Annotated in this window: 102 protein-coding genes and 1 tRNA gene (1 of these 103 running past the window's edge); 57 read left to right on the top strand and 46 right to left on the bottom strand. The window is 68.6% G+C overall.

What is annotated here, in order from left to right:
• The 9 genes from rplU to KEG57_RS05430 form a co-directional block, all read right to left on the bottom strand.
• Window positions 1-89, bottom strand: the beginning of a protein-coding gene (gene rplU, locus KEG57_RS05470; protein ID WP_272416970.1) for a 50S ribosomal protein L21. Its footprint begins 220 nt before the window's first position; the window shows 89 of its 309 coding nt (coding positions 1-89); its start codon is at window positions 87-89; its stop codon lies off the left edge, out of view.
• Window positions 90-347: 258 nt separating this feature from the next.
• Entirely contained in the window at window positions 348-644 is a 297-nt protein-coding gene (hxsA4, locus tag KEG57_RS05465) for a His-Xaa-Ser repeat protein HxsA4 (RefSeq protein ID WP_136933506.1), read from the bottom strand.
• 53 nt (window positions 645-697) lie between these two features.
• Window positions 698-2212 (bottom strand): His-Xaa-Ser system radical SAM maturase HxsB, encoded by a 1515-nt coding sequence (gene hxsB, locus KEG57_RS05460; RefSeq protein WP_272416969.1) that lies wholly within the window; start codon window positions 2210-2212, stop codon window positions 698-700.
• On the bottom strand, window positions 2209-2451 hold the full coding sequence (locus tag KEG57_RS05455) for an HxsD-like protein (protein ID WP_272416968.1): 243 nt from the start codon (window positions 2449-2451) through the stop codon (window positions 2209-2211). Before KEG57_RS05455 ends, hxsB begins: the two co-directional genes overlap by 4 nt.
• Window positions 2448-2939, bottom strand: a complete 492-nt coding sequence (gene hxsD, locus KEG57_RS05450; protein WP_272458233.1) for a His-Xaa-Ser system protein HxsD — start codon at window positions 2937-2939, stop codon at window positions 2448-2450. The genes KEG57_RS05455 and hxsD overlap by 4 nt, the downstream gene beginning before the upstream one ends.
• A gap of 48 nt (window positions 2940-2987) precedes the next feature.
• Window positions 2988-5027, bottom strand: coding sequence for a MopE-related protein (locus KEG57_RS05445; RefSeq protein WP_272458232.1), 2040 nt, complete (start codon window positions 5025-5027; stop codon window positions 2988-2990).
• 6 nt (window positions 5028-5033) lie between these two features.
• Entirely contained in the window at window positions 5034-5882 is an 849-nt protein-coding gene (locus KEG57_RS05440; protein ID WP_272458231.1) for a radical SAM protein, read from the bottom strand.
• 4 nt (window positions 5883-5886) lie between these two features.
• Window positions 5887-6432, bottom strand: a complete 546-nt coding sequence (locus tag KEG57_RS05435) for a hypothetical protein (protein WP_272416964.1) — start codon at window positions 6430-6432, stop codon at window positions 5887-5889.
• Window positions 6433-6567: 135 nt separating this feature from the next.
• Window positions 6568-9201, bottom strand: coding sequence for an ATP-dependent Clp protease ATP-binding subunit (locus KEG57_RS05430; protein ID WP_272458230.1), 2634 nt, complete (start codon window positions 9199-9201; stop codon window positions 6568-6570).
• A 515-nt stretch (window positions 9202-9716) separates the two neighbouring features.
• Here KEG57_RS05430 and grxC point away from each other — a divergent pair.
• The 6 genes from grxC (at window position 9717) to KEG57_RS05400 (ending at window position 17815) form a co-directional block, all read left to right on the top strand.
• Window positions 9717-10019, top strand: a complete 303-nt coding sequence (gene grxC / locus KEG57_RS05425; protein ID WP_272416962.1) for a glutaredoxin 3 — start codon at window positions 9717-9719, stop codon at window positions 10017-10019.
• Window positions 10020-10195: 176 nt separating this feature from the next.
• Window positions 10196-11677, top strand: a complete 1482-nt coding sequence (locus KEG57_RS05420) for a serine/threonine-protein kinase (protein ID WP_272458229.1) — start codon at window positions 10196-10198, stop codon at window positions 11675-11677.
• A complete protein-coding gene (locus KEG57_RS05415) occupies window positions 11674-13038 on the top strand; it encodes a hypothetical protein (RefSeq protein ID WP_272458228.1) in 1365 nt (454 codons plus the stop codon). Before KEG57_RS05420 ends, KEG57_RS05415 begins: the two co-directional genes overlap by 4 nt.
• Window positions 13039-13086: 48 nt before the next feature.
• Window positions 13087-15054, top strand: a complete 1968-nt coding sequence (gene acs / locus KEG57_RS05410; RefSeq protein WP_272416959.1) for an acetate--CoA ligase — start codon at window positions 13087-13089, stop codon at window positions 15052-15054.
• Window positions 15055-15174: 120 nt separating this feature from the next.
• Window positions 15175-16266 (top strand): hypothetical protein, encoded by a 1092-nt coding sequence (locus tag KEG57_RS05405; protein WP_272416958.1) that lies wholly within the window; start codon window positions 15175-15177, stop codon window positions 16264-16266.
• Window positions 16267-16288: 22 nt separating this feature from the next.
• Window positions 16289-17815: a serine/threonine protein kinase gene (locus tag KEG57_RS05400; protein WP_272458227.1), complete on the top strand. Its 1527-nt coding sequence runs from the start codon at window positions 16289-16291 to the stop codon at window positions 17813-17815.
• 80 nt (window positions 17816-17895) lie between these two features.
• Here the strand turns inward: KEG57_RS05400 and KEG57_RS05395 are convergent, their stop codons facing one another.
• Window positions 17896-18669 (bottom strand): Stp1/IreP family PP2C-type Ser/Thr phosphatase, encoded by a 774-nt coding sequence (locus tag KEG57_RS05395; RefSeq protein ID WP_136933489.1) that lies wholly within the window; start codon window positions 18667-18669, stop codon window positions 17896-17898.
• Between the two features lie 162 nt (window positions 18670-18831).
• Window positions 18832-20151, bottom strand: coding sequence for a S1C family serine protease (locus tag KEG57_RS05390; protein ID WP_272416956.1), 1320 nt, complete (start codon window positions 20149-20151; stop codon window positions 18832-18834).
• 254 nt (window positions 20152-20405) lie between these two features.
• Between KEG57_RS05390 and KEG57_RS05385 the strand changes: the two genes are divergently transcribed.
• From KEG57_RS05385 to KEG57_RS05370, 4 genes are all read left to right on the top strand, one after another.
• On the top strand, window positions 20406-20990 hold the full coding sequence (locus KEG57_RS05385; protein ID WP_272416955.1) for an RNA polymerase sigma factor: 585 nt from the start codon (window positions 20406-20408) through the stop codon (window positions 20988-20990).
• A gap of 4 nt (window positions 20991-20994) precedes the next feature.
• Window positions 20995-25512, top strand: a complete 4518-nt coding sequence (locus tag KEG57_RS05380; protein ID WP_272416954.1) for a VIT domain-containing protein — start codon at window positions 20995-20997, stop codon at window positions 25510-25512.
• A gap of 82 nt (window positions 25513-25594) precedes the next feature.
• A complete protein-coding gene (locus tag KEG57_RS05375) occupies window positions 25595-26065 on the top strand; it encodes a hypothetical protein (protein WP_272416953.1) in 471 nt (156 codons plus the stop codon).
• Window positions 26062-26967, top strand: coding sequence for a 3-hydroxyacyl-CoA dehydrogenase family protein (locus tag KEG57_RS05370; protein WP_272416952.1), 906 nt, complete (start codon window positions 26062-26064; stop codon window positions 26965-26967). The genes KEG57_RS05375 and KEG57_RS05370 overlap by 4 nt, the downstream gene beginning before the upstream one ends.
• 75 nt (window positions 26968-27042) lie before the next feature.
• On the opposite strand, the gene KEG57_RS05365 is transcribed toward KEG57_RS05370, so the two are convergent.
• From KEG57_RS05365 to KEG57_RS05350, 4 genes are read right to left on the bottom strand one after another with little or no spacing between them, the layout of a single operon-like run.
• Window positions 27043-27732: a tetratricopeptide repeat protein gene (locus KEG57_RS05365; RefSeq protein WP_272416951.1), complete on the bottom strand. Its 690-nt coding sequence runs from the start codon at window positions 27730-27732 to the stop codon at window positions 27043-27045.
• A gap of 57 nt (window positions 27733-27789) precedes the next feature.
• Window positions 27790-28428 carry a hypothetical protein gene (locus KEG57_RS05360; RefSeq protein ID WP_272416950.1) on the bottom strand — a complete coding sequence of 213 codons (639 nt, stop codon included), beginning with the start codon at window positions 28426-28428 and terminating at the stop codon, window positions 27790-27792.
• The gene (locus tag KEG57_RS55455) at window positions 28425-31226 is read right to left on the bottom strand and encodes a PEP/pyruvate-binding domain-containing protein (protein ID WP_272416949.1); all 2802 of its coding nucleotides are present in this window, start codon (window positions 31224-31226) and stop codon (window positions 28425-28427) included. Before KEG57_RS55455 ends, KEG57_RS05360 begins: the two co-directional genes overlap by 4 nt.
• A 35-nt stretch (window positions 31227-31261) precedes the next feature.
• Entirely contained in the window at window positions 31262-32146 is an 885-nt protein-coding gene (locus KEG57_RS05350; RefSeq protein ID WP_272416948.1) for an alpha/beta hydrolase, read from the bottom strand.
• Between the two features lie 285 nt (window positions 32147-32431).
• Between KEG57_RS05350 and KEG57_RS05345 the strand changes: the two genes are divergently transcribed.
• Both KEG57_RS05345 and KEG57_RS05340 read left to right on the top strand, forming a co-directional pair.
• Window positions 32432-33865, top strand: coding sequence for a sensor histidine kinase (locus KEG57_RS05345; RefSeq protein ID WP_272416947.1), 1434 nt, complete (start codon window positions 32432-32434; stop codon window positions 33863-33865).
• Window positions 33862-35910 carry an ATP-binding protein gene (locus KEG57_RS05340; protein ID WP_272416946.1) on the top strand — a complete coding sequence of 683 codons (2049 nt, stop codon included), beginning with the start codon at window positions 33862-33864 and terminating at the stop codon, window positions 35908-35910. Before KEG57_RS05345 ends, KEG57_RS05340 begins: the two co-directional genes overlap by 4 nt.
• A 4-nt stretch (window positions 35911-35914) precedes the next feature.
• On the opposite strand, the gene KEG57_RS05335 is transcribed toward KEG57_RS05340, so the two are convergent.
• From KEG57_RS05335 to ftsE, 3 genes are read right to left on the bottom strand one after another with little or no spacing between them, the layout of a single operon-like run.
• Window positions 35915-36883: a murein hydrolase activator EnvC family protein gene (locus KEG57_RS05335; protein ID WP_272416945.1), complete on the bottom strand. Its 969-nt coding sequence runs from the start codon at window positions 36881-36883 to the stop codon at window positions 35915-35917.
• A 1-nt stretch (window position 36884) separates the two neighbouring features.
• Entirely contained in the window at window positions 36885-37775 is an 891-nt protein-coding gene (locus KEG57_RS05330) for a cell division protein FtsX (protein ID WP_272416944.1), read from the bottom strand.
• 15 nt (window positions 37776-37790) lie between these two features.
• Window positions 37791-38579, bottom strand: coding sequence for a cell division ATP-binding protein FtsE (gene ftsE, locus KEG57_RS05325; RefSeq protein ID WP_272416943.1), 789 nt, complete (start codon window positions 38577-38579; stop codon window positions 37791-37793).
• 62 nt (window positions 38580-38641) lie between these two features.
• Here ftsE and KEG57_RS05320 point away from each other — a divergent pair, with 62 nt between their 5' ends.
• Genes KEG57_RS05320 through KEG57_RS05305 form a run of 4 tightly spaced genes read left to right on the top strand, consistent with a single transcriptional unit; the run spans window position 38642 to window position 44407 of the window.
• Window positions 38642-39535 (top strand): methionyl-tRNA formyltransferase, encoded by an 894-nt coding sequence (locus KEG57_RS05320; RefSeq protein WP_272416942.1) that lies wholly within the window; start codon window positions 38642-38644, stop codon window positions 39533-39535.
• Window positions 39536-39576: 41 nt separating this feature from the next.
• Entirely contained in the window at window positions 39577-40884 is a 1308-nt protein-coding gene (locus KEG57_RS05315) for a hypothetical protein (protein WP_272416941.1), read from the top strand.
• The gene (locus KEG57_RS05310; RefSeq protein ID WP_272416940.1) at window positions 40881-43895 is read left to right on the top strand and encodes a BamA/TamA family outer membrane protein; all 3015 of its coding nucleotides are present in this window, start codon (window positions 40881-40883) and stop codon (window positions 43893-43895) included. The genes KEG57_RS05315 and KEG57_RS05310 overlap by 4 nt, the downstream gene beginning before the upstream one ends.
• Before the next feature lie 53 nt (window positions 43896-43948).
• Complete coding sequence (locus KEG57_RS05305; RefSeq protein WP_272416939.1) at window positions 43949-44407, top strand: hypothetical protein; 459 nt, start codon at window positions 43949-43951, stop codon at window positions 44405-44407.
• 53 nt (window positions 44408-44460) lie between these two features.
• Here the strand turns inward: KEG57_RS05305 and KEG57_RS05300 are convergent, their stop codons facing one another.
• Complete coding sequence (locus KEG57_RS05300; RefSeq protein WP_272416938.1) at window positions 44461-44628, bottom strand: hypothetical protein; 168 nt, start codon at window positions 44626-44628, stop codon at window positions 44461-44463.
• Between the two features lie 149 nt (window positions 44629-44777).
• Window positions 44778-45032 (bottom strand): hypothetical protein, encoded by a 255-nt coding sequence (locus KEG57_RS05295; protein WP_136933470.1) that lies wholly within the window; start codon window positions 45030-45032, stop codon window positions 44778-44780.
• A 286-nt stretch (window positions 45033-45318) separates the two neighbouring features.
• Between KEG57_RS05295 and KEG57_RS05290 the strand changes: the two genes are divergently transcribed.
• Window positions 45319-45900 carry a thymidine kinase gene (locus KEG57_RS05290; protein WP_308215611.1) on the top strand — a complete coding sequence of 194 codons (582 nt, stop codon included), beginning with the start codon at window positions 45319-45321 and terminating at the stop codon, window positions 45898-45900.
• 42 nt (window positions 45901-45942) lie between these two features.
• Here the strand turns inward: KEG57_RS05290 and KEG57_RS05285 are convergent, their stop codons facing one another.
• On the bottom strand, window positions 45943-47223 hold the full coding sequence (locus KEG57_RS05285; protein WP_272416937.1) for a penicillin-binding transpeptidase domain-containing protein: 1281 nt from the start codon (window positions 47221-47223) through the stop codon (window positions 45943-45945).
• 64 nt (window positions 47224-47287) lie between these two features.
• Window positions 47288-49165 carry a porin gene (locus KEG57_RS05280; RefSeq protein ID WP_272458226.1) on the bottom strand — a complete coding sequence of 626 codons (1878 nt, stop codon included), beginning with the start codon at window positions 49163-49165 and terminating at the stop codon, window positions 47288-47290.
• 113 nt (window positions 49166-49278) lie between these two features.
• Here KEG57_RS05280 and KEG57_RS05275 point away from each other — a divergent pair, with 113 nt between their 5' ends.
• Together KEG57_RS05275 and KEG57_RS05270 are read left to right on the top strand one after the other, a co-directional pair.
• A complete protein-coding gene (locus tag KEG57_RS05275; RefSeq protein ID WP_272458225.1) occupies window positions 49279-50388 on the top strand; it encodes a PhoH family protein in 1110 nt (369 codons plus the stop codon).
• Entirely contained in the window at window positions 50385-52412 is a 2028-nt protein-coding gene (locus KEG57_RS05270; RefSeq protein ID WP_272458224.1) for an HD family phosphohydrolase, read from the top strand. The genes KEG57_RS05275 and KEG57_RS05270 overlap by 4 nt, the downstream gene beginning before the upstream one ends.
• Before the next feature lie 13 nt (window positions 52413-52425).
• Here KEG57_RS05270 and KEG57_RS05265 read toward each other — a convergent pair whose 3' ends face one another.
• Window positions 52426-53013, bottom strand: coding sequence for a hypothetical protein (locus tag KEG57_RS05265; RefSeq protein WP_272458223.1), 588 nt, complete (start codon window positions 53011-53013; stop codon window positions 52426-52428).
• 64 nt (window positions 53014-53077) lie between these two features.
• The gene (locus tag KEG57_RS05260) at window positions 53078-54025 is read right to left on the bottom strand and encodes a Bax inhibitor-1/YccA family protein (protein WP_272416932.1); all 948 of its coding nucleotides are present in this window, start codon (window positions 54023-54025) and stop codon (window positions 53078-53080) included.
• Between KEG57_RS05260 and KEG57_RS05255 the strand changes: the two genes are divergently transcribed.
• The 3 genes from KEG57_RS05255 (at window position 54024) to KEG57_RS05245 (ending at window position 57222) form a co-directional block, all read left to right on the top strand.
• Window positions 54024-55394, top strand: a complete 1371-nt coding sequence (locus KEG57_RS05255) for a PQQ-dependent sugar dehydrogenase (RefSeq protein ID WP_272416931.1) — start codon at window positions 54024-54026, stop codon at window positions 55392-55394. The two genes, KEG57_RS05260 and KEG57_RS05255, sit on opposite strands and share 2 nt — an antisense overlap.
• Window positions 55395-56281: 887 nt before the next feature.
• On the top strand, window positions 56282-56920 hold the full coding sequence (locus KEG57_RS05250) for a hypothetical protein (RefSeq protein ID WP_272416930.1): 639 nt from the start codon (window positions 56282-56284) through the stop codon (window positions 56918-56920).
• A 125-nt stretch (window positions 56921-57045) separates the two neighbouring features.
• The gene (locus KEG57_RS05245) at window positions 57046-57222 is read left to right on the top strand and encodes a hypothetical protein (RefSeq protein WP_272416929.1); all 177 of its coding nucleotides are present in this window, start codon (window positions 57046-57048) and stop codon (window positions 57220-57222) included.
• A 417-nt stretch (window positions 57223-57639) separates the two neighbouring features.
• Here KEG57_RS05245 and KEG57_RS05240 read toward each other — a convergent pair whose 3' ends face one another.
• The 5 genes from KEG57_RS05240 to KEG57_RS05220 form a co-directional block, all read right to left on the bottom strand.
• A complete protein-coding gene (locus KEG57_RS05240; RefSeq protein ID WP_272416928.1) occupies window positions 57640-59097 on the bottom strand; it encodes a sialidase family protein in 1458 nt (485 codons plus the stop codon).
• A 1-nt stretch (window position 59098) separates the two neighbouring features.
• Complete coding sequence (locus KEG57_RS05235; protein ID WP_272458222.1) at window positions 59099-59959, bottom strand: SUMF1/EgtB/PvdO family nonheme iron enzyme; 861 nt, start codon at window positions 59957-59959, stop codon at window positions 59099-59101.
• Between the two features lie 406 nt (window positions 59960-60365).
• Entirely contained in the window at window positions 60366-62441 is a 2076-nt protein-coding gene (locus tag KEG57_RS05230; protein ID WP_272458221.1) for a choice-of-anchor L domain-containing protein, read from the bottom strand.
• Between the two features lie 127 nt (window positions 62442-62568).
• Window positions 62569-64122 carry a choice-of-anchor L domain-containing protein gene (locus KEG57_RS05225; RefSeq protein ID WP_272458220.1) on the bottom strand — a complete coding sequence of 518 codons (1554 nt, stop codon included), beginning with the start codon at window positions 64120-64122 and terminating at the stop codon, window positions 62569-62571.
• A gap of 343 nt (window positions 64123-64465) precedes the next feature.
• The gene (locus KEG57_RS05220) at window positions 64466-65206 is read right to left on the bottom strand and encodes a hypothetical protein (RefSeq protein WP_272416924.1); all 741 of its coding nucleotides are present in this window, start codon (window positions 65204-65206) and stop codon (window positions 64466-64468) included.
• A 510-nt stretch (window positions 65207-65716) separates the two neighbouring features.
• Between KEG57_RS05220 and rplV the strand changes: the two genes are divergently transcribed.
• The 24 genes from rplV (at window position 65717) to rplQ (ending at window position 77898) form a co-directional block, all read left to right on the top strand.
• Window positions 65717-66055 carry a 50S ribosomal protein L22 gene (gene rplV / locus KEG57_RS05215; RefSeq protein ID WP_153821371.1) on the top strand — a complete coding sequence of 113 codons (339 nt, stop codon included), beginning with the start codon at window positions 65717-65719 and terminating at the stop codon, window positions 66053-66055.
• Between the two features lie 15 nt (window positions 66056-66070).
• Window positions 66071-66763 carry a 30S ribosomal protein S3 gene (gene rpsC / locus KEG57_RS05210; protein ID WP_136935251.1) on the top strand — a complete coding sequence of 231 codons (693 nt, stop codon included), beginning with the start codon at window positions 66071-66073 and terminating at the stop codon, window positions 66761-66763.
• A gap of 9 nt (window positions 66764-66772) precedes the next feature.
• Complete coding sequence (rplP, locus tag KEG57_RS05205) at window positions 66773-67186, top strand: 50S ribosomal protein L16 (RefSeq protein WP_272416923.1); 414 nt, start codon at window positions 66773-66775, stop codon at window positions 67184-67186.
• A gap of 10 nt (window positions 67187-67196) precedes the next feature.
• Window positions 67197-67415, top strand: coding sequence for a 50S ribosomal protein L29 (gene rpmC, locus KEG57_RS05200; protein WP_272416922.1), 219 nt, complete (start codon window positions 67197-67199; stop codon window positions 67413-67415).
• Window positions 67416-67419: 4 nt separating this feature from the next.
• The gene (rpsQ, locus tag KEG57_RS05195) at window positions 67420-67740 is read left to right on the top strand and encodes a 30S ribosomal protein S17 (protein WP_271930142.1); all 321 of its coding nucleotides are present in this window, start codon (window positions 67420-67422) and stop codon (window positions 67738-67740) included.
• Window positions 67741-67742: 2 nt separating this feature from the next.
• Entirely contained in the window at window positions 67743-68111 is a 369-nt protein-coding gene (gene rplN / locus KEG57_RS05190) for a 50S ribosomal protein L14 (RefSeq protein ID WP_136935255.1), read from the top strand.
• Window positions 68111-68425 (top strand): 50S ribosomal protein L24, encoded by a 315-nt coding sequence (gene rplX / locus KEG57_RS05185; RefSeq protein ID WP_136935256.1) that lies wholly within the window; start codon window positions 68111-68113, stop codon window positions 68423-68425. Before rplN ends, rplX begins: the two co-directional genes overlap by 1 nt.
• Window positions 68426-68428: 3 nt before the next feature.
• Window positions 68429-69163 (top strand): 50S ribosomal protein L5, encoded by a 735-nt coding sequence (gene rplE, locus KEG57_RS05180; RefSeq protein WP_504968466.1) that lies wholly within the window; start codon window positions 68429-68431, stop codon window positions 69161-69163.
• A 10-nt stretch (window positions 69164-69173) separates the two neighbouring features.
• The gene (locus KEG57_RS05175) at window positions 69174-69359 is read left to right on the top strand and encodes a type Z 30S ribosomal protein S14 (protein ID WP_136935257.1); all 186 of its coding nucleotides are present in this window, start codon (window positions 69174-69176) and stop codon (window positions 69357-69359) included.
• Between the two features lie 4 nt (window positions 69360-69363).
• The gene (rpsH, locus tag KEG57_RS05170; protein WP_272416921.1) at window positions 69364-69756 is read left to right on the top strand and encodes a 30S ribosomal protein S8; all 393 of its coding nucleotides are present in this window, start codon (window positions 69364-69366) and stop codon (window positions 69754-69756) included.
• The gene (gene rplF / locus KEG57_RS05165; RefSeq protein WP_272416920.1) at window positions 69756-70355 is read left to right on the top strand and encodes a 50S ribosomal protein L6; all 600 of its coding nucleotides are present in this window, start codon (window positions 69756-69758) and stop codon (window positions 70353-70355) included. Before rpsH ends, rplF begins: the two co-directional genes overlap by 1 nt.
• Before the next feature lie 48 nt (window positions 70356-70403).
• A complete protein-coding gene (gene rplR, locus KEG57_RS05160; RefSeq protein WP_136935260.1) occupies window positions 70404-70763 on the top strand; it encodes a 50S ribosomal protein L18 in 360 nt (119 codons plus the stop codon).
• A gap of 86 nt (window positions 70764-70849) precedes the next feature.
• Entirely contained in the window at window positions 70850-71452 is a 603-nt protein-coding gene (rpsE, locus tag KEG57_RS05155; protein WP_272416919.1) for a 30S ribosomal protein S5, read from the top strand.
• Window positions 71449-71658, top strand: a complete 210-nt coding sequence (rpmD, locus tag KEG57_RS05150) for a 50S ribosomal protein L30 (RefSeq protein ID WP_372518152.1) — start codon at window positions 71449-71451, stop codon at window positions 71656-71658. Before rpsE ends, rpmD begins: the two co-directional genes overlap by 4 nt.
• A gap of 14 nt (window positions 71659-71672) precedes the next feature.
• The gene (gene rplO, locus KEG57_RS05145) at window positions 71673-72146 is read left to right on the top strand and encodes a 50S ribosomal protein L15 (RefSeq protein WP_271930126.1); all 474 of its coding nucleotides are present in this window, start codon (window positions 71673-71675) and stop codon (window positions 72144-72146) included.
• 45 nt (window positions 72147-72191) lie between these two features.
• Window positions 72192-73520 (top strand): preprotein translocase subunit SecY, encoded by a 1329-nt coding sequence (gene secY, locus KEG57_RS05140; RefSeq protein WP_272416918.1) that lies wholly within the window; start codon window positions 72192-72194, stop codon window positions 73518-73520.
• 16 nt (window positions 73521-73536) lie between these two features.
• The gene (locus KEG57_RS05135; protein ID WP_272416917.1) at window positions 73537-74175 is read left to right on the top strand and encodes an adenylate kinase; all 639 of its coding nucleotides are present in this window, start codon (window positions 73537-73539) and stop codon (window positions 74173-74175) included.
• A complete protein-coding gene (gene infA, locus KEG57_RS05130) occupies window positions 74172-74426 on the top strand; it encodes a translation initiation factor IF-1 (protein ID WP_136921418.1) in 255 nt (84 codons plus the stop codon). The genes KEG57_RS05135 and infA overlap by 4 nt, the downstream gene beginning before the upstream one ends.
• A 48-nt stretch (window positions 74427-74474) precedes the next feature.
• A complete protein-coding gene (rpmJ, locus tag KEG57_RS05125) occupies window positions 74475-74588 on the top strand; it encodes a 50S ribosomal protein L36 (protein WP_136935266.1) in 114 nt (37 codons plus the stop codon).
• A gap of 12 nt (window positions 74589-74600) precedes the next feature.
• A complete protein-coding gene (gene rpsM / locus KEG57_RS05120) occupies window positions 74601-74981 on the top strand; it encodes a 30S ribosomal protein S13 (protein ID WP_272416916.1) in 381 nt (126 codons plus the stop codon).
• 23 nt (window positions 74982-75004) lie between these two features.
• The gene (gene rpsK / locus KEG57_RS05115; protein ID WP_136935268.1) at window positions 75005-75409 is read left to right on the top strand and encodes a 30S ribosomal protein S11; all 405 of its coding nucleotides are present in this window, start codon (window positions 75005-75007) and stop codon (window positions 75407-75409) included.
• Between the two features lie 36 nt (window positions 75410-75445).
• A complete protein-coding gene (rpsD, locus tag KEG57_RS05110) occupies window positions 75446-76075 on the top strand; it encodes a 30S ribosomal protein S4 (RefSeq protein WP_272458219.1) in 630 nt (209 codons plus the stop codon).
• Window positions 76076-76283: 208 nt separating this feature from the next.
• Window positions 76284-77321, top strand: a complete 1038-nt coding sequence (locus tag KEG57_RS05105; protein WP_372518158.1) for a DNA-directed RNA polymerase subunit alpha — start codon at window positions 76284-76286, stop codon at window positions 77319-77321.
• A gap of 10 nt (window positions 77322-77331) precedes the next feature.
• A complete protein-coding gene (gene rplQ / locus KEG57_RS05100) occupies window positions 77332-77898 on the top strand; it encodes a 50S ribosomal protein L17 (RefSeq protein ID WP_272416914.1) in 567 nt (188 codons plus the stop codon).
• Window positions 77899-78039: 141 nt separating this feature from the next.
• On the opposite strand, the gene KEG57_RS05095 is transcribed toward rplQ, so the two are convergent.
• Both KEG57_RS05095 and KEG57_RS05090 read right to left on the bottom strand, forming a co-directional pair.
• Window positions 78040-79767, bottom strand: coding sequence for a tetratricopeptide repeat protein (locus tag KEG57_RS05095; RefSeq protein WP_272458218.1), 1728 nt, complete (start codon window positions 79765-79767; stop codon window positions 78040-78042).
• 47 nt (window positions 79768-79814) lie between these two features.
• On the bottom strand, window positions 79815-80093 hold the full coding sequence (locus tag KEG57_RS05090) for an acylphosphatase (protein WP_272458217.1): 279 nt from the start codon (window positions 80091-80093) through the stop codon (window positions 79815-79817).
• 350 nt (window positions 80094-80443) lie between these two features.
• Here KEG57_RS05090 and rho point away from each other — a divergent pair, with 350 nt between their 5' ends.
• The 4 genes from rho (at window position 80444) to KEG57_RS05070 (ending at window position 86709) form a co-directional block, all read left to right on the top strand.
• Window positions 80444-81691 (top strand): transcription termination factor Rho, encoded by a 1248-nt coding sequence (gene rho, locus KEG57_RS05085; protein ID WP_272416911.1) that lies wholly within the window; start codon window positions 80444-80446, stop codon window positions 81689-81691.
• A gap of 168 nt (window positions 81692-81859) precedes the next feature.
• Window positions 81860-83986: a GAF domain-containing protein gene (locus KEG57_RS05080; protein WP_272458216.1), complete on the top strand. Its 2127-nt coding sequence runs from the start codon at window positions 81860-81862 to the stop codon at window positions 83984-83986.
• Between the two features lie 57 nt (window positions 83987-84043).
• Window positions 84044-85135 (top strand): (Fe-S)-binding protein, encoded by a 1092-nt coding sequence (locus KEG57_RS05075; protein ID WP_272458215.1) that lies wholly within the window; start codon window positions 84044-84046, stop codon window positions 85133-85135.
• 11 nt (window positions 85136-85146) lie between these two features.
• Complete coding sequence (locus KEG57_RS05070) at window positions 85147-86709, top strand: sensor histidine kinase (protein WP_272416908.1); 1563 nt, start codon at window positions 85147-85149, stop codon at window positions 86707-86709.
• A gap of 10 nt (window positions 86710-86719) precedes the next feature.
• On the opposite strand, the gene KEG57_RS05065 is transcribed toward KEG57_RS05070, so the two are convergent.
• From KEG57_RS05065 to clpB, 6 genes are all read right to left on the bottom strand, one after another.
• Window positions 86720-87196 carry a hypothetical protein gene (locus tag KEG57_RS05065; RefSeq protein WP_272458214.1) on the bottom strand — a complete coding sequence of 159 codons (477 nt, stop codon included), beginning with the start codon at window positions 87194-87196 and terminating at the stop codon, window positions 86720-86722.
• Complete coding sequence (locus KEG57_RS05060) at window positions 87193-87819, bottom strand: sigma-70 family RNA polymerase sigma factor (RefSeq protein ID WP_272416906.1); 627 nt, start codon at window positions 87817-87819, stop codon at window positions 87193-87195. Before KEG57_RS05060 ends, KEG57_RS05065 begins: the two co-directional genes overlap by 4 nt.
• Before the next feature lie 52 nt (window positions 87820-87871).
• Window positions 87872-87945, bottom strand: a tRNA-Gln gene (locus KEG57_RS05055).
• 214 nt (window positions 87946-88159) lie between these two features.
• Complete coding sequence (locus KEG57_RS05050) at window positions 88160-89032, bottom strand: DUF4339 domain-containing protein (RefSeq protein WP_272458213.1); 873 nt, start codon at window positions 89030-89032, stop codon at window positions 88160-88162.
• A 303-nt stretch (window positions 89033-89335) separates the two neighbouring features.
• Complete coding sequence (serS, locus tag KEG57_RS05045; RefSeq protein ID WP_272416904.1) at window positions 89336-90634, bottom strand: serine--tRNA ligase; 1299 nt, start codon at window positions 90632-90634, stop codon at window positions 89336-89338.
• Between the two features lie 37 nt (window positions 90635-90671).
• The gene (clpB, locus tag KEG57_RS05040) at window positions 90672-93266 is read right to left on the bottom strand and encodes an ATP-dependent chaperone ClpB (RefSeq protein WP_276605094.1); all 2595 of its coding nucleotides are present in this window, start codon (window positions 93264-93266) and stop codon (window positions 90672-90674) included.
• Window positions 93267-93418: 152 nt separating this feature from the next.
• Here clpB and KEG57_RS05035 point away from each other — a divergent pair, with 152 nt between their 5' ends.
• Entirely contained in the window at window positions 93419-95800 is a 2382-nt protein-coding gene (locus KEG57_RS05035; RefSeq protein ID WP_272458211.1) for an FG-GAP repeat domain-containing protein, read from the top strand.
• Between the two features lie 48 nt (window positions 95801-95848).
• Window positions 95849-96394, top strand: a complete 546-nt coding sequence (locus KEG57_RS05030; RefSeq protein WP_272458210.1) for a hypothetical protein — start codon at window positions 95849-95851, stop codon at window positions 96392-96394.
• A gap of 70 nt (window positions 96395-96464) precedes the next feature.
• On the opposite strand, the gene gyrB is transcribed toward KEG57_RS05030, so the two are convergent.
• The 3 genes from gyrB to dnaN form a co-directional block, all read right to left on the bottom strand.
• Window positions 96465-99002 (bottom strand): DNA topoisomerase (ATP-hydrolyzing) subunit B, encoded by a 2538-nt coding sequence (gene gyrB, locus KEG57_RS05025; RefSeq protein ID WP_272458209.1) that lies wholly within the window; start codon window positions 99000-99002, stop codon window positions 96465-96467.
• A gap of 257 nt (window positions 99003-99259) precedes the next feature.
• Window positions 99260-100390 (bottom strand): DNA replication/repair protein RecF, encoded by a 1131-nt coding sequence (recF, locus tag KEG57_RS05020; RefSeq protein ID WP_272458208.1) that lies wholly within the window; start codon window positions 100388-100390, stop codon window positions 99260-99262.
• A gap of 103 nt (window positions 100391-100493) precedes the next feature.
• Window positions 100494-101618 (bottom strand): DNA polymerase III subunit beta, encoded by a 1125-nt coding sequence (gene dnaN / locus KEG57_RS05015; protein WP_272416899.1) that lies wholly within the window; start codon window positions 101616-101618, stop codon window positions 100494-100496.
• 531 nt (window positions 101619-102149) lie between these two features.
• Between dnaN and KEG57_RS05010 the strand changes: the two genes are divergently transcribed.
• From KEG57_RS05010 to KEG57_RS04995, 4 genes are all read left to right on the top strand, one after another.
• A complete protein-coding gene (locus tag KEG57_RS05010) occupies window positions 102150-103910 on the top strand; it encodes a serine/threonine-protein kinase (RefSeq protein ID WP_272416898.1) in 1761 nt (586 codons plus the stop codon).
• Window positions 103911-103920: 10 nt separating this feature from the next.
• On the top strand, window positions 103921-104580 hold the full coding sequence (locus KEG57_RS05005; RefSeq protein WP_272416897.1) for an ATP-binding cassette domain-containing protein: 660 nt from the start codon (window positions 103921-103923) through the stop codon (window positions 104578-104580).
• A gap of 166 nt (window positions 104581-104746) precedes the next feature.
• On the top strand, window positions 104747-106468 hold the full coding sequence (locus KEG57_RS05000) for a hypothetical protein (protein WP_272458207.1): 1722 nt from the start codon (window positions 104747-104749) through the stop codon (window positions 106466-106468).
• Window positions 106462-107634 carry a hypothetical protein gene (locus KEG57_RS04995; protein ID WP_272458206.1) on the top strand — a complete coding sequence of 391 codons (1173 nt, stop codon included), beginning with the start codon at window positions 106462-106464 and terminating at the stop codon, window positions 107632-107634. Before KEG57_RS05000 ends, KEG57_RS04995 begins: the two co-directional genes overlap by 7 nt.
• Here KEG57_RS04995 and bioD read toward each other — a convergent pair.
• From bioD to zapA, 3 genes are read right to left on the bottom strand one after another with little or no spacing between them, the layout of a single operon-like run.
• The gene (gene bioD, locus KEG57_RS04990) at window positions 107622-108323 is read right to left on the bottom strand and encodes an ATP-dependent dethiobiotin synthetase BioD (RefSeq protein ID WP_272416894.1); all 702 of its coding nucleotides are present in this window, start codon (window positions 108321-108323) and stop codon (window positions 107622-107624) included. The two genes, KEG57_RS04995 and bioD, sit on opposite strands and share 13 nt — an antisense overlap.
• On the bottom strand, window positions 108320-109441 hold the full coding sequence (locus tag KEG57_RS04985) for an aminotransferase class I/II-fold pyridoxal phosphate-dependent enzyme (protein ID WP_272416893.1): 1122 nt from the start codon (window positions 109439-109441) through the stop codon (window positions 108320-108322). The genes bioD and KEG57_RS04985 overlap by 4 nt, the downstream gene beginning before the upstream one ends.
• Entirely contained in the window at window positions 109438-109761 is a 324-nt protein-coding gene (zapA, locus tag KEG57_RS04980; RefSeq protein ID WP_272416892.1) for a cell division protein ZapA, read from the bottom strand. The genes KEG57_RS04985 and zapA overlap by 4 nt, the downstream gene beginning before the upstream one ends.
• A 406-nt stretch (window positions 109762-110167) precedes the next feature.
• On the opposite strand from zapA, the gene KEG57_RS04975 reads away from it, so the two are divergent.
• Window positions 110168-110755, top strand: coding sequence for a hypothetical protein (locus tag KEG57_RS04975; protein ID WP_272458205.1), 588 nt, complete (start codon window positions 110168-110170; stop codon window positions 110753-110755).
• 48 nt (window positions 110756-110803) lie between these two features.
• Here KEG57_RS04975 and KEG57_RS04970 read toward each other — a convergent pair whose 3' ends face one another.
• The 3 genes from KEG57_RS04970 to KEG57_RS04960 all read right to left on the bottom strand — a co-directional run bounded on the left by KEG57_RS04970 (window position 110804) and on the right by KEG57_RS04960 (window position 115080).
• Window positions 110804-111547: a hypothetical protein gene (locus KEG57_RS04970; RefSeq protein ID WP_272458204.1), complete on the bottom strand. Its 744-nt coding sequence runs from the start codon at window positions 111545-111547 to the stop codon at window positions 110804-110806.
• 81 nt (window positions 111548-111628) lie between these two features.
• Window positions 111629-113200, bottom strand: coding sequence for a 3-dehydroquinate synthase (aroB, locus tag KEG57_RS04965; RefSeq protein WP_272416889.1), 1572 nt, complete (start codon window positions 113198-113200; stop codon window positions 111629-111631).
• 581 nt (window positions 113201-113781) lie between these two features.
• The gene (locus KEG57_RS04960) at window positions 113782-115080 is read right to left on the bottom strand and encodes a hypothetical protein (RefSeq protein WP_272416888.1); all 1299 of its coding nucleotides are present in this window, start codon (window positions 115078-115080) and stop codon (window positions 113782-113784) included.
• Window positions 115081-115343 lie beyond the last annotated feature (263 nt).

Genomic DNA, 115343 nt, shown 5'->3' with positions numbered 1-115343 from the left:
CCGGCGTTGCCGCTCAGCTTCTCGACGCGCAGCACCTGGCCTTCGCTGACCCTGTACTGCTTGCCGCCCGTCTTGATGACCGCGTACATGTTCGTGCCCTCGAGCCCTACGACAGTTGCTTCACCGACGCACTCCGCCGGGAAACAAGGGAGCGGAAGTATACGGACGCGCGTCCGTTCCGCAAGCTGATCAAATGCGCCTCCGTCCCTTTGGATCCAGAGCCTCCGCAAGAGGTCGGTCCGGGCAGGCTGGAAACAGGGGCGGACAGGGGATCAAGGCGGACGAACGGGGCCGTTTCGCCCGCCAGGCGAGAGGTATCCGAGACTGTGGGCGCGCCGGGGGACGGTCTACCAGCTGCCGTGCGAGCCGTGCGAGCCGTGCGAGCCGTGCGACCCGTGGCTGCCGTGCGAGCCGTGCGAGCCGTGCGACCCGTGGCTGCCGTGCGAGCCATGCGAGCCGTGCGAGCCGTGCGACCCGTGCGAGCAATGCTGCGCCGGGATCACGCCACCCGCGTCGTCGCCGATCACGCCGGCGCGATCCGCCTCTTCGCTCGCCTTCGCGCCGACCTCGCTCTCCGTCTTGGAAAGCATGCCACCCGGCTTGCGGGAGAAGCTCGGCAGCCCACCTGTTCCGTTGTTCGCCATCGTGGCCTCCCTGATCCCAAGTCCCGTTGCGCCCCGCGTCGATTCGTTTGCCCTCAAGATGCCGACGACGCGTGGATGAAGTGCGTTCGCGCCCGGACCGTGGTCCAGCGCCGGAGGATCTCGACCGTCTTTGGGTCGTTCTCGCGCAGTTTGTCGAAGAGAAAATCCTGGATGCCCTTGTGGACGGCGCACAAGGTGCTCTCACGCATCCTACCGAAGATCGTGCCCTGCGTCCGGTAGCTGTGCTCGGGCTGCACCCCACAGTACGGCGTGTACGTGCAGTTCACGCAGTCGGGCTGCGCCTCGCGGATCGACGCAAGCACGAGCGCGCGCACCGTCTCGTGTTTCATGAGCGAGCGATACGTCGAGGTGAACACGTCGCCGATCTGGAACGCGGGATCGCCGGTCTCGTACATCATCCGGCCTTCGTCGCTCGAGAAGATCTTCCCGTCGTAGTTGTAGGCGAGGGCGCCGATCCCCGAGCCACTCGGCGAGCGGATGTCGAGGAAGTTCGGGTCGTCGTCGCCGAGGATCTTCGTGAGGAAGATCGAGCCGTACCGCTCGAGGACCTGCTCGCCGCGCCGGTTGAGGTCGAGGATGTGCTCGACCGCGGTGCGGTAGAAGTTGTGGTACGCGGCGCGGTCGTACTCGACGATCTGCGCGGTCTTGCCCGCGAAGCCGAAGGGATCGACGGGGCGGAGGAAGATCGCGCGACACCCGAGGCCGACGTACGTGTCGACGATCTCCTTCGGGTACTTGAGCGCCTCGCGCGTCGTCGTGAGCAGCGCTTCGACGTGGTAGAGCGTCGGGTCGAGGCCGATGTCGATGTAGGCCTTGTTGATGCGCTCGATCCACTTCACGGCCTCGCGATGCGCGTTGCCGCCGGCGAGGATGCGCTGCTTCGTGTGCAGGTGCTCCGGGCCGTCGATGCTCGTGCAGATCTGAACCTTGCGATCGACGAGGAAGGCGAGCTTCTCCTCGTCCATCATGGCCAGGTTCGAGACCATCGTGAACTCGAGCCCCTTGCCGTAGGCGCGGTTCCTCGCAAGGGCGTACTCGATGACGTGCTTCATCACCGGGAAGTTCGCGAGCGGCTCGCCGCCCTGGAACTCCAGCGTCACCGAGGGCGAGGTTGACTGGAGCATCAGGTCCACGACCTTCTCGCCGATCTCCGGCGTCATGTCGGTATGGACCGCGTCCATGTTCGCGCGGCTCGCGTGGCAGTAGACGCACGTCTCGTTGCAGCGGAGCGTGACGACCGCGATGTGCAGGTTCGGCCCCCAGTTGAGGAACCGCTTCTTGTACGCGATGCGCTCGGCTGCCTTCGCCTGATCGAGGCCGTCGCGAAGGAAGTTTCTCGACGCGAGTTTGTCGTGGAGCGGCGAAGCGGGATCGAGCTCGCCGCGCGCGAGCGAGCGGAACTCGTCGTTCGTGACGAAGAGCCAGTCGCCGAGAAAGTTGGTGAGCAAAATATCTCCGCCCACCTCGCGGAACCGGAACGGCACGAGGCCCGAGGGAGACTTCGCCGCGGGGCCGAGCTCGGTGAAGAGCGTCGAGAGGCTCGTCACGCCGCACCTCCCGATCGCGCCTTCTCGATCGTCAAACCGAGCGCGTAGTTCGCGAGCTCCGCGGAGAGCACGCGCTCGTCGATGCCTTCGCTCGTGGCCTCGGGCTTCGCCGTCACCTTCACGACGTACGCGCCGCCATCGCGCGAGAGCTCGGCCGTCGCGTACGGAGCGTACGTCTTCACGGCCTCGTCGATCGCGAAGCCGTCGTAGAGCTCCTCGTGAAACCTGAGCTCGATCACGACGCCTTCTCGCCCCCCGACACGTTCTCGGCCGCGCCTTCGGCCTCGGCCTTCGTGCCCTCGGCCTTGCCCTTCTTCTTGTACTTCTCCTCCCAGCTCATCGCGATGCCGAGCGGATCTTCGAAGGCCGTCTCCTCGCCGATGTCCATCGCGAGCAACTCATCGAGCCCGGGCGGACCCGCCGCGCCGCCGAACGCGCGCGCCGTGATCGACTCGACGAGCTTCTTGTTCTCCTCGACGATCCGGAGGCGCCACGCCTGGCCGAGCAGCTCGTTCTGGAACTCACCCGCGAACGTCTGCGTGTCAGCGCCCGGCTTCTTCGCCTTGAGCGTCACCTGGATGCGCCGATCTCCCGCACGATCGAGGTGCACCCAGCAGCGATCGATGAAGACGTACGCCGCTCCGTAGATCGCATCCTTGGGGTACAGGCCCTCGTCGAACTCGATCCGAACCGAGCCCTCACCCAAGTGAAACGACATGTCGCTCATTCGCCCTTCGCTCCCGATGACGTACCGTAAGGTGCGTCCCGCCGCTCCTCACGGGTTCGTGGCGGTCACGGTATACTGATCGCACGTCGGCGGCGTACCGTTCTTGCGATACACGCGAACCTTGACAGACACGACCTTCGGGTTGTTGTCCGACCAGGGGCCCGTGGGACTGCCGTTCATGTTGTACTGATAATTCAGCTCCCAAACGGTGGCCCCCGCTCCCGTGCCGCCGTCGTTGCAGGTCGCGACGGTGTTGCAGTCGTGGAGCACGTCCATCCCGTACTGACCACCCGCGTCGTTCACGAGCTGGACCTTCGGCGTGTACGGCTGGCCGAGCGCCGCGGGCGCGACGAAGTTGAACGTGAGCCAGTCGCTGCCCACCGAGGTCTCGACCTTGCCGATCATGTTCACCGTGCCGCCCTTCGGCACGCTGACCGCGCCCGAGCTGACGCACTGGTTCGCGTACTGATCGGTCGCGCACTCGCAGCCGTTGCCCGGCGCGCCGTCGATGTTCGCGTAGCCGACGTTGCACTGCACGATCTGGCACTGGCCGCCGGTGCACGACCAGCTCGAGACGAACTGCGCGTTCGGGTTTTGCGAGGTGCACGCCGGGTTCGGCTGCATCTCGTCGACGGTGCCGTTGCAGTTGTTGTCCTTGCTGTCGCAGATCTCGGTCTGCGATCCGGGCGAGACCTGCGGGTTGCACGAGGAGCTTCCGCCCACGCAGACCGTGGTGCCCGTCGCGCACACGCCGGGGAACGCCGTGCTGCAGGGCAAACCGTTCACGAGAGCCGGATCGTCGATCGTGCCGTTGCAGTCGTCGTCCTTGCCGTTGCACGTCTCCTGGACCGTGCCGGGCAGAGGCGCGTTGCAGAGGAGCTGCGGCGCGCCGGCGGGGCACTCGAAGGTGCCGAACTGGCAGACGCCGAGCTGACCGGGCTTCGTGCACGCCATGCCGACCTGCGGGATGGCGTCGTCGACCATGCCGTCGCAGTCGTCGTCGAGGTTGTTGCACGCCTCGGAGAGCTGGCCGGGGACGACGTTCGGCATGCACTTCACGCCGTTCGCGCCATCGCACTTGGTCAAACCCGTGCTGCACAGGCCCATGAAGCCCGTCGTGCACTGCATGCCGCCGCCGGGGTTGCCCTCGTCGGTGTTGCCGTCGCAGTTGTTGTCGAGGCCGTCGCAAGCCTCGGGCTGCACGGGCGCGGGCGAGCACTTCACCGCGCCGTTGATGCAGTTCAGCGTGCCCTTCTTGCACTCGCCGAGGCCCGGCGCGACGCACGCGCCGCCGCCGCCCGGGTTGTCCTCGTCGATCGTGCCGTCGCAACTGTCGTCGAGGCCGTTGCACAGCTCGGGCTGCGGCGTGGTGTCACCCAGGCACGGGCCCCACTGGCCGTTCGCGTCGCAGGCTTGCGTGCCGGGCTTGCAGAGGCCGACGTTCTCCGAGCCCATCGGGCCCGTGTAGCAGCCCTTCGTCTCGCCCGTGATGCACGTACACCCTTCGTCGACCTCGCCGTCGCAGTCGTCGTCGAAGCCGTTGCAAGCCTCGGCCGGAGCCGGGACGACCTCCCCTTCGCACAGGCCCCACTTCCCGGACGCGTCGCAGGTCCTCTCGCCTTCCTTGCACGCGCCGACGCCCTTCGTGCCGTCGGGGCCCGTGTAACAGGCCTCCTTCACGCCGGTCACGCAATCGCAGCCCTCGTCGACCACGTTGTCGCAGTTGTTGTCGACGCCGTCGCAGACCTCGGTCTGCGGCACGCACATCTGGCCGCCACCCGCGCCGCCGGCTCCACCCGCGCCGCCCCCGCCGCCGGCTCCACCCATGCCACCGGTACCACCCGTGCCGCCGATGCCACCAACGCCGCCCGTGCCGCCCGTGCCGCCGCCCGCGCCACCTTCGCCGCCTTCGCCGCCCCTGCCGCCAGAGCTCGAGCCGGTGCTGTTGCCACCCGTGGACGTGACGCTCCCGCCCTCGGCGCAGGACGAACCCGCCGCCGCGCCGATCACGGTCAGAAGCGCCGCGATGGCGATCCGTCGCACCTGCTTGCCCCGCTGCTCGTCACTGGCTTTGACGTTGCTCGCCATTGTCACTCACCGCTCCCAAGCAATGCTCCGGTTGACGCTCGGTGGTTTCGCTCGGACGAGCCGAGACGTTTCCACGAAGTTCTTGTCGGAGGCCGCGATCTCGACGCCGGTCGTCCGCGACGAACCCAGCCCCCCCGCCTCCGCGATCTCCACCTCGCCGAGGCCCGCGAAGAGCTCGCGCACCTCCGCGTGGCTCGCCTTCTCGCCCGCGAGCCAGCCCATTCCGAGCCGCGCCGCCTCCGCGAGCGCGCGCGTGAGCTGCGGCCGCACGAGATCTTCCGGCGCGACGATCCGATCCGCCGCGCGCGCCGCGCGGCCAAACCGTGAAGCCCTCGCGAGGTGCGCCGCGCGCGCCCCGAGCGCACGCGAAAGCTGCACGATCTCCGCGAGGTGACGATAGTTCGACCGCGTGATCACCGTGGTCGTCCCGACCTCGATGCCCTCGGCCCGCGCATGCCGTACGCCGAGCGCGGTCTGCTTGAAGCTGCCCGGCGTCTGCGTGTGGTAGTCGTGCATCGGCTCGGTCGAGCCGTGCAGCGAGACGTCGAGCGAGAGCTTGCTCGACGCCTCGCGAAGCGCGCGCGTATAGGCGCGGTACGCGAGCCGCCGGCCGTTCGTCTGCACCACGATGCGGCGCGCGCCGCGCTCGTCGAGTGCGCGGACAACCGCCGGTAGATCCTCGGCGAGCGTCGGCTCGCCACCCTGCACGAACACGACGTCGCCCGGCTCGATGCGCAGGCCCCTCGCGAGATCGAGCCCTTCGGCGTCTCGCTCGCGGGTGGCGGACCTCTCCCCTTGCGCGCAGAAGACGCACGCATTGTTGCAAGTCAAACCAAGGGAGAGGACCGCCGCCATGCCGTCAGCCCGGTCCCTCCGCCGGAACCAGGAGCGCGTCGCCGTGCTTGTGGATGCGCTCGGCGTGCGTGAGCAGATCGGACAGGCGCACCTCGCGCTCGTTCTTCGCGACGATCTGCGCGAGCGTCATGGCCGCGAGCCCCTGCTCCTCCTGCGTGGGCGCCCAGCCATTGCCGCCGTTCACCACGAAGATCGCGTGCCGTTCCGTCTCTGCGGGCGGCCGCTGCGCGAGCGCGGTGCGGTCGCGCGCGAGCAATTCCAGGTCGAACGTGTGCCCATCGTCCGTCCGAACCTTGATGCTCACACACCCGTTCACGACGGGATCGATCTGGACGATCGTCCATCGCGCGAGGCGCGCGCCCGCGGCGAGCGGGGCGAGCAGCTTGGCGACGTTCTCACGCGTCGGCGCATCGAGCGGTTTTTCGCTGTGCGCCGCGTCTTTTGCAGCGGGCGTGGTCTCCGGGCGCGCGGAGGCGATCACCGGTGCGGCAAGCACACCGCCCCCCACCACTCCCACGAACAACCGCCGCGATACGTTCCTGCCAGGCATGCCGGAGCCTCCTACACTCGCAGGATCTACGGTCGTCACGGCGGCGTCAATGTTTGCGCGGAGTCCCGATCCGCCGTCCTCGCAGCGAGCAAGGACGGGAACCGGCAACGCGACGCGTCAGCCGACGCGCCGCGCTCAGGCCTTCGTGAACGTGAACGAGCCGTCGGCCGCGCGGACGTGCACGATCTGTCCGGGGCCGTAGCCGCCCGCGAGGATCGCTTCGGCGAGCGGGTTTTGCAGCTCTTTCAGGATGGCGCGCTTGAGCGGCCGCGCGCCGAGCGAGGGCTCGTAGCCGATGTCGACGAGCAGGTCCTTCGCGGCGTCGTCGAGCTGCACCTTGATCTCGCGATCCGCGAGCAGCCGCTCGAGGCGCCGGAGCTGGATGTCCACGACCCCGCGCAGGTCCTGCTTGCTGAGGGCCTTGAACACGACGATGTCGTCGATCCGGTTCAAGAACTCCGGCCGGAAGAAGGCCTTGAGCTCCTCGAAGAGCACGTCGCGGATCGCGTCGCGCCCATCCTCGGTGCCGAAAAGCTTCACGTCCGTCTCCAGGATCCGCTTCGAACCGATGTTCGAGGTCATGATCACGACCGTGTTGGAAAAGTCCGCGGTCCTGCCGCGACCGTCGGTGAGGCGGCCGTCGTCGAGGATCTGGAGGAGCAGGTTGAACACGTCCGCGTGCGCCTTCTCGACCTCGTCGAAAAGCAGGACGCTGTAGGGCCTGCGGCGCGCGGCCTCGGTCAAGAAGCCACCTTGCTCGCTGTCAGCGTAGCCGGGCGGCGCGCCGATGAGGCGCTGCGCCATGTGCCGCTCCATGAACTCGCTCATGTCGAGCCGCGTGAGCGCCTGCTCGTCGTCGAACAAGAACTCGGCGAGGGCCTTGGCGAGCTCGGTCTTGCCGACGCCGCTCGGGCCGAGGAAGAGGAACGAGCCGATGGGCTTGCCCGGATCACGCAGGCCCACGCGGCCGCGGCGCACGGCGCGGGCGATCGCGCGCACGGCCTCGTCCTGGCCGACCACGCGGCGCGCGAGGCGCTCTTCCATCTTGAGGAGCTTCTCCGACTCGCCTTCGAGCATCTTCGCGACCGGGATGCCCGTCCACTCGGCGAGCGTGCCGGCCACGTCGTTCTCCGTGACCATGTTCGAGCCGGCCTCGGCGCCCTCGCGCTTCGCGGCCTGCTCGGCCGTCTCCAGACGGCGGCGGATCTCGGGCAAGGTCACGTGCTCGAGCTCGCCGATCCGCGCGTAGTTCTTCTCGCGTTGCGCCGTCGCGAACGCCTCGTTCGCCGCCGCGAGCTCCTTGCGGATCGACTGCACCGCCGCGACGACACCGCGGCGCGCCGCGATGGCCGTGCGCAGCTCCTTCGCGCGCGGCTCGACCTCGGCGAGCTCCTTCTCCAGTCGTTGCCGCGCTTGCACGCTCAGCCGATCGTCGTCGTCCGCGAGCGCCGCGATCTGCGCCTTGAGCGCATCCACGCGGCGGCTCAACGCGTCGACCTCCGCGGGCACGCCATCGACCTCGACGCGCTTGCGCGCGCTCGTCTCGTCGAGGAGATCGACCGCGGTATCCGGCAACGCGCGATCGGAGAGGTACCGCTTGGCGAGGCTCACGGCCGAGAGGATCGCGCTCTCGCCGATGCGCACGCGGTGGTGCGCCTCGTACTTCGTGGCGACGCCACGCAGGATCTCGGTCGCCTGATCGATCGACGGCGGATCCATGTTCACCACGGCGAAGCGCCGCAGGATCGAAGCATCCCGCTCGTTCAGCTTGCGAATGCCCTCGGGCGTGGTCGTCGCGAGGATGCGGATCTCGCTCCGCGCGAGCAGCGGCTTCAGGAGGTCACCGACGCCCGAGCCCTGCACGCCCTGGCCGAAGAGCGCGTCGATGTCCTCGACGACGAGGATCGTCTCGGCGTCCTGAACGCTGCGGAGCTTGTCGACGAGGGCCTTGAGGCGCTGCTCGATCTCGCCGCGGAGTTTTGCGCCCGCGACGAGCGCGCCCGTGTCGAGCTCGTAGAGGCGCGCGCCGGCGAGGTTACTCGGCACGTCACCGCGCGCGATGCGATCGGCGAGCCCGCGGATCAGCGCGGACTTGCCGACGCCCGGCTCGCCTACGACGAGCGGATGGTTCTTGAACCGGCGCTCGAGGATCTGCAGGAGCCGCCGCGCCTCGCCGTCGCGGCCGATCACCGGATCGAACAGGTCTTTGCGCGCATCCGCCACGAGGTCCCGCGTGTAGCCGTTCGCGTCGGCACTCCCCGCCGCGCTCGTCACGATCGCCGCGGCCGAATCCCGCTGTGCCGGCGCCTTCGCTTCCCCCTCCGCGAGCGCGCCGAGGTGCGGACGGAACGCGCCCGGACCGATGCTGAACGACGAGAGGATCTCCCCCGCCGGCCCACGAATCTCCTGCGCGAGCGCGTGCAGGAGGTGCTCGATGCCGACGTTCGGAGACTTGTCCCGCGTCGCCTCACGCTCGGCTCGCCCGAGCAGATCGAGCAGCCGGGCGTCCACGTACGCGACGCCGCCCGTCGACTTCGGCTGACGCCTGAGGGCCGCCTCCGCGAGGTTCATCGTCTCGTTCGGGTCGGCGCCGGCGCGCCGGAAGACCTCGAGGACGCCGCGATCCCGTTCGAGCAAGCGCACGAGCAGGTGCAAAGGCGAGACCTCGGCATGCTTCCGGTCGTCGGCGAGCGCTTGCGCGCCCGCGACGATCTGCCGGGCGTCGTTCGTGAAGCGTTCGAGGTGGATTGTGCCCTCGGTGTCGGCCATGGCTCCTTTTTCTCACTAGGTGAGCAGCGCACGCAAGGGACGGCGCGTCGTGCTTCTAGGTCGGGTCACGGAAGGACGCCATCGGCTGCGGTACTCCGCAGCATGCGCTCGGCGCATCGCCAAGCAACATCGGGAGCCCCTCGCTCCTCCTTGGGCGCCGCGCCAAGCGCACCCGGGAGCCCGAGGGCTCTTCCTTGGCGCCGCGCCAAGCGCACCCCGGAGCGCTCGGACGCCTCCTTGGCGCTGCGCCAAGCACCGTTCGACCTGTTCCGACCTCTCCTTGGCGCTTCGCCATCCCGGCTACCGGCCCTCCCGACCTCTGCTTGGCGCGTCGCCAATCACCACCCCGGCGCGAGAGGGCCGTCCGTGGCGCTTCGCCGAGCACCCGCTCGGCTCTGCTCCCCTGTGCTTGGCGCTCCGCCTCGCGCCACCTCACCTCGTCCGACCCTCCCTTGGCGCTTCGCCGAGCTCTCGCGCACATCCCCGCCCTTGCGCCTTTCGCTCCGAGGACCGAAATGTCCAGCATCATGCCCGCCGACGTCGCCATCTACACGACCCCCTGGTGCCCCTACTGCCACCGCGCGAAAGCCTTGCTTTCCGGGAAGAAAGTGCGCTTCGAGGAGATCGACGTCGACACGCGGCCCGACCTCCGCCGCTGGCTCTCGGAGACCACGCGCCAGCGAACCGTGCCGCAGGTGTTCATCAACAACCGCCCCGTGGGCGGATTCACGGACATCGCGGCCCTCGATCAAGACGGCGAGCTCGACGCGCTGCTCGGCGAGGCCCCCCCGCCGGACCTGCCGCCGCTGCCGCGTTGATCGACGATGGGGCTCCGCTCGGACGAGCCGAGCTCTGCCCCATACCCTCGCGTCGTTTCTTCGAGATCGTGCACGCCACCGGGGAGCGGTGATAAGCTCGGTTCGATCGGCCGAAGGTTTTCTCTCGTTCGCTCGTCCATGGGGGAACGAGGTCGACCCGGCCTCGATGATCCCGCATGCCCGCTGCCGACGCTCCGCTGCCCGACGCCCCGACGAGCGACGGCTCGCTCGTCGGCCGTGACGTGGGCAAATACAAGGTCTCCCGCCTCATCGCCCGAGGCGGCATGGGCGCGGTGTACGAGGCGCTGAACACGAGCATCGGCAAGCGCGTCGCGATGAAGTTCGTCGACCCCGAGCTCGCCCGAAACGCTGACGCCGTGGCCCGCTTCCAGCGCGAGGCCGCGGCCGCGAGCGCGGTCGAGAGCGCGCACATCGTCACGATCTTCGACTCGGGCGTCACCGACGACGGGCAGCCCTTCATCGTGATGGAGCTGCTTCGCGGCGAGGACCTAGGCCACCGGATCAAGCGCCTCGGGCGACTCGACCTCGACGTCACGCTCGACGTGATCGCGCAGCTCCTCCGCGGCCTCTGCCGCGCCCACGAGGCCGGCATCGTTCATCGTGATCTCAAGCCCGACAACGTCTTCCTCGCCGAACGCGACGACCAGACCGACTTCGTCAAGATCCTCGACTTCGGCATCTCCAAGGTGCGACGCACGGGCGGCGTCCCCGAGAAGACGATCACGCGCCAAGGCACGGTGCTCGGCACGCCGTTTTACATGTCGCCCGAGCAATCGCAGGCGCTGCCCGACATCGACGAGCGCACCGATCTCTGGTCGGTGGGCGCGATCCTCTACGAGTGCCTCACGGGCAGGCCCCCGCACGAGGGGCAATCGTACGAGCAGGTCATCGTGAACATCTGCACGAAGGCCGTGCCCGACGTGCGCACGTGGAACCCCGAAGTGCCCGAAGCCGTGGCGCGTTTCCTCGTGAAGGCACTCAAGCGCAACCGGGACAAACGTTTTCCGAATGCGCGCGAGATGCTCGACGCGCTCGGCGCCGCCTCGGGTGGCCTGCTCCCGGCGCGCGCGCTCCGCGTCGGCGATACGGGCTCGCGTTCGTCGCCGGATCTTGCGCGAAACACGCCGCGCGCGGCCCAGACGAACGAGTCGGCGACGCGGCCCGCCGAGGAGGTCGGCACGGGTGGACCGTCACGCGTGGGCTGGTCGACGAACAGCGGCGCGAGCGGCGGCAAGGAGCGATCACGCGCGCTCTGGCTCGGTCTGGGCGCGTTCGCCGCTGCGCTGGCGATCGGCGTGGGTGTCATGTACAGCCGCAGCACGCCGACGTCCGCCACGCCTGCGTCACCCGTTCCCCCGACAACCCCAGCGAGCGAAGCGCGCGTCGAGCCGGCACCCGAGCCCGTGCAGACAAACGAAACGAACCCCGCAGAAGCGCCCGCGCCGGAGGCGGCCGAGACGAAGCTGCCCGCGCCTGAGCCTTCCGAGGCGCCTCGAACGACGTCGACCTCGACGAGGAAGACCACGAAGACCGCGAACGCCAAGCCGGAGATCACGCCGCCGCAAGCGAGCGCCAAGCCGACGGCGACGATGAAGATCCAGGGCGTCGCCCCGCAGCTCAAGCTGAAGGTGGAATGAGCTCGCTCCTCGGTCGATTCAGGCCCCGCGCGGCCCTCGCCCTCACGCTCGCGTTCGCCACGGTCGCGAACGGCGCCCTCGCGGCCGGCGACCCAAAGGCCGAGAGCGCGCCCCTTCCCGACTCGTACAAGCAGCACATGGCGAACGGCGTGAAGCTCTACGGAGACGGCAACTTCGCCGCCGCCATCGTGGAGTTTCAGGCCGCCTACGCCGTGCGCCCGCGCGCGAGCCCCCTCGTCAACATCGCGCTCGCCCACAAGAGCCTCTTCCAGTACCCGCAGGCCATCGCCGCCCTCGAGCTCGCGCTCCGCAAGCACGCGGACACGATGGAGCCCGAGGACAAGGCCGCCGCCGAGAGCGCGATCGCCGAGATGCGCGCGCTCATCGGATACGTGAAGGTCGAGGTCTCGCCCTCGCACGCCGTGCTGCTCGTCGACGACGAGCCGCAGCCCCCCGGCACCGCGGACAAACCCCTGCCGCTCGGACCGGGGCGGCACCGGATCGGCGCGCGCGCCGAAGGCTACGAGGACGCCGAGGAGATCGTCACGGTCACGAGCAAGGACCAGGACAAGGTCGTCAAGCTCGCGCTCGTGCCGAACAAGGGCTGGGTCGTCGTGAAGACGGACGACCCCGAGATGGCCATCGCGATCGATCAGGTGCCGCTCGCGCTCGGCCAGTGGGCCGGGCTCGTCGAGCCGGGGACGCACCTCGTGCAGATGTACAAGCAAGGCGGCCCCGAGTACGCGTTCCAGGTGCTCGTCGTGGCCGGCAAAGCGCAGGAGGTTCGTCCCGACGTCGGCGGCGTACCCATCGCCGTGCCGCGCTCGCTCCCGGCCCCGCCGCCTCCTCCGCCCAAGATCGCAAAACCGCCGGATCCGCCCCTCCGCGGCGCGTATGCGAACGCGACGGGCGGCGTCTTCCTGATGCTCGGCGAGGAGGGCGCGGGCGGCATGGTCGGCGCGCGGCTCGGCTATCGGATCTCCACGCCGATCGGGCTCGAGTTTTTGTTCGACTACGCGAACAATCCCATCGCCACGAAGAGCGGCGACAGCACGGTCCGGCTGAACTCCGTGCGGTTCGGCGGGGGCGTGCGGCTCATGAGCCCCGGCAGGAAGGCGCGGTTCGTCGCCACGATCGGCGGCGGCCTCGCGTACAACTGGCTCGGCAGCGGCGAAAGCCCCGGGGGCGTCGCCTTCATCAACCTCGACACGGGCGTCGAGCTCGACTGGAGCGGCGTCCTGGTCGGTCTCGCCGCGCAGCAGACGCTCCTGCTCGGCGGGACCGACACCGCCGACGTCGAGCTCGCCGACCCCCGCGTGACCCTGGGCCTCGGAGCGCGCGTCGGTCTCGGCGGCTGGTGACGATGTTCTTCCGGAGCGGTATCCTCCGCGTCCGCCTTGGGAGGGCCCATGTCGAAGGAAGCCATCGAAAGCCTGCTGAAGGAGACGCGTAGGTTCGATCCGCCGGCCGAGTTTGCCGCGCGCGCGCGCATCAAATCGCGCGAGGCCTACGACGCGCTCTACCGCGAGAGCCTCGACGATCCGGACACGTTCTGGCGTCGCGAGGCGAAGGACCTCGTGTTCCGCACGCCGTGGACGCAGACGGTCGAGTGGAACCTCCCGCACGCGAAGTGGTTCGAGGGCGCGACGCTCAACGTCTCGGAGAGCTGCCTCGATCGGCACATGTCGACGCCGACGCGGAACAAGGCGGCGATCATCTGGGAAGGCGAGTACGGCGAGACGCGCACGCTGACGTACGCGCAGCTCTACCGCGACACCGTGCTCTTCGCCGACGCGCTCGCGAAGCTCGGCGTGGAGAAGGGCGACCGCGTGGCGATCTACATGGGCATGGTGCCCGAGGTCGTGGTGGCGATGCTCGCGTGTGCGCGGCTCGGCGCGGTGCACACCGTGATCTTCGGCGGCTTCGCGGCGGACGCGATCCGCGACCGCGTGCACGACAGCCAGGCGAAGGTCGTCATCACGCAGGACGGCGGCTACCGGCGCGGCAACGTGCTCGAGCTGAAGTCGACCGTCGACAAGGCGCTCGCGCAGCCGCAATCGGCGAGCGTGCAGAAGACCGTCGTGCTGCGTCACCTCGGCAGCGAGAAGTGTCCCGTGCAGATGACCGAGGGACGCGACGTGTGGTGGCACGAGATCGTCGATCCGAACGGCCACGCGCGTCGCGAGGCCACGATCGTCGACGCCGAGCACCCGCTGTTCATCCTCTACACCTCGGGCTCCACGGGCAAACCCAAGGGCGTGCTGCACACGACCGCGGGTTATCTCGTCGGCGCGCACGTCACCACGAAGTACGTCTTCGACCTGCGTGACGACGACGTCTACTGGTGCACGGCCGACGTCGGTTGGGTGACCGGGCACAGCTACATCGTCTACGGCCCGCTCTCGAACGGCGCGACGTGCCTGCTCTACGAAGGCGCGCCGAACTTCCCCGACTGGGGCCGCTTCTGGCGCCTCATCGAGCGGCACGGCGTGACCATCCTCTACACCGCGCCGACCGCGATCCGCGCCTTCATGCGCCAGGGCGACGACTGGCCGAAGAAGAGTGATCTTTCGAGCCTGCGCCTGCTCGGCTCCGTCGGCGAGCCGATCAATCCCGAGGCGTGGATCTGGTACCACAAGAACATCGGCGGCGAGCGTTGCCCCATCGTCGACACGTGGTGGCAAACGGAGACGGGCTCGATCCTCATGACGACCTTGCCCGGCGCCGCGTCGGCGAAGCCCGGATCGACGGGTTTGCCCATGTTCGGCGTGGTGCCGGACGTCGTGACCAAGGACGGCACGAGCGTCGGGGCGAACGAGGGCGGCATGCTCGTCCTCCGGCGCCCGTGGCCCTCGATCTTGCGCACCGTGTGGGGCGACGACGAGCGCTTCCGCAAGCAGTACTTCAGCGATGTCGAGGGCTGTTACTTCACGGGCGATGGCGCGCGCCGCGACGCGGACGGCTACTACTGGGTCGTCGGCCGCATCGACGATGTCCTGAACGTTGCGGGTCATCGCATCGGCACCGCGGAGATCGAGAGCACGCTCGTCTCGCACCCAGCCGTCGCCGAGGCGGCCGCGGTCGGTCGGCCGGACGACCTCAAGGGCCAAGCGCTCGTGGTCTTCGTGTCGCTTCGCCCCGGATTTACGGCGAGTCCCGAGCTCGCGACGAAGCTCGCGAACCACGTCGGCCAAGAGATCGGCAAGTTCGCCCGACCCGATCAGGTCCGCTTCGCCGACGCGCTGCCGAAGACGAGAAGCGGCAAGATCATGCGGCGCCTCTTGAAGGATGTGGCCACGGGGCGCGAGACCACCGGCGACACCTCGACCCTCGAAGACCTCAGCGTGCTCGCCAAGCTCCGCTCCAACGAGGAGTAAGACGCCCCCCTCGAACCGCGTCGTTCGACGCTCGGGGCTCTCGCTCCGCGAGCGGAGCTACGCCCCGAACCCCTGCGGTTCTCTTTCCGATCCAGCACGACCCGCGGTACCCTTTGGGGCATGCGGTCCGCGCTGACGCGTACGTTCTCCGCGATCACGGCTCTCGCCATGCTCGCCGCTGCGTGCCCGGCCCTCGCGCAGGGCAAAGGCGCCGGCAAGAAGCCCCCGGCCGAGCCCGCAGCGCCCGAGGATCCGAAGCTCGTCGAAGCGAAGAAGCACATGGAGGCGGGCGCGGCCTTCTACAACGATCCCTCCGGGCACAAGTGCGAGGAGGCGTATCGCGAGTTCAAGAAGGCCTACGAGCTCTCGGGCTCGATGAACGCGGTCAAGGGCATGGGCCTCTGCGCGATGGAGCTCGAGCGCGACGGCGAGGCGATCTCTCTGCTCGACAAATTCCTCGAAGCGAAGGGCGATCAGCTCGACCCCGCGGACAAGCAGCAGATGGAGACGGACCTCAAGGCGCTGCGGTCCGTGGTCGCGTGGGTGACGCTGAAGTCCGATCGTCCGGGCGTGACGATCACGGACGTGCGCACGCCGGCGCGCGGCTTTCCGATCACGAACCGCTACACGATCGGCCTCACGGACACGCGCATCGGCATCCACCCCGGCTCGCACGAGTTCAAGGCCAGCGTCGACGGCGCGCCCGATCAGATCTGGAAGGTCGACATCCCGAACGGCGGCAAGTTCGAGCGCGAGTTCGAGTTCGACAAGGGCAAACCCGTGACGGCCGAGGGTTTTACCGAGAAGGACTTCCAGAGCGGCGGCGAGGACAAACCCGCCGAGCAGCCCTCGCGTCCCGTGCCGATGACGGTGTTCATCGTGGGCGGCGCGGCGATCGCCGCGGGCATCGCGGGCGCGGTGGTCGGAGGCGTGCTCGCGACGGGCGCGAAAGCCGACTTCGACGCGTCGAACGGGAAGGCGAACACCGCATCGGAGCTCGTGGTCCTCGAGGACATGCGTTCGAAGGTCGTCACGCTGAACACGGTCGCGGACGTGTGCTTCGGCTTGGCCGCGGCGGGCGCGGTGGCGGCGACGGTCCTCTTCGTCATGCGGCCCGAGAAGAAGCCGACCGAGCCGCCGAAGGAGTCGTTTGCCTTCGCTCCATGGGCCACACCGCAGGGCGGCGGCATGATGGCCGTCGGGACGTTCTAGTCCGAAGGGACGAGGCGCACGTTTGGAGATCGAAGCCGGCACCATCATCGCGAATCGCTACCGCGTGATCCGCCCGCTCGGGCGCGGCGGGATGGGCGAGGTGTTCGCCGCGGAGAACACGCGCACCGGGCGCCAGGTGGCGATCAAGGTGCTGCACGCCGACGTGAAGGCGAAGCACTCGGCCGTCGAGCGCTTCCGGCGCGAGGCGCGCGCGGCGGGCTCGATCAACAGCGACTACGTCACGCAGGTCCTCGACGTCGAGGAGGACGCGAACTTCGGCATCGTGCTCGTCTTCGAGCTGCTCGAAGGCGAGAGCCTCATCGATCGGCTGAAGCGCACCGGGCCGATCCACTTCGACGAGCTCTACTTCATCCTCGAACAGGTCTGGATGGGCCTCGCGGACGCGCACCGCGTGAAGATCATCCACCGCGACCTCAAGCCCTCGAACGTCTTCCTCGAACGCCGTCCGGATGGCTCCACGCGGGTAAAGATCCTCGACTTCGGCATCTCGAAGCTGCCGAAGGAGTTGGAGGGCGAGACGCTCACCGAGATGGGCCAGAGCCTCGGAACGTTCTCGTTCATGCCGCCCGAGCAGATCGGCAAGGCAAAGATGGTCGACGAGCGCGCGGACATCTACGCGTGCACGACGATGATCTACCAGTCGCTCACGGGACAGCTCCCCTACCTCGCGAAGAACGTGCTCGTGATGGTGGAGATGAAGGCGAAGGCGCCGCCGCGCAGGATCGGCGACGCGATGGATGGCCCCATCGATCCACGGCTCGAAGCGTTCGTCGCACGCGGGCTCGCGCGTGATCCGGACCAGCGGTTCCAGACAGCGACGGAGGCGCTCGCCGCGTGGCGCGAACTGAGCCCGCGTTCGTCGGGCGTGCCGTACGCGCAGCCGAACACGCTCGGGACCGCACACACGATGCCCGCGCCGCAGACGGGGGTGTCGATGTCGCGCACGCCTTCGCATGCGTCGGCGTCCTTGAGCGGCGGGCCGCGCGGGACGATTCCCTACGACGTGACGCGCCAGGAGTCGCACATCCGTCGCGCCGAGCCTCCGCCGATCGAGGCGGAGAACACGACCGACGACGCGGCCGCGACGCTGGCGATGCCGATCGCGCGGCTCATGCCGAACCAGACCGGAGGGGCCCCGCAGTGGCCGCCGCTGCCGCAACCGTCGGGATCGAGCGCGGCGCGGCCAAGCCCCTCGGGATATGGTTCGACCTCCAACAGTTACCCGGGTCTGTCGAGCTCGGGCACGTACGGCGCGGTGCAACCGCCCGTGCCCGCGTCGCCGAGCTACGGCGCGCCGATGCCGAACGCGACGTACCCGGAGGCCTCGCGATCCTATGGGCAGCAACCGATGAGCATGCCGGCGCAGCAGGCCCCGTGGCCGCAGCAAACCGGCATGCAGCCCCTCGCGACCGACCTCGCGCCGCAGCATGCGCCGCGCCGTGTGTGGCCCTTCCTGCTCGGCGGCGTTCTGTTCGCGCTGATCGGCTTCGCCATCGTCGCGGCGATCATGCTCTCGACGGGCAAGTGATCGCCGCGCGCGTCGCGCGCACAAAACGCATCACGCGCCGTGGGTGCGGCGCGTGAACGCGGGTCGGTGTTCGCCTTGGATCAGAGCGTCCAGCGGACGAGGACGCACGTGACGTTGTCGGGTCCGCCGTTCTCGTTGGCGCGCTCGATGAGCTTCGCGGTCGCGGTCTTGATGTCGCCGTGGCGCGAGAGGATGTCGGCGATCTCGGGGTCGCTCACGGGGCCGGAGAGGCCGTCGGAGCAGAGCAGGTAGGTGTCGTTGACGGCGGGCACCTCGAAGCGCGTGTCGACCTTGACGGTCTCCTTCATCCCGAGCGCGCGCACGATGACGTTCTTGTGCGGGAAGTTCGCGATCTCCTCGGGCGTGAGGCGCTTCATCTTGATGTAGTCGTTGAGCAACGAGTGGTCCTCGGTGAGGCACTCGAGCTTGCCGTCGCGATGCCGGTAGACGCGGCTGTCACCGACGTGCGCGATGTACACGCCGTCGTTCGCCGTGAAGATGCCGACGAACGTCGTCCCCATGCCGCGCTTCTTCGACTCGCGCTGCGCGGTTTCGTAGATGCGCAGGTTCGCGAGCTTGATGCCCGTGATGAGGCGGTTCTCCTCGTAGCCCTTCGTGCGGTCCATCTTGTAGGGCCACGTGCGCTCGGGATCCTCTTGCGTCTGCGCGAAGAATTCTTGCATCGCGTCGACGGCCATCTTCGAGGCGACCTCGCCCGATGCATGACCACCCATGCCGTCGGCCACGATGAAGAGGCCGTACTCCGCCATGATCGCGAAGTTGTCTTCGTTGTGATTACGCTTGCGGCCGACGTTCGTCTCGCCGGCAACCTCGATGCGGAGCTGTTGAGCCACGGTTCACCGAATGTGGGGGACGGAGCGGCTCGCCTTTTCTCGGTACCGATGGGTAGCCGAGAGCCGCGCTCGTCATGGTCGGGATCGTTCGGCGGGGTGTCAACGAGATCCCGCGAGTGGGTCGTCGCGAGTTCGTTTCCACGGGATCAGATGGGATCGATCTTACCTCCTGCGGTCGAGCACGTCCGCTCTGGGACGGGCTTGCGTGGGGGGAGGCGCATCGCCGAGCGTCGGCAACTCGGCCGGATGCGCAGGCGGCGCCTTGGGTGCGGCGCGCGGATCGGGCGCCTGACGAAGCGCGACCGTCACCTGACGATACTTGCCCTGGCCAAACACCGTGAGCGGCACCTTCTCGCCGACCGCGTGCGTCCGGATGACCTCCGCGAGCTGCTCGGGGCTCGTCACGGGCACGCCGTCGACGGCGACGATCATGTCGCTGACGGAGGGATCGCCGCCCTTGAGCTTGGCCTCGGCCGCGGGGCTGTCCGGGTGGATGCTCTGCACACGGACGCCCTTGGCGAACGTTCCGACCTCGGACGAACCCTGGATGCCGAGCCAAGCCGCGGGCGGGACCGCGGTCGGCGGGACCGTGCGCAGGAAGGAGCGGATCGCGTTGATCGGGATGCCGAACGCGACGGGGGTGCAGGGGCGACCCTCGTTCGGGGAGCAGCCGCGGCCGAGCAGGGCGACGACGCGCCCGTCCTCGTCGACGATCGGCGCGCCGAGGTCGAGCGGCGAGATGCGCGAGCCGAGCTCGAAGGCGTTCGCGAGCGTGGCGTCGTCGGCGCCGAGGAGGTTTTTCCGGCCGCGGATCACCATCTGCGAGACCGAAGGTTTGCCCTTGGCGCCCATCGCGAAGCTGCGGATGGTCGCGTCGGTGCGGAGCGGATCACGCGTGGAGGCGACGAGCCCTTCGGTCCAGCGGCCCGACTGCGGGACGAGGAGCGCGAGGTCCCAGGTGCGGTCGTGGTGGCCGAGCTTGACGCGAACGACGGAGCCGTCGGCGAAGCGCGCTTCGAGGTCGTTACCCGAGCCGAGCGGCGAGAGCGCGGCGAGGATGCGGCCATCCCCCGCGAGCGCAGCGCCGAGCGAAAGGGGCTGACCGGCGCGTTCGATCGCGACGACACCGCGGAGCGCCTTCTCCTCGACGGAGGGTTCTTTCTTCGCGTTGGGATCCGCGGGCGCGTTGGGATCCGCGGCGGGCGCGGGAGGGATCGCGGCGGGCGGAGCGGCTTGCAGCGCGGGCAGTTGCGGCGGCGGCGCGATGCGACGGGGCGGCGCGTTCGGCTGAGGCCGTGCGACCGGCGGGGCGGCGACATCGGCCGGCGCGACCGCGGGCGCCGCTTGGGCGAAGACCGCGGTCGGGGCCATGAGCGCGAGGACGGCGAGGCTGCCCGCGATCGACCAGCGTTGAAGATTCTTCACGCCGGAGGTGTGACCGAACGCGGGGGACTTTTCGGGCGAGGCGGGGAAATTCGTCATGGGAGGCGCTCCTCGAAGCTCGTCGGCGAGATCGGCGCTCGCGCGATGATGTAGCGTGGACGGGGGCGCTGCAAAGGTCGCGCCGTGGGCGGCCGGGTCGCCGGCAGGGGCCGGCGATCTCGATCGATCCTACCACGGCGAGGGGCGGAGCGCCTCGGGTCCACGCAAGTCGTTGGACGGGGATTTGGGGGGATCGCTTCGGTCGCGGTCACAAAAGAGGAGCTCCGAGCAACATGGCAGGCGAAGAGGCAACCATGGCCCCGGGTCTGGCACGTGCAGAGATGAAGGAAGGCCGATCGCACGCCGAGGAGGCGCGCGACATCGAGGAGCTCCTCGCGGCGGGCAACCATCGCGAGGCGCTCGCGCGGTGCGCCCGGGTTTATGCAGCGCCGATCGGTCGGCTTTGCATGGCCTTCACGGGCTCGCAGGCGGACAGCGAGGAGCTCGTGCAAGAGACCTTGCTGGCCGCGTACGACGCGTTCCCGACGTACCGAGCGGAAGGAAGCGTGAGAGCGTTCCTGTTCGGGATCGCGCGTCGCATTTGCGGTCGGTTCTCCGAGACGCAGGCGCGGCAGAAGGCGCGGCTCCGGCTGGTGCACGACACGTCGTCGGGACGGGCGGACGCGGGCGAGCTCGCGCTGGAGAAGGAGAGAGCGTCACGCGCGCGCGAGGCGCTCTCGAAGCTCAAGCCGAGCGAGCGGGAGGCCCTGGTGCTTCGGTACGACGCGGGGCTCAGCTTCCGAGAGGTGGCCCAGGCGTGCGGGATCGACGAGGCGGCGGCGCGGAAACGCGTGAGCCGCGCGCTCGGGAAGATGCGGGCGGAGATCGGCGAGGAGTGAAGCGATGAGCACGAGCGAGACGAACGTGGGTGGGCTCTGCCGCGAGGTCGAGGAGCGAATCGCCGAGGTGCTGGATGGTTCGGCGCCGAAGGAGTTGTTCGAGCACATCGCCGACTGCGACGCGTGCCGGGACCTCCGGTACGACGCGGAGCGCGCAGCGGAGTTCGTGGGGCACGCGGGCGGAGACTTTCGCGTGGACGCGGGTTTTGCGGAGAAGGTGCTCGCGCGGCTCGACGTGGAGAACCTGAAGCCGCCGGCCGGCGTGGCGCCGAAGAGCGTCGAGGCCGCGGTGTCGGCGCCGCGCACGGCGAAGAGCGTGGTTGCCGAGGATCGGGTCTCCGAGCCGAGGGTGACGGACATCGCGACGGCGAAGACGGAGGTCGCGACCGAGCCCCCGCCGGCGCGGACGAACACGTTGGTGTCCAAAGTTTCGGAGAACGGACTCGGTTCGACGCAGCCTTCGGAGGCGGTGAGCGACGAGGTCAAGGCGGCGCAGCCCGCGCAGGCGATCACCGAGCGTGAAACGTCGCGCTCGCGCGAGCCCGAGGCGAAAAGCGGGACGATGGGAGCCGCGCGCACGGCGCCGCCGCGGACGACGAAGGGGAGCGAGGGGGGCAAGGTCGTCTCGCTCTTTCGCCGCCCGAAGTTCGTCGCAGGGCTTCTCGGCGCGATGGCCGCGGCGGCCGCCGCCGGGTTCTACCTGAAAGGCCAAAAACAAGGGCCGGAGGAGCTGACGTTCGAAGCCGCGTGGTCGGGGAAGATCGACTCGATCTCGCGCGCGTCCGCCGACAAGGAAGGCGGGCTCGAAGCGTGTGATGCGAGCGGCGCGTGCAAGCCGGTCAAGCCGGGATGGGCGTGGAAGAGCGACACGACGCTGCGCACGGACGCGCGCACGCGGGCGTACGTGTCGCTCGCGGATGGCTCGCAGCTCGCGATCGATCGAGGCTCGTCGGTCTCGCTCGAGGGCGGCAAGGTGCGTCAGGCGAAGCTCGCCTTTGGGACGATCGTCGCGGACGTGGCGAGCCTGAAGCACGGGCCGTCGGCGAAGATCAGCGTCGATGACGGCGAGGTCGAGGTGGTCGGCACGAAGCTCGTCATGACGGCCAGCAAGGGCCGCGCGAGCGTCGAGGTTGCGCGGGGCGTGGTCCTCGTGCGTTCGGCGGCGTCGGGCAAGCCGGTCGCCGTGCGCGCGGGCGAGGAGGCAACGATCGAGAAGGGCCGCGAGCCGCTCGTGGCAAGCTCGTCGAGCGTCGCGGACTCGCTCGAATGGAGCGATCGATCGCCGGAGGAGCTCGACGCGCCGGTGCTGCGCGGTCTCGGGGAGCTCCGGGCGCGTAAGCCGGGACAAACCAAGGAGAAGGACCACGCGGTGCGGCTCGCGAAGCACTCGGTGAAGGTGCGCATCGTGGACGTCGTGGCGCGGACCGAGGTCGACGAGACGTTCACGAACGACACGGACGAGGAGCTCGAAGGCATCTTCCGGTTCCCGCTGCCACCGGGCGCGCAGATCGAAAAACTCGCGCTGGAGGTGGACGGCAAGATGATGGAGGGCGCGTTCGTCGACCGCGACAAGGGCGCGGCGATCTGGCGCGGCGTCATCCAGAACGCGGCGCCGAAGACGCCGAAGCCGCGGGAGGAGATCATCTGGGTGCCCGGGCCGTGGCGCGATCCGGCGCTGCTCGAGTGGCAGCGAGGCGGTCGTTTTGAGCTCAAAATTTTTCCGATCCCGAAGCGTGGCTCGCGTCGCGTGGTGCTGACGTACACGCAGACCGTGGACCAGGCGGCTGGCGTCCGGCGCTTCACCTATCCGCTCGCGCACGATCCGAGCGGGACGACGAAGATCGACGCGTTCGACCTCGACCTGCAGGTGCTCGGTCACGACAAGGAGTTCGGCGTGCAGACGCGCGGCTACGAGCTCTCGCCCTCGGGCGGCGACGCGTCGGCCGAGCGACGCACGATGAACGCGACGGGGTTCATTCCGGCCGGTGATCTGACGGTCGAGTACGCGCTCCCCGATCGGGATCGCGAGGCGACGGCGTGGGCGTACCGGATGGAGCCCGCGAGCGCACCGCTGCCGGAGGAGCCGAAGGACGGGCCGGCGGCGACGAAGGCGAAGACGACGGAGGAGAAGGACGCGGCCGCGGCGGCGCGCGCCATCGCGTTCGATGCGTCGCCGTACGTGGCGATCGCGCTCCGGCCGAAGCTGCCGCGATGGCAGGTGGCGAAGGAGCACGTGCACGCGATCGTCGTGGACACGAGCCGGTCGATGGTGGGAGAGCGTTTCGCGCGGGCGACGCGGCTCGCCTCGACGATCGTGCGCGAGATGGATCGGCGCGACTCGTTCGTGCTGCTCGCATGCGACACAGTGTGCCGGCCGATGACGCAGGACGGCCGCAGCGGTTTGCCGAGCCCGCCGGGCGCAGCGTCAGCAGGCGAGGTGGAGCGCTTCCTCGGGAGCGTCGAGCCGGACGGCGGCAGCGACATGGCCGCGGCCGTGAGCGCGGCGCGGAGCGCGGCAGGTGCGCTCGGCGGCAAGGAGCTCAGGATCGTCTACCTCGGCGACGGCACGCCGACCGTGGGCCCGACGCGTCCGTCGCACATCGAGGCCGCGGTGCGTAGCTCGCTGCCGGGCAGCGATGGTTCGGTCGTGGCCGTGGCCATGGGCGCCGACGCGGATCTGACCTCGCTCGCGGCGCTCGCGCGCGGCGGCGGCGGCGTGGTGGTGCCGTACGTGCCCGGGCAGAAGGTCTCGTCCGCGGCGCTCGACGTGCTCTCGGCGGCGTACGGCGTGACGCTGCGGGATCCGGAGATCGAGCTGCCGTCGGGACTCACGCAGGTCACGCCCGGGCGGCTCGATCCGATCCGCGCCGGCGGCGAGACGTTCGTCGTGGCGCGCATGTCGAGCGGCGACGCGATCGAAGGGGCGATCCGGCTGCGCGGCCGCGTCGCGAGCGAGCGGTTCGAGCAGACGTACCCGATCAAGATCCTCGCGACGTCGAGCGCGGGCAACGCGTTCGTGCCGCGGCTCTACGCCGCCGCGAAGATCGCGGAGCTCGAGAACACGGGCGGCGCGGCGAGCAAGCTCGCGGCGATCGAGCTGTCGAAGCGCTTTGCAGTCGCGAGCCGCTTCACCTCGCTGCTCGTGCTGGAGAGCGAGGCGATGATGAACGCGTTCGGCCTCGAACGAACGCGCGTCGCGCCGACGTTCACGGGCGAGGAGCTCGCGCAAAGCTCGAACGCGGACGCCGAGGGCGAGGAGAAGACCGCCGACCCGGCGAAGGAAGAGGCCGAGGGCTCTGGCGAGCTCGACACGCGGGGCGCTGAAACGTCGAAGAAGGGCGGGGCGAGCGCACCTGCTGCCGAGGCCCCGTTCGATGCGTTCAACGACGACGCCGCAGCGGCGCCCCCGCCGCCTGCCGCGCCCGCGGCGACCGCAACGGCGGCGCCGGCGCCGAAGCCCGCGTCGAGGGCCCTCGGCGGCGAAGGCTGGGGCGGGAGCGGCCGGGGAGACGACGGCTTCGGCTCGGGCCGGGGGCGATTGGGCCGGACGCAGCGCCTCGTCCCGATGCGTCGAATCTTTGAGCGCAAAGGATCGTTCGAGGCGCTGAACACGCTCGCCTCGCAGAACGCCTCGAAGCTCCTCGCTGCCGAGAGCGCGCTCGCGAGCACGCCCGACAGCCGCGACAAGACCGTGGATCTCTTCGCGCTCTACGCGACGGCCGGGCGCCTCGGCGAGGCGCAAGAGCTCACGGCGAAGTGGAGCGGGCGCGACGCGCTCGATCCGGACGCGCTGACGGCGCGCGCGGATCTCGCGGCGCGGCAGGGCGATCGGGAGCGCGCGATCCGGATCCTCGGCGGCCTCGCGGACGTTCGTCCGGGCGATCGCGCCACGCAGACGCGGCTCGCGAAGATGCACGAGGCCTCGGGCAACCACGCCCTCGCCTGCGAGCACCGCATCGCGCTCGCGGACATGGCACCCGGCGAGGCGAAGCTCGTCGCGGATGCGGTGCGCTGCGCGAACACGCTCGGCATGACGGAGCTCGCGAGCCTGCTCAAGCTCGACGCGAGCGAGTCGGTGCGCGCCTCGATCGACAAACTCCTCGCGCTGCCCGGCCCCCCGCCCTCGTCCGTGCTCACCGGCGACATCCAGGTCTCGGCCGAGTGGACGGGTGGCGTGGACCTCGACATCGGGCTCATCGACGCGCAAGGCCGCCGCACCTCGTGGCTCGGCTCGCCTGGCAAGGCGCTCCTCAGCGCGCGGGACGTGACGAGCACACGGACCGAGGCGCTCGGGCTCGTGAACACGCCTTCGGGCAGCTACGTGGTCGAGATCGCCCGCGCGTCGGGCGCGGATCAGAACATCCCGGTGCGCGGCGAGCTGACGCTCAAGCTCGCGGGCGAGACGCGGAAGGTGCCGTTCGTGCTCACGGGTCCGCGCGCGGAGGTCGGGACGATGCGGGTGTTCTTCACCTCTCGCCTGGTCCCGGTCACGGACGTGCCCTTCAATCCCTGGGGTCCGTGAAAGGGCCGGCCCCCTGGAGCGCGCATCGGCCGGGGGGCTTCCCATGGACTTCGGGCCGGAAGTGGGGCATTCCCTCCCCACCATGAGCGCAGCGCACGACGCCCACGGAGATCACGCCGCGGGCCACCACGCCTCCCACGATCACGACCACTTCGACAACGATCCGGTGCAGGAGCTGCCGGCCGACGAGCCGCGCACGCCCACGTGGATCCCGATCGTGGGGCTCTTGCTCTTCTTCTTCGCGGGCACCGCGTGGCTGCTCGCGGGCAGCGGTGACGAGGCCCAGCCGAAGACCGACAGCGCGCCCGCCCAGGTCGCGCCGCAAGCCGCGCCGCAGCCGCAAGCGCTGCAGCCGCAAGCGCAGCCCGCGCGCTTGCCGCCTGCGGCCCCGCAGGCGCGTCCGACCCCGGCGCCGCTCGGCTCCGGTGGCCTGCGTCAGCTCACGCCGGATCAGGCGAAGCAGATCCAGCAGCAGATCGAGGCGCTCCGCGCGCGGCAGCAGCAGCCGGGCGGCGCGCCGCAGCCGCAGCCCGCGCCGCCGGTGCCGCGATGAGCGAGGTGATCCAGGCTTCGGACGTGCGTCGCGTCGTGGTCCTCGGCGCGGGCACGATGGGCCAGGGCATCGCGCAGGTGACGGCGCAGGCCGGGTACGTGACGCATCTCTACGACGTGGATGCGGCGCGGATCGGGCGCGCGATCGAGTCGATCAAGCAGGCGACGGATCGGCTCGTGCAGAAGGGCAAGATGCTGAACGAGGCGCGCAGCGAGCTCATCGGCGCGCTCGTGCCCACGTCGGATCTCGCGCAGGCGTGTCGTGACGTGGACCTCGTGATCGAGTCCGCGCCCGAGCAGATGGACCTCAAGGTCGGGCTTCTTCGCGAGGTGAAGGCGCTCGCGCCGGAGCGCGCGATCCTCGGCACGAACACGTCGAGCCTGTCGATCACGGAGATCGGCACGCGCACGGCCGCCGCGGCGCGCACGATCGGCCTGCACTTCTTCAACCCGCCGCCCGTGATGGAGCTGCTCGAGGTGGTGCGGGGGCTCGGCACGGACGAGGCCGTCGTCGCGGCGAGCCTCGCGATCGCCAAGCGCATCGGCAAGACGCCGATCGTCGTGAACGACATGCCCGGGTTCGCGACGAGCCGGCTCGGCGTGGTGATCGGCGCGGAGGCGATGCGCATGCTGGAGAGCGGCGTGGCCTCGGCGGAGGACATCGATCGGGCGATGGAGCTCGGCTACCGGCACCCGATGGGCCCGCTCAAGCTGACGGATCTCGTGGGCCTCGACGTGCGGCTCATGATCCTCGAGCACCTGCACCGCGAGATCGGCGAGCAGTTCCGGCCGCCCGCGATCCTGCGGCAGATGGTGCGCGCAGGCAGGCTCGGCAAGAAGTCCGGCGAAGGGTTTTACCGCTGGACCGAGTCGGGCCCCGTGCCGATCGCGCACAAGCGCTGACCCGACGCGGACCAAAACACGAAGGCCCGCTGGCTTCACGCCGGCGGGCCTTTCGTTTTGAGCTCCAACGAGTCGTTACTTGTTGAGCTTGTCCTTCTTGGCGTTCTCTTCCGCCTCTTTTTCACGCTCGGCCTGGCGCTTCTGGATGCGCTCCTTCACGGCGGCGTAGTCCTTCTCGTCCTTCACGCGGCGGTCGATGACCTTCTGCCGCTCTTCGGGCGTGCCCGCGTATCCCTTCGCGTCGGCCTGGTCCTTGAGGAACTGGGCGTACTTCGCCCACGCCTCCTTGCCCACGTCGAGCTTGCGTTGACGCTCGCGCAGGTCGGCCAGAACGAAGAGCACCTTCGACTTGAGATCCGCAGGGCCGTCCTTGTTCAGCGCGGCGCTCCACACGGCCTCGGCCTCCTCGGGTTTGCCCGAGGCGAGCTGCGCCTCGCCGAGCCGGTAGAAGGCGAGCATCTTCGTCGAGTCGACCTTGATCGCGTCCTGGAACGCCGTCACCGCGCTCGGGAAATCACGCGCGACGAACGCGTCCTCGCCCTTCTTGATCGCCTCCATGTAGGGGCTGATCCCCATCTTGTTCTGGGGATCCTTGAGCGGGCCTGCCGGCGCCGTCGGGGCCGTCGGAGCCGCCGCGCCCGCGGCGGGCTTGGCAGCAGGCTTGGCCGCGTCGGGTTTCGCAGGCGCCGCACCCTGGCCGAGCGCCGTTCCGGCGAGCGCGAGCGAAGAGATCACGAGGGAGGCAACGAGCAGACGGCTTGCCATGGCCCGAGCAGCCTACCTCAGCCCCGGACGGCATGGAACTTCTGCCGAAAAGAAACCCTACCGGCCGTCCACCGACGCGTCGCTCGGTCCCGCATCCCCAAAACCCCCGGAATCCCCCGGCGAACCCGCGTCGAACGCCGTCTCCTTGGCCTGCGCAGGCGCCGCCGACGCGCCGAGCGGGGCGAGCCGGCCCTCGGCGTCAGGCGGCCAGGCGAAGCGCTGCACGTCGCCCGTGGCGCGGTCGACGAGCGCGACGAACGCAGCGCGGGGGCTATCGGCCATGCGCACCTTGAGGCGCGTGGAGACGTTCGTGAAGTCCGGTCCGCGCAAGGGGCCGCGACGTCGATCCTTCGAGTCGCGATCGAGCATCGGCACGTCGAAGCGGATCCGATCGAGCAGCTCCTTGCCGACCCAGAACTCGACCGCGAACCGGCCCATCATGCGCACCGTGGGCGTCGGCGTGTTCACGAGGACCGAGGAAACACGCGGGAGCGAGGCCTTGCCGCCCTGGACCTGGATGTCGAAGACCCACTGCTTCTTCGACGCATTGCCCGGCGGATCCGGGGGAAAACCACCCCGAGGAGGCTCGGGCGCGGCGGGCGCCTTCGCGCGGGAGGGCTCGGCGAGCGAAAGCGCAGCGGCAGCGCCGAGGGCAGCGCCGAGGCCGAGCGCGAGGAAGAGGCGGCGGTTCTTCACGTGTCCTTGGACCTGACATCGTCGCCGAAGATTTCAATCGTCCCGCGGTCGCCGTCGACACGGACACGATCGCCGGTGCGAATCGCGACGGTGGCGCCCGGGACGTTGACGACGGCCGGAACGCCGTACTCACGCGCGACGATCGCCGCATGCGAGAGCGGGCCGCCGAGCTCGGTGACGACCGCAGCAGCGACGAGGAAAAGCGGCGAGAGGCCAACGTCCGTGGTGCGCGTGACGAGGATCTCGCCGGCGCAGACGGCGTCGAGGCCGCTCGTGCCGGGCGCGAGGACACGCGCGCGGCCCTCGACGACGCCGCTCGACGCCGGCAGGCCGACGAGGCGGCGGCCAAACGCGGGCGGGAGCTGGACGGGCGGCGGGCGGCCGATGAAGGTGGGCGGAGGATCGGGGCGCTGGGCATCGCGCAGGTGCTCGGCGCGGCGGAGGCGCGCGACGTGGCCGATCTCGGCGCGGCCGCTGCGGAGCGCGAGGATGAGCTCGTCGTAGGTGCAGAAAAAGACGGCGCCCGTGGGCAAGGTGGGGTCGATGCGGCGGAGGCGTCGATCGACGTCGAGCGCGATGGTGCGGAGCATGCCGAGGACACGCGTGACCCACATGCGCATGCGCTCGCGGAGACGCGTGAAGCGCTGCGTGCGCGTGACGAGGGCGCGGACGGCGTAGAGCACGGCCGGGCCGATGCGCGTTTCGAGCTGGGCCATCTCGCGATCGGCGAGGGCGCGAGCACGAGCGAGGGCGCGATCGGGGTCGCTGTCGGGCGCGCGGAGGGCAGCGACGAGCATGGCGAGGACCGCGGTGGGATCCTCGCGCCAGCGCGGCGTGGAGAGCTCGGCCTCGCGGACGGCACGGTCGCCGAAGGTGTCGAGGAACGATTCGAGCTCGCGGCGCGTGGGACCGTCGGGAAGATCGTTCAGGGCGCGAACTTTTCCGGCGAGGAGGCATTCGCGGGCCTCGGGTTCTTCGCGCGCGCGCACGGCGATGCGGGCGAGGGCAACGCCGGGGCCCGCGCTTTCGAGCTCGCGAACACCGCCGACGAGGGCATGCGCGAGAGACGTGCCGGTCGAGAGGGACCGGGGCATGAGCGGATCCATCGCGAGCGCGGCGTCTTCGTCGTCACGCGCGGACGAGCGGCGCGCGGCGACACGATCGAGCAGGCGCGCGAGCGCAAGGTGGCTCGCGAGCGAGGCCGAGGCGCACGAGAGCATCAACGTGCCCGTGCGATCGAGCAGCGCGCTCGCGGTGCGCAGCGTGGTGGCGAGCGCGTCGTCGGGCAGGAGGCCGAGGTCCATCTCGGCGAGGGAGCGACGCGCGCGTTCGGCTTCGACCTCGTAACTCGCGACGTCACGTTCGAGCCGCGCCTGGCTCGCGAGCACGCGCGGGGCCACGACGGGCAGGCGCGCGAGGAAGCCGCGCTTCGAGACGTCCTCGGTTTGTCGTTCGAGGAGCGCGATTGCGGCCTCGCCCGCGCCGCCGGAGGCTTGCAGAAGCGCACGCGGCGAGAGCAGCGGAACCTGCGCGGCGATTTGCATGAACGCGGTGAGGTTCAGGTAGAAGCGCCCGTGCACGTTGGTGACGAGGTGCGCGCCGCGCGGAACACGACAGCCGAGCGCGGCGAACGCTTCACGGAAACCCTTCTCGCTGAAGCTCCGCGCGATCGACCACGTGAGCGGCGTCGCCGCGCCGGGCAAAGCCTCGCCGACGTTCGCGCGTGACCAGACCGTCTGCGCATCGCCGCCCTCGGGAAAACCTCCGCCGCCGATCGGACGCACCTGCAGGAGGAGCACTTGATCCTTGCCCTCGGGCGTCCGCTCGACGGCGAACTCCACGTCGAAGGGCCCGGTGCCGCCTTGTTCGAGCCGGCTCGCGAGCTCGCCGAGCTGCCCGATCGCCTCGTGCGAGAGCGCGGGTAGCCTCGTGCGATCCTCGGGGATCGCGACCTCCTCCATGCCACGCGGGCCGACGACGAGCGCGCGTCGCTTCTCGGCGACGACCGTCGCGACCACGCCGCCCGCCTTCGCGAAGCGCACCGAGTCCGTCGGCATCGCGCCCTCCACGACGGGCGCGCCGAGCCCCAGCGTGACGTTGACGAGCCGCTCGTTCTCGCCCCAGTGCTCGCCCGCGAGCCCCGGCGGCGGCGCGGTGAACAAGACGCCCGCGGCCTCGGCGCGCGCCATCACCTGCACGAGCACGGCCATGGCCACGTCACGCACGCCGTGGTGCGCGAGGTAGTCGATCGCGCGCGGCAAAAACGCGCTCGCCCACACTTGCTTGATCGCCGCGGCGAGCCCCTCGGGCCCACGCACGCCGAGGAGCGTGGTCGCGAGCCCGGCAAAACTCGTCTCCTCGCCATCCTCGCACGTCGCGCTCGAACGCACGGCGAGACCCCACGGCGCGCTCTCGCCGACGTCCGCCCAGAGCGCTTCGATCGCAGCTTGCAGCGGCGCGGCGAGCGGGGCCGCCTGGATGCGATCGCGGGCGCGCGCGGCGCGATCGATGCCCGTGCGGCTGCCGGCGAGCTTGATCAGCGTGGGCAGGTCGTGGCCGCGCGGGAGCGTGGTCTCGGCGAGTGCGTCGAAGTGATCGGCGGGAAGGACCCAGCCGCGCGGAACGGGCAGGCCTTCACGGACGAGGCGCCCGAGGCTCGTGGCCTTGCCGCCGAAGCGCCGGGCGTCGCCGCGCCTGCGGCCAAAGGCGAGCGCGAGCGGACGGAGGGTGTTCTCGTAGCCGCTCGGCGTGTCCGTGCCGCCGGGCGTTCTCGCTGCTCGCGCCGAAGGGTCGACCACGCCGACGCCTTACCATGCTTTGTGCGCGGCGGCGCTCAGGGGGCGGGCAAGCCGCGCAAGACGCGCTCGTGCCAGAGCAGCATCTCGGCCCCACCGGGCCCTCGGTTCCAGGCGTAATCGTGCGGCCCCGGCGTCACGACGAGCTGATGCGGGACCTTTTCCTCTGCGAGCGCCGCGGAGAGCGCCCGCACGGCTGGCAGGAACGGATCGTCGTCGCTCGACACGATCCTCAGCGCGAACGGCTGCCGGTCCATGGCCGCACGCGCGAGCTTGGCGAAGACCGGGGCCTCCTCGGGCTTCAACGCCGGCTGGAGCGCACCGACCGCGCCGAAGATCTCCGGGTGCGCGAACCCGACGAAGAGCGCAAGCCGTCCGCCCATGCTGACGCCGTCGATGCCCGTCGCCGCGCGATCCGAGGACGCCTTCGCCTCGGCGCGCACGCGCGGCAGGAGCACGTCGGTCACGAATCGGCCGAAGGGCGCGGCGCCTTTCTCGGATCGATCCGCGACGACGGGCGTGTACGGGCACGCGACGACGAGCCCCTCGTACGGGTGTTTTGCGAGCGAGTCGTTCATCTGCGCGAGCCGGTCGGGTCGGACAAACCCTTCGAGATCCACACCTGTCAGCGGCGGCGCGAGAAGCCTTCGATCGATCCGATCGAGGCCGTAATCATCCCGCCACGCAAACGCGCCGACCTCGAGCCCACGCCCCGATTCGCCACGACCATGCAGCGCGACGAGCACAGGCAGAGGCCGCGTGGACGGCGCGGCGAGGACGAGGGCGCGCTCCTCTTCCGGCGTGAAAGAGAGGTCTTTCCAGCGAAGTCCGTCCACCGGCGACGGCGGCGTCTGCTTGCTGCGACAGGCGCCGATCGAGAACGCGGCGAGGCCGAGGAGGGCGCGGCGGCGGGTGAAGGCCATCAGCCAAGCTCTCTAGCGGAGCTCTTCGCGTCCGTCATGGGCGAGCGAACGAGCCGTGCGAACGACCCGTTTTCACATTTCCGATCGCCTGCCACCAAAGCCGCAATCCGACAGGCTCCTCCGTGCTGCGCGGTAGCGTTTGGCGCTCGTCACGCTATGGATCCAAAGTAGTACGGCGCCGAAACATCAGCGACGGCCGGGCCGGAAATCCAGCGGTATTCGCCCGCCGGATGTGCCCTGGTCGAGCCCGACGGCCTTCTGTTCATGGTGGGGAGACCAGGAACCGTGCAACTCGTGCATCCGAGCGCGAACGGCAGCGCATTGGCTGAAGACGAGGCGAGGACGGCCACGCAGGAGGGCTTTCGCGAGCTCCTGGAGGCCGCGCCCGACGCCATGGTGATGGTGGATGCCGCAGGCTCGATCATGCTCGTCAACACCCAGCTCGTACGCATGTTCGGCTACGAGCGCGGCGAGCTCGTCGGTCAGTCGATCGACATCCTCGTGCCCGAGCGCCTGCGGTCCGAGCACGTCAAGCACCGCACGCAGTACGCCGAAGAGCCGCGCCCGAGACCGATGGGCGCGGGCGTCGAGCTGCACGGGCGCCGCAAGGATGGCACCGAGTTCCCCGTCGAGATCAGCCTCTCGCCGATCCGCACGCGCGACGGAATCCTCGTCACCGCGGCGATCCGCGACGTCACCGAGCGCAACCGCGTGCAGGCGAAGTTCCGGAGCTTCCTCGAAGCCGCGCCCGACGCGATCGTCATCGTCAACGCCGCGGGCAAGATCTTCCTCTGCAACTCGCAAACCGAGCGTGTCTTCGGCTTCCCGCGCGCCGAACTCCTCGGCCAGCCCATCGAGGCCCTCGTCCCCGATCGCATCCACGACCGGCACATCCAGCACCGCGCGAGCTTCTTCTCCGACCCGCGCGTACGCCCCATGGGCTCCGGCCTCGAGCTCTACGGCCGTCGCAAGGACGGCACCGAGTTCCCCGTCGAAATTAGTTTGAGCCCCATCGAAACGGAAGAGGGCCTGCTCGTCGCGGCCGCGATCCGCGACATCACCGAGCGCAAGATGGTCGAGAAGAAGCTCCGCGCCTCGCTTCAGGAGAAGGAGGTCTTGCTCAAGGAGATCCACCATCGGGTCAAGAACAACCTCCAGATCGTCTCCAGCATGCTGAACCTGCAGATGGGGCAGATCACGGACCCGCACGCGCTGCAGCTCTTCAAGGAGAGCCAGACGCGCGTCCGATCGATCGCGCTTTTTCACGAGAAGCTCTACCAGTCGAAGGACCTCGCGCGTGTCGAGATCGCCGAGTACCTGCGGAGCCTCGCGGCGGGATTGCTCTACACGTACGGCGTGAGCCCCGATCACGTCGCGCTCGCCCTCGACGCCGAGGGCGTACCGCTCGGCGTCGACGCGGCGATCACGTGCGGGCTCGTGGTGAACGAGCTCGTTTCGAACGCGATCAAGCACGCGTTCCCGGACGGTCGAAATGGAACGGTGCGGGTCGGGCTCAAACGGCGCGGGGACGAGGTGGTCCTCGAGGTCGAGGACGACGGAATCGGCTTTCCGCCCGACGTCGACTTCCGCGACGCCGGCACGCTGGGCCTCAAGCTCGTGTGCATCCTGGCGGAGCAGATCCACGGGACGATCGAGCTCCAGCGAGACTCCGGCACGAAGTTCGTGGTGCGTTTCCCCCTGAGCCCGACGCAATCATGAGCGACGCGAAGCGGAAGATCTTCATCGTCGAGGATCAGCGGATCGTCGCCGCGGACCTCGAAAACACGCTGCGATCCCTGGGATACGAAGTCTCGGGCACGGCTGCGTCCGGCGAGCGCGCGATCGAAACAGTGCTCGCGCGGAGACCCGATCTCGTCCTGATGGACATCCGCCTCGAAGGGTCGATGGACGGGGTAGAGGCCGCGGAACGGATCCGCGCGGAGCTCGACATCCCGATCGTGTACCTCACGGCGTACGCCGACGAGGAGACGATCGTCCGCGCGAAGACGACGAGTCCCTTCGGGTACCTGGTCAAACCGTTCAACGAGCGCGAGCTGCGCGGCGCGATCGAGATCGCGCTCTACAAGCACGAGACGGATCGGCTGCTCCACGCGCGGATGGTGATGCTGGCCGAAGAGGAAGCGCGGCGGCGCGCCTCCGAGGAGGCCGAGAAGCGCTTCCGGCTGCTCGTCGAGTCCGTGAAGGACTACGCGATCTTCATGCTCGACCCCGACGGGCGCGTCGCGAGCTGGAACGCCGGCGCGACGCGGATCATGGGCCACGAGCAGAGCGCGATCCTCGGCACGCACGTGTCGACGTTCTACACGGAGGGCGACGTCGAGCAGGGCAGCCCGGAGGAGGCGCTCGCCGGGGCCAAGCGCAACGGCCACTTCCTCGGCGAGGGCGTTCTCGTGCGCAAGGACGGCTCGCAGTTCCGCGCGGAGCTCCGGCTCTCGCCCGTGCACGACGAGAACGGCGAGCTGCGGGGCTTCGCCACCGTGATGCGAGACCTCACCGAGCAGAAGCGCGCCGAGGAGATCCAGGCGTTCCTCGACGAGACAACGCTCCTGCTCACGAGCTCGCTCGAAACCGAAGGCACGCTGCAGAAGGCGACCGAGCGCGCGATCCCGCTGCTCGGCGATCTCTGCTTGGTGGACCTCGCGAACGAGCAGGGAGCCCTCGTCGTCTGCGCCGCCGCGAACCAGATCGGGAACGAAGAGCTCACGAAGGAGCTCTCGCGCGCGATCGGGCGGCGCGAGGGCGCCGATTACACGTTCCGCTGCGGCGGCAAGGTCCTCCACGAGGTGATCGAGAACCTCCCCTGCATGGCGCGCGTGCTCGGGACGAGCCCCGAGCTTTTGCGCTCGCTCGGGCCGATCTCGTACATCTGCGTCCCGATCGAGCTGCGCGGACGCAGGCTCGGCGTGGTCGAGCTCGTGCGTCGCGCGGCGCGAGGCCGGTACACGCCGGCGGACCTCGCCGTGGCCCAGGAGCTCGGGCGCAGGTTCGGCATCGCGCTCGACAACGCCCGCCTCTACCGCGAGGCGCAGGAGGCGATCCGCGCGCGCGACGAGTTCTTCATGATCGCCTCGCACGAGCTTCGAACCCCGCTCACGCCGCTGCAGCTCCAGCTCGAAGGGCTCGAACGCACACTGAAGCGCGCGGGGCTCCTGAACGATCAACTCACCGGACGCGTCGAGCGCTGCTCGCGGCAGATCTTCCGGCTCACGCGGCTCGTGGAGAGCCTGCTCGACGTCACACGCATCACGGCCGGTCAGCTCGCGATCGAGCCTGAAACCGTGGACCTCTGCGCGCTCGCCCGCGACGTGACCGAGCGCTTCGCTTCGGAGTCGAACGAGACGGGCACCAAGATCGAGCTGCGTTCGTGTTCGTCGCTCGTCGGCCGCTGGGATCCGTTGCGGATCGATCAGGTTCTCTCGAACCTGCTGGAGAACGCGGTGAAGTACGGGGGCGGCCGGCCCATCGAGGTCGTGATCACGGACGACGGTGACGCGGCGCGGATCTCCGTCACGGATCACGGGATGGGGATCGCGCCCGAGGCGTGCGCGCGGATCTTCGAGCGGTTCGAGCGCGCGGTGTCGCTCAAGCACTACGGAGGGCTCGGGCTCGGCCTCTTCATCGCGAAGCAGATCGTGGAGGCGCACGGCGGGAAGATCGCGGCGAAGAGCCAGCCGGGCGAGGGCTCGACGTTCACGGTGACGCTGCCGCGCTGGGGCGTCGCGCTCGCGTCCGAGGTCGCGTGATGCGCTAGAGCCCGAGCCAGGGGCCGGGATCGAGCGGCGTCGCGCCGTGGCGGATCTCGAAGTACACGGTGTCGCCCTGCCCTGCCGTCGGCGCCGTGCCGACGCGCGCGCCCGCGGCCACGGGATCACCCGCGCGGAGCTCGGTGCCGCCGAGGCTCGCGTACACGCTGTAGTAACGATCGCCGTGATCGACGATCACCGTGAGCGCGTAACTGTCGTACCGATCCGCGAACACCACGCGACCCGCGGCGACGCTGCGAACGGCCGCGCCAGGCTGCGTGAAGAGCTCGACGCCGCTCACGCCGTGCTTCGACGAGCGCCGCACCTCGGCGCGCCCTGCGACCGGGAAGAGCAGGCGACCCTTCTGCGCCTCGAACCCGAGGCGCGCGTCCGCGTCGCGAGGCCCGCTGTCGGCGCCGTAAATCGCCACGTAATCCGGGCGTGACGACGATTCGAAGGCGCGTGCGAACGCCGCCCTGCGCTCGTCTTCGGCTTCGAGCGCGCGCTTGGCCCGCATCATGGCCTCGCGCTGCAGCTCGAGCGGCGCGCGCTCGGCGCGGAGCCGCAGGATGCGACCTTCGAGCTCGGTGCGACGTTCGAGTAGCGCCTTCTCATCGGCGATGTCGCGCTCGAGGGCGCGACGAACCCGCTCGACCCGCGCCGCGTGATCGACGAGCGCGTCGAACCCTTCCCCCACGGGCAAGAGACCCGCGTGCACGTGGCGATAGTAGGCCCGACCGCGCGCCAGCATGCGCTTGCGCAAGGTCTCGATGTGCGGATCGATCCCCGCGAGCTCGACCTCGACGGCGCGTTGCTCGTCGTCGATCCGCTTCAAGAGTCGCTCGAAATCCGCGACGGACGAGAGCGCGCTCGGCGCCTGCACGGGCAGCGACTCCACGGGCGTGCCGCCTCGCGCCGCGCCCGAGACGAGCGCGAGGAGCAACACCGGCAGGATCGACGTGCGGCGCCTCATGTCAGATCGCAGCCATCCGGCGCAGGCTCACGAGCGCCGTCGTCGCCCCGAGCGCGCCGCCGAGGAGCACGAGCCCGAGCGAGACGGTCCAGGGCAAGAACGAGGGCGAGAGCCCGAGCAGATTCGCGAGCTCGTGATCGAAGCGCCCGCGCACCAGGAAAAACAACCCGCCGAGCAGCGCGATCGCCGCCGCCGCGCCCGCCGCGCCTTGCATCGCGCCCTCGATCACGAAGGGACGCCGCACGAACTCGTTCGTCGCGCCGACGAGCTTCAAGACCTCGACCTCGGTGCGCCTTCGGCTCAGCAAGAGCCGCATGGTCGAGCTGATCACGCTGAAGACCGCGCACATCACGACCACCGCGAGCGCCGCGCTCGCCGACACACCGCCGCCGAGCAGCGACGAGAGGCGCTCGGTCCAGCGCTGATACGTCTCGACCGTCTCCACCGCCGGCAGCGCCCGCAGCTTGAGCGCGATCGACTGGAGATCGGTCTCGCCGATGTCGTCCGTGAAGCCGAGCTCGAGCGAGGCCGGAAACGCGGCCGGCGGCAGCGACGCGAGCGCCGCGTCGGACTCGTCGACCACGATCTCGCGCCGCGCCTCCACGCTCGTCACGTGCCGCACGCGCTTCACGCCGGGTGTACGTTCGAGCGCGCGGACGAGCTCGTTCACCTCGGGATCGGCCACGCCGTCGCGCAGGTACACCGTCGCGCGCCCGGCCCGCGACCAGCGATCACGCACCGCCGAGAGGTTCGTCACCACGAGCAGCGACGCCGCAAGGCACACGAACGCGACGGCGAGGGAGAAGATCGACTGCACGTGCACGCGCATGTCCCCTCGCCCGGGTCTCCAGGCCTTCATGGGCACTCGCACGCCGTACCGTTCGCTCGCCATCCGAAACTCCTCCCCCTACGCCACGAGATTCATCGGGGCGTCCGCGCCGGCGACGTCGAGCCCGTTCGGCGCGTCCGTCGCCTTGCCGGCGTCGAGCACCACGACGCGCCGCGGACGCACGTCGAGCAGCGTCCGATCGTGCGTCGCGAAGAGCACCGTGGTCCCGGTCTCGTGGATGTCCTCGAACAGGCCGAGGATATCGATCGCGAGCTGCGGATCGAGGTTGCCCGTCGGCTCGTCCGCGAGGATGAGCGCCGGCTCGCCCACGATCGCCCGCGCGATCGCGACCCTCTGCTGCTCGCCGCCCGAGAGCCGCTTGGCCTCCTCGTCGCCGCGCCCCGCGAGCCCCACGCGTTCGAGCGTCTCGCCCACGCGGCTGCGCACGAGCCGCGGCGGCAGGCCCACGACTTCGAGGGCCACGGCGACGTTGTCGAACACGGTCCAGCTCGGCACGAGCTTGAAGTCCTGGAACACGTACCCGATGTTCCGGCGCAAGGCCGGGATCGACTCCTCGCGCAGGCGCCCCACGTCGCGGCCGAGGAACAGGATCCGCCCCTCGTCGACGCGGTCGGTGCGATGCACGAGGCGCAGGAGCGTGCTCTTGCCCGAGCCCGAGGGCCCCGTGATGAAGACGAACTCTCCCCGCTCGATCGTGAGCGACATCCCCCGCAGCACGGGCTGGTCGGCCCGGTAGGCCTTGTGCACGTCCTCGAACACCAGGATCGGTCGCCTCGCTGCAGCCGGGTCGAACCGATGCCCGGGTCTGAGGGCCGGGTGAAACGAAGGGCGCAGGGATGACGCCATGGCCGCGATTGCTACCAGGGCCCTACGGAGCGGGAAAATTTTTGGGGTAAGGGAGAGAGGCCATGCCGCTCCGCATCGCGTTTTTTGGCCTGCCGCTCGCCGCGCTCCTGCTCGCGAAGGACGGGCACTCGATCGAGCTCTGCGCCGTCTGCCGCAAGGACGCGCTCGGCGTGCGTCGCGCGCGGCGCGTGTTCGGCGAGCGCGTCCTCGTCCGACCCAAGGTGACCGATCCCGCGCTCCTTGATCGGGTGAGGCGCCTCGCGCCCGATCTCGTCGTGAGCTGGTTCTGGACCACGCGCCTGCCGATGCGCGTCGTCGAGGCCGCGCGGCTCGGCGGCATCGGCGTGCACCCCTCGCTCCTGCCGCGCCATCGTGGCCCGGATCCGACGACGTGGGCGATCTTGAGCGGCGACGCGATGACCGGCGTGTCCGTGCATCGCATCGCCGAGGAGTACGACACGGGCGCGATCCTCGAACAGGAAGAGCTCGCGATCGATCCGCGCTGGACCGGCTGGGATCTCGCGCGCGCCCTCGATCGCCCCTCGCTCCGCGCCCTGCGCCGCACCTGCATGCGCTTCTCCCGCGGCGAGACGATCGCCGAGATCCCGCAAGACGAAGACCTCGTCACGTACGCGCCGGCCCTCGGCGAGGACGAGCACGCGATCCGCTGGACCTGGCCCACCGATCGCGTCCTTCGGCACATCCGCGCCCTCGCGCCTGCGCCCGGGGCCTTCACCGAGATCGCGGGCACGCTCGTCACCGTGCTCGAGGCCCGCAAAGCGCCGCGTTTTCCCGAAGCGCTGGAGCCTGGAGAGGGGTACGCCGAGGGGGGCCATGCCGTGATTCGCACGGGGGACGGCGCGGTGATCCTGGTCCGCGGTGAGATCGACGGCGCGCCTGCCCCGGCGGAAGCCCTCGCCCGCCTCTTTCTTGCGCCGGAGCCTTTGCTAGGCTGACGCCGCGCTCCGCGACAGGCGCGCTTTCTTGGAGGAGGACCGTGGAACCCGCTCAGCTCGCAAAGACCGCGCGCGCATCCCTCGCCGAAGCGCTCGGTGCCCTGCAGAGTGCCGACGACGCGCCGGACGAGCTCCTCGAAGCCGCCGAGCCCATCGCGAAGACGATGGGCATCCTGCACAAGATCGAGCGCAGTAACGGAGCTGTACTCGACGGCCGCGACGTCGCCCTCAAGAACGTGCGCAAGGTCCTCGCGGACGTGCAGGCGCTCGACGTCGATCACCCCGCGGTCGATACGGTGCTCGAAGCGGTCGCCGCGTCGCTCGCGAAGGTGAACGCGCTCGCGAAGTACAAGGGCACGGGCGCGCCCGCGCCTCAACCCGTCGCGGAACCGAAGCCCGCGCCCGCTCCCGCGCCCGAGCCGGTCGCTGAAGCGAAGGCTGCACCCGTTCCCGCACCCGAACCGTTCGCTCAAGCGAAGGCTGCACCCCTTCCCGCGCCCGAACCGTTCGCTCAAGCGAAGGCTGCACCCCTTCCCGCACCCGAACCGTTCGCTCAAGCGAAGGCTGCACCCGTTCCCGCGCCCGAACCGTTGGCGCAAGCGAAGCCTGCACCCCTTCCCGCGCTTCAACCGGTTGTGTCGGAGGCGAGACTTGCACCCGTTCCCGCGCCCGAACCGTTGGCGCAAGCGAAGCCTGCACCCGCTCCCGCGCCCGAGCCCGTCGAGATCATCAAGCCCGCGCCGGTCCTCCAGATCGCCCCCGAGCCTGCGCCCGCGCCGATCTTCGCGCCGCAGCCCGTCGTCGAGGTGAAGGCCACGCCCGCGCCGCAGCCCGTCGCGCCTGCGCCGCAGCCCGCGCCCGCGCCCACGCCGGCCCCCGCGCCCGCGAAGGCCAAGGAGCCCGCGCCCACGCCCGCGCCTGCCAAGGCCGAGCCGCGCAGGGATCCGCAGCCCACGCCCGCGCCCGCGAAGGCCACGCCTGCGCCCGCGCCCGCGCGAAGCAAAGAGCACGCGCCTCCGCCCGGCACACGCGCCGTCGACGTCGAGCTCGGCACGCACAGCTCCTCGAACTTCTACAAGGGCCTCTCCGGCAACGACGTCATCGAGCACGGCGGCATCTTCGTCTCGACCTACCGCATCCCGAAGCTCGGCGCCGAGGTGCAGCTCCGCGTTCTTCTCCCCGGCGACTACGAGTTCTACGCGAAGGGCGTCGTGCAATGGACGCGCGAAGCGAGCGGCTCCTCCGAGCCCGGCTTCGGCGCGCGACTCACCCAGATCGGCAACGAGGGCAGGCAGCTCGTCTACCGCTACGCGCGGAACCGCGAGCCGATGTTCTACGACGACCTGTGAAGCCTTTTTCGAAACGCCGCGCGGCCCTCGTAGGCGCCGCGCTCTTGCTGGCCCTCGCCGTGCCCCGCACCGCCGAGGCCGTCGGAGACCCGGATCTCGATTGGCAAACGATCGAGACGGCGCACTTCCGCGTCCACTACCCGACCACGCTCACGCCGCTCGCCGAGCGCGTGGCGCGCGTCTCGGAAGCCATCCACGCGCGCCTCACCGTCGCGCTAGGAAACCGCCCGCGCAGCATCACCGAGATCGTGCTGACGGACGACGTCGACTCGGCGAACGGCTCGGCCACGGCGCTGCCCTTCAACACGGTCCGCCTCTACGCGACCGCGCCCGAGGACCTCTCGCCGCTCGGCGACTACGACGACTGGCTGCTCGACCTCATCACGCACGAGCACACGCACATCCTGCACCTCGACAACATCTCGGGGCTGCCCGCGATCGCCAACGCGATCCTCGGCAAGTCGTACGCACCGAACCAGGTGCAGCCGCGATGGATCATCGAGGGCCTCGCCACGGTGTACGAATCGCGCGAGTCGAGCGCGGGCCGCCTGCGCTCCGCGCTCTTCGACATGTTCCTGCGCGCCGACGTGCTCGACGACAACATCGCGCGGCTCGATCAGATGTCGTCGACCTCGATGCGCTGGCCGCAGGGGAACATCTGGTACCTCTACGGCTCGCGTTTCCTCGGCTGGGTCACCGACGTCTACGGCGGCCACACGATGACGGCCGTCGCCGCGGACTACGGCCAGAACGTCATCCCCTGGGGCATCAACCGCTCGATCCGCCGCGCCACCGGCCGGACGTACGAGGAGCTCTTCGAGGGCTTCAAGGATCACCTCCGCCTCAAGTACGCCGCGCAGGTACGCGCCGTCGAAGCGCGGGGCCTGCGCGAAGGCGTGCGCCTCACCCGCCACGGCCGCAACGTCCTCTACCCGAGGTTCGTCCCGCGAAACGCTCGCGCCACGGACGCCGACGAGCTCGTCTACTACCGCGACGACTACAACGCCCGCGAGGGCATCTACCGCGGGCGCTTCAACGCCCGCCATGACGCGTTCGAGGAGGACACGAAGCTCGTCGCCCGCACCCGCGGCGCCTCGGCCTCGGCGTTCTCGCCGGCCGGCGATCACTTCCACCAGAGCAACGGCCCCTTCAAGATCGTCTACCGCCGCGACGACCTCTACCGCGTCGAGAACGGCAAGACGGCGCCACGTGGCGACGAAGCCGCGCGCCATCGCCTCACCACCGGCCTACGCGCCGGCGCGCCCGACATCAGTCCTGACGGCCGTCGCATCACGTTCACCGTCAACACGAAGGGCACGACGTTCCTCGAGATCGCCGACCTCGACCCCGAGGGCCACATCCAGAACCGGCGCGACCTCGTCCCGAGCGCGCGCTTCGAGCAGGCCTACACGCCGCGCTTCTCGCCCGACGGCCGCTCCATCGCCTACAGCGCGTGGACCACGGGCGGCTACCGCGACGTCCGCATCGTCGACGTCGCCACCGGCTCGTTCCAGAACATCACGCGCGACCGCGCCCTCGACGCGAACCCCACCTGGTCGAGCGACGGAAAGACCCTCTACTTCTCCTCGGATCGCAGCGGCATCCCGAACATCTACGCCTACGACGTCGGAAGCCGCGCGCTCAAGCAAGTCACGAACGTCCGCACAGGCGCGCTCCAGCCCGCGGTAAGCCCCGACGACAAGACACTCGTCTACGTCGGCTACACCTCGAAGGGCTACGACCTCTACGCGATGCCGCTCGACCCGGCGCGTTTCCTCGACGCGCCACAGGCGCCCACGGATCGCCCCGATCCTCCACCCGAGCCCGAGCGCGTCCTCATGCAGAAGACCCCGTACCGGGCGCTCTCCACGCTCGCGCCGCGCAACTACGGCGTCTCCTTCGGCCCCGGCAACTACAGCCAGAACGCGCTCACGCTGAACACGTTCGGCGCCGACGTCGCGGGCTTTCACGAGTTCCAGGCGGAGCTCATCGCCGACTTCGCCGCGCCCGCGCCGCGCGTGAACCTCGACTACGCCTACCGCCGTCTCCCCGTCGATCTCAATCTCCGCTTCTTCTACGCCGTCTCCCCGCGCTACCAGGGCTACCGCATCAACGGCCGCGACGTCCCCTACGACGAGCGCGGCATCGGCCTCTCGTCGAGCATCGTCTACCGCATGCCGGGCGAGTTCACCGATCAGAGCTTGAGCCTCGCCTACTCGGTCACCGGCTTCCGCGCCGAGCTCCCCGGACAAACCCAGCCCGATCCTTACGCCACGCGCACGCGCCTGCCCATCAGCGGCACGATCGGCACCGTCCGCGCGTCCTACTCCTTCTCCAACGTCGAAGGCTCGCTCGACGCGGCCGGCGCGATCCGCGGCTACTCGATGCGCTTCGCCGTCGAATACGCGGGCCCGCCGACCGGCAGCGACTTCACCCTCCAGACGGCCGAGACCTCCATGGCCGGCTACATCCCCATGCCCTGGCGCGGCCTGCACACGCTCGCCTTGCGCGTCGCGGGCGGCATCGCCGCGGGCACCTACCCGCGCGACGGCTTCTTCTTCGTCGGCGGCTACGACCTCGACAACGTCAGCATCGTCGACACGGTCACGACGGGCATCTACGACGGCTCCTTCGTCCTGCGCGGCTACGCGCCCGGCAGCGCGGCGGGCCGCGCGTACCTCCTCACGAACGCCGAGTACCGCTTCCCGATCATCAAGCCCGACTGGGGTTTGTCCACGCTCCCCTTCTTCGTCCGCCGCCTCGACGGCAACCTCTTCGTCGACTACGGCGGCGCGTTCGACAAGCTCACGCGGGACGACGTCTCGTTCCTCTCGAACGGCGCGCTCATCGACGCGCCCAAGCTCCACACGTCGATCGGCGCCGAGCTCTGGCTTGGCCTCTCGCTCGGCTACTACCTCAACACGCAGCTTCGCGTGGGTTATGCCTACGGCTTCAGCGCGAAGGCGATCCCCGGCGGCCAGGCGTACTTCCTCGCCTCGAGCGCGTTCTGACGAGAAAGGCCAAGAACTTGCCCCGATCTTCGTGCAAGGCGTCTCTTCGGCACGTGCGCCGATCTCTCGCCCTCCTCCTCGCGCTCGCTTTTGCGGGCTGCGTCATGCCGCAGACGCCGACGGACAAGCTCATGGACGCCGCGTACGACCACAACACGGCGCTGCGCTTCGGCCGCATGGACATCGCGCGCGAACACGTCGCGCTCTCGGCGCGTGACGCGTGGGCGAAGCGTCACGCCTCCTGGGGCGACCGCGTGCGCGTCGTCGATCTCGAGCTTGCGGACGTGCGCATGAAAAACCGCGACGAAGCCGAGGTGCGCGTGCGTGTCGAGTGGCAACGCATCGACGAGGCCGAGCTCCGCACGACCGAGCTCGTCCAACGCTGGCGCAACGCGAGCGGCTGGCATGTCGACACGGAGGAGTGCGCCGCGGGCGACACGGCGCTCCTCGATCGTCCCGCGGACACGGCCACGCCCAAGGGCGAAACCGGCAGCGCTAGGGACGGTTTGTAAAGCTCATCCACCCCTCTCCCGAAAGGGAGAGGGGATGGGGGTGAGGGAGTCGTTCAGCTAGCAGCCGCCGGCGCCGCAGCCGCGGACTTCTTCGACTTCTTCGGCGCTGCGGTCTCCTGCGTGGTCTGCTCGACCTTCGGTGCCTTGGCGCGCGCCTTCTTCTTCACCTGTGCCTTGCGGCGCCTCATCTTGATCGAGTTGCGGCGATCACGGTAACCCATCGCGTGTGACTCCTCGGGGGATGCTTCGTCGGGCCCTCTCACAGCATGTGCTGCGTGAGCCTCGTCGTTCGGTTCGAAAAACGGGCGGCAAATCTGCCCAAGACTGGGCCCGCCCGCAAGGATTTGGGGAAGGGATCGAGGTGGGCTCGTCAGCTCCCGCCGACCGCTCCGTCGAGGGCGACCTCACGGCCGCGGACCTCGAGGCGATACCGGGAGTTCACGGTCTCGATGTAGAACACTTCCCGCCCCGCGAGCCGGAGGACCCGCTTGACCGGCGTCGTCACGTATTCGTGCATCCCGTCGGAAAACTCGATCACGACGACGGAGCCTTTCCGCGGAGCACGTACCAGTCGACCGACGACGGCGCGGGAGCCACGGCCGAGCTTGCGGAGCACAACTTGCACAGCAGTCATCCTAGCATGCACTCGCGAGACGGGCACAAGCTGCACAAGGGCGGGGCCTGATTTCCACGCGTCCGTCCAGCGCGCGCGATGAAAGATCCGGAATCGACGCAACGCATGCGCCTCGTTCGGAGGGTTTTCATCGAGCGACCGGGCTCCTACAAACCTCCGAAATTCCCCGGGATCCGAGCCCTTCTGATCTCGCCTGCGTAACGGGCCGGGGGCGGCGCGACTCGATGCCTGCCGTTTCCCCTTGCCTCTTTCCGCCGTCCGGGGTCTGTCTCCGCCCGTGCGCGGGGTACCTGCTCGTCCGACAGGGTCCGTCGAGGTCATCACGGGCTCGATGTTCAGTGGAAAAACCGAGGAGCTCATCCGGCGCATCAAGCGCGCGATCCTCGCTCGCCAGCGTGTCCAGGCGTTCAAGCCTCGCATCGACGATCGATACGACGCGCATCGCATCGTCAGCCACGAGGCCGTGAGCGTCGAGGCCGTGGCCGTCGGCACGAGCGCGAGCATCGAGGAGCGCGTGCTCGACGAGACCGACGTCGTCGCTATCGACGAGGCACAGTTCTTCGATCGAGGCATCATCGAGGTCTGCGACAAACTCGCCAATCGCGGCCTGCGCGTCATCGCGGCCGGCCTCGACCAGGACTACCTCGGCCGCCCCTTCCCGCCGATGCCCGAACTCATGGCCATCGCCGAGGAGGTCACGAAGGTGCACGCCGTCTGCGCCGTCTGCGGCGGCCCTGCGAGCCGCTCGCAGCGCCTCATCCCCAAGGCCACGACGGTGCTCGTCGGCGGCGCCGAGAGCTACGAGGCGCGCTGCCGCGGCTGCTTCGAGCCGCGCGACGTCCCCCGCACCGAATTCTGATCTTCTCCCCTCTCCCGCGAGGGAGAGGGGCTGGGGGTGAGGCTAATCCCGCCGCGCCACCGACCCCGAATCGAACGGGCTCCGCACGCCCGGCGCGTTCTTGTCCGCGAAGTACACGCGCAGCATGTCGGAGGCCACGTGCGTCGCTTTCACGCGCCACTTCGCGCCGTTCGCCACGAGCACCGACAGCGCGACCTCGGGTTTGTCGCTGGGCGCGAAGCCCACCCACCACGTGTAGAACGGGCCCTCGGGCGTCGGCTTCGTCAGCGTGCCCGTCTTCCCCGCGATGCGGATGTCCGGCAGATAGGACCGACCCGCGCGATCGTGGAACGACTTGTAACTCGTCCCCGAGTCCACCGTCTCTTCCATCATCGACGTGATTGCTCGAGCCGTCTGCTCGCTCATCACGCGCTTCAGCGGCATGCGGGCGGTCGGACCCTTGTAGATCTCGCCTTCCTCGTCCTTCACGCTCGTCACGATCGACAGGCGCACCATCTCGCCGCCGTTCGCGATCGTCGTCGCCAGGTTCACGCCCTGGAACGGCGAGAGCGTCGTGTTCCAGAAGCCTGCGGCCGTGCGGGCGAAGCCGAGGTCGTCCTCGGGCAGCGTGATCGTGCTTTGCGCGAGCTTCACGTCGAACGGGATGTCCTGCCCCCAGCCGAGCTTCTGCGCCGTCCCTTCGAGCTCGCCGCGATCGAGGTGTTTGGCCGCGAGCCGCGCGAACACCGTGTTCAAGCTGCGGCCCATCGCCTGCGCGAGCGTGGCGCACCACTTGTCGCGCTTCTTGTTCTCGACCATGTCTTTCGCGGTGATCGCGTGCTCGCCGCCCGAGTAACACTGCTTCGTGTTGGGCCCGAGCCCGGCGTGCTCCACGAGCGCCGTCGCCGTCACGATCTTGAACACGCTCGCCGAAGGCGCCGTCGCCTCCGCCGCGACGTCGTGCATCGCGCCTTGATCCACGTAGCTCGCCCACGCGAGCACCCGACCCGTCTTGATGTCGGTCATCACGACGGCGCCCTCGGGCACGTGCCCGCCGCGCAAAAGCGCCACGGCCGCACGCTGGTACTTCGGCACCACCGAAAGCTCGGCCTTGCGATTGCCGTGGGCCGGCGCGATCGCGACGTTTCCGCGATCGTCGATCCGGGTCAGGTCGATGTCGGTCAGTGGGGGTGGCGTCACCTCCCGCGTGACGACGGGCCCTCCGTTCGTTTCGATTTTGCTTTTCGCGAGGAGACCGGCGAGCTCCACGTCGTGCTTGCGCAACATGGGGAGCGTGACGGCCACGAGCCCCACGGCGGCACCGATGGCGATCCACTGACGCATTGGCTCCTCGGGCCTTAACGCGCGGCGTGTGGCTGGGCCAAAAATGTTGTGTGACGTCGCCGGCTCAGAAGTTCACGGCCGCGCGCGCGCCGAGCTCGTGCATCCACGTCGCGGATCGCGCGGGATTCTTCGCATCCTCGAGTAAATTTCCCGGCACGAGCGCGAGGTTCTCCCCCGTCCCGCTCCCCGGCGTGTGGTAGGCGAGCCAGTTCACCGTTACCCGGACGAACCGCGTGTGCCAGTACGTCGCGCCGAGCCCGACCTGGAAGACCGAGATCTTCGACGTCCGCCCCGGCGCGCCCGGCGTCGCCGTATCGTAGTCGCCTCCACGTGCGGCGCCGTCGTATGCCGCTTGCACGCCCGCCGCGATCGCCATCACCTCGAGCCCGCGCCGGTCGTCGTTTCGCTTTTGGGTCTCCGGTGCCGACAGATCGAGCCTGGGTGGCCGGGAAAAACCCGGTTCGCCGTTCACGTACGCATCCCCGACGGGCCACGCCGAGGCATGCACGTACCAGCCCACGCCCTCGACATTCCCGAGCCGCTCGGTGTGTTCGAACGCGAGACCATCGATCGCCTCGCGGGTCCCGTTGTCGACCCAGTACGCTTCGGCGCGGAGCTCGAACGGACCGATCGGCGCGCGCAGCTCGCCGCCGATGCGGTTTTGCGCGCCAGACGGCAAGACGCGCACGAGCCTGCCACGTGTATCGCGGTACCGCGGATCCCACAATGCGAACCCCTGCGCTGTCGTGATCGCGGGATAGTCGTACGCGACGAACGCCGGATCACGCGCGCCGCGCTGCATGCTCACGCCGATCTGCAAGCGTTGCAGGAGTTGTCCGGCCAGGCTGCTCGACCTCTCCGCGAACTCCTCCTTCGTCGCCGGCGTGCCCCGCGAGAACGGGCGCACAACGAAGCGGCCGATGAAATCGGGGTAACGGTCGACCTGCGGTCGATTCGGTCCGTCGCCGACGAAGACGCCGAGCTCGTAGCTCAGGGTTTGCGCTTCGTTGAGATCGCCCCAGATCGTCATGCCGATTTCCTTGCCGTTCGGCTGGACGAACGATCGAATCGGCAGCACGCGCTCCATCCACGGGTGCTGATCGTTGCCCGTGCGGTTCTCCAGGGAAAACGGCGCCTGGTGTTGCCCGAGCATCACGTGAAACTGACGCAGGAGCGTGTAGTCGATGTACGCGTTCGCGAGCTGTGCCGTCGCTCCTACGGACTGCGGCGGCGCGAAGCGTGTCCACGCTTGGAGTGGCGCTTGTCCGGGCGGCAACGTCGCCGGCTGCGCCTCGCCCATCGGGTTCGTTATGGGCTGGCCGCCGAAATCCACGGAGGCCAGGGCAAACCATCGACGGAAGAGATCGGCCGCGAGCTCGATACGCGCGCGGCGAGCGAAAAAACGGGGCGCGAGCAACGTGCCGCCGTCCTTTGCTGGAAGCGCGCTCGCGCCGCCGCCGAGGAAGGAATGGAAATCGAGGTGCAGACGGCCCCGGACATACATACGGATGTCGTCCGAGGGATCACGTAGAAAAATTCCGCCTTGAAAACCGGCCAGCGCCATCCGCGGCTCCGTGCGCGAAGGCACGTCGACCTCGATCGGAAACGGCTGCACGGGCGCGGGCGGCGGCGTGACCACCGGCGGCGTTTTGCCGGCGGGCGGCGGCGGCGGCGGGCCGGCAGGCGTGGGCGGCGGAATCACCACGTTCCGCAGCTCGAAGGGCCGCGGTACGGTCCCCATGGGCTTCGGCGCAGGCGGTCTCGCCTGGGTTTTTCCTTCCCCCGTGGCCGCAGGTTTGGGACCAGGCGCAGGCGGCACTTGCGCGAGCGCCGCCGGGACAGAAAAAACACACGCGAGCGCGCCGGAGAGCACCGCCTTGGCTATGCTCCCGCGGAGGCCTCCTTCGAGGCGCTTCGTGTCCCCGCTTTTCGTATGCAGCATTCGCGAATGTTTCCGGCTTCGCGCCCGACGGGCGGGCACGACGCTCGCATGCGACGCGCAGAGGGTCAAGCCACGCGCGGCCAGGGCGACACGAGCAAGCGACAGAACGAACCATGACCAGCAGCACGCCCATTCGGATCACGGCAGACGTCGAGGTGCTCGACAACACGACGCTCGTCTCGCTCGCCGGTCCGGCGAGTGAACACCTGAAGTCCGTGGCGAGGACACTCGGCATCGACGCGAGCCTGCGGGGCAACATCATTCGCCTCGCCGGCGACGCCGACGCGGTCGCGCTCGCCGAGCGATTCCTCGCCGAGGCAGCCCAGCTCCTGCGCAGCGGCGCCGTGCTCGACGCGCAGGATTACGTGCGCGCCGTGCAAGCCCTCCGCGAGGACCCCGCGCTCACGCTGCGCGAGCTCTTCGAAGACGTCGTGCTCGTGACCGCGCGGCGCAGGCCCGTCACCGCCAAGACGATCGCGCAAAAGCGATACATCCAGGCAATCCGTACGCACGACATGACGTTCGGCATCGGGCCGGCGGGCACGGGCAAGACGTACCTCGCCATGGCCATGGCCGTGCACGCGCTCCTCGAGCGTCGCGTGAAACGCATCATCCTCACGCGCCCGGCGGTCGAAGCGGGCGAGCGGCTCGGCTTTCTGCCGGGCGACCTCGCCGAGAAAGTGAATCCGTACCTCCGTCCGCTCTATGATGCTTTGCACGACATGATGGATGCCGACAAAGCCTCGGGGCTCGTCTCGCGCGGACAGATCGAGGTCGCGCCGCTCGCGTTCATGCGTGGCCGCACGCTGAACGATTCCTTCGTCATCCTCGACGAAGCGCAGAACGCGACGAGTGATCAGATGCGCATGTTCCTGACCCGCCTCGGCTACTCGTCGCGCGCAGTCGTCACGGGCGACGTCACGCAGGTCGATCTGCCGCACGGCGCGCGAAGCGGCCTCGCAGAAGCGCGCGAGCTGCTCGCGGGGATCGAGGGCATCGCGATTTGTCACTTCACCGAGGTCGATGTCGTCCGCCATCCGCTCGTACAACGCATCATCGTCGCGTACGAGAAGCGTGATCAGGAAGTGGCTGCGAGGCGCGCGGAAAAAGAGCGTGACCGTGATCGAGATCGAGATCGCCGCGACGGACCCGCCGCGGCGCAATCGACCCCGACGAACCTGGAGCCCGCGGACGAGCCGCGCGAAAAAGGGACCGCCTCGTGAGCTTTTTCATCGACGGGGCAAGTGACGTCGCCCGAAGCTCGGCGCGATACGGCAGAGACGCGCTCACGACGATGAACATCATCGAGGCGCGCCTCACGTCGGATGCGCGTCTCTCCGATCGCACCGTCGTTCGACCGCATCCTATGCTCGTCACGGTGCGGAGCGACCGGCTCTTCGCGGTGCTCGCGCCGGGCTCGCTCTGGGACCGCGGCCGCGAAGTGCTCCGCCCCTTCGCGCACAAGCTCGCTTCGGGCGAGGCCATGCTCGTCCTCATCGGCAGCCCTGCCATCGGCGACGTCACGGGCGCCTTGAACCGCGGCCTCGGCGCGCTCGTGAGCCCCGATCCGAGCTCCGACGAGCTCTACGTCGCCATCCACAACGTTTGCGAGCTGCTCGAGTCGAAGGCCCGCGCCGAGGCGCGCGGCAAATGGCTGAACCGCTATCGTTACGAGCTCGGCGAGCTCATCGAGATTGCCAAGGCCATCACCACCGAGCGCGAGCTCGACAAGCTGCTCTCGCTCATCCTGGAGAAGAGCCGCTTCATCACGGGCGCGGACGCCGGCAGCATCTACGTCGTCGAAGGCGACGACCCCGATCCGCTCCGCCGCACCCTGCGCTTCAAGCTCTCGCAAAACGACTCCGTGCCCTTCGACGCGCGCGAGTTCACCCTGCCCGTGAGCCCCCGATCGATGTCGGGTTACGTCGCGCTCCACAAACGACCGCTCAACATCGCCGACGTCTACGACCTGCCCGCGGTATCGCCGTACGGCTTCGATCGATCGTTCGACGCGAAGATCGGCTATCGCACGAAGTCGATGTTGTGCATGCCACTGCTCTCGCGCAAAGGCGAGGTCATCGGCGTCATCCAGCTCATCAACAAGAAACGCGCGGCCGACCGAAAGCTGCTCTCGGACGAGGATGTCGAAGACCAGGTCGTCCCGTTCGATGCGCGCAGCGAAGAGCTCGTCGGTACGCTCGGATCACAAGCCGGCATCGCGCTGGAGAACGCGGTTCTTTATACCGAGATCCATCACATGCTCGAAGGGTTCGTCCGCGCCAGCGTCGAGGCCATCGAGCAGCGCGATCCCACGACGAGTGGTCACTCGCGCCGGGTCGCGCTCCTCACGGTGGGCCTCGCGCGCGCGCTCGAGCGCGACACGGCCGGCCCCTATCGCGGCGTCACATGGACGAAGGACGATCTGCGCGAGCTCGAGTACGCGTCGCTGCTCCACGATTTCGGCAAGATCGGCGTGCGCGAGCAGGTCCTCGTGAAGGCGAAGAAGCTCTATCCGCACGAGCTCGCCATCATCCGTCATCGTATCGAGATCGCATCGCGCTCGTACGAGGTGGAGATCCTCGAACGCAAGCTCCGGCTCGTGCAACGCGGCGCGCGCGCCGACGAGCTCGTCGCGCTCGATCAGGAGTTATCGTCGCGCAAGGCCGAGCTCGAAGCCGCGTATGCCGCGATCGTCGCGGCGAACGAGCCCTCGGTCCTCAAAGGCGGCGATTTCGCGCGCATCGAGGCCATCGCGCGCGAGACGTTCACCGACTTCTCGGGTGACGTCGTGCCGCTCCTTCGCTCCGAAGAAGTCGCGTGTTTGTCGGTGGCGCGTGGATCGCTCACGCCCGCGGAGATCGAAGAAATCCGCAACCACGTGGTCCACACCTACCAGTTCCTTTCGCAGATCCCCTGGGGCAAACAGTTCCGACGCGTCGCCGTCATCGCGGGCTCGCATCACGAACGCTTGAACGGCACGGGTTATCCGCATCGGCTGCGCGCCGAGGAAATCCCGCTGCAATCCAAGATGATGAGCGTCAGCGACATCTTCGACGCGCTCACCGCGAGCGACAGGCCCTACAAAAAAGCCGTCCCCGTCGACCGCGCGCTCGACATCCTCGGCCTCGAAGTCAAAGACCAGCACGTCGACGCCGATCTCGTGCGCGTCTTCATCGAAGCGAGAGTGTGGACCGTGCTCGAACAGCCCGGCGCGCCGCACTCGGCCCTCGTGGCGTCTTCGCGATGACGCAATTGCGCGGTTAGTCCTTCTTCTTCAGCTCGATTTCGGCCTCGCGCACGATCGACGCATCCCCGCTCGCCACACGGATGCGGCCGACGATCTTGTCGTCTTTGCGCTTGCCCTGGACGATGCCGAACATCGCTTCTTTGGAAAGCGCATCTTCCGGAAAAAACGTCGCGCGCACCTCGTCACCCTCGACTTTGCCGCTGAGCGCCGCGGCGCCGAGCGCGCCCGAGGTTTTTCCTTTCAGCTCGCCGTCCGGGCCGATGGTGAGCGTGAGCGTCCCCGGACCCACCGCCACCTTGCCGTCGTCCTTCGTGCGGACTTTGTCCTTCACTTTGGGCGGCATCTCGACCTCGCCCTTCTTTGCGTCGTACTTGCCTTCCCACGTCCCCACGAGCCCCGGCGGCTCGGCGGGCAGAGCCGCGGAAGCGCTCGGGCTCGGCGCGGCGCTCGGCGCGACCTCGGCGGTTTTTCCGGACGGAACGGTTGTCGCGGGGGCGATGGAGGGAGCGGGCGGCGCGCCTCCCTCGCTGCCGCTCTTTTCACAAGCGACGAGGGAAAGGCAGGCGATCAAGGAGAGGGCCGTGGAAACGCAGTGTCGCATCGGGGATTCGGCGCCCGCGAAGGGGCGCGGGCGCCGAGGTGCTTCGCGCGTCTCCTGCCGCGCGTCAATCTTCGCGGCGCGACGAGAGGATGCGCAAGAGCGCGAGGAAGATGTTCAGGAAGTTCATATAGAGCTGGATCGCGGCGCCCACCGCGTCGTCTTCTCCAGCCTGGAGCAGGCGCGACGTATCGTAGAGGACGTATGCGCCGAAGAGCAGGACGGACACGCTCGCGATGGCAAGGCCGAAAACCGCGCTGCCCAGAAAGATGTTCAGCAGGCCAGCGCCGATGACCACGAAGAGGCCCATCGTGAGCGCGCCGCCGAGGAACGAAAAATCTTTCTTCGTGGTGAGCGCGTACGCTGTGAGCCCGCCGAAACCACCGACGGAGAGCAAGAACGCGTCGCGAATGGGCGACGACGAGAGCGTCTTGCCGATCCCCGCGGCGAGCGTCGCGTAGAACAACGACGGCGCGATCACCACGCCGATCACGGTCGCCATACCAAAAAGCGCGACGACGTTGAGGCCCTTCACGTGACGCACCATCGAAGCGCCGAACACGGCGCCGAGCATCACGAGCATGCCGATGATGTAGTGCTGTCCGAAGAACGCCACGAGCGGCGGAACGGCCACGCGTGAACCGCCGACGCTGACGAACGCTTGCGACGCGGAAAGACCGCCGCGGAGGGCCACAAGCGCGCCGACGGCGGAAAACGCGATGCTCGCCGTGAAGAGGCCGTAGACGCGTTTCAGGAAAGCCACGCGGTTCTCGCCGCGGGTGAGGCTCTGCGCGCCCCACGTTTGCCCCCTGTAGTCCCACGAGTTCATGCTGTTCACTCCCTGGATGATGTGCGGGTGAAGGACCAGTCGAGGCGAAAGGTAGTCATCCACCACGACGTCGCAATGTTTCGCCCCGATGGTCGCTCCGCGAGGCCGATCACGCACGGGCCGTCCGCCGGCCATTTCCAGCGAGGGGATCGACGTCGTGGGTGGATCCGCGTACGTTGCGGACATGGATTTCTTGAAGTCGAACGGGACCAGGTTGGCATTTCTCTTCTTCGTCGGCACGGCCACCAGCGCGCTGTCGACCGTCGGCTGCGGCGACGATGGAAAGGGCGGTAGCGGCGGCACCGGCGGCACCGGTGGTGACGGGGGCGTGGGCGGCACCGGCGGAATGGGCGGCGCAGGCGGCGCAGGCGGCGCAGGTGGCGCGGGCGGCGCGGGCGGCGCGGGTGGCAGTGGCGGCGGCATGCAGGTATGCGCGCCCGGCACGGCCGAAGCCTTGCCCAAGCTCGTGCTGACCGAGCTCGTGACGGGCCTCGACCGGCCCACCTACGTGACGGGCGCGCCGGGCGATACGAACCGCCTCTTCTTGCTGGAGAAGCCGGGCCGCATCCGCATCGTGAACGGCGGCAATCTCGTGCCGGAGCCCTTCCTCGACATCAGCGCGATCGTCGAGGGGGCGGCCAATGAGCGCGGCTTGCTCGGCCTCGCGTTCCACCCGAACTACGCCGAAAATGGCCGATTCTTCGTCTACTACACGCAGAAGGCGAACCCGAACGGCGCGATCGCCATCGCCGAGTACGCTCGCGGCGCCTCGCCCGACACGGCGGTCCAGGGTTCGGGCAAGGTCATTCTCACCATCCCGCATCCGGGCTACAGCAACCACAACGGCGGCATGCTCGCGTTCGGGCCCGACGGTTACCTCTACGTGGGCACGGGCGACGGCGGCGGCGGCGGCGATCCGGACCAGAACGGGCAGGACATCAACGCCAAGCTCGGCAAGGTCCTCCGCATCGACGTCGATAAGTACCCGACGCCTCCGCCGGGAAACCTCCAGAACGGCGACAAGGACATCTGGGACTGGGGCCTGCGCAACCCCTGGCGCTTCAGCTTCGATCGATGCACCGGCGATCTCTACATCGCCGACGTCGGCCAGAACGTGGTCGAAGAAATCAACGTCGAGCCGCCCGGGGAAGGCAACAAAAACTATGGCTGGAACACCATGGAAGGAACGCTCTGCTACGACCCGGCAAGCGGCTGCGACATGGCGGGCCTCACCTTGCCGGTCACGGAGTATGTGCATGCAAGCGGCTTCAACGACTGCTCGGTGACGGGCGGATACGTCTACCGCGGGTCGAAGATCCCGGGGCTCGTCGGGACGTACCTCTACGCCGACTATTGCTCGAAGCGCTTCTACACGCTCGCGTGGTCGAAGGGCAACGTCATCGCCGAGGGGGAGATCACGGCCGATCTCGAAAGCACATCGCTGAGCGCGGGCATCACTTCGTTCGGCGAGGACACCGCGGGCGAGCTCTACGTCATCGTGGACAACAGCCAGGGCGGGACACCCGGCAAGCTGTACCGCATCGACCCGGAGTGACATCGACGCGCCCTCCCTCGGAGGGCGCTCCCGCGTCGAAACGCGCGCCTCTTCATCTCTCTACATCTCGTCTTCATCTCCTCTTCATCTCGATCGCCGCATCATCCGCGACTTCGGCGGAGGCGGGCTCCTCGAAAAGAGGACAACGCGCGCCCGCGCGCCGGGCTTGCTTCGTGAGGGCCGTCGCTGCACGGCCGGAAGGCTGCCGCGGCGCGCCTCCTCTCCTTATTATATGAGTGCGAGAACGAGCCGCGCCGGAGCGCCGAAGTCCCGGGCGCCTGCTCCTCGTCGGTTTCGTGGCGCATCGTCCCCGAGGCTTTGCGGCGCACAACGCGGTGTGATGGGGCCCTTCGGCGACGCTATCGCCGCGCGGGCCTCGGCGGGCGCGCGCGCGAGCCGGACACAAATCGTCGCGGACGCGTCGCGCGGCATGCCTCATCGAACCGGCAAGCGACTCGAGCTCGTCCCAGTGGCTATCCCGGTGTCACCGCCGGGCGTGGCCTGCGCAGAGAAGGAGCAGCAATGAAGCGACGTCGGGTCGGTCTTTAGGGAGAGACCCGCCCCCAATCCGGAAGGACATGGCAGCGTGCACGGCAAAGCCCGGGTCGCAAAGCCTGGATCGACTGGCAGCCCGCGCGCGCCAAACGAGAGCGCTGGCTGGACAATGCAAGCTTCTCGCGGCCTCGTGAGGGATTTCGAGCGGTCGGTCGGTCCGGTAAACGTCCGGCGCTACCGGGCGGCGGTGGAGGCAAAACCTGGGAGGCGCGCGCGAGCCGAACCAAAAAATGAACGAAAGGACCGTCCTGCCACTTTATTCGCTTGACCCGCCCGCCTCCAAAGGCATAGTCGTAACCATCCGCCGAGCGGGATTCGGCGAGGGAGAAGACATGGCAACCGACGCTTTCGAGCAGCAGATTGTGGAACTTGTGCGGAAGATGCCCGACTCGGCGATTCTCGCACTGGTCAAGGATAAACTCGGCTCGGCCGTGGCCTCCGCTCCGGCGGCGGCTCCGCTCGTGGCTGCGGCTGCGACCCGGGGTCGCGGTCGTCCGGCGCGCGTGCCGCAGGCGCTCGCGGCTGCTCCGGTGGTGGAAGCCCCGGCGCCCGCAAAGCGTGGTCGCGCGGCGGCGCCTGCTGCACCTGCGAAGCGCAAGCCCGGCCGTCCGAAGAAGACGGCGGCCCTTTCCGCGGAGCGGCAAGAGGTCCTCAATTCGGTGGAGCGCATCGTGAAGGCGTCGAACGGCGTGAGCGCGAGCGACGTGGCCCGCCAGGCCGGCATTCCGCAGACGCGCGCGGCGGCTGCGCTCAAGGAGCTCAAGCTCGCGAAGCGCATCTTCCAGGGTGGTGATCGTCGTTTCGCCCGCTATGCGGCCGACCTCAAGACGGCGGAGCAGGCGAGCCTGAACGCGCGCAAGACGGCGAGCGGCCCCTCGACGGCCGGCGCCCCCGCGAAGAAGGCGGCCCCCGCGGCGAAGGTCACGCGCAAGCGCGCGGCGGCCCCCGCGGCGCAGCCTGCGGCGAAGTGAGTCGCGGGCTGTTGGGGAACGTAGCGCGCGCTCGACGAAGACCATAGGTCCAGGGCGCGCAGCCGTTTATCAACAGCCTGCCAGCGAGTTACGACTCGCAAACCTGGCGGCCCGACGCGGAGGCGGTGAGTGAAAGACTCCCCGCCCTCGATTCGGGCCGCGCGGTCGTTTCGAAGGACGATCGATCGTCCGGACGAAGTCAAAACGACGTCGCCGACATGACGCGCCTCTCCGGCTCTGCTCGACCGGAGCGGCTGCCCACGATCGATCGTTATGGTCGACCCGCGGCAGCGCCCGAATGACGCGTGAGCGTCCCAGGTCGTCGCGACGTCCAAAACGTTTTTCGCGCTGGATCGCGCCGCCCGTTCGATTGGTCGTCGGCGGCCAAACCCAGCGTGGCAGGCAGGCGTGTGTCGCGGCGATACGCGCGCGTGGTATGTCCGGGCGGACCGAGCATCCTTTCACTGTCGCTCGCTCGGACGAACCCAGCCGACAAGCCAGTGCGATGCGCTCCCACGCCGCACTGCGCGAACACGCGCTCGTCGTTATGCGCGTCGCCAAAACGGTGCAGGCGTCACGCTTTCGACGTTTTTTTGCAGACCTATTACGGTCTTACCTTTCAATTTTGAACGATGTGCCCCTGCGCGCGTTTCAACTTCTCACGCTCGCACGAGGAGCGAGCGGAGATGGCGCGGTGAGGCAATCGTCCGACGACGGCTTTACGGCGGGTTCCAGGTCGCGCCGTCGTCGTCGGATACGAGCACGTAGAAGCCGCGCCTCGAAGTACCCGTGACATCGGCGGACACGATGAGCAGCGTGCGCTTGCCAAACGAAACGAGCGCACCAAAGTCGACGCGCCCGCGCGCGCCGGTCCCTTCGCCGATGATGCGCGCGCGCTCGTAAAACTTACCGCCGTCCGTCGACTGCGCGTAGTAGAGCCCCCAGCGCTCCCCGGCTTGCGCGCTCATCACGGCCGCCGCGCCCGTGGACGTCGGCACCGCGACGATGTCGCGCTCGTGTTTCTCGATCCAGGGCTTGAATACGGGACGCGATGGCGTCGTGCACTTGCCGTCTAGCTCACACAGCAAGAGCGTTATGCTCTGCTTGTCGGCATCCGGCGCCTCGACGACGAACTTCGTGTCGGTGCAGCCGATTGGCGCGCCGGAAAGCGCCTCGGCCGGACGCGGGACCAGCGTGAGCTTGTCGGGCGTCACCACGAGGTAGAAGTTCTTGTTCGGATTCTGCTTCGTCGGCGGTTGCGTGATCGCCTGGTACGAGATCGAACCGACGTCACACGCCGAGGGCGCGGATAGCTCGGCGAGGAGCGTGGGCGTCGGCTTCAGGAGCTTCAAGTCGATGTACTCGGACTCCGCAGGCGCCGCGACGGTCTGCCCGGGCGCGGGCCACTTGCGCGACACGACCTCGCGCCCCTTCACCGAGAAGAGCCGCGGCGGCCGACCGACGGGCCCCGTGGCGAACGTCTCGAGCTTGGGCAGCGCGACCTCGGCCGGCGCATCGGTCCCGGGCGGCGTCACATACCGCGCTATGAATTTCTTCGGTGTGGGCTCGACGACGATCGACGCCGTCTCCTTGTCGAGCAGCGCGAGGCGCGGCTTCGGGATGGGCAGCTTCGGGTCGGGCTTTCGGGCGAGCGGCGGCTGATCGACCATCGTCGCCGTACCGAACGAGGGCGCGTCGAGGCCCGCGAAGAAAAACTGGAACGGCGGCGGCGGGGGCGCCTTCTTCCCGACGGTCGGGGGCGCCTCCGCGGTCGTCTCCTTCGGGCCGAGGGCGAGGGCGAACACGCCATCCGTGCCGAACGTGTAACTCGACCAGGTCTCGCGGTCCGTGCGGAAGGCCTTCCACGTCTTGCCCGCGTCCACGGTCATCAGCGCGATCGCCACGCTGCCGGGGACGCCGCCGGCCAGGATGGCCCGCTTGTCGTCGAGCACGTAGACGTGATCGAACTTCATCGACGGCGGCGCGAGGCTCGCGTCGAGGCCCTTGGCGGTGCCGAGGCCGGTGGAGAGCTGATCGAGCGAGGCTGCGCCGCGTGGAGGCGCGGGCGGCGTGATCGGGGCCTCTTCTTTTTTCTTCGAGCAGCTCGGAAGCAAAGAGAGCGCGGCTGCGAGCGCGTAGGCCGTCGGGGACCAGGGGCCCATCGTCGTTCGGAACATCTCACTCGACTCGATCGGGATCCATGCAGCAGCGGAAGCCCGTGGAGTAATCGTGGTAACGGAAGTCGTGCGCGGTGGTCTGGTAGGAGCAACCCTCGCCGTTCAACGACGTGTCCATGTAGAAGCCGCCGCGGAACGTGCCGTCGCGATCCTCGATCCACTCGTGCAGGTTGCCGACCATGTCGAAGACGCCGTACTCGTTCGTGCACTCGGCGCGCATGCCGGTCTCGAAGAGCGAGTCCGGGAGCTGGTTGATGAGCGGCTGGTTCATGCCGTCCGACCAGCGGCGATCGTCGGGGATGCCGAGGCGCAAGGCGACCTCGACGACGGGGTGCGCGCGGCGGATGTCGTCGTTGCAGACGCGGCTCTTGCGCTCGTCGCCGTAGGGGAAACGGGTGCGGTTCGGGCCGCGGCAGGCGCGCTCCCACTCGTCGGCGGCGCAGAGGCGCTTGCCCGAGGCCTGGCAGGCGCGCTGCGCTTGCTCCCCGCTGATGTAGCCCTGCGGGACCACGCCGGGCCGCGAGACGGCACGCACGGAGGCTTCGTGTCCATCCACGGGGTAGAACGGCGACCACCCGCGCACCTCGCCGCTCGCGAGACGCTCGACGAGCGAACCCTCCCAGCGATCGACACAGACGCGGTTGTCGACGAGCGCCATCTCCACCGGGCAACGCGAGGTGTTCGCGAGGATCTCGCCGTCCACGTCCTCGGCCATGGAGCGCCACGCAGCTGCGGCGAGGCGCGTCTCGACCGTGACGACGCGCGCCTCGGTGGCCCGCACCGCGATGGGCCGCTCGGCGGGCGCGACCGGCGCTTGCCGAAGGGCGGACGCGACGCGGGTGTTCGCGCTCGGCTCCTTCACGGCGTGGAGCTGCGAGAGCCCGCCCGGGGTAGCACAGCCGACGGCCCCTGATCCGAGAACGGCCGCCACGACGAGACGGACGAAGCTGGAAACGTGCCGTGCAACGCGACGCGTGTGGAGGCTGGATCGCAGCGGTTGCCCATGAGGGCTGGGCGCTCGCCAGTCTGCGTCGTCCGCCTTCGTCGCCACGAACGTCGAAGATGCCTGCGGACGCGCCGAGACGCAATGGAGAAAAATGCCAACGCCCGCCGGCGGGATCGTCTTCCCACGCTTTCATCGCTTGACAGCGGGATGGAAGCTGTTCGGAACGTCTATACTTGGAGGTCCAACCATTGGACCACGGACGGGTTTGTCCGCGAGGGCGCGCTCGCCGGGGAGGCGCCCTCGCGGTTCGGGCGAGAGGGGATCACTCGTGGATGCCGGTGCCGAGATCGGCCGCGTTCCACCGGAAGTTGTCGAGCAGGACGAGCGAGTCGAGGATGGTGTCGGTCACGTCGAAGATCATGAGCTCGAGCGTGACCTTCTCGCCGGGCACGACGGAGGCGGTGTTGAAGAGCCAGTCCGTGCCGCCACCGACGTTGTCGAGTTGCATGCCCGTTCCCGTGAGCTCGCCCGAACCCGAGGGGCACGTGTTGCAGCCCTTGGCGACGCAGACCTGGAACAAGCTGTTGTTGACGCTGACGGGGTTGCCCGAACCGTCCTTCGCGATGTTCTTGTCGGTCGGCAGGCCCATGGCGCCCGACTGGAGCAACGCGAGGAAGAAGTCGTTGTACGACGAGCACTGCCAGCTCTTGTATTCCGAGGAGAAGAACCGGAACTGGTACTCGAACGACTTCGCGTTCGTGGGGACACGAATGTCGAGCCGCACGTTGATCGAGTCATTCGCGCCCGTGCCCGACGAGCAGCTGCCGTTGCAGCCCTGCGACGAAGGCAGCTTGCCGCCGTTCGCGAGCAGGTACGTGGCAGGGGGGTTACCGTTGATGCTGTGGCTCGTGCTCGTCCCGGTGTACCCCACGTCGTCCTGGTCACGCATGACACCGCTGGAGATGCCGGCCATCGTGAGGCCCTTCTGCGGCTTCACGACCGTGCCGTACCCCGTCAGGATCGCGGTCGACTTGTCCTGCAGGACCGAAAGCTGGGCCGCGGTCGGCGTCGAGCCGTCGGCGAGGACGAGCTTGGCGCCGAGCACGCCCCACTTCTTGAACTCTCCCGCCGGCGGGTTTTCCGGCACGAACTGGCAGAGCTCCATGGCCTTCGCCACGTCCTCGGCCGTGACCGCGGCGAACTTCGCCGACGAGCTGCAGGGCGGCGCCTCGACGTTGTCGGGCGTCGTCGGGTCGCAGTCGTTGTCGACGCCGTCGTTGGTGAACTCGAAGGCGCCGGGGTTGACGGCCTTCGGGTTCGGGCAGCCGGGGCTCAGGAAGTCGCAGCAGTCGCCGCCGCCGCACGAGCTGTAGCCGTCGCCGTCGAAGTCACCGGCGGAGTCGTCGGCCGCGCCGTTGCAGTCGTCGTCGATGGCGTTCGCGCAGATCTCGTACTTCGGGAGCACCTGGCCTTTGCAATCCCCCCAGCCCGAGCCGTCTTCCTTGCACGTCTGCGTGCCGGCCTTGCACGGCCCGATGCCGAGCGTGCCCGGCAAACCCTGGTAGCAAGACTGCGTCTGGCCCGGCACGCAGGTGCACGGGCCGTCCTGCAGCGTGTTCCACTCGCAGCCGTCCGACGGGTCGTTGTTGCAGTCGGAGAAGCCGGGCTTGCAAGCGCCGAGCGAGCAGAGGCCGTTGTCGCAGACCGCCGTGCCGTTCGGCGGGCCGCCCATGACCGGCGGGGTCTGCGTGTCGTCGAGGACCCACGCATTCGAGCAGGAGTTGTTGCAGAAGCCGCAGTTGTTCTCGTCGTTCGAGAAGTCGTAGCAGCTCGAGGAGCAGCAGCTGAAGCCGGCCTGGCAAGGCTGGGTCGCCGAGCAGCCGGGGATGCAGGTCTTCGAGATGCAGATCGAGCCCGGGAAGCAGTCGGTGTCGACAATGCAGCCGTCGCTGCACTGGTTCTTCATGGTGTCGCAGACCTGCGCGCCCAGGCAGTCAGCCTTGTGCGTGCAGCCGACCTTGCACTTCCCCTCGTCCTTGTTGCAGTACTGCCCGAGGCCGCAGTCATCGACGAGCGGGTCGCCGCTCGGGATGCACTCGACGCACTTGCCCGTGTCGGCGTTGCAGATCGTGCCGCCGGGATCGTTCGCGCAATCGCCGTCGACCACGCATCCCGTGGGCCCGGCGCCCGCGCCGCCCGCGCCGCCTGTGCCGCCTGTGCCGCCCGCGCCGCCCATGCCCCCGGTTCCGGCACCGCCGGTGCCGCCGCTCCCGCCGTCGCTCACGTTCGACGTGCCGGCCGAGCCGCCCCCTCCTCCGCCGACGTCCGCGGCGCAGCCGGCCGCGGCCGCGTATGCGACGAGCGCCGGGACGAGCAGGGTCGAAAGCGAAAAACGCATGTCGTTCCGCCTCGTACGCTTCATCATCTCGAAATACCTCTTCGTAAAATCGCGAGCGGGCCGAGCCCGCACCATCCGAAGCCCGAGGCCGCGCGCCGCGCTCACGAAGAGCGCAGCGCGCAGCGGATCACTTGTGGACGCCGGCGGCCGCCGCCTTGATGTCCCAACGGAAGTAGTCGAGCAGCACCGTCGAATCGACGTTCGAGTCGCCCGCGTCGGCGATGATGAACTCGATCTCGATGGTCTCGCCGGGCACGACGGGCGCGTCGTTCACGAGCCACACCGTGCCGCCGCCGTCCTTGTAGTCGCCGCTCCAGCCGCCCATGCCCGTGCCGAGGAGCTCGAGCACGCCGGCCGGACAGGCGCCCGGCGGCGAGATCGGCGAGGGGAAGCAGACCTCGTAGAACGCGTTGTTGACGGTGATCGTCTTGCCGGTCGAGTCCTTGGCGATGTTGCGATCCGCGGGGAGCGGAGCCTGAGGCGGGTTCGCCATCGGATCGGGCGTCCAGTTGCTCTTCAGGAGCGCGAGGAAGAAGTCGTTGAACTGGCCGCAGCTGTACTCGGGGTACTCCGAGGTGTAGCTCTTCAGCCGATACGAGAACGACCGCGCGTTCGTCGGCACGCGGATGCGCATCTTGAAGTTGACCGAGTCGAACGCCTTCGTGCAGTTCTCGCCGACGCACGCCGGGCATTCCGGGGGCGAGGGGAGCTTGCCGCCGTTCGCCGTGAGGTAGGGCGCCGGGATCGGGCAGACCGTGTTTGCCTTGTAGTTGCCCTTCTGGATTTCGGGATCGGGCCCGTTTTGCGGGTGGATGAAGCCGAGGTCGCCCTCGTCGCGCGCCGTGCCCGTCGAGAGCACGGCCATCGTCGTGCCCTTCTTCGGCAGCACGTTCGGCCCGTAGTTCGCGAGCACGCCGACCTGCACGTCCTTCGGCACGACCGCGTTCGTCCCGTCGGCGAGCTGGAGGTAGCTCGCGATCACGCCCCACTTCTTCTGCGGGAGCGGCGGGTTCTCCGTCGTGAACTGGCAGAGGTCCATCGCCTTCACGAGCTCGAGCGTGCTCGTCGGCGTGGCGAGCGGCGGATCGGTGCAATCGACCGCGGCGACGTCGTCCTTCGTCGAGGGATCGCAGTCGTCGTCGATGCCGTTGCCGAGGTACTCGAACGCGCCGGGGTTCACGCTCCCCGGGATGTCGCACTTGACGTCGTTGTCGCAGCAGTCGCCGTCGCCGATGGTCCAGCCGTCCATGTCCTTGTCGACGGCCAGCGGATCGCCGCCCTCACCACCGCCGCCGCCCGCGCCGCCGGCCCCGCCGAGGCCCCCGGCTCCGCCGGCACCACCTGCGCCGCCGGCTCCGCCCGCGCCGCCGAGGCCGCCCTCACCGCCGCCGCCGCCGGTGCCGCCGATGCCGCCCGTGCCGCCCACGCCGCCGGTGCCGCCCGTGCCGCCGATGCCGCCGGTTCCCCCGGTGCCGCCGATGCCGCCCACTCCGCCGGTGCCGCCCGTGCCGCCGCCGGTTCCCCCGGTGCCGCCCATGCCGCCCGTCGCGCCCGCGCCGCCCGTGCCGCCGGTCGCGCCGCTACCACCTTGGCCCCCCGTGCCGTCGTCCGAGCACGACGCGAGGCCGAGGGCGCCCGCAAGCAGAAGCAGCGAGCTTGAAAAGAGAAGGGTACGAGCCATCAGGAAAACCTCCGGGAGCAACGCGCCGGCGCGGCGCCGCCCGAATGCGCGCGGTGGTGCGGCCACGTGGAGCACCCGCCGCGCATGTCGGATCCGGAGCGCGCGCCTGCCGGGAGTGCGGCTCCGATCAAGCGGGCCGAAGCGACTTCCGGAGCATCGTCTCAGATTTCCGCGTGCGGCTCAACTCGGACGAACGAAGTCGATCCACAGCCGATGCGAGCTGCAGCCGTGCAAACGAACGGCTCCCATCGTGGGAGAACTCGCGATCCTGGGAGGGAATGCGGACGGAGGAAGGGCGGCGCGCCCGGGGTTCTCTATCGCCGGACGCGCGGGCGAGGGAGGGTCAGTAGCTCGTGACCTGCGCGAAGCAGGCGTCGTATGCGTCGTTGCAATCGGGCAGGGCGCTGTCCGAGATGCAGTTGGCGAGCTCCTGGAGCGCGGCGTTGTTGAAGGGATTCGTCTCGAGCTGGCAGCCCTGCGTGTCGAAGGTCTCGCCGTTGATGCAGAGCTGGTTGGAGATCGTCTCGCAGGCGAGGGCCGCGTCGGCCGAGGGGCAGGCCGCGCCGTACATCTTGCCGACGCAGTCCGCGACCTGCTGATCGTCGCAGGCGTTCGCGGGCTCGACGCCGATGTCCGAGAGACAGTTCTGGAGCACGGTGGCCGCGCCGCGCGTGTAGATCTCGAAGCCGCGCTTGCACGTGCCGTAGCCGGGGGGGTCGAACTCGATGGGGTTGCCGTTCGGGTCGGTGCCCGGGCACTGGGCCGCGGGGCCCTCCGGCTTGGGCGTGATGTTCATGGCGTCGCAGGCGGCGACACTGCCGTCGCCGTCCTCGGGGCCGACGCAGTTGGAACCGCCGCCCTCACCGCCGGTGCCGCCGGTGCCGCCGGTGCCGCCGACGCCGCCCGTGCCGCCCTGGCCGCCCGTGCCGCCCGTGCCGCCCGAGGCGCCGACACCCGCGCCGCCGTCGCCACCGTTGCCGCCGGTGTTGTTGTTGGGATCCGAGACGATGATGCAGCCGCTGCTGAGGGCCGCGGCCGTGAGGAACGAAGTAAGAACCAAGGCAAACGTCGAGCGAGACTGCATGTTCCGAAACCTCCGGAGTGTAGGAGGCGCCGAGGGCCCGGGGGGGTGGGGCTCCGGCGCGGACGATTTCAAGAAGTGTCAGCGTAGTACGAGCGGCCCGGCGGATCCTTCAAAACCGAACCGTGCTCCGTACGCCCGTTCAGCGATCGCGGCAGATCCGTTCAGCCGGCTCCCTCACGGACGGGGGAGCGCGCAGATTTTCTGCGGATCTCGCTTGCAAGCGTCGTGGGGCTTTGCTAGACACCGCGCTCCGTTTTCCTGGAGGCGATCACCTTTGGTGTTCGTCTCTCCCGAAGCCGTAACGGCGCTTCGGACTCAGCTCGCCTCTTCGGCCGCCGTGGGACACCCCCCGGTGACGCGGAGAGGGTTTCTCGTCGCGAGACGTCGGGTTGATGTTCCGGAACGTACGACGGCAGGGCTCGGTTCGACAGGCGTAACGCTGGTCGACCGGGTTGGCCAACGACCGGGCGCCCTGGGCCGAACCGGCCCCCTGTCTGCGAGGTTTCTCGGATGCTAAGCAAGGCCAGTGCGATGTTTTCGCGGATCTCTCCGCGAAAGGCGCGCATGATTGCGGACCTGGTCCGCGGACGTGATGCAGCGGATGCGATCCAGCTGCTCCAGTTCACGGAGAAGTCAGCCGCGCCGGTGATCAAAAAGGTCATCGAGAGCGCGGTGGCGAACGCCCGCCAGGGTGGCGCCGACGTCGACGCTTTGTTCATCAGCAAGGCGACGGTCGACAAGGGCCCGAACAAGTTCAACCGCCGCTGGCGCCCCCGTGCGATGGGGCGCGCGACGAAAGTCGTGAAGGGCGTCTCTCACATCGTGATCGAGCTCAGCGAGCGCAAGTAAAGGAACACGGCTTCCATGGGACAGAAGACCCATCCGTACGGCTTCCGCGTCGGCGTGATCAAGACGTGGAGCAGCAAGTGGTACGAGGACGGCAACGCGTACCAGAAGTGGCTCCACGAGGACATCCGCATCAAGCGGGCGATCAAGCAGTACCTCTACAACGCGAACATCGCGAGCGTGGAGATCGAGCGCGCCGCGAACCGGGCCAAGGTCATCGTCTACACGGCGCGTCCGGGGATGGTGATCGGCAAGGGCGGCAAGGGCATCGAGACCCTGAAGGGTGGCAACGTCGGCACCGCGACCAAGGGTGAGACGGTGTTCCCGGGCGTCGCCTCCTTCACGGACAACGAGGTCTTCATCGACGTCCAGGAGGTCCGGAAGGCGGAGACGAACGCGCAGCTCGTCGCGGAGAACATCGCGACGCAGCTCGAGCGCCGCATCGCGTTCCGCCGCGCCATGAAGAAGGCCGTGGCGACGGCGATGAAGTTCGGCGCGAAGGGCATCCGCGTTCGGTGCGCGGGCCGGCTCGGCGGCAGCGAGATGAGCCGGGTCGAGACGTACCGCGAGGGTCGGGTTCCGCTCCACACGCTGCGCGCCGACATCGAGTTCGGCCTCGCTGAGGCGAGGACGAAGGTCGGCATCATCGGCGTGAAGGTGTGGATCTTCAAGGGTGAGGTTCTCCAGCGCAAATCGCGCCGGATTCAGTAGGACAGACCGATGCTGTCTCCCAAGCGAACGAAGTTCCGCAAGATGCAGAAGGGCCGCATTCGCGGGGTTGCGACCTCGGGAAGCGACGTGTCCTTCGGTGATTTCGGCCTGCAGGCGCTCGAGCCCGCGCGCATCACGTCTCGCCAGATCGAGGCTGCGCGTATGGCAATTCAGCGGCACTGCAAGCGCGCGGGTAAGCTCTGGATCCGCATCTTCCCGGACCGACCGGTGACGAAGAAGCCGCTCGAGGTCCGCATGGGTGGCGGAAAGGGTGCGCCGGAGGAGTGGGCCGCGGCGGTGCGGCCGGGCCGCGTCATGTACGAGATCTCGGGCGTGCCCGAGGAGATGGCGCGTGAGGCGTTCCGCCTCGCCGGGCACAAGCTCCCGATGGCGTGCAAGTTCATCGCTCGCGGGATCGTGTGAGGTATTCGAGATGAAGGCGAAGGATCTGCGCGAACGCACGACGGAGCACCTGCAGGAGCTCGAGAAGAACCTCGGCCGTGAGGTGTTCGACGCCAAGTTCAAGAACTTCACGAACCGGCTGAACGACACGTCGGCGATCCGCAAGGCGCGCCGCGATCTCGCCCGGGTCAAGACGATCCTCCAGCAGCGTGCCAGCGAGTCGGCGGCAGCGGCGGAAGGGAACAAGTAGAGCCATGGCAACGAACGAGGCGAACGCGACCGCCGCCGGGCAGGCTCAGGCCGAGACGACCGCGAAGCCGCACGGCTTCCGACGCAAGCTCGTCGGGCGCGTGAAGAGCAACAAGTGCGACAAGACCGTCGTGGTCGAGGTTGTGCGTAACTCGCCGGATCCGGTCTACAAGAAGTACGTCCGGGCTCGCGAGCGCTACAAGGCGCACGACGAGAAGAACGAGTACAAGGTCGGTGACCGCGTGGAGATCCAGGAGCACCGCCCGATCTCGCGCGAGAAGCGCTGGATCGTCACGAAGCTCATTTCCCGCCCGGTGGAGGAGTAGCCATGATCCAGGTCACGACGCATCTCGAAGTGGCTGACAACTCCGGGGCTCGGGTCGTCAAGTGCATCAAGGTTCTCGGTGGCTCGCGTCGCAAGTACGCGGGGCTCGGCGATGTGATCGTCGTGTCCATCAAGGAAGCCATGCCGGGCACCAAGGTGAAGAAGGGCGACACGGCGCGGGCGGTGGTGGTGCGCACGGCGCGTGAGTATCAGCGTTCGGACGGCACCTACATCAAGTTCGACACCAACAGCGCGGTGCTGATCAACAAGGAGAAGGAGCCGATCGGGACCCGTATCTTCGGGCCGGTGGCTCGCGAGCTCCGCGCGAAGAAGTTCATGAAGATCATCTCGCTCGCGCCGGAGGTGCTCTGATGCGACGGCTCCGAGTCGGTGACCTCGTGCAGGTCATCAGCGGCAAGGACAAGGGCAAGCAGGGTCGCGTGACGAAGGTCCTCGCGGAGGACGACAAGGTCGTCGTCGAGGGGATCAACGTGGTGACGCGCCATCAGCGCCCCACGCCGCGCAACCAGCAAGGCGGCAAGATCACGAAGGAGGCGCCGCTCCATGCCTCCAAGGTGATGCCGGTGGATCCGACGACGGGCAAGCCCACGCGGGTGAAGTCTACGATCGTCGATGGCAAGAAGCAGCGCACCGCGAAGAGCGGCGCCGTGATCGCGGCAGGCTGAGCCATGGCGGACAAGAAGGAAGAAAAGGGCAAGGGCAAGGGCGAAAAGCCCAAGGACGCCAAGCCGGCGGCTGCGAAGCCGCAGGCGGCTGCGGCCGGCAAGGGTGGCAAGGAAGCCGGGAAGGGCGGCAAGGGCAAGGGCGAGGCGAAGGCCACGTCGCAAGCCGAAGTCGCTGACGTTCCGCGCGATCCGAGCTACACGCCGCGTCTGCGCAACAAGTACCGGGACGCTGTCGGGCCCGCGCTTTCGAAGCGCTTCGGGTACAAGAACCCGATGATGGTGCCGCGCCTCGAGAAGGTCGTGATCAACATGGGCCTCGGCGCTGCCGTCGGGAACCCGAAGATCATCGACTCCGCTGTCGAGGACATGCGGGCGATCTCGGGCCAGAAGCCGGTCGTGACGCGCGCCCGCAAGTCGATCGCGACGTTCAAGCTCCGCGAGAACCTCCCGATCGGCGTGATGGTGACGCTGCGCGGGGAGCGGATGTGGGAGTTCGTCGATCGCCTGATCAGCTTCTCCCTGCCGCGCGTGCGTGACTTCAAGGGCGTGAGCCCGAAGGGCTTCGACGGCAAGGGCAATTTCACGATGGGTCTGCGCGAGCAGATCATCTTCCCTGAGATCGACTACGACAAGGTCGACGTCGTGAAGGGAATGAACATCTCGTTCGTGACGACCGCGCGCACCGACGAGGAGGGACGAGCCCTTCTCACGGAGCTTGGGATCCCGTTCAGGCATTGAGGAACGTTCGATGGCCCGTGCAAAAGAATTCGCCAAGCTGAACCGGCCGCCCAAGTTCGCCGTGCGGCACCGGAACCGTTGCAAGGTGTGCGGCCGTTCGCGGGCTTATTACCGCGATTTCGAGCTCTGCCGCATCTGTCTTCGTACGTTCGCGCTCCGAGGCGAGCTGCCGGGCGTGATCAAGGCGAGCTGGTGATGCCATGATGACCGATCCTGTCGCCGACATGCTGACCCGGATCCGGAACGCCGCCCTCGCGCGGCACGATCGGACCGAGGTTCCTGCAAGCAAAATGAAGCAGGCCGTTGCCGAGATCCTCAAGTCCGAGGGGTACATCGCGGACGTGCGGCCGAGCGACGGCAACCCTGGGAAGTTGACGATCGTGCTGAAGTACGGGCGTGACCGCTCGAGCGCGATCGACGGAGTCCGTCGGGTGAGCCGTCCGGGGCGACGCGTGTACGTCAAGCACGACCGCATCCCCCGCGTGCTCTCCGGCCTCGGGATCTCGATCCTGAGCACCTCCCACGGCCTGATGAGCGACCGCGACGCCCGCAAAAACAAGCTCGGAGGCGAGCTCATCTGCGAGGTGTGGTGATGCAGACGGCTACGACGCAACAAGGCGAGGCCTCCAAGACTTCGCGCATCGGCAAGCGACCGGTGGACGTCCCCAAGGGCGTCACCGTGTCGGTGCAGGGGCGCAAGGTCGAGATCAAGGGCACCAAGGGCCAGCTCGCGCGCGAGCTGCCTTCGACCGTCGACGTGAAGGTCGAAGGCGCGAAGCTGCACGTGACCTCGACGGCTCCCGGGCGTGATGGCTCGCGGCTGCAGGGGCTCGTGCGGGCGCTGCTCGCCGGCATGGTGAAGGGCGCGGCCGACGGCTACGAGCGAGTGCTCGAGCTGAAGGGCACCGGTTACCGTGTCGACCTGAAGGGCACGACGCTCACGTTCGCGCTCGGGTATTCGCACCCGGTCGTGTTCAACGTGCCGAAGGGCCTCACGGCGACGATTCCGGCGGATTCGAAGGGCACGGTCCTCGTTCTGACGGGCGCCGACAAGGAGCTCATCGGGCAGACGGCCGCGACGATCCGTGGCTTCCGTCCGCCGGAGCCCTACGGTGGCAAGGGCGTTCGTTATCGTGGCGAACGCGTTCGCGAGAAGGCCGGTAAGGCTGGCGGTAAGGGCGGCAAGAAGTAACCGAGCGGGGCGACCTCGTGTCGCCCCTACAGGTACGGGGTTACGACCATGGCTATGAAGATCGTCGGACGGGAGCGCCGCAAGCTCCGTATTCGCAAGAAGGTGAACGGCTCGCCCGCTCGCCCGCGCCTCACCGTCTTCCGCAGCGCGAAGCACATCTACGCGCAGGTGATCGACGACACGACGGGTCAGACCGTCGCGCACGCGTCGACGCTGTCGAAGGACCTGAAGGGCACGCTCGACAACGACAACAAGGTCGACGCGGCCAAGAAGGTCGGGGCGCTCATCGCCAAGATCTGCAAGTCGAAGAAGATCGACCGTGTCGTGTTCGATCGGAACGGCTACCTCTATCACGGGCGCGTGAGCGCCCTCGCTCAGGCCGCGCGGGAGGCGGGGCTCGAGTTCTAGCCCCGAAGGCGCCGGACCCGCGGGGGTCTCGGGCAAAACGTCTCGGGCGATAGCGAAGACTTCACGGACGACGAAGAAGGCACGGTATGGCGTTCGATCAGGTCGACGAAGAAAAGCTCAAGGAGCGGGTGATCCACATCAACCGCGTCGCCAAGGTCGTGAAGGGCGGGCGGCGCTTCAGCTTCTCGGCGCTCGTCGTTGTGGGCGACGAGTCGGGACATGTGGGCGTCGGCCTGGGCAAGGCCAACGAGGTTCCGGAGGCGATCCGGAAGGGCAACGACCAGGCCCGCAAGAACATCTTCCGCATCCCGCTCGACGGGGCGACGATCCCGCACGACGCGTTCGGGCACGTCGGCGCGGGCAAGGTGCTCTTGAAGCCGGCGAGCCCTGGAACGGGCGTCATCGCGGGCGGTGCGGTGCGCGCGGTCGTCGAGTCCGCGGGCATCCACGACGTTCTCTCGAAGTCGCTCGGCACGAGCAACCCGCACAACGTCGTTCACGCGACGGTGGCGGCCCTCAAGGCGCTGAAGAGCGTGGAGCAGGTCGCGGGCAGGCGCTCGATGCAGGTGGACGACGTGGGTTGGCAGCGCAAGGGCGGCAGCGCGACGGGCGCGACGAACCGTCGTCGTGCGAGTCAGATGCCCCCCGCTCGCAACCCGCGCGAGGGGGGTGAAGGAGGTACGCCGTGAAGAGCCATCTCCGCGTGCGGCAGACGGGCAGCGTGACGAACCAGACGGAGCACACGCGCAAGGTTTTGCGGGGCCTCGGCCTTCGCAAGCCGGGCCATGAGGTTCTCGTGGAGAACACGCCCTCGTTCCGTGGCATGGTCAAGAAGGTGATCCACCTCGTTTCGGTCGAGGAAGTCGACGGCAACGGCGCGCAGGCGTCGAAGTAAGAAAGCGAAGCAGCATGGACATCCTCTCGAAGCTTCAGGCCCCGGAAGGCGCCAACAAGAAGGAGACCCGCGTCGGCCGCGGCGTGGGCTCCGGCCTCGGCAAGACGGCGGGTCGTGGCCAGAAGGGCCAGAAGGCCCGGTCGACGGGCAACATCGGCAAGAAGCACTTCCAGGGCGGCCAGACGCCGATTCAGCGTCGCCTCCCGAAGCGCGGCTTCCGCAACCCGCTCGCGGCGATCGTCGCGAACGTGAACGTCGGCGACCTCGAGATCTTCGAGGCTGGCGCGGACGTGAACCAGGAGGCGCTGGAGGGCAAGCGCCTGCTCCAGGGTCGTTACGACCTCATCAAGGTGCTCGGCGACGGCGAGCTCACGAAGAAGCTCACCGTGACGGCGCACCGGTTCTCGAAGAGCGCCATCGCCAAGATCGAGGCGGCGGGCGGCAAGGCGATCGTGCTTGCGCCCGGCAAGGCTTCGGCGCAAGCCTAACGTCCTTTCGGCTCGAGCCCCCCCAAGGCAGCACACCGACGTACCATGGCCACACTCGCGGGAATTGCGAACTTCCACAAGGTCCCGGAGCTCCGGCGCAGGGTGATCTTCACCCTCGTGATGCTGGCCGTGTACCGCATCGGGGTCTTCGTCACGGTCCCCGGCGTCGACCGCGCCGCCATGTCGAAGTACATGGCCAAGCAGTCGGGCGGTTTGCTGAACTTCTTCAACATGTTCTCCGGCGGCGCGCTGGAGAACTTCTCCCTCTTTGCGCTCGGGATCATGCCGTACATCTCGGCATCGATCATCATCCAGCTGATGGGCATGGTCTACAAGCCCATCGACGAGCTGCGCAAAGAGGGAGAGCAGGGGCGGCGCAAGATTGATCAGTACACGCGCTACGGCACGGTCGCGCTGTCGCTCTTCCAGGCGTACGGCAGCGCCAAGCTCGTCGAGGGCTGGTCGGCCTCGGACGCGGGCGCGGGCATCGTCACGCACCCGGGTCTCGGCTTCCAGCTCATGACGATGATCACGCTGACCACGGGAACGGCGTTTCTCATGTGGATCGGCGAGCAGATCACGGAGCGCGGCATCGGCAACGGCATCTCGCTCCTGATCTTCGCGGGTATCGTGACGGGCGTGCCGGGCTGGGTGGGTAGCTATCTCGCGACGAACGCGGGCAACATCCAGCCGCTCACGATCTCTGCGGTCGGCGCGTTCGTCGTGGCTGCGATCGCGGTGATCGCGTTCTTCGAGAACGGTCGCCGGCAGATCCCGATCGTTTATTCGCGTCGGCAGGTGGGGCGTCGCGTGTACGGCGCGCAGAACGCGCACCTGCCGCTCAAGGTGAACACGGCGGGCACGATCCCGCCGATCTTCGCCTCCTCGCTGCTCATGTTCCCCGCGACGCTGGCGAACATGAACGTGCCGGGTGCGGACAAGCTCCAGTCGATCATCAGCGGCGGCGGCTGGGTGTTCAACACCGGCTACGCGCTCCTGATCGTGTTCTTCTGCTACTTCTACACGAGCGTCACGTTCCAGCCGGTCGACGTGGCGGAGAACCTGAAGAAGCAGCAGGCGAACATCCCTGGCATTCGCCCGGGCAAGCAGACGGCGGACTACATCCAGGGCGTGATGAATCGCATCACGTTCGGCGGGGCGATGTACGTCGCGGCCGTGTGTGTCTTGCCGTCGGTGGTTGGTGACCTCCTGCGTGTGCAGATTACGTTTGGCGGGACGTCCCTGATGATTGTCGTGGGTGTTGCGCTTGATACGGTCAACCAGATCGAGGCGCAGCTCATCACGCGCAGCTACGAAGGGCTCACCGGCCCTGGGGCGAGCCGCATTCGGGCGCGGCGCCTCCCCGAGGGATGAGAAGGGAGATCTTCGGATGATCGCGATCTTGGTTGGTCCGCCCGGTTCGGGCAAAGGCACGCAGGCGAAGGTTCTCACCGGCAAGTTTGGGATCCCGCAGATCTCGACGGGTGACATGCTTCGCGCTGCCAAGGCAGCCGGCACGCTCGATCCGCAGTACCGCGCGATCATGGACGCGGGCGGCCTCGTTCCGGACCAGGCGATGATCGATCTCATCGACAAGCGCATCGACGATGCGGACTGCAAGAACGGGTTCTTGCTGGATGGTTTTCCGCGTACGGTCCCCCAGGCCGAGGCGCTTGAGCGTCTGCTTGCGGGTCGGAGCCTCACGATCGATGCTGTTTTGCAGCTGGATGTGGCGCGATCTCTCCTGGAGGAGCGCTTGATCCACCGTCGGACCGACAAAAGGTCTGGACAGATCTACCATCTCGTCTATAATCCGCCGCCCCCGGATGCCGAGCTAGAGCATCGGGCGGACGATCGGCCGGAGGCCGTCGGAAAGCGTCTCGATGCGTACGAGGCGATGACGGCGGCACTTCTGCCCTACTACGAAGCAAAAGGTCTCCTCCGGCGTGTCGATGGTGTCGGCAAACCCGAGGAGGTCACGGCGAGGGTGCTCGGGGCCCTTGGCCGAGCGCATCCGGAAGAGTCATGAGGCGATCGAACCAAAGCTCGAAACCCGCGAAGGAACCGAAGGGCGACAAGCTCGAGTTCGATGGTGTCGTTCAGGAGGCTCTTCCGAACGCGATGTTTCGGGTAAAGGCCGACAATGGTCTCGGGGTGCTCGCGACCATCAGCGGCCGGATGCGTCAGTACTACATCAAGATTTTGCCCGGCGATCGCGTTACGGTCGAGGTTTCGCCCTACGACCCGACGCGTGGCCGGATCACGTATCGTCACAAGTAGACCAAGCAGCCCAAATAGCGGAGCGAGGACAGGGAACGGAGCCGCGTCATGAAGGTGCGACCGAGCGTCAAAAAAATCTGCGACAAGTGCAAGGTGGTGCGCCGTCGCGGCGTCGTGCGCGTGATCTGCGAGAACCCTCGCCACAAGCAGCGTCAGGGCTGAGCTGGAGCAACCATGGCACGTATTGCTGGCGTCGATCTCCCGCGTCGTAAGCATCTCGCGTATGCGCTTCCGTACCTCTATGGTATCGGCCGCGCCCTCGCGAAGCAGATCTGCGCGAAAGCCAAGATCCCCGAGAACAAGCGGGTGGAGGAGCTGAACGACGCAGAGATCAGGACGATCCGCGAGATCCTCGACGCCGAGTACAAGGTGGAGGGCGATCTTCGTCGTGAGGTTCAGCTCAACATCAAGCGGCTGATGGATCTGGGCTGCTACCGCGGTCTTCGGCATCGCCGCGGTCTGCCGGTGAATGGCCAGCGCACGCACACGAATGCGCGTACGCGCAAGGGCCCCCGCAAGGGCATGCTGCAGCGTCGCCCGGCGACGAAGGCGTGACGGGACGTTAGGAAGAGGACGCTATGGCGAGTCCGAAAACGGCGGCCACCAAGGCCAAGCAGAAGAAGAAGGTCAAGAAGAACATCGCGGCTGGGATTGCGCACATCCAGTCGACGTTCAACAACACGGTCGTGACGATCACGGACATCAACGGCAATGCCGTGGCGTGGTCGTCGGCCGGTGCGCGCGGGTTCAAGGGGTCGCGCAAGTCGACGCCCTTCGCTGCGCAGCTCGCTGCCGAAGAGGCGGCGCGGCGGGCGCAGGAGCACGGGATGCGGTCGGTGGCCGTATTCGTGAAGGGCCCTGGCGCCGGGCGCGAGAGCGCGCTCCGTGCGCTGCAGACGGCCGGCTTCAAGGTGACGTTGATCCGCGACGTCACGCCCATTCCGCACAACGGTTGCCGGCCGCCCAAGCGGCGCCGGGTCTGAAGCAGCGCGCGCGGGAGTCCGCTCGAGGTTACGAACATGGCTCGCTACGTTGGTCCTGTCTGCAAGCTCTGCCGCCGCGAAGGCATGAAGCTCTACCTCAAGGGAGAGCGCTGCTACTCGGAGAAGTGTGCCTACACGCGGCGTCCTTACCCGCCCGGCCAGCATGGCCAGGGTCGCATCAAGCTCAGCGAGTACGCCGTCCGGCTCCGCGAGAAGCAAAAGGTGCGTCGCATCTACGGCGTTCTCGAAAGCCAGTTCCACGGCTACTTCCAGGAGGCGAGCCGTCGCAAGGGCCGCACGGGTGAAGAGATGCTGGCGCTCCTCGAGCGTCGCCTCGACAACGTCGTGCATCGGCTCGGCTACGCGGCGTCGCGCTCCGAGGCGCGTCAGCTCGTGCGCCACGGTCACGTGAAGGTGAACGGCAAGCGCCTCGACATCCCGAGCTTCGTGGTTCGGGTGGGCGATCGCGTGGAGCTCACGGAGGGCGCGAAGAAGTTCAAGTTCGTGGCGGCCGCCGTGGCCGGCGCGGACAAGCGCCCGATCGCCTCGTGGCTCGAGGCCGACCGCGGGTCGTTCTCGGGTTCGGTCAAGGGCACCCCGGTGCGCGAGGACCTCAACGAGCCGGAGATCCGCGAGCAGCTCGTCGTCGAGTACTACTCGCGCTGATTCTGTTCGCAGGTCGGTGGTCTTGCGGTGAACGTTTCGGAAAGCTGATCGGGGGCGTGCGAGGGAGCGCGGCCCCGATCGCTTTTTGATTGCAGGAAAAGAGCGCCATCTGGCGCGACGCGGGCAGGAGACGGCTTTCGCTCACCGAGTGCGGTGACGGGGTGAGATCTCCGCGCGAACCCCTCGAAGAAAGAGGACGCTGATGACGATGCAGACCAGCGGAAGCATGACGATGATCGCGCGAAACTGGCGCGATCTGATCCGCCCGAAGGGCATCTCGATCGACACGGAGTCGGCGAACAACTTCTACGCGAAGTTCACCTGCGAGCCTCTCGAGCGCGGCTTCGGGATCACGATCGGCAACTCGCTCCGCCGCGTGCTCCTCTCGTCGCTGCAGGGCGCGGCGATCACCGCAGTCCGCATCGAGGGGGCGCTGCACGAGTTCACCACCGTGCCCGACGTCGTCGAGGACGTGAGCGACATCATCCTCAACCTCAAGGAGGTCGTCTTCAAGGCGGCCGCCGCGCGCACCTACACGGTCCGCGTCGACAAAGAGGGCCCGGGGCCGGTGTACGCGCGCGATATCCAGCTCGTCGACGGGCTCAGCGTGCTGAACCCCGATCACCTGATCGCGGTGCTCGACAAAAAGGGCCCGCTCGCGATGGAGCTGACGGTGAACGTCGGCCGCGGCTACGTGCCCGCGGAGCGGAACAAGACGCCGACGATGGCGATCGGGACGATCCCTATCGACGCGCTGTTCTCGCCCATCCGCAAGGTCAACTACACGATCCAGAACGCGCGCGTCGGTCAGGTGACCGATTACGACAAGCTGACGCTCGAGGTCTGGACGAACGGCTCGGTGCTGCCCCAGGACGCGGTCGCGTTCGCCGCGAAGATCCTGAAGGAACAGCTCTCGATCTGGGTCAACTTCGAGGAGTCGGAGGAGACGAGCTACCAGACGGTGCCGGGCGACGAGGAGCCGCTGAACGAGAACCTCTTCCGCTCGGTCGAGGAGCTTGAGCTCAGCGTGCGCAGCGCCAACTGCCTCCAGAACGCGAACATTACCCTGATCGGCGAGCTCGTGCAGCGGACCGAGCAGGACATGCTGAAGACCAAGAACTTCGGTCGGAAGTCCCTGAAGGAGATCAAAGAGATCCTCGCGAACATGGGGCTTTCGCTCGGTATGAAGATCGACAACTGGCCGCAGCTGCTCGAGCGCTGGAAGGCGCAGCAGGCGCAAGCCTAGAGGGTGCGATATGCGTCATAAGAAGGCGGGGAGGCAGTTTGGTCGGGACACGTCGAGCCGGCGCGCGATGCTGCGCAACTTGACGGCGAACCTGATCACCCACGAGCGCATCGAGACGACGGACGCGAAGGCCAAGGAGCTCCGGCGCGTCGCGGAGCGGCTCATCACCAAGGCCACGCGCCTCGGCAAGATCGCCTATACCGCGCAGAGCGAGCTGTCGGCGGCCGACAAGGCGCGCCGGCTCCACGCCGAGCGTCTCGTCTCGTCGTACGTGCCGCGCTTCGGCGTGAAGGCCGACGGGACCAAGGTCGACGTCGTCGAGAAGGTGATGCTCGACCTCTCGAAGCGCTTCGAGGGCCGGCCCGGTGGCTACACGCGCATCATCAAGCTCGGCAATCGCCGGGGTGACAATGCGCCGATGGTCTACATCGAGTTCATCGACGCGACGCCGGTGACCGACAAGCAGGCTCCCGAGGAGCCGGCTGCGGCGGTGACCGCCGAGCCCACGTCGGCCGCGTCGGCCTCGGCCGAGTCCGCCTCGACGGCGAGCTCGGGCGAGACCGCGTCGAACGAGTAAAGCGCTCCCACGACGAACCCGTGAACGGGGATCGGGTGACCGGTCGCCACCGTTCACGGGTTTGGAAGGGAAAAACGAACACGGACACCACAGGGTGCCCGTGTTTTCGTTTGTCTGGACTGCGATCCGCTTCGCGGAAGCTCACTCCGCGCCGGCAACCGGCGCATCTGGCGCGGGCGGAGTGGGCGGATTGCTGCCTGCCCGCGACCCTTCCGCGTCGCGACCGGCGTCAGGCTTGCGCCGCGCCAGGAAGATCATCGCGATCAGCGCGACGAGCCCCACGCCGCTCGCCGCCACGTAGCGGTGCAGCGAGCTCTTCTGCGGCGCGATGCGCTCCTGCTCCAGCGACGCGAGCGCCCGCTTCGCGCGCTCGTTGCTCGGATCGAGCTCGATCGCCTTCGTCAGGGGAAACTTGTCCGGCGTGCCTCGTGCGATGAGGGTCACGCCTTCGAGGTAGGCGATCTCCGCCTCGATCTTTCGCGCCCCCTCCCCCTTCGGGTCGAGCCGCAGCGCCTTGCGCAGCATCTCCAGCGCCGCCGCCGGCTCCTTCTCTTCGAGCGTCTTCGCGTGCGCCACGTACGCCGGCGCCATCTCCTTGCGCCGCTCGAACACCGGCGAGCGCGCCAGCACCTTGTCGAACGCGCTCGTCGCCTCGACCCAGCGGCTCGCGGCTGCATGCGCCGCGCCCTCGTCCATCAGCTTGTAGACCTCGGCGAGCCGCGCGCGGTCGTACATGCCGAAGAGCTCGCGCGCGATGCGGTCCCATGTGAACTCGCGCGGGGCCTTGTTGCCCGTCTGGTTCAGGTAGGCGTCGCGGAGCTGCCAGATGCCGGGCTCGCCGATCGCTGCGATCGCCTCGCGCGCGGCCTCGCGGAGCTGGATGCGGTCGCTGTTGCTGAACGAGAGGATCACGCGGACGGCGTCGACGTCGCGCGTGCGGCCGTAGGCGCGCAGGATGTCGGCGAGGACTTGCGGATCGGTCACGCCGACGGCCTCGCCGGGGATCGCGCGGCCGAGCAGATCGAGCTGCTTGCTCGCGAAGCGCTGGACGATCTTTGCGTCGTGCTGGCGGCCCTCGATGAGCGCGGGGACGGCGCGGTCGCGCAGCTTTCCGATTTGCCGCTGCAGATCGACCCGCAAGAGCTCGCCGAAGTACGAGTACATCTGCAGGAGCTCGCGCACCGCGGGCGTCGTGCCCGCCGCGGTCAGCATGCGCTCCATCGCGAGCAGGCGGACGAGATCCCGCCAGGTGTCGCTCTTCGGCTTTGGAGAGGCCAGGACAAACTCGAGCCAATCGCCCTCGTCCTCCGCGTCCTTGTCCTTCTCCTTGTCGGCCTTGCTCTTCTTCGGCGCCTTCGCGTCCTTGCTGGCCTTGTCGTCCTTGGCGGCGGCCTTCTCGTCCTTGCCGGCCTTGTCCTTCTCCTTGCCTCCTTTCTCCGCCTTCTCGGCCTTCTCCTTGTCCCGCAGCGACTTGCGGCCGGCCTTGCGCGCGTCGTCGAGCAGGCCTTGCGCCTCCTTGCGGTCGAGCCCGGCGCGGAGCTCCTGCACACGCGCGCGCACCGCAGGCACGACGGCGGGCGTCACCTCCGCGACGGCCGTCCGCGCCGTTTCCTTCGCGCGCGCGTCGCCCGTCGTGAGGCGCTCGAGCACGCGGTCGAGCTCTTGCAGCGCCGCGGCGTCGGGCTCTTGCAGCACGATCGGCTGGAGCTTCGGCAGCTCTGGCAAAGAAGCGGGCGCGGCCGGCGCTGCGGCGGCCGAGGCCGAGGCCGAAGGTTGCGTGAGCTCTCCGGCGGCGTGCACGTGCAGGGGCACGAGCGCGAGCGCGGAGACGAGAACGAACGACGAAGCGAGCTTCGAGACGTGATTCACGGTGCCCCCGAGAACGACGGGCGAGCGCGCGGCCCTTCCCGGGCGGTTCACTCGACGATGCGGAAGTCCGGAAAATCGCCCTGGAATCCGCGCCAGCGTATGTCGACACGCTCCACGCGCGCCGCGGTCGGGCCTTTTTGGGCCCAGGCGATGAGCTCTTTCAAGCCGTCTTCTTCGCCTTCGGCGAGGATCTCGACGCCTCCGTCCGGACGGTTCTTGACCCAGCCGGAGAGGCCGAGGCGCTTGGCTTCGCGCTGCGTCGACGCCCGGAAATAGACGCCCTGGACGCGACCCTTCACGTGCAGATGCACTTGTTTCAGCCCCATCGGACCGCTCGATTCCTACTCGCACGTCGCGACCGAGGCAACCTCGTAGGCCTGCGCGCGAACGCACGCGCTGAAACGATCCGCCCCCGAAGGAGCGAACCCGCGAGGCGAATCGGCCGATTGACAGGGCAGTATCGCTTGATAGAGTCCCCGCCCGCCGAGCACCGCGCTCGGCCGCGCCCCCTCGCTGGGGACGCCCATCACTGTCCGTCGAACCGCCCTTCCCAGGGGCGGGCAATCCACGAGAGCCGGCCCAAGGGCCGACTCGAAGCTCGACCTTCCCACAACCCTACCGACCTCGGGGAACGCGCCGTCTCCCGGCCGACGCCCCTGCGTGGAGTTTTCGATCGATGCACCTGCGTGAACTGAAGCAGAAATCGATGGCCGATCTGGTGCAGATGGCCAAGGGCCTCAACATCGAAGGAGCCGCGGGCCTGCGCAAGCAGGAGCTCATCTTCGCGCTCCTCCAGGCCTTGGCTGCCCAAGACCAGCCGGTGTACGGCGAGGGCGTGCTCGAGTGCCTGCCCGACGGTTTCGGCTTCCTGCGGGCGCCCGACTACAACTACCTGCCGGGTCCGGACGACATCTACGTCTCCCCGTCGCAGATCCGGCGCTTCAACCTGCGCACGGGCGACGCGGTGAGCGGCCCGATCCGGCCCCCGAAGGAGCGCGAGGCGTACTTCGCTCTGCTCAAGGTCGACAAGATCAACGGCGTCTCGCCCGAGGTCGCGCGCGACAAGATCCTCTTCGACAACCTCACGCCGCTCTACCCGCAGCAGAAGTTCAACATCGAGAACGGCACGAAGGGCTTCTCGACGCGCATCATCGACATGCTCTGCCCGATCGGGAAGGGCCAGCGCTGTCTGATCGTCTCGCCGCCCCGCGCCGGCAAGACGGTGCTGCTGCAGAACATCGCCAACGCGATCAGCACGAACCACCCGGAGACCACGCTCATCGTGCTGCTCATCGACGAGCGGCCCGAAGAGGTCACGGACATGCAGCGCAACATCAAGGGCGAGGTGATCAGCTCGACCTTCGATGAGCCTGCGACGCGCCACGTGCAGGTCGCGGAGATGGTCATCGAGAAGGCCAAGCGCCTCGTCGAGCAGAAGCACGACGTGGTCATCCTGCTCGACTCGATCACGCGCCTCGCCCGCGCCTACAACACCGTCGTCCCCCCGAGCGGCAAGATCCTCTCCGGCGGCGTCGACTCGAACGCGCTGCACAAGCCGAAGCGCTTCTTCGGCGCGGCCCGCTCCATCGAGGAGGGCGGCTCGCTCACGATCATCGCGACCGCGCTCGTCGATACGGGCTCGCGTATGGACGAGGTGATCTTCGAGGAGTTCAAGGGCACGGGCAACAGCGAGATCCACCTCGACCGCAAGCTCATGGAGAAGCGGATCTTCCCCTGCCTCGACATCAACAAGAGCGCGACGCGCAAGGAAGAGCTGCTCCTGCCCGAGTGGATCCTCCAGCGCGTCTGGCTGCTCCGCGGGCTCCTGCACCCGCTCAACGTCATCGACTCCATGGAGTTCCTGCTCGACAAGGTGAGCCGCACCGAGACGAACCAGGAGTTCCTCGAAAGCATGAATCAGTAGGCCCGGCCTTCGGTCGAGCCTGAGGGGCCCCGCAATTCGTGGGGCCCCCTTCCCTTTTTACCCTCCTCTCCCCTCCCCTCCCCTCCCGATCCCTCGGGCAAACGCCGGATCCATCGCGATTTTGCGGGAGCGCTGTAGCGCCGGCCGGAGGCGTGTTAGCGTCGACGAGTGACCGGTAAGGCGGACCGCCTGCGAGAGCTCACGGCCCGGGTCGAGGAGCTCGAGGCCAGGCTCGAACGCTCGGAGAAGACCGTCAGCGCCCTGCGCGACGTCGGGCTCGCGCTCGGCTCCACACTCGACCTCGACCAGCTCCTCGAGCTCATCCTCGGCAAGATCACGGAGCTGCTCGAAGCCGACCGGGCCACGCTGTACCTGCTCGACGAGCAACGAAAGATGCTGCTCTCGCGGGTGATGCTCGGCGGCGAGGTGCGCTCGATCGAGCTGCCCGTCGGCGAAGGCATCGCCGGCCACGTCGCCAAGCACGGCAAAATCGCCCGCGTCAAGGACGCGTACAGGGACAAACGCTTCCAGCGCACGTGGGACGAGCTCACGGGCTACAGGACGCGCTCGATCCTCGCCGCGCCGATGCGCAACCACGTGGGCCGCACGATCGGCGTCGTGCAGGTGCTCAACAAGCACGGCGGCAAGGGCGAGTTCTCGCAGTACGACGAGGAGCTGCTCTCGGCGCTCGCCACGCAGGCGGCGATCTCCATCGACAACTCGCGCCTGTTCCTCTCGGTCATCCAGAAGAACATGCAGCTCGTTGAGACGAAGGAACAGCTCGAGCACCGCGTCGCCGATCTGAAGCTGCTCTTCGAGCTCGAAACGGCGATGAGCGGAGCCTCGTCGCTCGAAGAGCTGAGCCGCGCGGTGATCGCCGAGGCCTCGAAGGCGTGCGAGGCGCGCGCCGGTGGTCTGCTCGTCGACGAGGGCGAGGCCGGCGTGTTCTTGTACTTCTGCGACGCGTCGGCGCCGGGCGTCTCGGTGCGCGACGTCGACGTGAAGCGACTGCCCGTCAAGCGCGGCGAAGGCCTGCTCGGCTGGGCCATGACGCACAACGAGTCGGTCCACCTCGGCCCGAAAGATCCGCCGATCGGGCCGGTCGCCGAGGCCGCGCTCGCGCACATGCATCCGTCGCTCGATCTGGAGATCGAGAGCGCGATCGTCGTGCCGCTCGAAGGCGAGGAAGACACGTCGCTCGGCGCGCTCGGGCTCTACAACGCGAAGAACACGCTCGGCTTCACGCAGGACGATCGCTCGCTCTTGCGGCTCGTGTCGGCGAACGCGTCGACCGCGGTGCGCCTCTTCCGCTCGCGCACCGAGCGCGAGAAGAGCGAGCGTCTCACGGCGATCGGGCGTCTGCTCTCGGGCGTGATGCACGACATGCGCACGCCGCTCACGGTGATCAGCGGCTACGTGCAGCTCATGGCGACCGCGAGCGAGTCCTCTGTGCGCGCCGAGCACGCGAGGCTCATCCTGAAGCAGTTCGACGCAATCAGCGCGATGCAGCGCGAGCTGCTCGAGTTCGCGCGTGGCGAGCGCAGCATTCTCGTGCGCAAGGTCTACCTGACGAAGTTCTTCGGCGACCTGGAGAAGCAGCTCCAGCTCGACCTCGCAGGCAACCGCGTCACGATCGTGATGGAGCTCGACGACCGCGGCACCGCGCGCTTCGACGAGACGAAGATGACGCGCGTCGTGCACAACCTCGTGCGCAACGCGGTCGAGGCGATGGAGCCGCACGGCGGCGGCAAGGTGGTACTGCGCGCACTGCGGCACGGCTCGGACTTCGTGCTCAGCGTCTCCGACACGGGACGCGGGATTCCGCCGGAGATCCGCGAGCGGCTGTTCCACTCGTTCGTGACGAGCGGCAAGCGCGGCGGCACAGGCCTCGGCCTCGCGATCGTCAAGAAGATCGTCGACGAGCACGGAGGCTCGATCGAGGTGGATTCGTCCGAGCGCGGAACGACGTTCACGATCCGGATCCCGCAAGAGACGCCGATGATGGCGACGATCGCGCCCCCTGCCCCGACCGCGTCTCCCGCGTCGCCGCACATCCCACGGGCATCGAGCGCGCGTGTCGACGAGGCAACGGGCTTGCCGCTCGTGCACGCGACGAGCCCCACGTCGGCCTCCGCGGCGACGGCGCGCTCGCCGCAGGCGCCGGCGGCCGAGGAGTCCGAGGCCGACCGATCGGCCAAGACGGCGCGAGCGAGCCAGCCCGGCGAGGAAGGGCCACCGAGCCGACGCAGCGGCCGCGCGAGCAACCCGGGCCAACCCGCGGGACGAACCGGATAGCTCGGTAGAATCCGCGGATCCCTTGCGCGCATCGCCTCGGGAGCAGAGACTCCGGAGGTGCTCCGCCTGCCCATCGTCGCCACGCACAAACGCGCGCTCGAGACGTGCGTGTACTGCCCGAAGCTCTGCCGCGCCGCGTGCCCCGTCTCGAACGCGGAGGCGAGCGAGACGGTGACGCCGTGGGGCAAGATGAGCCTCACGTACTTCGCGGGCCGTGGCGACGTGCCCGTCGAGGCCGAGCACACCGCGCCCGCATGGGCCTGCACGGGCTGCCACGCGTGCCGTGAGAAGTGCGACCACAGGAACGAGCCCGCGACGGTGCTCGTCGAGTCGCGCGCGGACTTTTTCGCACGCGGCGCCGCGCCGAAGGCCGCCATGGACGTGGTGATGCGGACGCAAGCGCGCGCCAGCGAGACGGCCGCGGCGCTCGATGCGATCGAGGGCGAAACGCCAAGGCACGTCGCGGCCGGCGTGCTCGTCGGATGCTCGTACGCTCGGAAAAACCCGGCCGTCGCGAAGGACGCGCTCGCCGCCGCGGCGAAGCTCGTCGGCGGCCCGGTGCGCGCCATTCGAAGCTGCTGCGGCCTCCCCTCGCTCCACGCGGGTGACCGGGAAGGCTTCCGTGTGGCCGCCGAGCGCCTCGCCGCCGAGGTCGCCGAGGTCCCGCGCCTGCTCGTCGTGGACCCGGGCTGCGCGCGCGCCACGATGGTCGAGCACGCGCGCGTCGGCGTCACCATGCCCCGCGAGCCCGAGCTGCTCCTCGACCTCGCGCACGCCGCGCAGGACCGCCTCCGCGTGCTGCCCGAGCTCGCAGGCACGACCGTGCGGTGGCACGCGCCGTGTCAGCTCGGTCGCGGGCTCGGCCGGTACGACGAGCCGCGCGCGCTGCTCGCGAAGATGTCCGGCAAGGAGCCCGCGACGTTCCAGCGCGACCGCGAGCACAGCGAGTGCAGCGGCGCAGGCGCGCTCTTGCCCGTGACGCGTCCGCGCACGAGCGAGGCCATCGCGGACGCGCGCATCGCCGAGCACAAGGCGCGGGGTGGAGGCCTTCTCGTGACGGCGTGCGGGTCGAGCTTGCGGCGCTTCCGGAGCCGCGGCGAAGCTGCCGAGGACCTCGTCAGCCTGCTCGCGCGGGCGCTCGCTCCCTGACGACCGCACGCATGTCGACCCCGAAGGTTCCTCGCCGAAGGCGAACCGTCTCGAGCAGGCTGCTCGCGAGTTACGTGCTCGTGCTCGCGGCCTTCGCGCTCACCGTGACCTGGAGCTTTCGCGCGCTGCGCGACACGTCGCAAGGCGCGGAGCTCCTCCGCAGCGGATACGCGCCGCTCCTGCTCCGCGTGGGCGAGGCCCTGGCCGCGCAGAACGTGTTCAACGCGCAGCTCAACCACATCACGGCCGCGAAAAACCCCGGCGACGTGCGCGAGTGGATCGAGACCGCGCGCCGCACGCGCCCTCTCACGTTCGCGCACGTGCGCGAAGCCGCGGAGAAAGGGCTCGTCGACGAAGATCCTTCCGTCGCGAAGTTCCAGGACGAGATCGTACGCGAGGCCGCGGCGATCGAGCGGCTGCTCGGCGCGGATCCCGAGCGGTTCGGGCAGCTCTTCCAGGCGCTCGCGGTGAGCGATCGTGAAGCCGCGGAGCGGGCGCGGGACGAGCTGCTCAAGCGCGAGGCCGAGGGCGCGCAGCGGCTCCGCGCCATCAAGCTGCGCGTCGAGGAGCGGATGGAGAGCCTCACGGCCGAGGCGAAACGACGCGAGGCCCGGTCCATCCAGCTCCTCGTCGGCCTCTTCGTGCTCACGCTGCTCGTCGGCGTGGTGATCTCCATCTACGCGCGCCGCGTGCTCGCGCCGCTCACGGCCGTCACCGAGCGCGCGAAGGCCGTCGCCCAAGGCGACCTCACGCCGCGCGAGGTCATGGCCACGAACGACGAAATCGGCGAGCTCGCGACCACGTTCGAGGGCATGGTCGCCGCCATCCAGCGCGCCCGCAGCGAGCTCGTCAACGCCGAGCGCCTCGCCGCCATCGGCAAGATGGCCGCGCACGTCACGCACGAGATTCGCAATCCCCTGTCGTCGATCGGCCTCAATTTGGAGCTGCTCGAAGAGGAGGTCGCGTCGTCGGACAACAAGGAGGCCTCGCAGCTCGTCGTCGCCATCAAGGCCGAGGTGGAGCGGCTCTCGCGCATCGCCGAGCAGTACCTCAGCATCTCGCGCAGGCCTCGCCCGCGGCTCGAACGCGAGCGCGTCGAGGACCTCGCGCGCGAGCTCGTGGCCTTCGTGCGACCCGAGCTCGACCGCGGCGGCGTGGCGAGCCGCGTGGATGCCGACGACGATCTGCCCGACGCGCGCCTCGACGAGTCGCAGTTCCGTCAGGCGCTCCTGAACCTCGTGCGCAACGCGCGCGAGGCCATGGCGAAAGGCGGCGAGCTCGTCGTGTCGATCCGCAAGGCCAAGGACGATGGCATCGATCTCGCGGTCGACGACACGGGCTCGGGCGTGCCCGAGGAGCTACGCGCGTCGATCTTCGATCCCTTCTTCACCACGAAGCAACGCGGCACGGGCCTCGGCCTCGCGGTCACGCGTGACATCGTGGAAGCGCACGGCGGAACGATCCGCTGCCTCGGCCGTGAAGGCGGCGGCACGCGGTTTCTGATTCACCTGCCCGCCGCGGGCGCGTCGGAGCCGAGCGCGAAGGCCGTCGAAGACGACGAGCTCGTGGCCTAGGGCGCGTCGCTCAAGGGAGCGCGGCGCCGCCCCACGGAAGGAGCACCAAAAACACGAACGCGACGAGCACCAGCATGAGCACGCTGGTCACGAGGTACGTCGAGCGCGGCGAGCGCGACGTGCTCCATCCGTCGCCGTAAAACTTCCCTCGCGAGCGCGTGCGCAGCTTCTTCTGCACGCCTCCGAGCAGGCTCGGCGCCACCGCGCCCGGCGGTGGACGCAGCGCGCGCCGGAGCAGCTCGCGCACCTCGACCTCGTCAAGCGGCGCTTCGTCCTCGTCCTCGTCACGCGTCTTCGCCGCGCCTGTTTCGTCTGCGCCCGACGTCTCGTCCTTCGCCGCGGACTTCTCTTCGGCGTCGAGCCAGCGCTCTGCTTCGGCCGCGAGGCGCTCGGCCTCCTCGCCCGTGACGTCGCCCTCCGTGCCGAGCAGATCCTGATCGTCGGCCGGCGCGCCCGCCTCTGGCTTTCGCTTCGCGTCGCCGCTCATGCCTTCTTCTCGCTCCTCAGCTTGTCGCCGAGCGCCTTCTCGACCAGGGCCCGGAGCTGCGCGCGGGCGCGGAAAATGCGGCTCTTCACCGTGCCTTCCGGCAAGCCCGTCACCTCCGCGATCTCGTCGTAGGACATGTCCTCCACGTCGCGCAGGATCAAGACCTCGCGGAAGTCCGCGTCGACTTGCTCGATCGCGCGCCTGACGATGCGCTCGAGCTGCATGCCCTCCAGAATCTCGTCCGGGCGGTTGATCGCTCCGCTCACCGTGACGCCCTTGCCGCCGTCGCCCGTCACGCGATCGGCGATCTCGTGGACGTCCTCCTGCTCGCCCACCTTGCGCCGCGACAGGTACTTCGCCTTGTTCTTGCAGAGGTTCACGGCGATCCGGAAGATCCACGTGGAGAGCTTCGACTCTCCGCGGAACTGATCGATCGCCTTGAAGACCTGGACGAACACCTCTTGCGCGAGGTCCTCGGCCTCGTCGCGTCGCCCGATCATCCGGAACACGAGCGCGAACACGCGTCGCTCGTAGGCGACCACGAGTTCGTTGAAGGCCGACTCGTCACGCGCCACGAGACGCGCGACGAACCTGGCCTCCTCGGTCTCGTCGTCGCTCGTCACGCCCGGCTGCTCCTCGCAGCTACGGTAAACGCCCTCGGTCGGGGGACGCTAGTGGTTCCGGCGCATGGATTCGAACCATGATTAGGGGATTCAAAGTCCCCCGTCCTGCCCTTAGACGACGCCGGAGTGAGCCCCGGGCATGCCCGGAGCTCGAGAGGGCCGGGACGATAGCGCGACTCTCCCCGCTTGGCACGTGCCGAGGAGACGGTCGCTGCCGGCCGCGGGAGGAGGCCGACCGACTTCGGCGACGGTCGACCCCCAGCGAAACAGAGCCGTGACCAACCTCGCCGGCGGTCGACCCCCAGCGCAGGAGGGTCGCGCTCGTCTTCGGGGACGGTCGCTACCGCCGAACGCCCCGTCGCGACCGTCTCTGACCCGGGTCGGTATGGTGGCGCGCCGAGGGCGGAGGGGGCGCCATGGGAGCCGCCTCTGTCTGCCGGAAGGTCTCGACCGTCCTGTGCCCCACTTTCGACACGAGCTCGGAGGCTCCGGACACGAGCGCGGGACGGTCCGGACCCCCGGCTTGCCCAGACAGAACCGCAGGCGCGATCCCTCGATGCACGAGCGCGAGGCCAACGGCCGTCACCGCCACGACACACCCGAGTAAGAAGGAGAACCCTCCTTGCCCTGCCAGAGACCGTCGTGACCCACCTTTGCGACCGAAGGGCCACGCCCGAACAGGGAGCGAAATCGGCTCCGAGCGGGTCTCGTCTCCCTCGAGAGACCGTACGTGCGGAGGGTCGCCCGTCTGCGCGACGGCACCGCTGAAGGTGAGAGGCGTCCTCGATTCGCCACGCGGCGGCGTGAGCGCGACGTCCGGCAAGGGCGCGGGCGTCACGAGCGGCGGGTCGAACGAGACCGAATCGGCGAGCGCATAGGCGAGCTCGGGGATGTGCTCGATGCGCCTCCACCCCTCCATCCCGTCGCGCCAGACCGTCGTCTCGGCCCCGATCTCACCCCTGGCGAGGGCCATCCAGAGCTCGAACGTGGTCATGGCCCGCAGACCCGGGCCGTGCTCCACGCACCACTCGGGCATGGGGCGGCCGCTCTCGGTGCTCTCCTCGTCGAGGTGGAGCCGCGCGAGCCTGCGCCTCTTCTGGGCGGCGAACCAGGATTTGGGGTTCGCGCGCTCGTAGGGGATCGTCGGATGGCTCTCGCGCACGAGCGGCGCCGGCTGCGTCTCGGCCTGGTTCTCCGCGGGGGGCGGGAGCATGGACGAGCGCGGCTGAAAGACGCTCGGGATCGTGTCTTCCGGGTCCCTGCTTTTGATGGACGACGACGCACACGACGCCTGCATGAGACGCCCCTTCCCGACAAACACCGGGCGTCCGCAGGCCCCGCGATATGGGGCGACGGGCGGACGCTCGACGTGACTAGGGCGCTCCTACAGGGTTCTCGTGAGGTCGGCCAAGTTTTCGCAGGCCTCACCCCCAACCCCTCTCCACGGAGTGGAGAGGGGAGGAGAAACGCGCGTCTTCCCCCCTCTCCACGGAGTGGAGAGGGGATGGGGGTGAGGTCAAACCCCCTTGATGACCTCGCACCCCATGAACGGCCGCAGCGCCTCGGGCACGACCACGGTCCCGTCGGCCTGCTGGTACTGCTCCAGGATCGCGATCACCGTCCGGCCGACCGCGAGCGCCGAGCCGTTCTGCGTGTGCAGAAGCCGCGGCTTCGCCTTCGGCTCGGGCCGGTAGCGGATCGCCGCGCGCCGCGCCTGGTAGTCGCCGAAGTTCGAGCAGCTCGAAATCTCGCGATAGACGCTCTGCCCCGGCAGCCACACCTCGAGGTCGTACGTCTTCTGCGAGGCGCCGCCCATGTCGCCCGCGCAGAGCAGCGACACGCGGTAATGCAGGTTGAGCCGCTTGAGAACCTCCTCGGCGTTCCGCGTGAGGGTCTCGTGGTTCTCGGCCGAGGTCTCGGGCGTCGAAAAGCGCACGAGCTCGACCTTGTCGAACTGGTGCTGCCGGATGAGCCCCCGGACGTCCTTGCCGTGGCTGCCCGCCTCGGCGCGGAAGCAGGGCGTGTACGCGGTGTAGGCGAGCGGCAGTTTGTCGGCTTCGAGGATCTCGTCGGCGTGGAGGTTCGTCACGGGCACCTCGGCCGTCGGGATCAAATACAGGTCGTAGGCGCGCTCGGGGTCGCTCTTGTGCGTCTTGAAGAGGTCCTCGGCGAACTTCGGGAGCTGCCCCGTGCCATAGAGCGCCGAGTCCTTCACCAGGAAGGGCGGCAGGACCTCGGTATAGCCCTGCTCGCGCGTGTGCAGGTCGAGCATGAAGTTGATGAGCGCGCGCTCGAGCCGCGCCGCCGCGCCCCAGAGCACGGTGAAGCGCGAGCCCGAGAGCTTGGCCCCGCGCGAAAAGTCGAGGATGCCGAGGCCCTCGCCGATGTCCCAGTGCGCCTTGGGCGTGAACGTGAACGACGGTTTGTCGCCCCAGGTCCGGACGACGACGTTGTCGTGCTCGTCCTTGCCGTCCGGCACCGACGGATCGGGCAGGTTCGGGACGAGGGCGAGCTGCTCGTGGATCTTCGCCTCGACGTCCTTGAGCGCCTGCTCCGCGTCCTTGATCTCCGCGGACAGGCGCTTCAGGGCCTCGCGTTGCTCGGTGAACTCGGCGGACTTCTTGTCCGCCTTGGCCATCTTCTCGTTGGCCTGGTTGCGCGCGGCGGCCTTGGATTCACTGAGCGCGATGAGCTCGCGCCGCTTCTGGCCGAGCTCGGCGATGGGGGCGAGGGCGGCCGCGGCCGCGGGCGAGCGCCGCGCCAGGGCGGCGCGGACGTCGTCCATGTGATCGACGACGTGGCGGAGGTCCAGCATGGGGGCGGGTTTAGCCGAGACCTCCGCCGCTGTCAGCCTAGTTGTACGTGACTTTCGTGAAGGTCAGGCCATCGCCCGACCGTCCAATCGCGACGGTATCGCCCGACTTGAACTCGCCCGCGAGCAGCCGTTTGGCGAGCTCGTCCTCGATGTAGCGCTGGATGGCCCGCTTGAGCGGCCGCGCGCCGTATTGCGGATCCCAGCCCTGCTCGATGAGGAAGGCTTTCGCCGGGGGCGCGACGGTCATCGAAATCCCGCGCTTGGCCAGGCGCTTCTCGAACTGCGCGAGCTGGATGTCGAGGACCTTCTCCACCTCCGACCGTTCGAGCCTGCGGAAGACCACGATGTCGTCGAGCCGGTTCAAGAACTCCGGCCGGAAGTGCTTGCGCACCTCCTCGAGCACCACGCGCCGCACGAGCTCGGCCTTGTCCCGCGGATCGAGCCCCTCACGCTCCTCGACCGCCATCGCCGCCGGCGTGCCGAGGTTCGACGTGAGGATCAGGATCGTGTTCTTGAAGTCGACCGTGTGCCCCTGACCATCGGTCAATCGGCCATCGTCGAGCACCTGCAAGAGCACGTTCCACACGTCCGGGTGCGCCTTCTCGATCTCGTCGAAGAGCACCACGGTGTAGGGCCTCCGCCGCACGGGCTCGGTGAGCTGACCGCCCTCTTCGTAGCCGACGTATCCGGGCGGCGCGCCGATGAGCCGCGCGACCGTGTGCCGCTCGCCGTACTCGCTCATGTCGATGCGCACCATCGCCTTCTCGTCGTCGAAGAGGAACTCGGCGAGCGCCCGCGCGAGCTCCGTTTTGCCGACGCCCGTGGGCCCGAGGAACATGAACGAGCCGATCGGCCGCTTCTCCTCGCCGAGCCCCGCGCGCGAGCGCCGGATGGCGTTCGCCACCGACACGAGCGCGTGGTCCTGCCCCACGACGCGCCTGCGCAGCTCGTCCTCGAGGCGCAGGAGCTTCTGCATCTCGCTTTCGAGCATCTTCGAGACCGGAATGCCGGTCCATTTCGAGACGATGGCCGCGATGTCCTCGTCGGTGACCTCCTCCTTGAGATAACTGCCTTTCTCCTGCAGTTTGGCGAGCGCTTCACGCAGCCCTTCGAGCTTCTTCTCCACCTCGGGGATCTTGCCGTAATGGATCTCGGCCGCCTTGCCGAGGTCACCACGTCGCTTCTCGCGCTCCTCTTCGAGGCGAAGCTGCTCGATCGATTCCTTCGTCTTCTTGATCTCGGAGAGCAGCTCCTTCTCGCGCATCCATTGCGCCCGCATCGTGTCGCGTTTCGCCTGGAGCTCGGCCATCTCGCGCTTGACGTCCTCGAGCCGCGCCTTGCTCGCCTTGTCCTGCTCGCGCTGCAGCGCTTGCTCCTCCATGCCGAGCTTGACGAGCTGCCGCTCCACGTTGTCGATCGGCGTCGGCAGGCTCTCGATTTCCATGCGGATGCGGCTCGCGGCCTCGTCCACGAGGTCGATCGCCTTGTCCGGCAGAAATCGCTCCGTGATGTAGCGGTGCGAGAGCATCGCCGCGGCCACGAGCGCCGCGTCCTGGATGCGAATGCCGTGGTGAATCTCGTACCGTTCCTTGAGCCCGCGCAGGATCGCGATCGTATCCTCGACGCTCGGCTCGCCCACGAACACGGGCTGGAACCTGCGCTCGAGCGCCGCGTCCTTCTCGATTCGCTTGCGATACTCGTCGAGCGTGGTCGCGCCGATGCAGCGGAGCTCGCCGCGCGCGAGCGCAGGCTTCAGCATGTTCGCCGCATCCATCGCGCCCTCGGCCGCGCCCGCGCCGACGAGCGTGTGCAGCTCGTCGATGAACAGGATGATCCGGCCCTGCGCGTTCTCGATCTCCTTCAGGACGGCCTTCAGCCGGTCCTCGAACTCGCCGCGGAACTTCGAGCCTGCGACCATCGCCGCGAGGTCGAGCGCCGCGAGCTTCTTGTCCTTCAACGACTCGGGCACGTCGCCGGCCACGATGCGCTGCGCGATGCCCTCGACGATCGCCGTCTTGCCGACGCCCGGCTCGCCGATGAGCACGGGGTTGTTCTTCGACCGGCGCGACAGCACCTGAATCACGCGGCGAATCTCCTCGTCGCGGCCGATCACCGGGTCGATCTTCCCGCGCCGCGCGAGGTCCGTGAGGTCACGCGTGTACTTCTCGAGCGCCTGGAACTTGCCCTCGGGATCCCGATCGGTGACGCGCTGATTGCCGCGCACCTGTGTGAGCGCCGCGAGCAGTTTGTCGTAATTGAGCCCCACGCGCTCGAGGAGCTGCGACGTGTCCTTGTCGCTCTTCAGCGCGGCGAGGACCAGGTGCTCGGTGGAGATGAAGTCGTCCTTGAGGGACTTCATCTCGTCTTCGGCTTTTTGCATCAGCCCGAGCGCTCGTCGCGACAAGCTCGGCTCGGCGCCGCCGCTGACGCGGGGGTAGCTATCGATCTTGGCGTCGAGGGCCTGCAAAACACGCCCCGGGTCGACGCCGGCCTTTTCCAGGAGCGGCGCCCCGATCCCATCCTCCTGAGCGACGATCGCTCGGAGGAGGTGCTCCGGATAAAGCTCCGGGTTTCCGCGCCGGCTCGCGAGGTCGACGGCAGCACGAACCGCTTCCTGGGCCTTGGTGGTCATTCTATCGATCCGCATGGCACGACCGAAACTAAGGCCGGATCTCACGCAAGCAAGGCCCTTGCCAAGGAAGCGAAGAGGTCACACGCTCGGGAGTCCTTTTCGGGTTCTTCGCGATCGACACGGACGGGCGCCCTCGGCGAAGATGCGCCTTCATGCGCAAACATCGGCTCTCTTTTCTCGCTTTCACGGCGCTCGTGGTCCCGTCCCTCGCGGCCGCGCTCGCCTCGTGCGGTGACGGTAACGTGACGGGCAGCGGCGCCTCCGCAGGCACCTCCTCGGGCGGCAGCGGCGGCCAGGGCGGTCAGGGCGGCGGCGGCCAGGGTGGTCAGGGCGGCGACCTCTTCGGCGACAGCGGAACCAACGGCTGCACGCCCGGCGAGGCCTGCGGCGACGGCGGCGTCTGCACGTCGGGCGGCGTGTGCTGCACGCAGGACAAGGCCTGTGGGACGGCTTGCTGCGGCGACGCGGAGGTCTGCTCGTTCCAGCAATGCGTGGTCCCCGGCACGACGTGCATCGACGCCACGGAATGCCCCGCGGGCTCCTACTGCGAATATGCGCTCGGCGAGCCGGGCGGCATGCCCGACGGCGGCGCGGGCGGATCGTGCCAGGGCGGCGTGACGCCGGCGACGGGCAAATGCTTGCCGCAGCCGCCCGAATGCGCGCCCGGCATGGAGCCCGGCCCGAACGACCCGATCACCTGCCTCGCGAAATGCGAGTACAAGCCGCCCGTCGGCCAGTTCGAGCCCGTGCTCAAGTACGCCTGGGGAAACCCGGCCGCGGCGAACACGCAGGACAGCGTGATGATGGCGCCCGTCGTGATCCAGCTCGACGACGACACCTGCGACGGTGTCGTCGACGAGCGCGACATCCCGGAAATCGTCTTCCTCACGTTCCAGACGAACAAGTACAACGAAAATGGCACGCTCCACGCCATTTCGATCGTCAATGGCCAGATCGTCGAGAAGTGGACCGCGAACGCGGGCGCAACGAGCCAGAACCACCCGGGCCGCTCGATCGCCGCGGGCAACATCGACGGCGTGCCGGGCAATGAGATCGTGGTCTGCACGATCGACGGCCGTGCGCGCGCTTATACGGCGACGGGCGCGGAGCTCTGGCTCAGCGGGCCCGGCACGTGTTTCATGTCCTCGCTCGCGGACCTCGATCAGGACGGCGACGTCGAGGTCGTGGTGGAATCGCAGATCCTCGACGGAAAGACGGGCGCGACCGTCGCGACGTTCGACCCGGCGAACACCTCGAACGTCGTGGTCTCCGACATGGACGCCGACGGCAAGCTCGACATCGTCACGGGCAGGCGCATTTACAAGGCTGACGGCACGCTCCTCGTCGACTCCAGCCTCGTTGCGAGTTTCCCCGCCGTCGGCGACCTCGACAAGGACGGCATTCCCGAGGTCATCGGGATCTACAATTCGAACCACGAGCTCCGGATCTGGCGCGTGGACCCGAACGAGCCCGGCGGCTTCAAGGTCGTGCGCACGGGCATCGACATCAACGGCACCCTCAATCCGGCGCTCTGCCCCACGAACAGCACGGGCTACACGCAAGGCGGCGGCCCGCCCACGGTGGCGGACTTCAATGGCGACGGTACGCCCGACGTGGCCATGGCCGGCGGCGTTGGATACGCGGTCTTCGACGGCAAGAAGCTCATGGCCCCCGCGATCCCGAACGCCGAGACGCTGCTCTGGATCCGGCAAACCCAGGATTGCTCGTCCGCCTCGACGGGCAGCTCGGTCTTCGATTTCGAGGGCGACGGCAAGGCCGAGGTCGTCTACGCCGACGAGAAGATGATCCACGTCTATGCCGGGACCGACGGAACGGTGCTTTACGAGACGTGCAATACGAACGGCACGCTCTACGAGTATCCGCTGGTCGCCGACGTCGACAACGACGGGCAGGCCGACATCGTGGTCGTGTCGAACTCGTATTCGAGTTTTACCTGCGCGGACGGCTCGAAGACGGCGGGCGTGCGGATCTTCGGCGATAAAAACGGAAACTGGGTCCGCACGCGCCGGGTGTGGAATCAGCATGGGTATCACGTGACGAACGTGGAGGAGGACGGGACGATCCCCACGGTGGAGCAGCCGAACTACAAGCAGCCGAAGCTCAACAACTTCCGGCAAAACGTGCAGCCCTCGGGCGAGTTCTCCGCGCCGGACCTCGTCGCCACGGTGTTCCCGATCTGCGGAGGCCCGACGTACGGGCTCATCGCGCGCGTGCGCAACATCGGCGAGGCGAGCGTACCGGCGGGCGTGAACATCGGGTTTTACCTGGACGACCCGGCAAACGGCGGCGTGCCGCTGCCCGGCAGCCCCGTCATGACCACGAAGGTGCTTTATCCGGCCGAAGCCGAGGACGTGACGCTCCCCCTCCCGATGCCGCCGGCCGGCGTGCTCGATGGGTCGAAAAAGATCTTCGTGATCGTCGATGATCAATCGCCGCCGCACGCGTGGCACGAATGCCGGACCGACAACAACGTCGCCCAGGGTAGCGGCGTTTGTGAGGGCGGACCGAACTGACGTAACGCCCTGGACAGGCCAGGGCAAGCTCGCCTAGTGTGCCGCGCGATGAAAGCGAACCTTCTCATTGCGGTTACACTCGGTGCATTGCTGCTCGCCGGCTGCGGGCAGTCCAAGACCGAAACCAATCAGGACAAACCCGCAGCCGAGGCGAGCGCCAAGAGCGCCGACGCCAATGCGGCGCCCAAAAAAGAGGCGGAGCCGGCCAAGGCCGAGCCGAAGAAGCTCGACAGCGCGACGCTCGAGGCCGTCGCCGACGCGGTGAAGTTCGAGCAGGGCGCCGTCGCCGACAAGGGCTTTGGCGGCAAGCTCAAGAACGCGAGCGAGCAAGGCATCAAGATGCTCGAGTACAAGGCGTTCGCGTACGACAAAGACGGCAAGCTCATCGAGATGATCAGCGGCAAGCACCCGAAGGGGCTCGACGCCGGTCAGGCGGCCGATATCACGGTCGGGCCCTTCGACAAGGCCGCCGGGAAGGCCGATGCCACCATCGAGGTGGTCGTCTCCTGGATGAACGTGGACGGCACCTCGTGGCAGAGGCCCGTCCCCAAGGACCGCGCCAAGGGCGGCCCGAACAACATGCTGAAGAAGTAAAACCCTTCGAAACACGAAGCCCCCCTCGAGCAGCGCCGAGGAGGGCTTTGTGCTTGGGGGTTTGCCCCCGTCAGATATCGAGGTTCTTCACGTTCAGCGCATTCACCTCGATGAAGCGCCTCCGCTCGTCGACCTGCTCACCCATCAGAATCGCGAAGAGCCGCGCGGCCTCGGTCTCGTCGTCGATCTTCACCTGGCGCAGCGTGCGGACGTCCGGGTTCATCGTCGTTTCCCAGAGCTCCTCCGCGTTCATCTCGCCGAGACCCTTGTAGCGGCCGAGCGTGATGCCCTTCTTGCCGCGCTCCTCGAGGTATTCGATGAGCGCCTCGCTCGTCTCGAGCTTCGACTCGCTGCCGCCCTTCGACACGGCGGTCCAGGGCGCCGGGCCCGCGGTCTCCACGAGCATACGCTCGATGTCGAGCGCGTCCTTGTACTCGGGCAAACCGAGGAGCTGCCAATCGATCACGGCCACGCGGCTCGAAGCGCCCGGCCGCGGGGTCACCGTGATGCGATGCGCGCCGTGCTCCGAGTCGAGCGACGAGACGACCTTGAACGGCATCATGTCGGGATAACGGCGCTCGAGGTACGCCTTGAGCTTTTCCCGCGCCGACTCGACCTTCGCCTCGTCGCGCAGATCCTCCTGCCCCAAACCCGTCGCGCGGATGAGCGAGGCCACCATGCGCGCATCGCACCGTTTGTCGAGGTTGCCGAGGACAATCTTGAATTGCTTGAGCCGCTTCGCGAGGTTCGGCAGCACCGCGGACGGCACCGGCGGGCGGCCCTCCGACGACAGGATGAGGTCCTCGACCGCATTGCTGCCGAGGTACTCGTCGAGCGCCGCCTGATCCTTCAGGTAGATGTCCTTCTTGCCCTTGCGCACGCGATAAAGCGGCGGCTGCGCAATGTAGAGGTGACCCTGCTCGATCACCTCGCGCATCTGCCGGAAGAAGAACGTGAGCAGCAACGTGCGAATGTGCGACCCGTCGACGTCGGCGTCGGTCATCAGGATGATCTTGTGGTACTTGAGCTTGTTCAGCTCGATCCCATCGTCATCCTTGTCCTCGCCCTCGCCGCGCGTCGTGCGCACGCCGCTGATGCCGCAGCCGAGCGCCGTGATGATCGTGCCGACCTCGGCCGAGCTCAGCATGCGGTCGAGTCGCGCGCGCTCGACGTTCAGGATCTTGCCACGGAGCGGCAGGATCGCCTGGAAATGGCGGTCGCGCCCCATCTTGGCGCTGCCGCCGGCGCTGTCGCCCTCGACGATGTAAACCTCGCTCTTCTCGGGATCCTTCGACTGGCAATCGGCGAGTTTGCCCGAGAGCGAGGTGATGTCGAGCGAGCCCTTGCGGATGACCTCACGCGCCTTGCGCGCCGCTTCACGCGCCCGCGCCGCGAGCACCGCTTTCTCGATGATCTTCTTCGCGCCCTGCGGGTGCTCCTCGAAATACTGGCCGAGCTTGTCGGTCACGGCGCGCTCGACGATGCCCTTCACCTCGCTCGACACGAGCTTCGACTTCGTCTGCGAGTCGAACGACGGGTCGGGGTGCTTGACGCTGAGCACGCAGGTCAGGCCCTCGCGGATGTCCTCGCCCGCGAGCTCCTGCTTGAGCTCCTTGAACAGGTTTTGCGCCTTGCCGTACTGATTGATCGTCTTCGTCAGCGCCGAGCGCATGCCGGCGAGGTGCGTGCCGCCGTCCTTGTTGTGGACGTTGTTGGTGTAGCAATAGATCTGCTCGGTATACGAGCCGCTCCACTGCATCGCGACCTCGACCGTGATGGGCGGCGTGGGCTTCGAGCCACCGTTGCCCGCCGCCTCGGCCTGGCCCTCGACCACGAACGCGATGACGTCGTCGTGAATCGCCTCCTGCGCCTGGTTCAGGAGCGCGACGAACTCGGCGATGCCGCCCTTGTAGTGGAATGTCTCGCTACGGCCGGTCGGACGCTGGTCTTCGAGGTTGATGATCAGGCCGGCGTTCAAGAACGCGAGCTCGCGCAGGCGATTGGCGAGGATGTTGTAATTGAACTCCGTCACCGAGAAGATCTGCACGTCCGGCTTGAACGACACCTTCGTGCCCGTCCGGTCCGTCTCGCCGAGGGCCTTCAAAGGCTTGCGCGGCACGCCACGCTCGTACTCCTGGTACCAGACCTTGCCCTCGCGCTTGATCTCGAGCTTCAACCACTCAGAGACGGCGTTCACCGCCGAGACGCCCACGCCGTGCAGGCCCGCGCTGACCTTGTAACTCGCGTTGTCGAACTTGCCGCCCGCGTGGAGCACGGTCATCACGACCTCGGCCGCACTCACGCCCCTCGCGTGCATGCCGACCGGAATGCCGCGGCCGTTGTCCTCCACGGATATCGATCCGTCGAAGTGCACGGTCACGCGAATCTCGGTGCAGTGCCCCGCGAGGTGCTCGTCGACCGCGTTGTCCACGGCCTCCCAGACGAGGTGGTGCAGCCCCGAGCCGTCGTGCACGTCACCGATGTACATTCCCGGGCGCTTGCGCACGGCTTCGAGGCCTTCGAGCGCCGTGATGCTGTTGGCGTCGTAAGCCTGGCCCGCGGTCGTCTTGGATTCGGTTTGCTGGATGCTCGTCGGTTCGGTCGTCATCGGTCTCGTGCTTTCGGCTCCCGAGCGTCTGGCCGATCGGTTCGTTCCGACCCGCACGTCTGCGCGGATCGAGAGGTTCCTCGGGCCGAGCGCGGACGCCTTGATGTCACGCGCGCGGGGGCCGTTTGGAGTCGCGGAAATCTAGCCTTTTTGTGCCTCTTGGGCAAGCTCGGCGGGGCCCTTTTCGTGAGGAAATCACGCCCGATTGGTGCCCGTTTCGCGCGCTCGTGGTCGAGGCGCTCCGAAACGGCCGGAGGTCAGCCCGCGCCCTCGTCGAGCTCGCCCCGAAACACGCGGAAGTCACGCCGTCCCTCGGCCGATATGTCCTCGGCGCGGATGAGCTCGGGGCGCGTGGTCGTCAGGAAAATCTGACCGCGATGGAGCGCGAGGAATGAAAAGAGCGCGCCCGTGCGCTCCGGATCGAGCTCGCTCGAAACGTCGTCGAGCAAGAGCAAGGGCTCGATGCCCCGCTCTTTGGCGATCGTCGCCGTCTCGGCCGCCTTGAGAGCGAGCGTGAGCGCGCGATGTTGTCCCTGCGACGCGACCACGCGCGCCGGATGCCCATCCAGCAAGAGCTCGAGCTCGTCGCGATGCGGGCCGAACCCCGCCGACGCGCGGAACGCATCACGCTTTCGGCCCCGCGCAAGCTCGCCGCGCGCGGTCTCCACGTCGGCCGAGCCTCCCGGCGCATATCGCGCTTCGAGGCGGAGGTCGGGCGCGGCGATCTGCGCGAACGCACTCCCGAGCTCGACCACGAGCGCTTCGGCCGCGGCTGCGCGCGCCCGCGTGAGGGCCGCGCCATGCTCGGCGCAGAGCTCCTCGAACGCATCGAGCTCACGTGTATCGCTCGAAGGTATGTCCGCGCCGCGCCGCAGGAGCTCCTGCCGTGCTTTGAGCGCATGTGCATACCGCGCGCGCGCATCTGCGCTCTCGGGCCGTGTGAAGAGCGCGAGCCGGTCGAGCAGCGTGCGCCGTCCCTGCGCCGGTCCACTCGACAGCGTGAGCTCCTCGGGATGAAACACCACGACGGGCGAGCGCGTCGCGTACTCGACGAGCGCGCGCGGCCGATTGCCGTCGATGCGCACGGTCACGCTCTTGCCCTGCACCGCGGCCGTCTGCTCGCGCGACAGCGCCGGCAGCGCGCCGCCGCGCTCGACGAAACGCGCCTTCACGCTCGCCGCCTGCTCGCCGTGCCGCACGAGCTCGCCCACGCGTGCCGTTCGAAAGCTCTTCGAAGTCGCGGCGAAGTAAATCGCCTCGAGCACGCTCGTCTTGCCGTGCCCGTTGTTGCCCCACACGACGTTGAGCCGCGGCGCGGGCTCCATGTCCACCCGCGAGAGGACGCGAAGGCCGCGCACGGTGAGCCGTTCGAGCTCGAGGCGATTCATCGAGATTCACCCCTCTCCCGGCGGGAGAGGGGTTCGGGTGAGGGTGTATCGGAGACGGGGCGCGGCGAGGGTACGCACGTGCGCCCCATGTAGCGACCGCGTTTCAAATCCGCATCGGCATGATGACCGAGACATAGCTCTCCGCCGCCGACTCCGTCGCGGGACGGATGACCGCAGGGTCGAGCTCGCCCGACACGCCGAGGACGACCTCGTCGTCGTTGATGGCCGCGAGCACGTCGAGGAAGTACTTCGCGTTGAAGCCGATCGTCACCTCGGGCCCATCGTAGTCGATCGGCACCTCGTCGAAGCCGTTGCCGCTCTCGGGGCTCTCGCTCGTGATGCGCAGCGCGCGCGACGTCACCGTGAGCTTCACGCCGCCCGTGCGGTCGCTCGCGGCGAGCGAGACGGCGCGCAGGGCCTCGGCGAGCTGGGCGCGCGGCGCGCGGATGCTCCGGTCGCTCACGTTCGGGATGACCTGCTGGTAGGGCGGGAACTGCGCGTCGACGAGCTTCACCGAGAAGGTCATGCCACCGACGCCGAAAAACGCGTTCGGCCCGCTCTGCGTGATGTGCACCGTGGGCGTCTCCTTGTCGACGCCGCTCGTGAGCCTGCGCAGCTCGTGGATGGCCTTGAGCGGGATGAGCATCGTCGCCGTCGCGCTCGTTCCCTCCAGCGTGACCTCCATCTTGGACAGCCGGTGACCGTCGGTCGTGACCATGCGGACGCGGTGGCCGGCCCACTCGAAGAGCGCGCTGTTCACGTGCGCGCGCGTCTCGTCGGTCGAGATGCTGAAGTGCGTGCGCTCGATGAGCCGCGAGAGGAGCTCCACGGGTAGCTCCAGCGAGGGCGCGTCGGGCGCGGGCTTCGGCAGCTGGGGGAACTCGCTGCCGGGCATGCCGTGCAGCGTGTAGCGGCGCGGCGAGCCGACGGCCTTGATGACGGTCTGCGCGCCCTCGCGCGCGGTCACCTGGATGGGCCCGTCGGGCATGGCCTTCACGCGGTCGAGCAGGTCCTTCGCCGGAACGGCCACGGAGCCTGCGCTCACGATTTCGGCCGCCGTCTGACCACTCACCGCGAGGTAGAGGTCGGTCGCGGAAACGCGCAGCGCGTTCCCGTCGGCGGCGAGCAGCACGTTGGCGAGCACCGGCATGGCGCTCTTCTTGTCGGCGACGCCCTGGCAGCGGTCGACGAGGCGCAGCAGATCTTTCTTCGCGATGACGAGGTCCATGGCCCTTCAACTCCGCCGCGGCGGGAAAGCAGCGGGTCGGTCCCTCTTAGCAGGGTTATCGGCGGGGCGAAGGTCGAAAAGATGACCGAGGCAAACGTGACCAAGCTCACCGGTTCCCCTCCGATCTAGGGAAGATCTTTAGATCTAGATCAGGTCGTCATCGTAGAGCCTGTGGACGATGGGGAAAACTCTGGATCGACCTATGATTTCGATGACTTACGGAGCCACCCCCCTGTGGATGAATCGGGGCAACCCCGGGGTCGGGTCGGGGAGAGCTCGACGGGGGGACGGCCGAGCCCGGTTCTCTCCCCAAGGCAGACCCTGGGATCACCGGAAGTTATCCCCAGCTTGCCCCCGTTCGGCTGTGGGCGCCGCGGACTGACCAGACGAGCACCTGCGTACCGATGCGTACCGAGTGCGTCACGGGCTCGCCCGCGCTCGTGAGCTTGCGCCGTGGGAACGAAAACGCGATCGCCGAGCGATTTTGCAGTGGCCGCGCGCGACGGAATGGCCGAACGTAGGGCTCTCGCGATGGGCGAACTCCGCTGCCGCCACTGCGGCATCCGGCATGACGAACGGCTCGTGATTTGCCCGGCGACGGGGCTCGCCATCGGGCCAGGGTCGAGTCTGCCGTCGCGCCCGGCGATGCACACGCCGCGTTCGTTCATCCCGCCCGCGCCGAGCATTCCACGACCCATGGGCATCCCGTCGCCCCGCGTGCCCGCCCTCGCGCCCGCCGCGAACGCTCGCCCGGCACAGCCCGGCGCCGCCCCGAACCGCGACGGCCCTTCCTCGCAGAGCTCGCACAGGCTCGCGCGGCGTGACCTCGTGGGCCACGTCATCGGCGACAAGTACCGCGTGAAGGCGCTGCTCGGCGAGGGCGGCATGGGCGCGGTGTACGAGGCCGAGCACCTGGCCATCGGCCGCATCGTCGCGGTGAAGGTGCTGCACCCGAAGCACGCGCAGCAGGCCGACTCGGTCGCGCGGCTGAAGCACGAGGCGCGTATCGCCGGTTCGATCGGTCACCCGAACATCTGCGAGATTTACGACCTCGGTCGCCTCGAGGACGGCACGCCCTACCTCGTGATGGAGCGGCTCATCGGCGAGACGCTCGACCAGCGCATCAAGCGCGACGGCGCGCTTCCCGAACGCGACGTCGCGGACGTGATGCACCAGGTGCTCTCCGCGCTCACGGCCGCGCACGCAAAAGCCATCATCCATCGCGACCTCAAGCCCGAGAACGTTTTTCTCGTCCGCAAGGCGGGCGTACCGCCCATCGCCAAGCTCCTCGACTTCGGCATCTCCAAGACGATCGACGAGGACACGTCCATCGACCTCACGATGCCCGGCATCGTCATGGGCACGCCGTACTACATGGCGCCCGAGCAGGCGCGCGGCGATCGCGGGCTCGACCACCGCGTCGATCTCTGGGCCGCGGGCGTGATCCTCTACGAAGCGCTCTCGGGCCGCCGCCCGTTCGTCGCACGAAACTACAACGCGCTGCTCGTACAGATCCTCACCTCGAAGCACCGCTCGCTCTCCGAGGTGCGTCCGAACATCACGCGTGGGCTCGAGCGCGTCGTCGACAAGGCGCTCGCCAAGATGCGCGAGGACCGCTACCAGAACGCCCCCGAGTTCCAGGACGGCCTGCGACGCGCCCTCGAGCCCGAGGCGCCGCCGCCGTCACGCCGCGCGCCGCTGCCGCCGGCGAAGATGTCGTTCGCGGAGGACGACGACGAGACGATGGTGCTCTCGTTCTCGCGCAAGGACCTCGGCCTGCCCATCGCGCCGCCGCGCTCGTCGAAGCAGGGCACCGGCAACGCGGGTCCGCCGTCGACCCGCTTCGGCCCGCCCACGACCGTCACCGCGCCGCACGCAGGCGCGCCATCCTTGCCCGCGCCGCTGCCGCCTCCCTTGCCGCTGCCGCCGCCGTCGCACCCCGCGCAGCAGCAAGCGGCCCAGGCATCCGCCTCCTCGGGCCCGCCGTCGACCATGCCGGCCGGGCAGCTTGCGAGCATGGGCGTGGGCAGCGGTCGCCAGGCGTGGCTGCCGCCTCCGCCCGCGCCGCTGCCGCCGCCTTCGGCGCCGCCGCCCCCGGCGTCCGTGCCCATCCCGGTCCACGCGGCCGCGCCTTTGCCGCCGCCTCCGCCGCGCCCCGTCCCGCCGGCGCGCCCCGTGACCGACGACGACGACGACGAGCGCACACTCGTCGACCGGCCCTCGTTCTCCGACGAGCGACCGACGCTCGTGCGCCCGTTCCCGGCGCCGCCGGTGCCCGAGAAGGGGTCGTGAGCCGCGTCGGATGAGCCGAACGCCACGCCTTACACGCATCGTCGGCAAGGGCCTCATCAAGGCCTACGGCCCCACCGTGGCCTTGCGCGGCGTCAGCCTCACGATCGAGCTAGGCAGGCTGCTCGTCGTCGAGGGCGCGAACGGCTCGGGCAAGTCCACGTTGCTGGGCATCCTCGGCACGGTGATCAAGCCGACCGCGGGCACGGTCGTGTACGAGCCGCTCGGCGATGACCTGCTCGCGGTGCGTGCCGAGATTGGCTGGGTCTCGCACGAGACGATGGCGTACCCGGACCTGTCGGGTCGGAAGAACGTGGAGCTCGCGGCGCGGCTCGTGGGGCTCGACGCGGCGGAGGCGTGGGCGCGGGCTTCGTCGCGCTTCGAGCTTGGCGCGTTCGCGGAGCGGCCGGTCCGGACGTACTCGCGCGGACAGCGGCAACGCATCGCGCTCGCGCGGGCGCTCACGCACGAGCCTTCGCTGGTCCTGCTCGACGAGCCGACGACCGGCCTCGACAAGGCGGGCGTGACGCGGCTGCTCGCCGTGGTCGACGAGGAGGTCGCGCGCGGCGCGGCCGTGGTCGTGGTCTCGCACGAGCCGGAGCTCTTTCGCGAGCGGGCCGGCGCGCGCCTCGTGCTCGACCGGGGCCGGGTGGTCGATAGCGTTACCGGTTGAGTATCGCCGAAAAACCACACAATGGATCGTTGCCGCGAATGGGCGGTGACGATGAACGCGAATTCGGATTCGCGCGAAAGAGGCGGTCGACCTCGGTGTGTCGAATTTCCGTCAGCCGGTATTTTCTTTTCTTTTGGGATTCGATTCGATAAAGATCGATCGTAGCGTGTTCGAACTCGAAAATGGTTTGAACCGGGGGAGCACGAGGGCGCGCCTCGTTGCGGCGCTGGCCGCGCTCTGCTTTCTCGGAATCGGGACGGGCGCCGGGGCGCAGACGAAAACGTCCGCCTCGGACGCGGCGCCGACCGAGATCACGGGGACGGTGCTCGCCCTCGAAGAGGAAGGCGAGGAGCTGATCCTGGACCTCGGCTCGACCCAAGGAGCGACGGAGGGGGCGACGGTCGAGATCTGGCGCCCGCTGAAGCTCAAACACCCCGTGACGGGCAAGGTGATCTCCGACCGATTCCGGATCGGGACCCTCGAGCTCGGGCAAGTGCGGCCCTCGATGTCGATCGCCACGGCAACCGGCACGCTCACGCGGACCCCCGAAAAGGGCGACCTCGTGATCCTGCGCAAAGCCCCGGCCCCCGGCAAACCCGAGCCCACAAAGCCCGACGCCTCCACGACCACGGAGGCGAAGGAGATGCCCGCCGGCGACGCCGATCCCGAGGCGATCGTGATCGCCACGATGTTCGACAAGCTCAAAGGCGCCGACCTCGTCACGCGCATCAAGGCCTACGAGGATTACGTCCGGGAGAAACCGAACGGTCGTTATGCACGCGTGCTCTATGAAGAGGCCGCGTCGCTGCGCCGGCTGATCGAAGCCGATGGCAAACCCGGGTCGAAGGCGGCGCCCGCAAAAGGGCAGACCACGCGGACCGAGCCTTCACTCGTGAGTTTTTCTCGACCAACGGCAGCGGTCGAAGGCACGCCGCTCGAGCTCGCGGTGGAGCTCGACGACCTGGCCACGGGCGCGATCCTGCACGTGCGGACGAAGGGGAAACAGACGTACACGCCGTTCGTGATGACGAGCGCTGGCCCCGGCTACTGGGCCGCGACCGTGCCCGGCGACCGCCTCGTGCCCGCGGAAATCGAGTACTTCATCGAGGCGACCATGGCGAGCGGCGCCGCAAAAGCCGTCGTCGGCCTGCCGAGCGCCCCCGAGCGGATCCAGATCCAGGATGCACCCAAGATCGCGAAACCTGAGAAACGTATCGCGTCGGCGATGGTGCTCACGGACTTCGCCGACTACAACGGGCTCAAGGGCAACGATCGCGTCTGGCAAACGGAAGGCACGTTCGGGCTCCGTTACGGCGACACCGGCGTGCGCGCGCTGCGCACCGGGTTCGGCGTCTACCGCGGCGTCGGCGGCTCGCTCAACGATCTCGATACGCTCGGGCTCTCGGGTCGCCCCGTCGGATTGACCTACGGCTACCTCGAAACGGAGGTCGGCTTCCACCGGCTGTTCGGCGTGATCGGCAGGATGGCGATCGGGCTGCTCGACGACGGCATCTCGGGCGGCGGACAGATCCTCTTCCGCATCGGCAACGACCGCGAGACGAACCTGGTGCTCGGCGGCGAGCTGCTCGGCGGCGTCGGTCTACGCGGCTTCACCCAGCTCGAGCTGAACACCTTCAAGCGCGTGCCCATCCTCGTCCGGACCGAGGTGACGAACCAGCCAGCCGGATCGAGCAGCTACAGGTCGCCGACCGAAAACGGAGAGCCCACGCAGTCCCAGGAGGAAGGCGAGGTCGGCGCACGCGGGATCATTCAGGTGGGCTACCGGCTCACGCCCGGGTTCGTCGTCGCGGCGCGCGTGTCGTTCCAGGGCCGAACCATCAACCATGCAGGGCCGGGCTTCGGCGGAGCAGTGGGGTACGAATGGTGACGCGAACCTTCGTGAAGACCCTGGCCACGTTCGCCGCGGTCGCGCTGTCCTTCGCGGCGCGTGACGCCGAGGCGCAAAAGGCCGAGGACATCCCGCCGGGCGAGACGCCGAAGCCCACGACGCCGCGCGTCCATCACGCACCGATCGCCAGCGCGGAGCCTGGCACGAAGCTCGTGCTGGAGGCGTCGTTCGAACACGCGGAGCTCATCCGGAACGTGCTGGCCGTCTACCAGACGTCGCTCGGCGAGATGAAGGCCGTGCCATTCCAGCGGGGCGGCGAGAGGGGCTACATCGCGGTCATCCCGGGCGAGGCGCTCAAGGCGCCGGGGATCGGCTACACGATCGAGGTCGAGCAGACGAACGGGACGCGGTTCTCGGCATTCGCGTCACGGCAGAAGCTCCACCCGGTCAGCGTGATCGAGGACCGGACCGATGCGAAGGAGCGAGCCGCGCTGAGTCGGCTCGGCGGACGTCGTTCGGTCGTCGGGGTGGCGGGCGAGTACGTGGGCTTCGGGACCACGACGGGCACGATACCGATACCATGCGCGGCGGGTCAGGCGACCTGCCAGCCAGGTGAGGAGGTCGTGCCGTCGGTCGACGAGCAGTACTACCGGGTGGAGGCGAGCTACACGTACCGGCCGCTGCGCACGGTGTCGGAGTTCGGCTTCCGGCTGGGACTCGTGCGCGGCTGGTCGCTCGTGCCGCTCTCCGAGTACAACGAGGAGCGGTACAAGGTCGGCCTGAACTTCGGCGCGGCGCGTATCCGCTTCCGGGTGCTCGACCTCTGGCACCTGGAGACGGAGCTCCAGACGAGCGTCACGGAGATCGGCTTCTCGGTCGGCCTCGGGGCGTCGACGTTGATCGGCGACCCGTACGGCTCGAAGCTCATCCTCGGGTTCGAGTCGCTCGGCCTCGGAGACAGCGCGCCGTTCGGGAATCGGTTCTACAGCCGGCTCGATCTGGTCGCGGGCGACCGCGTGCTCGTGTCGCCGATCGTCGAGGTGACGGACATGCCGAACGCGGAGACATACGGCGTGCGTCTGATCGGCGAGGTGGGCATCGCGCTCGGGCGCGGGTTCTCGGTGCAGCTCCGAGGGGGCTACCAGGCGCGAAGGTCGACGTCGGGTGGACCCGGGTTCGGCGGGAGCGTCCTCTACGCCTTCTGATTCTGGCCCTCGAGGGCGAGCGTCGAGAGCACCCACTTCGCCGCCGCCCTCGTCTCCTCCGCCGTCGTCTCGGCCCGGGGGAACACGACCAGCCTCGGAACGATCTTCAACTCCACGAGCTCCTCCGCATTCGTCCCGGTGGACGCATCCGGCACCGCGGGCGGCTGAAGCACGAGGAGCGGCGCCGGCAGGTCCGCGGCCATCGTGCGCAGCGCATGCAGCGTGACCGCGACATCGTGGAGCACGCCGAGCCGATCCGAAGCGACAAGCAACAAGTGATCGGGTCGCAGCACGCGTGCGAGGTCCAGGTTGACGAGCCCCGGCCCGAGCGGAGACAGGAGCGCCCCCGCCGTCTCGATGACCAGCACCTCCGCGCACGCATGCGCATCAACCCACTCGGCCACGCGACCCAGATCGATGCGCATCCCCAGGCGACGCGCGGCCAGGTGCGGCGAGACCGGATCCGGCAGCGCGTAGGGAAGGGGATGTTTCACGTGAAACGTGCTGAACGCCGCGAGCGCGGAGGCGTCGGTCGCGATCGTGGACGAAGGCTCGGACGGGACGCCGGACTCGATGGGCTTGAGGCCTGCGACCGAGACGCGAGCCGATGCAAGAGCAGCGACGAGGGCGACCCCCGCGTGGGTCTTCCCGACGCCGGTGCCCGTTCCAATGACGACAATGCGGCTCATGGCTTCCAGCCCTCCGCGAAGGCAGTGACGATCCGAGTGAGGTCCGCGTCGGTGAGGCGCGCGTGCGCGGTGACGCGAAGGCGCGAGGTGCCCGGCGGGACCGTCGGGGGGCGAATGGCCTGGACGAGGACCCCACGCTCGCGAAGGCGAAGCGAGATGCGAACGGCCTCCTCCGGGGGACCCACGAAGCAAGGGAGGATGGGCCCATGCGAGGGGAGGAGCGCATCACCGATGATGGAGGCGAGTCCGGCGCGTAGGCGGTCGATGATGTGGTCGAGCCGAGCGCGCGCCTCGTCATCGGCAGCGACGCGGAGGACCCGATGCCGGATGGCGGCCGCGAGGGCGGGGCTGATGCCCGTGGAGAAGACGAAGCTACGGGCACGATTCCAGAGCCAGGTGCGGAGGACCATCGGTCCGACCACGAACGCACCCTGAAGCCCGAGCGCCTTTCCGAGAGCCCCCACGAGGACGTCCGGCCGAACGCCCGCCCGCGCCGCAAGTCCTCGACCCTCGGGACCGAGCGTCCCGACCGCGTGGGCCTCGTCCACGACGAGCGCGGCATCCCATCGGTCACAGGCAGCCCGGAGCCGAACGAGGTCGGGCGAGTCGCCATCCATGCTGAAGTACGACTCGGTGACGAGCCATCGCCGCGGCGCACCCTGCGCCCGCTCGAGCGCAGCCTCGGCGGCAGCCGCATCCCGATGGGGAACGACAACGACCTTGGCCCCGGAGAGGCGGCAGCCATCGATGATGGAGGCGTGGTTCAACGCATCCGAGACGATGACGTCCCCCGGCCGGGCAAGAGCCGAGATGGTCCCGACATTGGCCGCGTACCCGGACGAGAACAGGAGCGCGGACTCGAACCCGAGCCAGGTGGCGATCGTCTGCTCGGCGAGCGCATGCTCGGCATGATGCCCGCTGACGAGGCGTGAAGCGCCAGCGCCGGAGGGAGCCTCGGCGGGCGCAGGCCAGGGGTCGGTTCCGTATCCGAGGTAATCGTTCGAGCAGAGGACGAGGCATCCCGACGGCGGCGGCGCGCTCGGCTTGCGAAGCAGTCCAGCCTGTTCGAGCGTCGCAATCTCCGCCGCGAGATGGCGAAGGGCGCCAAGCTCGGTCATCGGTCGTCCTCGTCGGATGCGTCCGCGCCGGGCTCGATGGCGCCGAGCGCAGCGTCGACGCGTTCAAGCATGCGGCCGAAGGCAATGCGGGTGCGAGCCATCTGGTCGTTATGGCGTGCGCGCTCTTCTTCGAGGTCGTGCGCGAGGGCGAGGGCCGCGAGGAGGAGAGCCTGGGGGTTGACCATGCGGCCGGGACCGGCGACCTGCGTGAGCTTCTCCTCAACCATGAGGGTGAGGCGGTGGAGCTCGTCGTCGGACGCGGAGGTGACGACCCGATATGTCTGGCCGCCAATGCGAAGCTGGACCTGACGGCCACCCATGGCGAGGGGACGGTACCATGCGGGGAACCAGGATGCGAGGCGGGGAGGGAGGGTCGGAGGTGGTGGCCACCCAGAGGGGCACTTGGGGTTGTTCTGGTTGGATTTGGACGGGTGGGGTTCTTTGCGGGGTGGCGCCCGCACGTCTCGCTCGGGTGGGTGCATCCGGAGGCGGGGTGGCCCCTGGCACTGGACCGCCTCGCGAGGCTCGGAGGTGGGTGTACCTCGCTCGGTTCTCTTTCGTGCCCCTCCGGGTGGCCACCACCTCCGACCCTCCCTCCCAACGCTGATCGCTTGGGGGGTGGGGGGGATGTTTCACGTGAAACGTGGGGGTTGCTTGACGGCGTAGGGGAGGGTGGGTGATGGGAAGAAGATGGAAAGCAGGCGGGCGTGCTTGCGGCGGTCTGGGTTGGCTGGGCGGGCGTTCGTGGGCGGGGCGGTGCTCGCGGGATGCCTGTCGTTCGGGGTGGAGGCGCGGGCCGAGCCGCAAGGGACGGTCGGGTTGACGATCGGCGCGGCCGGGCGAGGGCTCGATCGAAAGATCTGGGACCAGACGGTCTTTCACCTGGGGCTGCGGGGGGACGTGTTGTTCGGTCGGAGCAAGGTGACCGACTTCGGCGTGGGACCCTATGCCGAGGTGATGACACACGCCTTCGACGAGGTGCAGTTCGGGGCCGGGGTGTCGACGCTGTTCCCCGTGCTGCAGGCGTTACCCCTCGTGGTGTCGGTGGGCGGGTACGGTCGGTACGCGCCGATGCAGGGGCTCGAACCGGGGGTCGCGGGCGCGCTGTTCTGGGGGACCCGCAGCTACAACTTCCACGCCTCGTACGTGATCGCGGCCGGGTTGCTGGCGCAGTTCCGGTACGGGCTCGGGCCTTCGCGGGAGACGTCGATCGTGGTCGGCGCGCAGCTCGACCTCGTGGCGTTGAGCTTGCCGTTCCAGATCCTCTACAACGCGATTCGGGGAGGCTCGAAGGATACGAGACCCGTGCGGTGACGGGTCTCGAGGGGATGTTTCACGTGAAACATTGGGGGCGGTGCGCCCTCACAGAGACGGGGTGTCGCAAACCGGGTCCAGGCCCCTGCAAAGTCGACAGTCCACCGCGTTGTCGATCCCGGGGCGGCAAAAGCCGGACGGTGCGTCGGCCGGGTTGAAGCAGTCTCGCTCGGGCGTGGACAGGTCGTCAGCCTCCGGCGGGAAAAACACGAGGCAGCCGCGGCACACGTCGATCGGGAACTGCCATTCGCCCGTCGCGACTTCCTCCCCGCCCAGCGTCCGCCCTCGGATGATGACGTTGGCGAGGACCTCGACGGGCGTGCCGCTCCCCCCGCTCGCTCCAAGCGCTGCCGCCGAGGTGCCCGAGTCGACCAGGACGACGTTGGCGAATCCAAGCCCCGGCTCGGCCCCCGTGGACGGGTCCACGAACCCGGTGGCCGGCGCCGTGAATGCGCCGAGCTCATTGCCCGCAGCGTCGAAGGTGTGCACATCGGCGCTCTCGAACTGGACCCGAGAGGTCTCCGTGCGAAGCGTCGCCGCGTTGCCGCGCCGGACGAGCTGATTGCCCACGAGGAGCGCGGCGTTGTATTCGGAGGCGAACGCCACGTCGAGGGTGCCACGCAAGAGGGTCGGAGCCGTGGTCTCAGCGACGACCCCGCAGGTGTCGGTGTCGAACACGAGCGCGCCACGGACGAAGAGGCTGCTGCGGTTCTCCGCGCACCCCGCACCGAGCAAACCGCCGAGCGCCAGTAGCGCGGCCACACCGCCAATATGCCTTCGCTGGATCTTCATGGTGGAGGAGCCTCCCTCGACGCCTGAGGTCAACCGTCAGTGTATCGAGAAAGCCGCCGGGCCGGCAAAGATCCGCAGGGTTCAGACGGAAACGCTCTGCATCCCCGCATGAAGGAGGCGCCCCAACGCTTCGAGCGAGAGGAGCTCGATGCGAGGTCGCCCAAGGCCTTCGAGGAGGACGACCCGAATCCCCGAAGCCGTGCGCTTCTTGTCGAGCGAGGCCAGGCGGAGCGCCTCGTCGAGCGGCTCACGCGTGAGGTCCGTGGGCAAGCCGAGGTCGACGAGGAGGCGCTCGACACGCGTCGCTGCCTCAGCGTCGGTGACACCAAGGGCACGGCCGACGCGGAGGATGGCAATCATGCCGAGCGCGACGGCCTCGCCATGGGTGAGGCGGGTATACGCGCCGGCCGCCTCGAGGCCGTGTCCGATGGTGTGGCCGAAGTTGAGGAGGACGCGGTCGCCGGACTCGCGCTCGTCCCGGATGACGATCGCGGTCTTCACACGGACCGCGCCGAGGACCATCTGCCGAACGAGGTCGAGGTCCCGGGCGAGGACGCGCTCGCGCTCCCGGCCGACGAGCTCGAAGAGGGAGGTGTCGGCAATGGCGGCCGCCTTGACGACCTCGGCCAGGCCGGAGACGTAAGCCCGGGTGGACTCGGTCTGAACGCGCGCCGGGTCGATGAGGACAGCCGAGGGCTGGTGGAAGGTGCCGACGGCATTCTTGGCGACCCCGAGGTCGACGCCGGTCTTTCCACCCACGGCCGCATCGACCATCGAGAGCAAGGTCGTGGGCATCGCGACCCACCGGACGCCCCGAAGGAGGAGGGACGCGGCTAACCCGGCGACATCGGAGACGACGCCGCCACCGAGAGCGACGACGAGGCATTCGCGGTCAGCGCCGGACTCGACGAGGGCGGCGAGGATGCGCTCGACCGCCGGCATCTGCTTGTGGGTTTCGCCGGGCGGAAGGACGACGGTGGCCGGGACACGGAGGCCGGTCGTGCGGAGGGCGTCAAGGACCGGGTCGAGGGCGATGGGCGCGACGTTCTCATCGGTGACGACGAAGACGGCGGAAGGCGCGAGGGAACGAGCGACCTCGGCGAGGGTGCGCGGGGCGTCGTGGGTGAGGCGAACCGGGTAGGAACGGGTGCCGAGCGGGACGACGAGGGTGGGGTCGAGCCAGGCTTGGAGGACGGCGTCGGTGATGTCGGCGGGCGAGCGATCGTCGGTCCGGATGTGGGCATGGGCCTCGGCGTAGACGGGCGCGCGGGAGGCGAGGAGGCTGCGGAGGCGCGCGAGGCGGTCGGGAGTTTCGTCGAGGAGGGGTCGACCGGGGCCGGCGGTGCGCGCGGCGAGGGTGTCGGGTCGAGCCGTGAGGGTGACGACGTGCGCGTGGGCAAGGGCAAACGCGCGGAGCTCGGGGTCGAGGAGGGTGCCGCCGCCGAGGGCGATGACGCGCGGCTCGGGGGAAGCGAGGAGGCCGCGGAGGGTGGCCGCCTCGAGGGCGCGGAAGGCCGGTTCGCCGTCGGGCTCCGCGAAGAGGGCCGGGACAGAGCGGCCCGTGTTCTGGGTGATGACGGCGTCGAGGTCGAGGAAGGGGACCGCAGCTTGGGCGGCGACGAGGGGGCCGATGGTGGATTTACCAGAGCCCATGAGTCCGCTGAGGAGGAGGGGACGCTGGGGGCGCGGCTGGGTGAGCGGAAGCGGAGGCATGGGGACTACGATTCGATGGGGGAAGCGATTTGTCGAGGTGGAGTGTGTGCGCAGGCGCAGGCGGAGGGGGCGCTGGGCGGCGTGAGGTCGGGGGGGCTGGGGGACCCGAACTCGCGAGCCACGCCGGTCGAATTGGGAGGGGGTCGAGGTTTCGGCAAGACTCGGGAGGGGATGGATGTCGCCTCCCGGCTAGGTCACGTGGGTGACGGGAAGGGTGTGATGTAGAACGCGTTGAGGTTCGGACGGTCCCCCCTACGACCGAAGGTGATACGCGTTGAGGTTCCGATGGTCCCTCCCACGACCGAAAGTGATACGCGTTGAGGTTCGGACGGTCCCCCCTACGACCGAAGGTGATACGCGTTGAGGTTCCGATGGTCCCTCCCACGACCGAAAGTGATACGCGTTGAGGTTCGGACGGTCCCCCCTACGACCGAAGGTGAAGCGCGTTGAGGTTCCGATGGTCCCTCCCACGGCCGGATAGGACGGGCCAGGTGCCGCGGGCATCGGAGCCCGTGAACCGGTCAGCTGAATCCGTTGTCGTAGCGAGGCCCCTCGAGGAAGCGGGCCGCCGGCGGATTCGTCCATCGCGCGACGCGCGCGGCGTGCTCCTCGGCCGTGAGGGGCGTGAGCGGAGGGAGTGGCACGAGGGGCGAGCCGGCGTGTAGCCGCACCGAGGGCCTCCGCGCGATGAGCCGCTGCCCCGCTTCGGGGAGCCAGACGGTCGCGGGCTCGACGACGCGGACCTCGACGAGGTTCGGGAAGCGCTCGGTGGATTCGAGCGCCGCCCAGGCCGCGGGGTCCTTGTCGTCGCTCATGCAGATGGAGACGTAGGGCACCGGCCGGTCGATGGCGCGGATGAGCGCGGGCGTCGCCTGCAGCTGGCGCACGGGCGGGAGCAGCTCGACAGGGCCGGAGAAGATCACGCTCTCGACGGTGGACCAGGCAGGGTGGCCGACGAGGGGATCGCCGGGCGCAGCATTCCACTCCACCGCGACCGGAAGGCCTTGGTGGAAGGTACGCGCGCGGCGGAAGGGGTGGTGCACACGCTCGTCGTCGAGGAGCTGCTCGTGACGCTTGAGCTTTCGGTGGGTGAGCTTCTCGGCGCAATCGAGGGTGATGAACTCGCCGCGAGGGTCGCCGAGGGCGGTCAGCTCTTTCGCGCAGGCGAGGCGAACATCGAGGTCCGCCGGATGGGCCCACAGGCGCGCCAGGATGGCGTCGAGAGAATTGGCGTCCGCGCTGGGCGGGGGCGGCTTCGGAACGACGGGGGGCGCCCGGTCCGTCACGCTGGAGGGCCAGCCGCAGAGCGCGTCTGGGTTGCCGACGTCGAGCTTCCGGTCGTCTTCGTCGAAGTCGAGGCCGTCGCAGGGGTCGAAGATCGACTCGGCGCGCGTGGCGAGGCGAGCGGAGTAGCCCTTTGCAGCGAACGCGTCGAACCAGCCGATACAAGCGATGAGCTCGGCCCGGGTGGACTCGAAGCGGTGGGTGTTGAAGACGAGCACGCCGAGACCGCGGGGAGCGCAAGCCTTCTCGACGGCGGCGAGGAACGAGCGCAGCACGGCGTCGAGCTCCGGCGTGATGTGGGGCTTCAGCGCCTCGAGCCGTTCGAGGGCGCGGGCGGCGGCCGCGGACGCGGGGCGGCGGAGGAGCGAGTAGGTGCTGCCATCGTGCTGCGAGCGCACGGAGGCGAAGTCCGCGGCGTCGAAGAAGAGAAACCAAGCGGGCGGGAGGAGGCCCTTGGTCCTGAAGAGCCCGGTGCCGCCCGAGGCCGGGTCGAAGTTTTCGGAGTCGTAGCACTCGAGGAACGCGGTGACGCCCATCACCCCCCCTAACAGGGAGGTCTGGTTCTGTAAATCTCCGACATGAGGGCTCTTGGGAGGCGGGTTGACAGGCACCGGCGCGTGGGGCAGCGTGCCACCGCCGGAGGGCTGAGCATTGGTCTCTTCTTGGGGCCGCCGCGCCGGGGCGCTGCCCCGGGCCCCGCGGGGGCTGTTCGCCCCTCGACCCGAACCAGGGCAAGCCCTGGACCTCAGGGGGAAGAACTGCGCGATGCGCAGTTCTTCCCACAGGCCGGTGGCAAGAC

The organism is Polyangium jinanense, assembly GCF_028435365.1.
Note: the sequence above shows the minus strand (reverse complement) of the source record. Positions and strands in the feature narration are given on the sequence as shown.

Bases quoted from the DNA above. Each gene is read 5' to 3' on its own strand.
- KEG57_RS05265 (WP_272458223.1), bottom strand. From the start codon at position 53,013: ATGCGACACTGCGTTTCCACGGCCCTCTCCTTGATCGCCTGCCTTTCC.
- rplV (WP_153821371.1), top strand. From the start codon at position 65,717: ATGCTAAGCAAGGCCAGTGCGATGTTTTCGCGGATCTCTCCGCGAAAG.
- KEG57_RS05220 (WP_272416924.1), bottom strand. From the start codon at position 65,206: ATGCAGTCTCGCTCGACGTTTGCCTTGGTTCTTACTTCGTTCCTCACG.
- clpB (WP_276605094.1), bottom strand. From the start codon at position 93,266: ATGACCACCAAGGCCCAGGAAGCGGTTCGTGCTGCCGTCGACCTCGCG.
- bioD (WP_272416894.1), bottom strand. From the start codon at position 108,323: ATGAGCCGCATTGTCGTCATTGGAACGGGCACCGGCGTCGGGAAGACC.
- KEG57_RS05415 (WP_272458228.1), top strand. From the start codon at position 11,674: ATGAGCTCGCTCCTCGGTCGATTCAGGCCCCGCGCGGCCCTCGCCCTC.
- KEG57_RS05365 (WP_272416951.1), bottom strand. From the start codon at position 27,732: ATGGCAAGCCGTCTGCTCGTTGCCTCCCTCGTGATCTCTTCGCTCGCG.
- rplN (WP_136935255.1), top strand. From the start codon at position 67,743: ATGATCCAGGTCACGACGCATCTCGAAGTGGCTGACAACTCCGGGGCT.
- aroB (WP_272416889.1), bottom strand. From the start codon at position 113,200: ATGGGCTCTGGTAAATCCACCATCGGCCCCCTCGTCGCCGCCCAAGCT.
- KEG57_RS05010 (WP_272416898.1), top strand. From the start codon at position 102,150: ATGGGCGAACTCCGCTGCCGCCACTGCGGCATCCGGCATGACGAACGG.
- secY (WP_272416918.1), top strand. From the start codon at position 72,192: ATGGCCACACTCGCGGGAATTGCGAACTTCCACAAGGTCCCGGAGCTC.
- rpsE (WP_272416919.1), top strand. From the start codon at position 70,850: ATGGCGTTCGATCAGGTCGACGAAGAAAAGCTCAAGGAGCGGGTGATC.
- rpsH (WP_272416921.1), top strand. From the start codon at position 69,364: ATGATGACCGATCCTGTCGCCGACATGCTGACCCGGATCCGGAACGCC.
- KEG57_RS05340 (WP_272416946.1), top strand. From the start codon at position 33,862: ATGAGCGACGCGAAGCGGAAGATCTTCATCGTCGAGGATCAGCGGATC.
- KEG57_RS05320 (WP_272416942.1), top strand. From the start codon at position 38,642: ATGCCGCTCCGCATCGCGTTTTTTGGCCTGCCGCTCGCCGCGCTCCTG.
- recF (WP_272458208.1), bottom strand. From the start codon at position 100,390: ATGAATCGCCTCGAGCTCGAACGGCTCACCGTGCGCGGCCTTCGCGTC.
- acs (WP_272416959.1), top strand. From the start codon at position 13,087: ATGTCGAAGGAAGCCATCGAAAGCCTGCTGAAGGAGACGCGTAGGTTC.
- KEG57_RS05230 (WP_272458221.1), bottom strand. From the start codon at position 62,441: ATGCGTTTTTCGCTTTCGACCCTGCTCGTCCCGGCGCTCGTCGCATAC.
- hxsA4 (WP_136933506.1), bottom strand. From the start codon at position 644: ATGGCGAACAACGGAACAGGTGGGCTGCCGAGCTTCTCCCGCAAGCCG.
- KEG57_RS05300 (WP_272416938.1), bottom strand. From the start codon at position 44,628: ATGGGTTACCGTGATCGCCGCAACTCGATCAAGATGAGGCGCCGCAAG.
- rpsK (WP_136935268.1), top strand. From the start codon at position 75,005: ATGGCGAGTCCGAAAACGGCGGCCACCAAGGCCAAGCAGAAGAAGAAG.
- KEG57_RS05440 (WP_272458231.1), bottom strand. From the start codon at position 5,882: ATGGCGGCGGTCCTCTCCCTTGGTTTGACTTGCAACAATGCGTGCGTC.
- KEG57_RS05255 (WP_272416931.1), top strand. From the start codon at position 54,024: ATGGATTTCTTGAAGTCGAACGGGACCAGGTTGGCATTTCTCTTCTTC.
- KEG57_RS05240 (WP_272416928.1), bottom strand. From the start codon at position 59,097: ATGTTCCGAACGACGATGGGCCCCTGGTCCCCGACGGCCTACGCGCTC.
- KEG57_RS05260 (WP_272416932.1), bottom strand. From the start codon at position 54,025: ATGTCCGCAACGTACGCGGATCCACCCACGACGTCGATCCCCTCGCTG.
- KEG57_RS05135 (WP_272416917.1), top strand. From the start codon at position 73,537: ATGATCGCGATCTTGGTTGGTCCGCCCGGTTCGGGCAAAGGCACGCAG.
- KEG57_RS05005 (WP_272416897.1), top strand. From the start codon at position 103,921: ATGAGCCGAACGCCACGCCTTACACGCATCGTCGGCAAGGGCCTCATC.
- rho (WP_272416911.1), top strand. From the start codon at position 80,444: ATGCACCTGCGTGAACTGAAGCAGAAATCGATGGCCGATCTGGTGCAG.
- KEG57_RS04970 (WP_272458204.1), bottom strand. From the start codon at position 111,547: ATGAAGATCCAGCGAAGGCATATTGGCGGTGTGGCCGCGCTACTGGCG.
- KEG57_RS05285 (WP_272416937.1), bottom strand. From the start codon at position 47,223: ATGCGTCAGTGGATCGCCATCGGTGCCGCCGTGGGGCTCGTGGCCGTC.
- KEG57_RS05275 (WP_272458225.1), top strand. From the start codon at position 49,279: ATGACCAGCAGCACGCCCATTCGGATCACGGCAGACGTCGAGGTGCTC.
- KEG57_RS05420 (WP_272458229.1), top strand. From the start codon at position 10,196: ATGCCCGCTGCCGACGCTCCGCTGCCCGACGCCCCGACGAGCGACGGC.
- KEG57_RS05050 (WP_272458213.1), bottom strand. From the start codon at position 89,032: ATGCTCCCGCCCCCCGCGGAGAACCAGGCCGAGACGCAGCCGGCGCCG.
- hxsD (WP_272458233.1), bottom strand. From the start codon at position 2,939: ATGAGCGACATGTCGTTTCACTTGGGTGAGGGCTCGGTTCGGATCGAG.
- rplF (WP_272416920.1), top strand. From the start codon at position 69,756: ATGCAGACGGCTACGACGCAACAAGGCGAGGCCTCCAAGACTTCGCGC.
- rpsQ (WP_271930142.1), top strand. From the start codon at position 67,420: ATGGCAACGAACGAGGCGAACGCGACCGCCGCCGGGCAGGCTCAGGCC.
- infA (WP_136921418.1), top strand. From the start codon at position 74,172: ATGAGGCGATCGAACCAAAGCTCGAAACCCGCGAAGGAACCGAAGGGC.
- KEG57_RS05280 (WP_272458226.1), bottom strand. From the start codon at position 49,165: ATGCTGCATACGAAAAGCGGGGACACGAAGCGCCTCGAAGGAGGCCTC.
- rpmC (WP_272416922.1), top strand. From the start codon at position 67,197: ATGAAGGCGAAGGATCTGCGCGAACGCACGACGGAGCACCTGCAGGAG.
- KEG57_RS05445 (WP_272458232.1), bottom strand. From the start codon at position 5,027: ATGGCGAGCAACGTCAAAGCCAGTGACGAGCAGCGGGGCAAGCAGGTG.
- rplE (WP_504968466.1), top strand. From the start codon at position 68,429: ATGGCGGACAAGAAGGAAGAAAAGGGCAAGGGCAAGGGCGAAAAGCCC.
- KEG57_RS04995 (WP_272458206.1), top strand. From the start codon at position 106,462: ATGGTGACGCGAACCTTCGTGAAGACCCTGGCCACGTTCGCCGCGGTC.
- KEG57_RS05030 (WP_272458210.1), top strand. From the start codon at position 95,849: ATGAAAGCGAACCTTCTCATTGCGGTTACACTCGGTGCATTGCTGCTC.
- KEG57_RS05090 (WP_272458217.1), bottom strand. From the start codon at position 80,093: ATGGGGCTGAAACAAGTGCATCTGCACGTGAAGGGTCGCGTCCAGGGC.
- rpsM (WP_272416916.1), top strand. From the start codon at position 74,601: ATGGCACGTATTGCTGGCGTCGATCTCCCGCGTCGTAAGCATCTCGCG.
- KEG57_RS05070 (WP_272416908.1), top strand. From the start codon at position 85,147: ATGTCGACCCCGAAGGTTCCTCGCCGAAGGCGAACCGTCTCGAGCAGG.
- KEG57_RS05435 (WP_272416964.1), bottom strand. From the start codon at position 6,432: ATGCCTGGCAGGAACGTATCGCGGCGGTTGTTCGTGGGAGTGGTGGGG.
- rplP (WP_272416923.1), top strand. From the start codon at position 66,773: ATGCTGTCTCCCAAGCGAACGAAGTTCCGCAAGATGCAGAAGGGCCGC.
- rplX (WP_136935256.1), top strand. From the start codon at position 68,111: ATGCGACGGCTCCGAGTCGGTGACCTCGTGCAGGTCATCAGCGGCAAG.
- KEG57_RS05370 (WP_272416952.1), top strand. From the start codon at position 26,062: ATGAGCGAGGTGATCCAGGCTTCGGACGTGCGTCGCGTCGTGGTCCTC.
- KEG57_RS05375 (WP_272416953.1), top strand. From the start codon at position 25,595: ATGAGCGCAGCGCACGACGCCCACGGAGATCACGCCGCGGGCCACCAC.
- KEG57_RS05065 (WP_272458214.1), bottom strand. From the start codon at position 87,196: ATGAGCGGCGACGCGAAGCGAAAGCCAGAGGCGGGCGCGCCGGCCGAC.
- serS (WP_272416904.1), bottom strand. From the start codon at position 90,634: ATGCTGGACCTCCGCCACGTCGTCGATCACATGGACGACGTCCGCGCC.
- rplQ (WP_272416914.1), top strand. From the start codon at position 77,332: ATGCGTCATAAGAAGGCGGGGAGGCAGTTTGGTCGGGACACGTCGAGC.
- rpsD (WP_272458219.1), top strand. From the start codon at position 75,446: ATGGCTCGCTACGTTGGTCCTGTCTGCAAGCTCTGCCGCCGCGAAGGC.
- rplO (WP_271930126.1), top strand. From the start codon at position 71,673: ATGGACATCCTCTCGAAGCTTCAGGCCCCGGAAGGCGCCAACAAGAAG.
- rplR (WP_136935260.1), top strand. From the start codon at position 70,404: ATGGCTATGAAGATCGTCGGACGGGAGCGCCGCAAGCTCCGTATTCGC.
- ftsE (WP_272416943.1), bottom strand. From the start codon at position 38,579: ATGGCGTCATCCCTGCGCCCTTCGTTTCACCCGGCCCTCAGACCCGGG.
- KEG57_RS05330 (WP_272416944.1), bottom strand. From the start codon at position 37,775: ATGGCGAGCGAACGGTACGGCGTGCGAGTGCCCATGAAGGCCTGGAGA.
- KEG57_RS05390 (WP_272416956.1), bottom strand. From the start codon at position 20,151: ATGACGAATTTCCCCGCCTCGCCCGAAAAGTCCCCCGCGTTCGGTCAC.
- KEG57_RS05430 (WP_272458230.1), bottom strand. From the start codon at position 9,201: ATGGCCGACACCGAGGGCACAATCCACCTCGAACGCTTCACGAACGAC.
- rpsC (WP_136935251.1), top strand. From the start codon at position 66,071: ATGGGACAGAAGACCCATCCGTACGGCTTCCGCGTCGGCGTGATCAAG.
- KEG57_RS05105 (WP_372518158.1), top strand. From the start codon at position 76,284: ATGCAGACCAGCGGAAGCATGACGATGATCGCGCGAAACTGGCGCGAT.
- KEG57_RS05250 (WP_272416930.1), top strand. From the start codon at position 56,282: ATGGCAACCGACGCTTTCGAGCAGCAGATTGTGGAACTTGTGCGGAAG.
- KEG57_RS05350 (WP_272416948.1), bottom strand. From the start codon at position 32,146: ATGGCCTTCACCCGCCGCCGCGCCCTCCTCGGCCTCGCCGCGTTCTCG.
- zapA (WP_272416892.1), bottom strand. From the start codon at position 109,761: ATGGGTGGCCGTCAGGTCCAGCTTCGCATTGGCGGCCAGACATATCGG.
- gyrB (WP_272458209.1), bottom strand. From the start codon at position 99,002: ATGACGACCGAACCGACGAGCATCCAGCAAACCGAATCCAAGACGACC.
- KEG57_RS04960 (WP_272416888.1), bottom strand. From the start codon at position 115,080: ATGGGCGTCACCGCGTTCCTCGAGTGCTACGACTCCGAAAACTTCGAC.
- grxC (WP_272416962.1), top strand. From the start codon at position 9,717: ATGTCCAGCATCATGCCCGCCGACGTCGCCATCTACACGACCCCCTGG.
- KEG57_RS05380 (WP_272416954.1), top strand. From the start codon at position 20,995: ATGAGCACGAGCGAGACGAACGTGGGTGGGCTCTGCCGCGAGGTCGAG.
- KEG57_RS05335 (WP_272416945.1), bottom strand. From the start codon at position 36,883: ATGAGGCGCCGCACGTCGATCCTGCCGGTGTTGCTCCTCGCGCTCGTC.
- KEG57_RS05225 (WP_272458220.1), bottom strand. From the start codon at position 64,122: ATGGCTCGTACCCTTCTCTTTTCAAGCTCGCTGCTTCTGCTTGCGGGC.
- KEG57_RS05175 (WP_136935257.1), top strand. From the start codon at position 69,174: ATGGCCCGTGCAAAAGAATTCGCCAAGCTGAACCGGCCGCCCAAGTTC.
- KEG57_RS05385 (WP_272416955.1), top strand. From the start codon at position 20,406: ATGGCCCCGGGTCTGGCACGTGCAGAGATGAAGGAAGGCCGATCGCAC.
- dnaN (WP_272416899.1), bottom strand. From the start codon at position 101,618: ATGGACCTCGTCATCGCGAAGAAAGATCTGCTGCGCCTCGTCGACCGC.
- KEG57_RS05035 (WP_272458211.1), top strand. From the start codon at position 93,419: ATGCGCAAACATCGGCTCTCTTTTCTCGCTTTCACGGCGCTCGTGGTC.
- KEG57_RS05405 (WP_272416958.1), top strand. From the start codon at position 15,175: ATGCGGTCCGCGCTGACGCGTACGTTCTCCGCGATCACGGCTCTCGCC.
- KEG57_RS04985 (WP_272416893.1), bottom strand. From the start codon at position 109,441: ATGACCGAGCTTGGCGCCCTTCGCCATCTCGCGGCGGAGATTGCGACG.
- rpmJ (WP_136935266.1), top strand. From the start codon at position 74,475: ATGAAGGTGCGACCGAGCGTCAAAAAAATCTGCGACAAGTGCAAGGTG.